This window comes from Streptomyces sp. NPDC001381, from assembly GCF_042895685.1.
Classification (GTDB): domain Bacteria; phylum Actinomycetota; class Actinomycetes; order Streptomycetales; family Streptomycetaceae; genus Streptomyces.
Genome location: NZ_JBIAWO010000009.1, coordinates 56,073 through 169,402 on the forward strand (window position 1 = coordinate 56,073; position 113,330 = coordinate 169,402).

102 protein-coding genes and 7 tRNA genes (2 of these 109 cut by a window edge) are annotated in these 113,330 nt (G+C 71.9%); 86 read left to right on the plus strand and 23 right to left on the minus strand.

Translation table 11 applies throughout. The annotated features are described in order from the left end of the window. Positions 1-932: the 5' portion of a PP2C family protein-serine/threonine phosphatase gene (locus ACFY2L_RS30915; protein WP_390660851.1), read on the minus strand. 304 nt of this gene lie to the left of the window's left edge; 932 of the gene's 1,236 nt are visible here — the first part of the coding sequence; its start codon is at positions 930-932; the stop codon falls past the left edge of the window. Between the two features lie 175 nt (positions 933-1,107). After that, positions 1,108-1,452, minus strand: a complete 345-nt coding sequence (locus ACFY2L_RS30920; RefSeq protein ID WP_390660852.1) for a MerR family transcriptional regulator — start codon at positions 1,450-1,452, stop codon at positions 1,108-1,110. Positions 1,453-2,031: 579 nt separating this feature from the next. On the opposite strand from ACFY2L_RS30920, the gene ACFY2L_RS30925 reads away from it, so the two are divergent. From ACFY2L_RS30925 to ACFY2L_RS30935, 3 genes are all read left to right on the plus strand, one after another. After that, entirely contained in the window at positions 2,032-3,003 is a 972-nt protein-coding gene (locus tag ACFY2L_RS30925; RefSeq protein ID WP_390824029.1) for an aldo/keto reductase, read from the plus strand. A gap of 87 nt (positions 3,004-3,090) precedes the next feature. Continuing rightward, the gene (locus ACFY2L_RS30930; RefSeq protein ID WP_390660854.1) at positions 3,091-3,657 is read left to right on the plus strand and encodes a TetR/AcrR family transcriptional regulator; all 567 of its coding nucleotides are present in this window, start codon (positions 3,091-3,093) and stop codon (positions 3,655-3,657) included. Next, a complete protein-coding gene (locus ACFY2L_RS30935) occupies positions 3,654-5,177 on the plus strand; it encodes an MFS transporter (RefSeq protein WP_390660855.1) in 1,524 nt (507 codons plus the stop codon). Before ACFY2L_RS30930 ends, ACFY2L_RS30935 begins: the two co-directional genes overlap by 4 nt. Before the next feature lie 81 nt (positions 5,178-5,258). Here the strand turns inward: ACFY2L_RS30935 and ACFY2L_RS30940 are convergent, their stop codons facing one another. Further along, positions 5,259-5,930, minus strand: coding sequence for a lysophospholipid acyltransferase family protein (locus ACFY2L_RS30940; RefSeq protein WP_390660942.1), 672 nt, complete (start codon positions 5,928-5,930; stop codon positions 5,259-5,261). Between the two features lie 426 nt (positions 5,931-6,356). On the opposite strand from ACFY2L_RS30940, the gene ACFY2L_RS30945 reads away from it, so the two are divergent. The 3 genes from ACFY2L_RS30945 (at position 6,357) to ACFY2L_RS30955 (ending at position 8,655) form a co-directional block, all read left to right on the plus strand. Further along, the gene (locus ACFY2L_RS30945; protein ID WP_390660856.1) at positions 6,357-7,538 is read left to right on the plus strand and encodes a glycerophosphodiester phosphodiesterase; all 1,182 of its coding nucleotides are present in this window, start codon (positions 6,357-6,359) and stop codon (positions 7,536-7,538) included. A gap of 67 nt (positions 7,539-7,605) precedes the next feature. Next, entirely contained in the window at positions 7,606-8,112 is a 507-nt protein-coding gene (locus ACFY2L_RS30950) for a sigma-70 family RNA polymerase sigma factor (RefSeq protein WP_390660857.1), read from the plus strand. Between the two features lie 45 nt (positions 8,113-8,157). Next, positions 8,158-8,655: a GNAT family N-acetyltransferase gene (locus tag ACFY2L_RS30955; RefSeq protein WP_390660858.1), complete on the plus strand. Its 498-nt coding sequence runs from the start codon at positions 8,158-8,160 to the stop codon at positions 8,653-8,655. On the opposite strand, the gene ACFY2L_RS30960 is transcribed toward ACFY2L_RS30955, so the two are convergent. Continuing rightward, positions 8,645-9,061 carry a hypothetical protein gene (locus ACFY2L_RS30960; RefSeq protein ID WP_390660859.1) on the minus strand — a complete coding sequence of 139 codons (417 nt, stop codon included), beginning with the start codon at positions 9,059-9,061 and terminating at the stop codon, positions 8,645-8,647. The genes ACFY2L_RS30955 and ACFY2L_RS30960 overlap by 11 nt on opposite strands. 1 nt (position 9,062) lies before the next feature. Next, positions 9,063-9,422 (minus strand): hypothetical protein, encoded by a 360-nt coding sequence (locus tag ACFY2L_RS30965; RefSeq protein ID WP_390824030.1) that lies wholly within the window; start codon positions 9,420-9,422, stop codon positions 9,063-9,065. Between the two features lie 422 nt (positions 9,423-9,844). Here ACFY2L_RS30965 and ACFY2L_RS30970 point away from each other — a divergent pair, with 422 nt between their 5' ends. The 8 genes from ACFY2L_RS30970 (at position 9,845) to ACFY2L_RS31005 (ending at position 22,240) form a co-directional block, all read left to right on the plus strand. Continuing rightward, positions 9,845-10,876, plus strand: coding sequence for a methionine ABC transporter ATP-binding protein (locus ACFY2L_RS30970; protein WP_390660861.1), 1,032 nt, complete (start codon positions 9,845-9,847; stop codon positions 10,874-10,876). Then, positions 10,873-11,619: a methionine ABC transporter permease gene (locus tag ACFY2L_RS30975; RefSeq protein WP_390824031.1), complete on the plus strand. Its 747-nt coding sequence runs from the start codon at positions 10,873-10,875 to the stop codon at positions 11,617-11,619. Before ACFY2L_RS30970 ends, ACFY2L_RS30975 begins: the two co-directional genes overlap by 4 nt. A gap of 72 nt (positions 11,620-11,691) precedes the next feature. Further along, a complete protein-coding gene (locus ACFY2L_RS30980) occupies positions 11,692-12,528 on the plus strand; it encodes a MetQ/NlpA family ABC transporter substrate-binding protein (protein ID WP_390660863.1) in 837 nt (278 codons plus the stop codon). A gap of 164 nt (positions 12,529-12,692) precedes the next feature. Beyond that, positions 12,693-13,331, plus strand: a complete 639-nt coding sequence (locus tag ACFY2L_RS30985; RefSeq protein ID WP_390660864.1) for a GNAT family N-acetyltransferase — start codon at positions 12,693-12,695, stop codon at positions 13,329-13,331. A gap of 85 nt (positions 13,332-13,416) precedes the next feature. Next, positions 13,417-14,628 carry a precorrin-6y C5,15-methyltransferase (decarboxylating) subunit CbiE gene (gene cbiE / locus ACFY2L_RS30990; protein WP_390660865.1) on the plus strand — a complete coding sequence of 404 codons (1,212 nt, stop codon included), beginning with the start codon at positions 13,417-13,419 and terminating at the stop codon, positions 14,626-14,628. Between the two features lie 367 nt (positions 14,629-14,995). Continuing rightward, positions 14,996-19,843 (plus strand): nicotinate-nucleotide--dimethylbenzimidazole phosphoribosyltransferase, encoded by a 4,848-nt coding sequence (cobT, locus tag ACFY2L_RS30995; RefSeq protein ID WP_390824032.1) that lies wholly within the window; start codon positions 14,996-14,998, stop codon positions 19,841-19,843. 281 nt (positions 19,844-20,124) lie between these two features. Next, positions 20,125-21,357: a uroporphyrinogen-III C-methyltransferase gene (gene cobA, locus ACFY2L_RS31000; RefSeq protein WP_390660867.1), complete on the plus strand. Its 1,233-nt coding sequence runs from the start codon at positions 20,125-20,127 to the stop codon at positions 21,355-21,357. 64 nt (positions 21,358-21,421) lie between these two features. Further along, the gene (locus tag ACFY2L_RS31005) at positions 21,422-22,240 is read left to right on the plus strand and encodes a TrmH family RNA methyltransferase (RefSeq protein WP_390660868.1); all 819 of its coding nucleotides are present in this window, start codon (positions 21,422-21,424) and stop codon (positions 22,238-22,240) included. A gap of 228 nt (positions 22,241-22,468) precedes the next feature. Here the strand turns inward: ACFY2L_RS31005 and ACFY2L_RS31010 are convergent, their stop codons facing one another. Next, entirely contained in the window at positions 22,469-23,875 is a 1,407-nt protein-coding gene (locus ACFY2L_RS31010; RefSeq protein ID WP_390660943.1) for a serine/threonine-protein kinase, read from the minus strand. Between the two features lie 196 nt (positions 23,876-24,071). Between ACFY2L_RS31010 and ACFY2L_RS31015 the strand changes: the two genes are divergently transcribed. The 4 genes from ACFY2L_RS31015 to ACFY2L_RS31030 all read left to right on the plus strand — a co-directional run bounded on the left by ACFY2L_RS31015 (position 24,072) and on the right by ACFY2L_RS31030 (position 26,567). Continuing rightward, positions 24,072-24,347 carry a hypothetical protein gene (locus ACFY2L_RS31015; RefSeq protein ID WP_390660944.1) on the plus strand — a complete coding sequence of 92 codons (276 nt, stop codon included), beginning with the start codon at positions 24,072-24,074 and terminating at the stop codon, positions 24,345-24,347. A gap of 197 nt (positions 24,348-24,544) precedes the next feature. After that, positions 24,545-24,724 carry a hypothetical protein gene (locus ACFY2L_RS31020; RefSeq protein WP_390660869.1) on the plus strand — a complete coding sequence of 60 codons (180 nt, stop codon included), beginning with the start codon at positions 24,545-24,547 and terminating at the stop codon, positions 24,722-24,724. Positions 24,725-25,124: 400 nt separating this feature from the next. Beyond that, a complete protein-coding gene (locus ACFY2L_RS31025) occupies positions 25,125-26,186 on the plus strand; it encodes a phosphotransferase (RefSeq protein ID WP_390824033.1) in 1,062 nt (353 codons plus the stop codon). An 81-nt stretch (positions 26,187-26,267) separates the two neighbouring features. Further along, the gene (locus tag ACFY2L_RS31030) at positions 26,268-26,567 is read left to right on the plus strand and encodes a zf-TFIIB domain-containing protein (protein WP_390660871.1); all 300 of its coding nucleotides are present in this window, start codon (positions 26,268-26,270) and stop codon (positions 26,565-26,567) included. A 49-nt stretch (positions 26,568-26,616) separates the two neighbouring features. On the opposite strand, the gene ACFY2L_RS31035 is transcribed toward ACFY2L_RS31030, so the two are convergent. The 5 genes from ACFY2L_RS31035 to ACFY2L_RS31055 form a co-directional block, all read right to left on the minus strand. After that, positions 26,617-26,688: transfer RNA gene (locus tag ACFY2L_RS31035), tRNA-Val, on the minus strand. A 34-nt stretch (positions 26,689-26,722) separates the two neighbouring features. Beyond that, a tRNA-Val gene (locus tag ACFY2L_RS31040) sits at positions 26,723-26,794 on the minus strand. 36 nt (positions 26,795-26,830) lie between these two features. Next, positions 26,831-26,902 (minus strand) — tRNA-Val (locus tag ACFY2L_RS31045). A gap of 1 nt (position 26,903) precedes the next feature. After that, positions 26,904-26,977 (minus strand) — tRNA-Cys (locus ACFY2L_RS31050). A 38-nt stretch (positions 26,978-27,015) separates the two neighbouring features. Further along, a tRNA-Gly gene (locus tag ACFY2L_RS31055) sits at positions 27,016-27,088 on the minus strand. Positions 27,089-27,309: 221 nt separating this feature from the next. Here ACFY2L_RS31055 and ACFY2L_RS31060 point away from each other — a divergent pair. The 3 genes from ACFY2L_RS31060 (at position 27,310) to ACFY2L_RS31070 (ending at position 30,338) form a co-directional block, all read left to right on the plus strand. Next, complete coding sequence (locus tag ACFY2L_RS31060; RefSeq protein ID WP_390824034.1) at positions 27,310-28,362, plus strand: chorismate-binding protein; 1,053 nt, start codon at positions 27,310-27,312, stop codon at positions 28,360-28,362. Next, positions 28,359-29,180: an aminotransferase class IV gene (locus ACFY2L_RS31065; protein ID WP_390824035.1), complete on the plus strand. Its 822-nt coding sequence runs from the start codon at positions 28,359-28,361 to the stop codon at positions 29,178-29,180. The genes ACFY2L_RS31060 and ACFY2L_RS31065 overlap by 4 nt, the downstream gene beginning before the upstream one ends. Before the next feature lie 330 nt (positions 29,181-29,510). Beyond that, positions 29,511-30,338: a GNAT family N-acetyltransferase gene (locus ACFY2L_RS31070; protein ID WP_390660945.1), complete on the plus strand. Its 828-nt coding sequence runs from the start codon at positions 29,511-29,513 to the stop codon at positions 30,336-30,338. 10 nt (positions 30,339-30,348) lie between these two features. On the opposite strand, the gene ACFY2L_RS31075 is transcribed toward ACFY2L_RS31070, so the two are convergent. Then, complete coding sequence (locus tag ACFY2L_RS31075) at positions 30,349-30,897, minus strand: DsbA family protein (protein ID WP_390660874.1); 549 nt, start codon at positions 30,895-30,897, stop codon at positions 30,349-30,351. Positions 30,898-31,207: 310 nt separating this feature from the next. On the opposite strand from ACFY2L_RS31075, the gene ACFY2L_RS31080 reads away from it, so the two are divergent. Beyond that, the gene (locus tag ACFY2L_RS31080; protein WP_390660875.1) at positions 31,208-31,666 is read left to right on the plus strand and encodes a hypothetical protein; all 459 of its coding nucleotides are present in this window, start codon (positions 31,208-31,210) and stop codon (positions 31,664-31,666) included. A 232-nt stretch (positions 31,667-31,898) separates the two neighbouring features. Further along, on the plus strand, positions 31,899-32,051 hold the full coding sequence (locus tag ACFY2L_RS31085; protein ID WP_390660876.1) for a hypothetical protein: 153 nt from the start codon (positions 31,899-31,901) through the stop codon (positions 32,049-32,051). Between the two features lie 86 nt (positions 32,052-32,137). On the opposite strand, the gene ACFY2L_RS31090 is transcribed toward ACFY2L_RS31085, so the two are convergent. Next, complete coding sequence (locus tag ACFY2L_RS31090) at positions 32,138-32,698, minus strand: CGNR zinc finger domain-containing protein (protein ID WP_390660877.1); 561 nt, start codon at positions 32,696-32,698, stop codon at positions 32,138-32,140. A gap of 240 nt (positions 32,699-32,938) precedes the next feature. After that, positions 32,939-33,352: an SsgA family sporulation/cell division regulator gene (locus tag ACFY2L_RS31095; protein ID WP_004002642.1), complete on the minus strand. Its 414-nt coding sequence runs from the start codon at positions 33,350-33,352 to the stop codon at positions 32,939-32,941. Positions 33,353-33,543: 191 nt separating this feature from the next. On the opposite strand from ACFY2L_RS31095, the gene ACFY2L_RS31100 reads away from it, so the two are divergent. From ACFY2L_RS31100 to ACFY2L_RS31130, 7 genes are all read left to right on the plus strand, one after another. Next, positions 33,544-34,005: a TIGR02611 family protein gene (locus tag ACFY2L_RS31100; RefSeq protein WP_390660878.1), complete on the plus strand. Its 462-nt coding sequence runs from the start codon at positions 33,544-33,546 to the stop codon at positions 34,003-34,005. Between the two features lie 100 nt (positions 34,006-34,105). Next, a tRNA-Val gene (locus ACFY2L_RS31105) sits at positions 34,106-34,177 on the plus strand. A 540-nt stretch (positions 34,178-34,717) separates the two neighbouring features. After that, positions 34,718-36,004 carry an ABC transporter substrate-binding protein gene (locus ACFY2L_RS31110; RefSeq protein WP_390824036.1) on the plus strand — a complete coding sequence of 429 codons (1,287 nt, stop codon included), beginning with the start codon at positions 34,718-34,720 and terminating at the stop codon, positions 36,002-36,004. A 14-nt stretch (positions 36,005-36,018) separates the two neighbouring features. Then, a complete protein-coding gene (locus ACFY2L_RS31115; protein WP_390660880.1) occupies positions 36,019-36,975 on the plus strand; it encodes a carbohydrate ABC transporter permease in 957 nt (318 codons plus the stop codon). Beyond that, positions 36,972-37,847, plus strand: coding sequence for a carbohydrate ABC transporter permease (locus ACFY2L_RS31120; RefSeq protein WP_390660881.1), 876 nt, complete (start codon positions 36,972-36,974; stop codon positions 37,845-37,847). The genes ACFY2L_RS31115 and ACFY2L_RS31120 overlap by 4 nt, the downstream gene beginning before the upstream one ends. An 11-nt stretch (positions 37,848-37,858) precedes the next feature. Next, positions 37,859-38,458 carry a hypothetical protein gene (locus ACFY2L_RS31125; RefSeq protein WP_390660882.1) on the plus strand — a complete coding sequence of 200 codons (600 nt, stop codon included), beginning with the start codon at positions 37,859-37,861 and terminating at the stop codon, positions 38,456-38,458. A gap of 131 nt (positions 38,459-38,589) precedes the next feature. Then, positions 38,590-41,328 (plus strand): Tat pathway signal sequence domain protein, encoded by a 2,739-nt coding sequence (locus ACFY2L_RS31130; protein WP_390660883.1) that lies wholly within the window; start codon positions 38,590-38,592, stop codon positions 41,326-41,328. A 191-nt stretch (positions 41,329-41,519) separates the two neighbouring features. Here ACFY2L_RS31130 and ACFY2L_RS31135 read toward each other — a convergent pair whose 3' ends face one another. Continuing rightward, complete coding sequence (locus tag ACFY2L_RS31135) at positions 41,520-43,850, minus strand: SCO7613 C-terminal domain-containing membrane protein (RefSeq protein ID WP_390824037.1); 2,331 nt, start codon at positions 43,848-43,850, stop codon at positions 41,520-41,522. Between the two features lie 101 nt (positions 43,851-43,951). On the opposite strand from ACFY2L_RS31135, the gene ACFY2L_RS31140 reads away from it, so the two are divergent. Next, on the plus strand, positions 43,952-44,398 hold the full coding sequence (locus tag ACFY2L_RS31140) for an SRPBCC family protein (protein WP_390824038.1): 447 nt from the start codon (positions 43,952-43,954) through the stop codon (positions 44,396-44,398). A 39-nt stretch (positions 44,399-44,437) separates the two neighbouring features. After that, positions 44,438-44,509: transfer RNA gene (locus ACFY2L_RS31145), tRNA-Val, on the plus strand. Between the two features lie 58 nt (positions 44,510-44,567). On the opposite strand, the gene ACFY2L_RS31150 is transcribed toward ACFY2L_RS31145, so the two are convergent. Next, positions 44,568-45,293 (minus strand): exonuclease domain-containing protein, encoded by a 726-nt coding sequence (locus ACFY2L_RS31150; protein WP_390660886.1) that lies wholly within the window; start codon positions 45,291-45,293, stop codon positions 44,568-44,570. 216 nt (positions 45,294-45,509) lie between these two features. Between ACFY2L_RS31150 and ACFY2L_RS31155 the strand changes: the two genes are divergently transcribed. The 3 genes from ACFY2L_RS31155 (at position 45,510) to thrS (ending at position 49,375) form a co-directional block, all read left to right on the plus strand. Then, on the plus strand, positions 45,510-46,076 hold the full coding sequence (locus tag ACFY2L_RS31155) for a DUF4365 domain-containing protein (protein ID WP_390660887.1): 567 nt from the start codon (positions 45,510-45,512) through the stop codon (positions 46,074-46,076). Then, positions 46,073-47,308, plus strand: coding sequence for a hypothetical protein (locus tag ACFY2L_RS31160; protein ID WP_390824039.1), 1,236 nt, complete (start codon positions 46,073-46,075; stop codon positions 47,306-47,308). The genes ACFY2L_RS31155 and ACFY2L_RS31160 overlap by 4 nt, the downstream gene beginning before the upstream one ends. A gap of 90 nt (positions 47,309-47,398) precedes the next feature. Then, positions 47,399-49,375, plus strand: a complete 1,977-nt coding sequence (gene thrS / locus ACFY2L_RS31165; protein WP_390660889.1) for a threonine--tRNA ligase — start codon at positions 47,399-47,401, stop codon at positions 49,373-49,375. Between the two features lie 29 nt (positions 49,376-49,404). Here the strand turns inward: thrS and ACFY2L_RS31170 are convergent, their stop codons facing one another. After that, entirely contained in the window at positions 49,405-50,070 is a 666-nt protein-coding gene (locus tag ACFY2L_RS31170) for a potassium channel family protein (protein WP_390660890.1), read from the minus strand. Positions 50,071-50,137: 67 nt separating this feature from the next. Here ACFY2L_RS31170 and ACFY2L_RS31175 point away from each other — a divergent pair, with 67 nt between their 5' ends. Then, the gene (locus ACFY2L_RS31175; RefSeq protein ID WP_390660891.1) at positions 50,138-50,698 is read left to right on the plus strand and encodes an HIT family protein; all 561 of its coding nucleotides are present in this window, start codon (positions 50,138-50,140) and stop codon (positions 50,696-50,698) included. Positions 50,699-50,805: 107 nt separating this feature from the next. On the opposite strand, the gene ACFY2L_RS31180 is transcribed toward ACFY2L_RS31175, so the two are convergent. Both ACFY2L_RS31180 and ACFY2L_RS31185 read right to left on the minus strand, forming a co-directional pair. Continuing rightward, positions 50,806-52,470: a hypothetical protein gene (locus ACFY2L_RS31180; protein WP_390824040.1), complete on the minus strand. Its 1,665-nt coding sequence runs from the start codon at positions 52,468-52,470 to the stop codon at positions 50,806-50,808. Between the two features lie 187 nt (positions 52,471-52,657). Then, positions 52,658-54,853, minus strand: coding sequence for an elongation factor G-like protein EF-G2 (locus ACFY2L_RS31185; RefSeq protein WP_390660893.1), 2,196 nt, complete (start codon positions 54,851-54,853; stop codon positions 52,658-52,660). Positions 54,854-55,140: 287 nt separating this feature from the next. On the opposite strand from ACFY2L_RS31185, the gene pgsA reads away from it, so the two are divergent. The 15 genes from pgsA to ACFY2L_RS31260 all read left to right on the plus strand — a co-directional run bounded on the left by pgsA (position 55,141) and on the right by ACFY2L_RS31260 (position 70,509). Next, a complete protein-coding gene (pgsA, locus tag ACFY2L_RS31190) occupies positions 55,141-55,884 on the plus strand; it encodes a phosphatidylinositol phosphate synthase (protein ID WP_390660946.1) in 744 nt (247 codons plus the stop codon). Next, the gene (locus tag ACFY2L_RS31195; RefSeq protein ID WP_390660894.1) at positions 55,881-56,801 is read left to right on the plus strand and encodes a phosphatidylinositol mannoside acyltransferase; all 921 of its coding nucleotides are present in this window, start codon (positions 55,881-55,883) and stop codon (positions 56,799-56,801) included. Before pgsA ends, ACFY2L_RS31195 begins: the two co-directional genes overlap by 4 nt. Next, a complete protein-coding gene (locus ACFY2L_RS31200; protein ID WP_390824041.1) occupies positions 56,798-57,970 on the plus strand; it encodes a glycosyltransferase family 4 protein in 1,173 nt (390 codons plus the stop codon). Before ACFY2L_RS31195 ends, ACFY2L_RS31200 begins: the two co-directional genes overlap by 4 nt. Before the next feature lie 269 nt (positions 57,971-58,239). Further along, the gene (locus tag ACFY2L_RS31205) at positions 58,240-58,782 is read left to right on the plus strand and encodes a hypothetical protein (protein WP_390660896.1); all 543 of its coding nucleotides are present in this window, start codon (positions 58,240-58,242) and stop codon (positions 58,780-58,782) included. Positions 58,783-58,911: 129 nt separating this feature from the next. Continuing rightward, complete coding sequence (pdxS, locus tag ACFY2L_RS31210; protein ID WP_390660897.1) at positions 58,912-59,817, plus strand: pyridoxal 5'-phosphate synthase lyase subunit PdxS; 906 nt, start codon at positions 58,912-58,914, stop codon at positions 59,815-59,817. Between the two features lie 6 nt (positions 59,818-59,823). Then, positions 59,824-60,432, plus strand: coding sequence for a pyridoxal 5'-phosphate synthase glutaminase subunit PdxT (gene pdxT / locus ACFY2L_RS31215; protein WP_390660898.1), 609 nt, complete (start codon positions 59,824-59,826; stop codon positions 60,430-60,432). Between the two features lie 48 nt (positions 60,433-60,480). Further along, positions 60,481-61,233: a YebC/PmpR family DNA-binding transcriptional regulator gene (locus ACFY2L_RS31220; protein WP_361692804.1), complete on the plus strand. Its 753-nt coding sequence runs from the start codon at positions 60,481-60,483 to the stop codon at positions 61,231-61,233. Positions 61,234-61,356: 123 nt separating this feature from the next. Then, on the plus strand, positions 61,357-61,887 hold the full coding sequence (ruvC, locus tag ACFY2L_RS31225) for a crossover junction endodeoxyribonuclease RuvC (protein ID WP_390660899.1): 531 nt from the start codon (positions 61,357-61,359) through the stop codon (positions 61,885-61,887). Next, a complete protein-coding gene (ruvA, locus tag ACFY2L_RS31230) occupies positions 61,884-62,489 on the plus strand; it encodes a Holliday junction branch migration protein RuvA (protein WP_390824042.1) in 606 nt (201 codons plus the stop codon). The genes ruvC and ruvA overlap by 4 nt, the downstream gene beginning before the upstream one ends. A 26-nt stretch (positions 62,490-62,515) precedes the next feature. Then, on the plus strand, positions 62,516-63,589 hold the full coding sequence (gene ruvB / locus ACFY2L_RS31235) for a Holliday junction branch migration DNA helicase RuvB (protein ID WP_390824043.1): 1,074 nt from the start codon (positions 62,516-62,518) through the stop codon (positions 63,587-63,589). Between the two features lie 177 nt (positions 63,590-63,766). Continuing rightward, positions 63,767-64,282 carry a preprotein translocase subunit YajC gene (yajC, locus tag ACFY2L_RS31240; protein WP_390660902.1) on the plus strand — a complete coding sequence of 172 codons (516 nt, stop codon included), beginning with the start codon at positions 63,767-63,769 and terminating at the stop codon, positions 64,280-64,282. Positions 64,283-64,415: 133 nt separating this feature from the next. After that, entirely contained in the window at positions 64,416-66,194 is a 1,779-nt protein-coding gene (gene secD, locus ACFY2L_RS31245; RefSeq protein WP_390824044.1) for a protein translocase subunit SecD, read from the plus strand. 2 nt (positions 66,195-66,196) lie between these two features. Next, entirely contained in the window at positions 66,197-67,297 is a 1,101-nt protein-coding gene (secF, locus tag ACFY2L_RS31250) for a protein translocase subunit SecF (RefSeq protein ID WP_390660947.1), read from the plus strand. Then, a complete protein-coding gene (locus tag ACFY2L_RS31255; protein ID WP_390660904.1) occupies positions 67,294-67,842 on the plus strand; it encodes an adenine phosphoribosyltransferase in 549 nt (182 codons plus the stop codon). The genes secF and ACFY2L_RS31255 overlap by 4 nt, the downstream gene beginning before the upstream one ends. A gap of 171 nt (positions 67,843-68,013) precedes the next feature. Next, entirely contained in the window at positions 68,014-70,509 is a 2,496-nt protein-coding gene (locus ACFY2L_RS31260) for a RelA/SpoT family protein (RefSeq protein ID WP_390824045.1), read from the plus strand. Between the two features lie 66 nt (positions 70,510-70,575). Here ACFY2L_RS31260 and ACFY2L_RS31265 read toward each other — a convergent pair whose 3' ends face one another. After that, positions 70,576-71,805, minus strand: coding sequence for a DUF349 domain-containing protein (locus ACFY2L_RS31265; protein WP_390660906.1), 1,230 nt, complete (start codon positions 71,803-71,805; stop codon positions 70,576-70,578). 166 nt (positions 71,806-71,971) lie between these two features. Then, positions 71,972-72,793: a peptidylprolyl isomerase gene (locus ACFY2L_RS31270; RefSeq protein ID WP_390660907.1), complete on the minus strand. Its 822-nt coding sequence runs from the start codon at positions 72,791-72,793 to the stop codon at positions 71,972-71,974. 200 nt (positions 72,794-72,993) lie between these two features. On the opposite strand from ACFY2L_RS31270, the gene ACFY2L_RS31275 reads away from it, so the two are divergent. From ACFY2L_RS31275 to nusB, 19 genes are all read left to right on the plus strand, one after another. Further along, positions 72,994-73,704: an MBL fold metallo-hydrolase gene (locus tag ACFY2L_RS31275; protein WP_390824047.1), complete on the plus strand. Its 711-nt coding sequence runs from the start codon at positions 72,994-72,996 to the stop codon at positions 73,702-73,704. A 13-nt stretch (positions 73,705-73,717) separates the two neighbouring features. Next, a complete protein-coding gene (hisS, locus tag ACFY2L_RS31280; RefSeq protein WP_390824048.1) occupies positions 73,718-74,980 on the plus strand; it encodes a histidine--tRNA ligase in 1,263 nt (420 codons plus the stop codon). Positions 74,981-75,150: 170 nt separating this feature from the next. Beyond that, complete coding sequence (locus ACFY2L_RS31285) at positions 75,151-75,795, plus strand: hypothetical protein (protein ID WP_390824049.1); 645 nt, start codon at positions 75,151-75,153, stop codon at positions 75,793-75,795. Positions 75,796-76,176: 381 nt separating this feature from the next. After that, a complete protein-coding gene (locus ACFY2L_RS31290; RefSeq protein ID WP_390824050.1) occupies positions 76,177-76,836 on the plus strand; it encodes a vitamin K epoxide reductase family protein in 660 nt (219 codons plus the stop codon). 56 nt (positions 76,837-76,892) lie between these two features. Next, on the plus strand, positions 76,893-78,248 hold the full coding sequence (locus ACFY2L_RS31295) for a replication-associated recombination protein A (protein WP_390660912.1): 1,356 nt from the start codon (positions 76,893-76,895) through the stop codon (positions 78,246-78,248). A gap of 297 nt (positions 78,249-78,545) precedes the next feature. Further along, complete coding sequence (gene rpsD / locus ACFY2L_RS31300) at positions 78,546-79,160, plus strand: 30S ribosomal protein S4 (protein WP_015661793.1); 615 nt, start codon at positions 78,546-78,548, stop codon at positions 79,158-79,160. A 214-nt stretch (positions 79,161-79,374) separates the two neighbouring features. Further along, positions 79,375-79,815 (plus strand): DUF948 domain-containing protein, encoded by a 441-nt coding sequence (locus ACFY2L_RS31305; RefSeq protein ID WP_390660913.1) that lies wholly within the window; start codon positions 79,375-79,377, stop codon positions 79,813-79,815. 9 nt (positions 79,816-79,824) lie between these two features. Further along, positions 79,825-80,169, plus strand: coding sequence for a hypothetical protein (locus ACFY2L_RS31310; RefSeq protein ID WP_390660914.1), 345 nt, complete (start codon positions 79,825-79,827; stop codon positions 80,167-80,169). Next, positions 80,169-82,841 (plus strand): alanine--tRNA ligase, encoded by a 2,673-nt coding sequence (gene alaS / locus ACFY2L_RS31315; protein ID WP_390660915.1) that lies wholly within the window; start codon positions 80,169-80,171, stop codon positions 82,839-82,841. Before ACFY2L_RS31310 ends, alaS begins: the two co-directional genes overlap by 1 nt. An 8-nt stretch (positions 82,842-82,849) precedes the next feature. Next, a complete protein-coding gene (gene ruvX, locus ACFY2L_RS31320; RefSeq protein ID WP_390660916.1) occupies positions 82,850-83,314 on the plus strand; it encodes a Holliday junction resolvase RuvX in 465 nt (154 codons plus the stop codon). A gap of 125 nt (positions 83,315-83,439) precedes the next feature. Then, the gene (gene mltG, locus ACFY2L_RS31325) at positions 83,440-85,161 is read left to right on the plus strand and encodes an endolytic transglycosylase MltG (protein WP_390824051.1); all 1,722 of its coding nucleotides are present in this window, start codon (positions 83,440-83,442) and stop codon (positions 85,159-85,161) included. After that, positions 85,142-86,014, plus strand: a complete 873-nt coding sequence (locus ACFY2L_RS31330; RefSeq protein WP_390824052.1) for a shikimate dehydrogenase — start codon at positions 85,142-85,144, stop codon at positions 86,012-86,014. Before mltG ends, ACFY2L_RS31330 begins: the two co-directional genes overlap by 20 nt. A gap of 160 nt (positions 86,015-86,174) precedes the next feature. Continuing rightward, positions 86,175-87,359 carry a chorismate synthase gene (gene aroC / locus ACFY2L_RS31335; RefSeq protein ID WP_390660919.1) on the plus strand — a complete coding sequence of 395 codons (1,185 nt, stop codon included), beginning with the start codon at positions 86,175-86,177 and terminating at the stop codon, positions 87,357-87,359. Then, positions 87,356-87,871, plus strand: coding sequence for a shikimate kinase (locus tag ACFY2L_RS31340; protein WP_390660920.1), 516 nt, complete (start codon positions 87,356-87,358; stop codon positions 87,869-87,871). Before aroC ends, ACFY2L_RS31340 begins: the two co-directional genes overlap by 4 nt. Next, positions 87,868-88,962, plus strand: coding sequence for a 3-dehydroquinate synthase (gene aroB, locus ACFY2L_RS31345; RefSeq protein WP_390660921.1), 1,095 nt, complete (start codon positions 87,868-87,870; stop codon positions 88,960-88,962). The genes ACFY2L_RS31340 and aroB overlap by 4 nt, the downstream gene beginning before the upstream one ends. Positions 88,963-89,184: 222 nt before the next feature. After that, positions 89,185-90,066, plus strand: coding sequence for a Pro-rich N-terminal domain-containing protein (locus ACFY2L_RS31350; protein ID WP_390660922.1), 882 nt, complete (start codon positions 89,185-89,187; stop codon positions 90,064-90,066). Positions 90,067-90,199: 133 nt separating this feature from the next. After that, positions 90,200-91,306 (plus strand): aminopeptidase P family protein, encoded by a 1,107-nt coding sequence (locus tag ACFY2L_RS31355; protein WP_390660923.1) that lies wholly within the window; start codon positions 90,200-90,202, stop codon positions 91,304-91,306. A 48-nt stretch (positions 91,307-91,354) separates the two neighbouring features. Next, positions 91,355-91,921: an elongation factor P gene (efp, locus tag ACFY2L_RS31360; RefSeq protein WP_390660924.1), complete on the plus strand. Its 567-nt coding sequence runs from the start codon at positions 91,355-91,357 to the stop codon at positions 91,919-91,921. Positions 91,922-91,923: 2 nt separating this feature from the next. Further along, the gene (gene nusB, locus ACFY2L_RS31365; protein ID WP_390660925.1) at positions 91,924-92,352 is read left to right on the plus strand and encodes a transcription antitermination factor NusB; all 429 of its coding nucleotides are present in this window, start codon (positions 91,924-91,926) and stop codon (positions 92,350-92,352) included. 220 nt (positions 92,353-92,572) lie between these two features. Here the strand turns inward: nusB and bldD are convergent, their stop codons facing one another. Then, entirely contained in the window at positions 92,573-93,073 is a 501-nt protein-coding gene (bldD, locus tag ACFY2L_RS31370; RefSeq protein WP_009313753.1) for a transcriptional regulator BldD, read from the minus strand. A 251-nt stretch (positions 93,074-93,324) separates the two neighbouring features. Here bldD and pyrR point away from each other — a divergent pair, with 251 nt between their 5' ends. The 14 genes from pyrR (at position 93,325) to ACFY2L_RS31440 (ending at position 109,926) form a co-directional block, all read left to right on the plus strand. After that, positions 93,325-93,882 carry a bifunctional pyr operon transcriptional regulator/uracil phosphoribosyltransferase PyrR gene (gene pyrR, locus ACFY2L_RS31375; RefSeq protein WP_390662342.1) on the plus strand — a complete coding sequence of 186 codons (558 nt, stop codon included), beginning with the start codon at positions 93,325-93,327 and terminating at the stop codon, positions 93,880-93,882. 86 nt (positions 93,883-93,968) lie between these two features. Continuing rightward, positions 93,969-94,949, plus strand: a complete 981-nt coding sequence (locus ACFY2L_RS31380; protein WP_390662343.1) for an aspartate carbamoyltransferase catalytic subunit — start codon at positions 93,969-93,971, stop codon at positions 94,947-94,949. Between the two features lie 4 nt (positions 94,950-94,953). Then, positions 94,954-96,240: a dihydroorotase gene (locus tag ACFY2L_RS31385; protein WP_390662344.1), complete on the plus strand. Its 1,287-nt coding sequence runs from the start codon at positions 94,954-94,956 to the stop codon at positions 96,238-96,240. Beyond that, positions 96,237-96,806 (plus strand): hypothetical protein, encoded by a 570-nt coding sequence (locus ACFY2L_RS31390; protein WP_390824053.1) that lies wholly within the window; start codon positions 96,237-96,239, stop codon positions 96,804-96,806. The genes ACFY2L_RS31385 and ACFY2L_RS31390 overlap by 4 nt, the downstream gene beginning before the upstream one ends. Next, positions 96,803-97,945, plus strand: coding sequence for a glutamine-hydrolyzing carbamoyl-phosphate synthase small subunit (gene carA, locus ACFY2L_RS31395; RefSeq protein WP_390662346.1), 1,143 nt, complete (start codon positions 96,803-96,805; stop codon positions 97,943-97,945). Before ACFY2L_RS31390 ends, carA begins: the two co-directional genes overlap by 4 nt. Then, positions 97,938-101,246 carry a carbamoyl-phosphate synthase large subunit gene (carB, locus tag ACFY2L_RS31400; protein ID WP_390662347.1) on the plus strand — a complete coding sequence of 1,103 codons (3,309 nt, stop codon included), beginning with the start codon at positions 97,938-97,940 and terminating at the stop codon, positions 101,244-101,246. Before carA ends, carB begins: the two co-directional genes overlap by 8 nt. Before the next feature lie 55 nt (positions 101,247-101,301). Further along, positions 101,302-102,408 carry a quinone-dependent dihydroorotate dehydrogenase gene (locus ACFY2L_RS31405; RefSeq protein ID WP_390662348.1) on the plus strand — a complete coding sequence of 369 codons (1,107 nt, stop codon included), beginning with the start codon at positions 101,302-101,304 and terminating at the stop codon, positions 102,406-102,408. Further along, positions 102,405-103,244, plus strand: a complete 840-nt coding sequence (gene pyrF / locus ACFY2L_RS31410) for an orotidine-5'-phosphate decarboxylase (protein ID WP_390662349.1) — start codon at positions 102,405-102,407, stop codon at positions 103,242-103,244. Before ACFY2L_RS31405 ends, pyrF begins: the two co-directional genes overlap by 4 nt. Before the next feature lie 312 nt (positions 103,245-103,556). Next, complete coding sequence (locus tag ACFY2L_RS31415; RefSeq protein ID WP_003977346.1) at positions 103,557-103,880, plus strand: integration host factor; 324 nt, start codon at positions 103,557-103,559, stop codon at positions 103,878-103,880. A 60-nt stretch (positions 103,881-103,940) separates the two neighbouring features. Next, positions 103,941-104,534 (plus strand): guanylate kinase, encoded by a 594-nt coding sequence (gene gmk / locus ACFY2L_RS31420; RefSeq protein WP_390662350.1) that lies wholly within the window; start codon positions 103,941-103,943, stop codon positions 104,532-104,534. A gap of 67 nt (positions 104,535-104,601) precedes the next feature. Next, on the plus strand, positions 104,602-104,874 hold the full coding sequence (gene rpoZ, locus ACFY2L_RS31425; protein ID WP_003988945.1) for a DNA-directed RNA polymerase subunit omega: 273 nt from the start codon (positions 104,602-104,604) through the stop codon (positions 104,872-104,874). A 122-nt stretch (positions 104,875-104,996) separates the two neighbouring features. Continuing rightward, on the plus strand, positions 104,997-106,199 hold the full coding sequence (coaBC, locus tag ACFY2L_RS31430) for a bifunctional phosphopantothenoylcysteine decarboxylase/phosphopantothenate--cysteine ligase CoaBC (protein WP_390662351.1): 1,203 nt from the start codon (positions 104,997-104,999) through the stop codon (positions 106,197-106,199). Positions 106,200-106,438: 239 nt separating this feature from the next. Continuing rightward, positions 106,439-107,647, plus strand: a complete 1,209-nt coding sequence (gene metK, locus ACFY2L_RS31435) for a methionine adenosyltransferase (protein ID WP_390662352.1) — start codon at positions 106,439-106,441, stop codon at positions 107,645-107,647. A 131-nt stretch (positions 107,648-107,778) separates the two neighbouring features. Beyond that, complete coding sequence (locus ACFY2L_RS31440; protein ID WP_390824054.1) at positions 107,779-109,926, plus strand: primosomal protein N'; 2,148 nt, start codon at positions 107,779-107,781, stop codon at positions 109,924-109,926. A 282-nt stretch (positions 109,927-110,208) separates the two neighbouring features. Here the strand turns inward: ACFY2L_RS31440 and ACFY2L_RS31445 are convergent, their stop codons facing one another. After that, positions 110,209-110,760 (minus strand): hypothetical protein, encoded by a 552-nt coding sequence (locus ACFY2L_RS31445; RefSeq protein WP_390662354.1) that lies wholly within the window; start codon positions 110,758-110,760, stop codon positions 110,209-110,211. 229 nt (positions 110,761-110,989) lie between these two features. Between ACFY2L_RS31445 and fmt the strand changes: the two genes are divergently transcribed. Together fmt and ACFY2L_RS31455 are read left to right on the plus strand one after the other, a co-directional pair. Further along, on the plus strand, positions 110,990-111,922 hold the full coding sequence (gene fmt, locus ACFY2L_RS31450; RefSeq protein ID WP_390662355.1) for a methionyl-tRNA formyltransferase: 933 nt from the start codon (positions 110,990-110,992) through the stop codon (positions 111,920-111,922). A 75-nt stretch (positions 111,923-111,997) separates the two neighbouring features. Then, positions 111,998-113,330, plus strand: partial view of an RsmB/NOP family class I SAM-dependent RNA methyltransferase gene (locus ACFY2L_RS31455; RefSeq protein WP_390824055.1) — the 5' portion only. The gene runs 95 nt beyond the window's last position; 1,333 of the gene's 1,428 nt are visible here — the first part of the coding sequence; the start codon lies at positions 111,998-112,000; the stop codon falls past the right edge of the window.

The following is a 113,330-nucleotide window of genomic DNA, read 5'->3' on the forward strand; positions in this document are numbered from 1 at the left end:
TAGGGCTGGGGCGCGAACTCGGACATGCCGAAGGGATGGTCCACCTCGCAGGTGATCGTCTCCACGTCCCCCTCGCGCATGCGCAGCGGCCAGGGGTGACCGGCGTTGACGAACTGGGCCCGGCCGGTGCGCAGATGGATGCGCAGCAGCTGCCCGGTGGCGTGACCGCGGCCGTGGTCGATCAGTGCCTGGTCGGCCCGGTGCGCCTGCTCGGCCAGTCCGGCTCCCGCGCGGCGGGCGCCGCGCAGGGCGCTGACCAGGAGCGTGGCAGCCAGTGCGGAGTCGATGTCGTGGCCCATGGGGTCGGTCACCGACACATGCAGGGTGTCGCGGTCCAGGGTGTAGTCGAACGTGTCGCCGCTGAGGTCCTCGGAGGGCTCCAGGTTCCCGCTCAGGGTGAACTGCGCGGCCTCGCACGACAGTGACGGGGGCAGCAGCTGGTACTGGATCTCCGCTGCCAGGGTGGGCGGCCGGGAGCGTTTGCCCCAGGTGTAGAGGTCGGTGAAGCGCCCGTTGGCGATCACGATGTAGGCCAGGAGGTGGGCGGCCTCCCCGACCTGGTGGAGCACGTCCTCACCGGGGTCGGTCGGCAGGATCAGTTCCAGCAGCCCGATCGCGTCCCCGCGGTTGGTGACCGGCACGATCACCCGATGTCCTCGGCCGGTCGCCTCCTGGTACAGCCGCTGGGTGCGGATGACCTCCTCGTAGACGCTGCCGAACATCGGGATGCGCTCCGCCTCCCGCCCGTCCTCCGAGGTGGTGCTGGCCAGTCGCGCCACCGACTTCCCCGTCAGGTCCACGATGAGGAAGGAGACCTCCGTCGCCTCGAAACGCCGCCGCAGGTCCTGCGCGACCACGTCGACGGCGTCCACCGGCGCCGCCGTCTCCGCAGCCGTCAGCAGCCCGGGAACCCCACTCTGCCCACCACGCACGACCGCGGTCCCTTCACCAGCCCCACCTCCCAGCTTGGGAACCGCGGCGCCGGGCGTCAACCGGTGAACGGACACGGGAAGCGGAGCGGTCACGCGGTGCGTGCGTGCACAGGGGGGAGAACATGACCCGGACGACGAGACCGGCCGCGTCGGCAGCCCGACCCGGTCCCGGGCGTCAGGCCGAGGTCTTCGGCTGCGACTCGCGGCCCTGGGCGCGCAGTTGCTCGTTGATGCGCCGGGCTTCCTCGAGCTGGTCCTCGAGGATGACGATGCGGCACGCGGCCTCGATGGGGGTGCCCTGGTCGACGAGCTCGCGGGCGCGGGCGGCGATGCGCAGCTGGTATCGGGAGTAGCGGCGGTGGCCGCCTTCGGAGCGCAAGGGGGTGATCAGGCGGTGTTCGCCGAGGGTGCGGAGGAAGGCGGGAGTGGTGCCGAGCATGTCGGCGGCCCGGCCCATCGTGTAGGCGGGGTAGTCGTCGTCGTCGAGATTGTCGGCGGGACGGGGTGTGGCAGCGGGCATAGACCTCTTCTTTCGGGACGCGTCGGGGGGCCCGGGTGCCATACGGCACCCGGGCCCCGAGCTTTCAACACCATCTGCCGGCGAACTGCGCCGGCCTTCTTCGTCCGCAGGTTCCGCCCGGGAGGCGGGACTGCGGGGATCGCGGATGCGTGACCGGGGACCACCTTCCAATCCGGGGCCTGCGGTACCCGGGCGGACTCTTCCTCGCCCGGGCGATCCTGATGGCGTCTGCTCCTTTACCTTCGATTACTCGGTTGTACTGCTGGATACCGCGGGTACTGCTCGCGGCCAGTCCGGCCGCGTCCTGCTGGACCTGCATGCACGGCAGTTCATCTCTGCCGCGCCTCATCGACTTCCTGAGTACGAGAGAAACAGTACCCCCGCGACGACCCCATGTCTACTGTGGCCGTGACAGATTTTCTGCAGAGCCGCTGCCTGGACTTCTGTCACGCACACGCCTGGAAGAGTGATGTCGCGGGCTGTGTCGAGGGCCGCGGGCCCTTCGGGCGCGCGGGGAACCGCACACGTGCCGTTAGGTTGGTCGGGAGCCGTACCGGAGCCGACCGAACGGAGCCCGCGATGCCTTTCGCCCGACTGGCCGCAGCGACCACCCCCACCTGTCACCTCGGACTGGGACTCGCCGCCGTCGGCCGCCCCGGCTACATCAACCTCGGCCGGGACCGGGACCTCGGAGCGGACCGCGGCGTCGAGACGCTGCGCACCCGCACCCGTGAACTCCTCGACGCCGCCTACGCCCAGGGTGTCCGCTACTTCGACGCGGCCCGCTCCTACGGCCGCTCCGAGGAGTTCCTCGCCGACTGGCTCCGGGCGAGGCCCGAGGCCGACGACGTCGTCGTGGGCAGCAAATGGGGCTACACCTACACCGCCGGCTGGACCACCGACGCGGAGGAACACGAGGTCAAGGACCACAGCGTCCAGACGTACGAGCGTCAGCGCGCCGAGACCGCCGAACTGCTCGGCGACCGGCTCGACCTCTACCAGATCCACTCGGTGACCCCGGACAGTCCCGCGCTCACCGACAAGGAACTCCACACCAGGCTCGCGGAAGCCGCCGCGCGGGGCGTCACGGTCGGCTTCTCCACCAGCGGCCCCGCCCAGGCCGACGCCATCCGTGCCGCCCTCGCCGTGACGGTCGACGGCGAACCCCTCTTCCGTACCGTCCAGTCGACGTACAACGTCCTGGAGACCTCGGCGGCCCCCGCCCTCGCCGAGGCCCACGACGCCGGTCTCACGGTGATCGTGAAGGAGGGCATGGCCAACGGCCGGCTCGCCGACCCGTACGCGCCGCAGGCCCTGAAGGACGTGGCCGCGGAGGTCTTCCTGGGCTGCGACGCGGTGGCCCTGGCGTTCGTCCTGCGCCGGCCCTGGGCCGGGGTGGTCCTCTCCGGCGCCGCGACCGCCGCCCAGCTCGCCTCCAATCTGCACGCGGCGGTCGTCGACCTGGACGAGGAGCAGCTGGCCGCACTGGCCGCCCTCGCCGAGGACCCGCGGGAGTACTGGGAGCGGCGCGCCGCCCTGCCCTGGCACTGATCGGACCCGGACCCCGGAAAAGCCCCTCCATGAGGCGCGCATGCCCAGGGTGAGACAAAAATGTCTCACATGGTCTATCGTCGTCTCATGGCCGTCGATCGTGATCACGTACTCCGCAGCGCCGCCGCCCTGCTGACCCGCAAGTCCACCGCGACCATGGACGAGGTCGCCAGGGCCGCCGGGATCAGCCGCGCCACGCTGCACCGGCACTTCGCCGGCCGCGACGCCCTCGTCCGCGCCCTGGAGGCGCTCGGCATCGCGGAGTGCGAGACCGCCCTGGACGCAGCCCGCCTGGACGACGGCCCCGCGAGCGACGCCGTACGGCGTCTGGTGCGGGCCATCGAACCGTCCGCCGGCCTCCTCGCCTTCCTCTACACCGAGAACCAGCTGTTCGAGGGCGAGGGGCAGAACCAGGGCTGGACCCGGATCGACGACCGCATCGCGGCCCTGTTCCGCCGGGGCCAGGCGGGCGGCGAGTTCCGCATCGACCTCACCCCGGCCTGGCTCACCGAGGCGCTCTACGGCCTGCTGGCCTCCGGCGCCTGGGCCGTCTCGGAGGGCAGGGTCGCCCGCAACGACTTCACGCACATGGTCGTCGAGCTTCTGCTCGGCGGCGCGCTCAGACACGACACCGCACGGAGAGAGGAACCATGACCAGCACCCTGCAGCCGGCGACGACGACGGAGGCGGTGAAGCGCCCCGACCGCTGGCTCGCGCTCTCCGTCCTCGTGCTCGCCGTGCTGCTGGTGGCCGTCGACGCGACCGTCCTCGGTCTCGCGACCCCCTTCATCAGCGAGGATCTCAACCCCACCGGCACCCAGCTGCTGTGGATCGGCGACGTCTACTCCTTCGTCATCGCCGGTCTGCTGGTCTCCATGGGCAGCCTCGGCGACCGGATCGGCCGCAAGCGGATCCTGCTCGCCGGTGCCACCGCGTTCGGACTGACCTCCGTCCTCAACGCCTACGCGACGACACCGGAGACGATGATCGCGGCCCGCGCCCTGCTCGGCGTGGCCGGCGCGACCCTCATGCCCGCCACGCTCGCCCTGATCCGCAACCTCTTCCACGACCCGCGCGAACGCAGCCTGGCGGTGGGCATCTGGGGCGCGACGGCCTCGGCGGGCACCGCGGTCGGCCCCATCGCGGGCGGCTTCCTCCTGGAACACTTCTGGTGGGGCTCGGTCTTCCTCATCAACCTGCCCGTGATGGTGGTGCTCGTCCTCGTCGGCGTGAAGACCCTGCCGGAGTCGAAGAACCCCGACCCCGGCCCCTGGGACCTGCCCAGCGTGCTGCTCTCCCTGACCGGGATGATCGCCGTCGTCTACGCGGTGAAGGAGGCCGCCGGCCACGGCCTCACCTGGGAGCCGCTCACCGCCGGTCTGCTGGGCGCGGCCGCGCTCCACGGCTTCGTACGCCGCCAGCTCACGCTCCCCGCCCCGCTGCTGGACATGCGGCTGTTCCGCCGGCGCGGTTTCAGCGGCGCCGTCCTGGCCGATCTCCTGACCGTCCTCGGCATGTCCGGCCTGGTGTTCTTCCTCTCCCAGTACCTGCAGTTGGTGCAGGGCAGGAGCCCGCTGGAGGCGGGCCTGGCCGAACTGCCCGCGGCCGTGGGCGCAGTGGCGGCCGGTCTGGTCGCCGGCCGCGCGGCCCGCCGCTTCTCGGTACGCGCCGTGGTCTCCGGCGGCCTCGCGGCGATCGGCCTGGCACTGGCCGCGCTGACGGCGCTCACCGGGACCACCGGCTACCCGGTCCTGGGAGCCGCCCTGCTGGTGGTGGGCGTGGGCGCCGGCTTCTCCTTCACGGTGACCGCCGACGTCATCCTGTCCAGCGTCCCCAGGGAACGGGCGGGAGCGGCGTCCGCGGTCTCCGAGACGGCGTACGAACTGGGCGCGGCCCTCGGCATCGCCGTACTCGGCTCGATCGTGACCGGTGTCTACCGCGGCTTCCCGTCGCCGACGGGAACTCCCGAAGGGGCGCACGAGTCACTGGGCGGCGCGGTGGAGGCGGCGTCGCACATGCCGGCGTCCACGGCCGCGCCCATGCTGACATCGGCCCGCGAGGCCTTCGTCGACGGTCTGGGCGTGGCGTCCGGGGTGGGCGCGGCGGTCCTGCTGGCGACCGCGGTGGCGGCCTGGTTCCTGCTGCGGGGACAGCGCCTCGACCACGCCGGGTGAGGGGCGCACCTCAGGGGCGCGGGGACCTGCGCGGCCGTCCGCGCACGACCCGCGCCCTTCGGTGAACCCTGACGCGACCCCTTACGCCGCCTTGGCCTTGGTCGCGTACATGTCCACGTACTCCTGCCCCGACAGCCGCATGACCTCGGCCATCACGGAGTCCGTCACGGCCCGCAGCACATAGCGGTCCCGGTCCATCCCCTCGTAGCGGGAGAACTCCATCGCCTCGCCGAACCGGACGGTGACCCGCCCGGGGCGGGGCATCCCCGCACCGCCCGGCTGCAGCTTGTCCGTGCCGATCATCGCGAAGGGGACCACGGGCGCGCCGGTCATCAGGGTGAGCCGTGCGATCCCGGTCCGCCCCCGGTAGAGGCGGCCGTCGGGGGAGCGGGTCCCCTCGGGGTAGATCCCGAAGACCTTCCCCTCCTCCAGGACCCGCCGCCCGGTCATCAGCGCGGCCACGCCCCCGCGTCCGCCGTCCCGGTCCACCGGGATCATGCCGACGCCGGTGAAGAACCAGGCCATCAGCCGGCCCTTGAGGCTCTTGCCGGTGACGTACTCGTCCTTGCCGATGAAGAAGACCTGCCGGTCGCACACGAGCGGCAGGATCATCGAGTCGATGAACGTGAGGTGGTTGCCGGCCAGGATGACGGGACCATCGCCGGGGATGTGCTCCGCGCCCTCGACCCGGGGACGGAACATCAGGCGCATGACCGGTCCGAGCACTGCCTTGATGAGCGCGAAGCGGGACAACGAGCCCTCCGATGCCAAGGGAAAACGGTATGAGTCTGTGCAGGTGAGGACGATACTCGCGGCCCCCCGGGTGACGCACATCGGGTTCACCGAGGCCTTACGCACTGTTGACGTACGTATACCTGGTTGGCCGCACCGTCGCGGGCCCGTCATGCGGACGGAACACGGGCGAGAGATACCGCGGACGGCCCGACACCGGGCGCGTACCCGGCCCCACCCGTTCGAATCTGCGGTGTCCGACGCCCCGTCACATCGCCGTAGGGCGGCCCTACCGCACGCGTACCACCTCGGCGGCGAAGCCCTACGACACTCGTACGGCACACGCCATCCACCGTCACCCGCGTGTTGGGACCACGGTCTCCCGGCGGTCATGTCCACGCCCCTACGATCGGCCCGCACGGACGAGCCGACGGGCAGGAGGGCCTCATGGGATCGCAGGACGCGCGGGAGTCGAACGAGAGGGCGAGCGGGGGCGGTACCGGACGCCGGGCGCTCCTCGGCGCGGCGGTGCTCGGGGCCACCGGAGGTGTCCTCGGCCTGTCGGGGACCGCGAGAGCGGCCGACGCACGGCACGGCGGAGGCGGCCTGAGGAGCCTCCCGGTCCCGACGGTCATCGGTCACCGCGGCGCCAGCGGCTACCGCCCCGAGCACACCTTCGGCTCCTACCAGCTCGCCCTCGACCTGGGCGCCGACATCGTGGAGGCCGGCGACCTCGTCCCCACCAGGGACGGGCACCTCGTCTGCCGCCACGAGCCGGAGATCGGCGGCACGACGGACGTCGCCGACCATCCCGAGTTCGCCGACCGCAGGACCACGAAGGTCCTCGACGGCGTCTCCACCACCGGCTGGTTCACCGAGGACTTCACGCTCGCCGAGCTGAAGACCCTGCGCGCCGTGGAGCGCATCCCGGCCAACCGCCCGCACAACACCCTCTACGACGGCCGCTGGGAGATCCCCACCTTCGAGGAAGTCCTCAGGTGGCAGGACGAGCAGACCCGCAGGCGCGGCAAGCAGGTCTGGATCTACCCGGAGACCAAGCACCCCACCTACTTCCGCAAGCTGGGCCTCGGCCTGGAGGAGCGGGTCGCCAAGCTGCTGCACAAGTACGGCAAGGACAGGAAGAACTCGCCGGTCGTCCTGCAGTCCTTCGAGCCGAGCAGCATCCAGCGCCTGAACAAGCTGGTCGACAACCCCCTCGTGGTGCTGCTCTCCGCCGCGAACACCCGCCCCTGGGACTTCGTCGAGGCGGGCGACCCGCGCACGGTGGCCGACCTCGTCACCCGGGCCGGCCTCCGGGAGATCGCCGGTTACGCCCAGGGCATCGGCCCCACCCTCGACCTGGTCATCCCGAAGGACGCGGACGGCCGCCTCACCACCCCCACCACCCTGGTCCGGGACGCCCACGCGGTCGGCCTGGTCCTGCACCCGTACACCCTGCGCAACGAGAACCCGTTCCTGCCCGCCGACTTCCGCAAGGGCACCGACGCGGACGCGTACGGCGACGTCTTCGGCGCCTACCGCACGTACTTCGCGACCGGCATCGACGGGGTCTTCACCGACAACCCGGACACCGGACTCCTCGCCCGCCAGGACTTCGTCAACGGCTGACTCCCCGTTGGAGTGACATACGGCCGCCCGCGCAACCAGCCGCCCGGGCGGCCGCATCGTGTGCCCCATGACGCACGACCTGCTCACCGATCTGCGCCCGCTCCTCGCCGCCGAGGCCTCGGCCGAGGCACACGCCACCGGCACCGAACCCGGCGACCTGGAACAGGAGGTCTGGCTCCGCCTCCTGGAGCACCTCGCCGCCGGCGGCCCGCCGCGCGACCCCGAGGACTGGCTGCGCCGGGCCGTGCGCGCGGAGGCCCGCCGTGCCCACCGCACGACCCACCTCGAGCGACCGTACGAGACCGAGCCGGCCGACGACCACGACCGCGGCCCCGAGCACCTCGCCCTCGCCGCCGCCCACCGCCGTGTCCTGCGCGAGGCCGTGCGCCGCCTCCCCGGCCGCTGCCCCCGTCTCCTTCAGGCGTTCCTCTCCTCCGAGGACCTCACCTACCGGGAGATCGCGGGGGAGTTGGGTATCTCACAGGGAAGTCTCGGACCGGAACGCTCCAGATGTCTGGGATGTCTGCGTCGTTTGCTCACACCGGAGGTTGCGGCCCGCGAAGTGCGGGGATAGGAGTGAAGGACCACAGGCGATCAGGTGAGCGGGAGGCGTGCGCACATGGGCATGAGCGTGACCATCTCGGTGGCGACCGAGCAGGATGCCGAGCAGATCTTCAGGCTGCAGTACCTGTGTTTCCAGAGCGAAGCCGCGCTGTACGGCAACTACCGCATCGCCCCGCTCGTCCAGAGCCTGGACTCCGTCAAGGAGGAACTCGTCTCCGACTGCGTCATCGTGGCCCGGCTGGGCGACGAGGTGGTCGGCTCGGTCCGCGGCCACATCACCGAGGACGGCGCGGCCTCGATCGGCAAGCTGTGCGTCCACCCGCGCCTCCAGGGCCACGGGATCGGCGCCCGGCTGCTCCGCGCCGCCGAGGCCGCCCTGGCCGAGGAGCGCGGCGCCAAGAAGTTCCGTCTCCACACCGGTCACCGCAGCGAGGGCAACCTCCGCCTGTACCGCCGCGTCGGCTACGAGACGGTGGGCACGTCCCAGGGCACGGACGGCGTACCCATGATCGTCCTGGAGAAGCAGGCGGGGGAGTACGCGGCTACGGCTTAGCCGTACGGGACTTCCGCAGCCAGTACAGGGCCGACAGCGGCAGCAGGACGGGGATGAACACGTACCCCATGCCGTAGTCGGACCAGACCGTCGCGTCCGGGAAGGCCGACGGCTCGATCAGGGTCCACGTACCGACGATCAGCACGCCCGCGAGTTCGGCGGCACAGCACACCTGGGCCGCCCTGCGCGCCGTCTCGCCGCCGCGCACCAGCGAGTACGTGATGAACCCGTACACGAGCCCCGCCACCGCCGACAGCGTGTACGCCAGCGGCGCCCGGTCGAACTCCGTGGCGATCTGGTACGCCGAGCGCGACACGGCCCCGACGACCATCACGCCGTAGAACCACACCAGCACCAGGCCGGGCCCGCCGATCAGCCGGGCCGGCTTGTCCTGAACGGCCGTCATCTCAGCCTCCCCAGATGTCGTAGAGCCGGACCTCGAGGACGGCGAGCACGACCGCGCCGGCGGCGACGGTGACCGAACCCCAGCGCGTCCGCTCGGCCAGGGACATGAACCCCGCCGCCGGGATGCACGCGAACGCGCCCAGCAGATACGCCACGAAGATCGTCGTGCCTTGTTCCGGCTTCTCGCCCCGCGCCAGCTGCACGATCCCGATCACCAACTGGACCAGGGCCAGCACCGAGACCACGGCCATCCCGATGAAGTGCCAGTCCTTCGTCGGCTGGTCGCGGTAGGCCGCCCAGCCGCACCAGGCGGCGAGCGGCAACGCGGCGACGCCGGTCACCAGCGTCAGGGCATCAAGCATGCAGCGACCCTATTACGCCGTAATCGGCCCCCGGCGTCCGCCCCCGCACCCGGGAGGGCTGTCCATGACTGTCCAGTATCCGGACAGCCTGGCTCGGTCAGGACCGTACGTCTGGTTTACTGATGCCCATGACCACGACGAGCAGCCGCACCGCGACCGAGGCGACCATGACGCCCGGTGCTCGTTGTCTGTGTCGAATGTGCGCCTTCTAGAGGGCCCCTGCACCACCCCCGAGCTCGCGCCCCGAAGCGAGACGCCGTGGCATGTCCCCGCGCCGTGCGCCGTGTGACATGGCCGCCCCGCGCACCTGTTCTTCCCCGGATCCCGCCATCACCGTGAGAACCGTGTCGCGTCCCTGACAGCTTGCACCCGTGCGTCCGGGCACACCCCTGCCCGCGCACTCGACAGTGACGGAAATCCCAGTGATCACCACCACGGGCCTTACCAAGGTCTACCGCTCGCGCGGCCGTGAGGTCACCGCCCTCGACGGCGTCGACCTGCACGTCCGCGAAGGCGAGGTGTACGGCGTCATCGGCCAGTCCGGCGCCGGCAAGTCCTCGCTGATCCGCTGCGTCAACCTGCTGGAGCGCCCCACCGCCGGCACGGTCACCGTCGCCGGACAGGACCTCACCGCCCTCGCCGGCCGCGGACCCCGGGCCGGCCGGGAACTGCGGCAGGCGCGCAGCCGTGTCGGCATGGTCTTCCAGCACTTCAACCTGCTGTCCTCGCGCACCGTGCAGGACAACGTCGAACTGCCCCTCGAAATCCTCGGCATCTCCGGGAAGGAACGTTCCCGCAAGGCCCTGGGGCTGCTCGACCTGGTCGGACTCGCCGACAAGGCGCGGTCCTACCCGGCCCAGCTCTCCGGCGGCCAGAAGCAGCGCGTCGGCATCGCCCGCGCCCTCGCCGGCGACCCCAAGGTGCTCCTGTCCGACGAGGCGACCAGCGCCCTCGACCCGGAGACCACCCGCTCCATCCTCCGGCTGCTGCGCGACCTGAACCGGCAGCTGGGCCTGACCGTCCTGCTCATCACCCACGAGATGGACGTGGTCAAGTCCATCTGCGACTCCGCCGCGCTCATGGAGCGGGGCCGGATCGTGGAGTCCGGCACGGTCAGCGAGCTGCTCGCCACCCCCGGCTCCGAACTGGCCGCCGCGCTCTTCCCCGTCGGCGGGGAGGCCACCGGCGAGGACCGCACCGTCGTGGACGTCACCTTCCACGGCGAGGCCGCCACCCAGCCGGTCATCTCCCAGCTGTCGCGCACCTACAACATCGACATCTCCATCCTCGGCGCCGCCATCGACACCGTCGGCGGCCTCCAGGTCGGCCGGATGCGCATCGAACTGCCCGGCCGCTACGACGACAACGTCGTACCGATCGGCTTCCTGCGCGAACAGGGCCTGCAGATCGACGTCGTGGGTGAGCCCCTGCTGGTGAAGGAAGGTGCCAAGTGACCTGGTCCGAGATGCAGCCCCTGCTGGAGCAGGCCTGTGGGGACACCCTCTACATGGTCGGCTGGTCCACGCTCGTCGCGGTCGCGGGCGGCCTCCCGCTCGGCGTCCTGCTGGTCCTCACCGACCGGGGCGGCCTGCTGCAGAACGTCGTCGCCAACAAGGTCATCGGGCAGGCCGTGAACATCGCCCGCTCGATGCCGTTCATCATCCTGATGGTCGCGCTGATGGGCTTCACACGCTCGATCACCGGCACCACCATCGGCCGCGAGGCCGCCATCGTGCCGCTGGCCATCGGCGCCATCCCGTTCTTCGCCCGCCTCGTCGAGACGGCTGTCCGCGAAGTGGACGGCGGACTCGTCGAGGCCGTGCAGGCGATGGGCGGCAACACCTGGACCGTCGTGCGCAAGGTCCTCGTCCCCGAGTCGCTGCCCTCGCTGATCTCCTCCACGACCACCACGATCGTCGCCCTGATCGGCTACTCCGCCATGGCCGGCACGGTCGGCGCCGGCGGCCTCGGCGACATCGCCGTCCGCTACGGCTACCAGCGCTTCGAGACCGACCTGATGTGGATCACCGTCGCCGTCCTCGCCGTCGTGATCGCCCTCATCCAGTTCGCCGGCGACTCGGTGGCCCGCGCCCTGCACCGCCGCGGCGGCCGCTCCGGCCCGGCGCCGGCCCTGCGGCTGCTGAAGGCCAAGGAGCCGGCGGCGGCCGACGCCGCCGACGTCGGCAAGGCCGCCTGAGCCCCCCAGACCCCCCAGATCCCCCCGCCCACCCACCGCGGGGCAGCACCACCCACAGGAAAGGCACTTTTCGTGCGTAACACCGCCAAGATCACCACCGCCGTCCTCGCCGCCGGAGCCCTCACCCTCGGACTCAGCGCCTGCGGCTCGGACAAGGACTCCGCCGGCACCGACGCGAACGCCACGCTGACCGTCGCCGCCACGCCCACCCCGCAGGGCGAGATCCTCACCTACATCAAGGACAACCTCGCGGAGAAGGCCGGCCTGAAGCTGGAGGTCAAGGAGTTCACGGACTACGTGACCCCCAACACCGCCGTCCAGCAGGGCGAGGTCGACGCCAACTACTTCCAGCACCAGCCGTACCTGGACGACTTCAACAAGAAGAACGGCACCGACATCGTCGCCGTGCCGAACGCCACGGTGCACCTGGAGCCGCTCGGCCTCTACTCCCAGGACGTCAAGAAGCTCGACGACCTCAAGAAGGGCGCCACCGTCGCCCTGCCGAACGACACCACCAACGAGGCCCGCGCGCTCAAGCTCCTGGAGGCCAACGGGCTCATCGAGCTGAAGTCCGGCGTCGGCTTCGCGGCGACCCCCAAGGACGTGACGTCCAACCCCAGGAACCTGAAGTTCAAGGAGCTGGAGGCGGCCCAGCTGCCGCGCTCCCTCGCCGACGTCGACGCCGCGGTGATCAACGGCAACTACGCGCTGGAGGCCGACCTCAGCCCCGCCGAGGACGCGCTCGCCGCCGAGTCCGCCCAGGACAACCCGTACGCCAACTTCCTCGCCGTCAAGAAGGGCGACGAGGACGACCCCCGGGTCGAGAAGCTCGCCAAGCTGCTCACCTCGGCCGAGGTGAAGAAGTTCATCGAGGACAAGTACGACGGAGCCGTCGTCGCCGCGTTCTGAACCGGCTCGCGCCGACAGGCGCCGCACACCACGGGGTTCACCCCTCACCGGGGGCGGACCCCGTGGTGCGGTCCAGTGCTTTCATGCTGCATGCTGGGCAGTTCAGCGGGTCCTGACGGTCCGGTAGACAGGGTCCCGAGGTTTCGAAGGTTACGGAGCGGCGCATGACGAGCACCTTCCCCACCATCTCCATCAGCACGGAGCGGTTGGTGCTGCGTCCCCTCGACGAGGACGACGTGCCGGCCCTGGCCGAAATGATGAACGACGAGCAGATCGCGGCGTGGACGGCCGTACCCCAGCCGTTCACCGAGAGCGACGCCCGCACCTGGATCACCGAGTACGCGCCCGCCGAACGCACGGCCGGCCGCGGCCTCGACCTCGCCGTCACCGAGTTCCTCACCCAGCGGCTCGTCGGCGTCATCCAGCTCGGCAAGACCAACTGGCACGTCCGCTCCACCGAACTGTCGTACATCGTCGCCTCCTGGGCCCGCGGCGAGGGCTACGCCTCCGAGGCCGCCCTCGCCACCGCCCAGTGGCTCTTCACCGACCAGAAACTCGAACGCATCGAGCTGCGCACGGCCGCCGACAACACCGCCTCCCAGCAGGTCGCGCAGAAGATCGGCTGCATCAGCGAGGGCGTGCTGCGCAACGCCTGCATAGCCCGGGCCCGCGCCGAGGACGGCACCTGGACCGAGGTGCGCACCGACTTCATCGTGTGGAGCCTGCTGCCCGAGGACCTGGAGGGCGCCGGGGAGCAGCTGGCGGAGAGCGGCGGATTCACGTCGTACACCGACTGGAACTGAACGCGAGCCCCCGTCGTCCGGCCCCGTCGACCAGGTACCCTCACGGAGCCCGCTACCTGCGTAAACCCCGGGGAGACTGACGACGATGGCCGACCGCGTCACGGTGATCGGCTGGGACGGCTCGCCGCTGACCGCCGCGGCCCGCTCGGCGCTGGGTGCCGCCACCCTGGTGGCCGGCGCCGCCCACCATCTGACGCTGCCCGAGATACCGCCCGCCGCCGAACGCATCCGGCTGGGCAGCGTCTCCCTGGCCGCCCGCCGCATCGCCGGCCACCGCGGCACGGCGGTCGTCCTCGCCGACGGCGACCCGGGCTTCTTCGGCGTCGTACGGACCCTGCGCGCACCCGAGTTCGGTCTCGAGGTCGAGGTCGTCCCGGCCGTCTCCTCCGTCGCCACCGCCTTCGCCCGCGCCGGGATGCCCTGGGACGACGCCCAGGTCGTCGTCGCCCACCGGCGCACGCTGCGCCGCGCGGTCAACGTCTGCCGCGCCCACACCAAGGTCGCCGTGCTCACCTCGCCCGGCGCCGGGCCCGCCGAGCTGGGTCTGCTCCTGGAGGGCGTGCACCGCACCTTCGTGGTCTGCGAGGAACTCGGCACCGACCGCGAACGGGTCAGCGTCCTCACCTCCGACAAGGCCGTCGACCACACCTGGCGCGACCCCAACGTCGTGATCGTCATCGGCGGCCCGGTGACCGCCGGGGACGGCGGCGGCTGGATCGCCGGGCGCGACCCGGGCGCCGGCCCGCGCGGCTGGGCCCTGCCCGCCGAGGCGTACGGCGGCGGCCTCGGCGAAGGGGAGACGGACCTGCTGCGCGCGGCCCAACTCGCCCGGCTCGGACCGCGCGTGGGCGACCTCGTCTGGGACATCGGCTGCGGCAGCGGCGCGTTCGCGACCGAGGCCGCGCGGGCCGGCGCGGCCGTCCTCGCCGTCGACCGGGACCTGGACGCCTGCGCCCGCACGGACGCCGCCGCCCGCCGCCACGGCGTCCAGCTCCAGATCGTCCGCGGCACCGCCCCGCACGTCCTGGAGAACCTGCCCGAACCGGACGTCGTCCGGGTCGGCGGCGGGGGAGTGGCGGTGGTCTCCGCCGTCGCCGACCGCCGCCCGCAGCGCATCGTCACCCACGCGGCGACCCGCGACGCCGCCGAACTCGTCGGCCGCGACCTGACCGAGCACGGCTACCTCGTCGAGTGCGCCCTCCTGCAGTCCGTCCAACTCGACACGCGGGTCTGGACGGAGACCGAGCGGAGTGTCGCGTTCCTGCTCAGCGGGGTTCTGCCGGACCGCCGGCCATGACCTCCTCCGCCCTCCCCGTGATCCTGTTGTCGTACCGCTCGCGGTAGGCTGGCCGATCGTCGTACCGCTTCCGTTCACCCGGCGCTTCGTCGGTCAATGTCCGGAAAACACATCCCTTTTGGGGTGGGGCGTGGTACGGCAGAACCGGAGGGCGCGCAACGTGGCGCAGTCCACAGCGGCACGACGGAGATCAACCTGTCGCGACGCGGCCACGGCCGGGACAATGCCACTGAATGGCTTTGTCGCTTTTTCGGGCGGGTCGTTCGTGCCGCTGGGCACGGACGCTCGTTCTTCACTACGGGGCGGTCGGTGCGCCGTTCCGGATGAGCTGGTCGTAGGAGCACTAACCGATGGGCGAGGGGTACGCATGACCGACACCGGCCAGGTCCCGGGCGAGGGGCTGCCGGAGAACGCAGGCATGGTGGAACAGCCGGGCGCCCCCGCGCACGGCGCGTACACCTACCTCTCCGAGACCACCGCCGAGGACGAAGACCTGTTGCTGCTGCCGGGCGCCCAGAGCGCGTGGGGCAACGAAGTGGCTCCGCCCGCGCCCGAGCCGGTCGTCGAGACGGTGCACGAGCCCGGCCCGCACGAGCTCTCCGGCCGCGACAGCGGCTCGGTGGACCTCAGTGCCGTACGCCTGCCGGGCCCGGCCGCGCCGCCGCAGCCGGCCCCGCGCCGCCCTCTCCACCTGGGCCCCCCGATCCCCGACACCTCCTCCAGCCCGGTCCGCTCCCTCGCGGACCGCGGCCCCGCCGGCGCTCCGGTGCGTCAGGCCGGCCCGCCCGTCTCCGGTCCCGAATACCTCGACGTCCCGCCGCTGCGCGACACGCCCCCGCAGGGCGCGGCACCCTGGGGGGCCCAGGCCACCGCTCCCGCCGCCGTTCCGGCTCAGGGGCCGGCCGTGCCCGGGGCGACCCCCGCGGAAACGGCCGTTCCTGTTCCGGCGGCCGGTCCCGTGGCTCCCGAGCCCGGCCAGGTGGGCGCCGCCGAGGCCGTCGTGGCCCGCGTGGCCACCGAGGCGATCGCCGCGACCGCCCAGCAGGAGGCGGAGAGCACCGAGGCGGCGTACGCCGGGAGCGAGAGCGGTCCGGCTACGACGCCGCAGGTTCCCGGCGCCCTCACCGGAGAGCCCGCTCAGGTTCCCGGACCGGCGGCGACGGCCGAGCCCGCGCGGTTCGCCGCCACCGCCACCGGGTTCGTCGATCCCGGTCAGCTGCTCGGAGCGGCTCTGATCGCCGAGGCCGAGCAGGACGTCGCCGGCGAGGTGACGGAGGCGGCGCCGGACGCGGGGGCCGGCGCCTCTTCCGGGGGCGACCAGGCCGACGGGCCCGACGCGTCCGACGAGTCGGAACAGGCCGTCGCTGTGCCGGAGGCGCCCGCGGTCACCGAGGGCGGCCACGGGGAACAGCCCGCGCCCGCCGCGGACGGCGTGCCGGCGGGGGAGCCGACGGCCGCTACCGGGTCCGTGCCCGAGGCCGGGGCCGAGGCCGAGCCCGCCGGGGTTCCCGAGGCGGGCTCCGTCGAGGCCGCCCAGGCCGTGGAGGCGGGCGCCGCCGCGCAGCAGGCACCCGCCGACGCGGCGCAGGCGGCCGAGGCGAGTCCCGCCCAGGCGCATCAGATGGATCAGGTGAGTCCGGCCGAGGTGGCGCAGGAGGCCGCCGAGGGCCCGGTGCCGGTGGCGCAGGCCGCGCCGAGCCCGGCCGAGGAGACGCAGACGTCCGAGGCCGGCGCTGCCGAGACGGCGCAGGTCGCGGAAGGGGCGGCCCAGGCCGTCGAGGCGGCCGGGGCCGACGCGGTCCAGGGTGCCGAGACGTCCACGGGCGACGTGCCGCAGGTTGTCGCGCCCGTTGCCGACGCGGTCCCGGTTCCCGGGGAGAGCGCCGGTGAGACGGTCCAGGGCGCCGAGGCGACCGCGGCCGAAGTGACGCAGGCTGCCGAGGCGCCTGCTGAGGCGGTCCAGGTGCCCGAGACGACCGACGGCGAGGCCGTCCAGGGTGCCGACGTGCCCGCTGCCGAGGTGGCGCAGGTTGCGGAGGCGGCTCCCGCCGAGGCGGCCCAGGCTGCCGAGGTGCCCGCTGCCGAGGCGGTCCCGGGCGCCGAGCCCGGGGGTGCAGCGGCGCCGGTGTCCGAGCCGACCGCCTCTGAGGTCGCCCAGGCGGCCGAGGTGCCCGGCCCCGGGACGGTTCCCGCAGCCGAGGCGCCCGCTCCCGAGGCAGCCCAGGAGGGTGGGCCGAGCACTGTCGAGGCCGCCCAGCTCTCCGAGCCGGTTCAGGCCGCCCCGGCCTCCGAGCCCGCCACCGAGTCCCCGGTCCCGGAGGCCACCCCGGCCCAGGACGCGGCGCAGGTCACCGAGCCCGTGCCCGCACCCGACACCACCGGCCAGGCCCCCGAACCGGAGACGACCGTGACCGCCGAGGCAGCCGGACAGCCCGCGCCGGAGACGGTCGCATCCGTGCAAGAGGTGCCCGCGGCTCCCGTTCCCGTGCAGGAGAACCCTGCCGCCGAGCCTTCCGTACCCGCCGGCGACGCGGCGCAGCTCGCCGAGGGCGCCACCGCTCCCGGTGAACCCGCCGTCGCCGAGGCCCCGCAGCCCGCGGAAGCCACCGTGGCTCCCGAGGCCCCCCAGCCCGCGCAAGCCACCGCGGCTCCCGAGGTCCCGCAGCCCGCCCAGACCTCCGACGTGTCTGCCGAGGCGGCTGCCGCCGTACCCGCCGAGGCCGCAGCAGCCGTCCCGGCCGCGGAGACCGCCACCGTCCAGCCCGTGGCACCGGGCGTCGCGCAGCCGCAGCCCGAGCCGGTCTCCCGGACGCACCCCGCTCCGGAGCAGGCGGCCCGGCCGGCCCAGGCCCCGGCCACCCAGCCGGAGCCGGAGGCGCAGCCCGTGAGCGAGCCCGCCGCCCCCGCCGTCCACCAGGCGGATCCGGCATCCCAGTCCCTGGACGATCCCGCCCCGGCCTCCGCCCCCGCCCCGGTGTCCGCGGCCCCGCAGGCGGAGACGCCGGCCGAGGTCTCCGCCGAGGCTCCCGCCGACATCCCCGCAGCCGTACCGGTCGAGGTGCCCGGCGGGGCGCCTGCCGAGGCCCCGGCCGCGCCCGTCGGCATGACGCTCTCCGCCCCCCACCCGGACCAGCCGATGGGCGCGTTCGTGCCGGTCGAGGGCAGTGTGCCGACCACCCCGCACCTCGCCCCCACCCCGCAGCAGGCCCCGGTGGTTCCGCCGGAGGACCAGCGGCCCGCGGAGACCGCGTCGGCCCAGCCGGGGATCCCGGCACAGGCCCCCGGCGCTCCCGCTCCCACCGTCCCCGCCCCCCGCGCGGCCGACGCCGCTCCCGCCCCGGCGACCCCGGACGCGGAGCCCGCGGCCGACGCCCATGCCGACCCCGACCCCGAGGTCGCCCAGAGCCCGGAGGACCTGGACACCAGGGCCGCCGACCAGGAAGAGAGCACGGCCCCCGTGGAAGAAGTCACAGAGTCCACCGGCCCTGCCGCGCCCGGGTACGACGACGCCGAGCGTGAGGCCGTTCTGAAGGTCATGCGCGAGCGCCGGGACATCCGCAACGGCTTCCGGAGCGACCCGATCCCGCACGAGGTGCTGCTGCGCGTGCTGGAGGCCGCCCACACCGCGCCCTCCGTCGGCCACTCGCAGCCGTGGGACTTCGTCGTCATCCGCTCCGCCGACACCCGGCGCGCCATGCACGAACTGGCGATGCGTCAGCGCGACGCGTACGCCAAGTCCCTGCCCAAGGGCCGGGCGAAGCAGTTCAAGGAACTGAAGATCGAGGCCATCCTCGACACCCCGGTGAACATCGTGGTCACCGCCGACCCGACCCGGGGCGGCCGCCACACCCTGGGCCGCCACACGCAGCCGCAGATGGCGCCGTACTCCTCCGCGCTCGCGGTCGAGAACCTCTGGCTCGCCGCCCGCGCCGAGGGCCTCGGCGTCGGCTGGGTCAGCTTCTTCGACGAGCGCGAGATGGTCCGCGCGCTGGGCCTGCCCGAACACCTCGAAGTGGTCGCCTACCTCTGCGTCGGCTACGTCGACGAGTTCCCGGACGAGCCCGAGCTGATGCAGGCCGGCTGGGCCAAGCGCCGCCCGCTGTCCTGGGTCGTCCACGAGGAGACGTACGGCCGTCGCGCGCTGCCCGGCGAGGACCCGCACGACCTGCTCGCCGAGACGGTCGCGGGGATCCGCCCGCTGGACGCCAAGGCGCTCGGCGAGGCGTGGGAGCGCCAGAAGCGCATGACCAAGCCGGCCGGCGCGCTCGGCATGCTGGAGATCATCTCCGCGCAGCTGTCCGGCCTGTCCCGGCAGTGCCCGCCCCCGATCCCGGAGCCCGCGGCCGTCGCGATCTTCGCCGGCGACCACGGTGTGCACGCCCAGGGGGTCACCCCCTGGCCGCAGGAGGTGACGGCCCAGATGGTCGCCAACTTCCTCGGCGGCGGCGCGGTCTGCAACGCCTTCGCGACCCAGGTGGGCGCGGAGGTGTGCGTGGTGGACGTGGGTGTGGCCGCCGACCTCCCGGCGACCCCCGGCCTCCTGCCCCGCAAGATCCGCGCGGGCACGTCCGACATGACCACCGGCCCCGCGATGACCCGCGAGGAGGCCAAGCAGGCCATCGAGGTCGGCATCGAGACCGCCCGTGACCTGGTGGCGGCCGGCAACAAGGCCCTGCTGACGGGCGAGATGGGCATCGCGAACACGACGGCGTCCGCGGCCCTGATCTCCGTCTTCACCGGCGCGGACCCGGCCGAGGTGACGGGCCGGGGCACCGGTATCAACGACGAGACCCTCGCCCGCAAGACCGAGGTCGTCCGCCGCGCCCTGGAACTGCACCAGCCGGACCCCGCCGACCCCATCGGCGTCCTGGCCGCGATCGGCGGCTTCGAACACGCGGCGATGGTCGGCCTCCTCCTCGGGGGCGCGTCCCTGCGTACGCCGGTGATCCTGGACGGCGTCAGCGCCGGCGCCGCCGCCCTGGTCGCCCGGGCCATCGCCCCGGAGGTCCTCGCGGCCTGCATCGCCGGCCACCGCAGCGCGGAACCCGGCCATGTGGCGGCCCTCAACAAGCTGGGTCTGCGCCCCCTGGTCGACCTCGACCTCCGCCTCGGCGAGGGCACCGGCGCCCTCCTGGCCCTCCCGCTGGTCCAGAGCACGGCCCGGGCGATGCACGAGGTGGCGACCTTCGATTCGGCGGGCGTCACCGAGAAGTAGGACGCGAGAGGCACCCGGGACACCGGTTCCGGGTGCCTTCGCCGGGGTGAGGTGCCCGACGGCCACGGCCTGCAGGCCGCGGTCGTGGCAGGCGCCGGGCGTTCCTCCCCGAGCGCCCCAGGGCCCGGGAGACGTCCCCAGGCCGAAGGGGTTGGGCACCACCGCCCCACCCGCGCACCGGCAACGCTGCCCAGCCATCGGACACCGAACCCGTCCGCCCCGCCCGCGCCGTAAAATCCGCACGTCAGGGCCCCGCACGCCGTAGAGAGGAGCCGCCCCTCATGGCCGAACACCCCGCCTACCCCGTAGGCCTCCGCCTCACCGGCCGCAGGGTCGTCGTCCTCGGTGGCGGCCAGGTCGCCCAGCGCCGCCTCCCCGCGCTGATCGCGGCCGGGGCCGACATACACCTGGTCTCCCCGGACGCGACCCCCTCCGTCGAGGCCATGGCGGACGCGGGCGAACTCACCTGGCACCAGCGCCCGTACGCCGAGGGCGACCTGGCGGACGCCTGGTACGCCCTCATCGCCACGAGCGACGCCGAGGCCAACACCCGGGCCTCCGCCGAGGCGGAGGCGCACCGCGTCTGGTGCGTCCGCTCCGACGACGCCGACCAGGCGACCGCCTGGACCCCGGCCACCGGCACCAGCGAGGGCGTCACGGTCGCCGTCCTCACCACGGAGGCCAAGGGCCGCGACCCCCGCCGCACCGCCGCCATCCGCGACGCGGTGGTCGAGGGCCTCCGCGACGGCACGCTCGTCGCCCCGCACCACCGCACCCGCACCCCCGGCGTCGCCCTCGTCGGCGGCGGGCCCGGCGACCCCGACCTGATCACGGTCCGCGGGCGCCGACTCCTCGCCGAGGCCGACGTGGTCATCGCCGACCGCCTCGGGCCCCGCGACCTCCTCGCCGAACTCCCCCCGCACGTCGAGGTGATCGACGCGGCGAAGATCCCGTACGGCCGTTACATGGCCCAGGAGGCCATCAACAACGCGCTGATCGAGCACGCCAAGCAGGGCAAGTCGGTGGTCCGCCTCAAGGGCGGCGACCCGTACGTGTTCGGCCGCGGCATGGAGGAGCTGCACGCCCTCGCCGAGGCCGGCATCCCCTGCACCGTCGTCCCCGGCATCTCCAGCTCCATCTCGGTCCCGGGCGCGGCCGGCATCCCGGTCACCCATCGGGGCGTCGCCCACGAGTTCACGGTCGTCAGCGGCCATGTGGCCCCCGACGACGAGCGCTCCCTGGTCGACTGGGCGTCCCTCGCCAAGCTCACTGGCACCCTCGTGATCCTCATGGGCGTCGACAAGATCGGAAAGATCGCCGAGACGCTCGTCGCGCACGGCAAACCGGCCGGCACCCCCGTCGCGCTCGTCCAGGAGGGCACGACGGCCGCCCAGCGGCGGGTCGACGCGACGCTGGAGACGGTCGCCGAGACCGTGCGGACGCAGGAGGTCAAACCCCCTGCGGTGATCGTCATCGGCGAGGTCGTCACCGTCGGCCCCCGGACGTCTGCGTAACCCCGGGTAACACAACCCGTTCCCAGCCGTTGGCACCGCACCCTGGACAAGGCAGTATCACCCTGTGGCCGATCTCATCACCGTTGAGGACCCCGACGACCCGCGCCTGCGCGACTACACCGGCCTGACCGACGTCGAGCTGCGCCGCAAGCGCGAGCCCGCCGAGGGCCTGTTCATCGCGGAGGGCGAGAAGGTCATCAGACGGGCCAAGGACGCCGGGTACGAGATGCGCTCGATGCTGCTCTCCGCCAAGTGGGTCGACGTCATGCGCGACGTCATCGACGAGCTCCCGGCCCCGGTCTACGCCGTCAGCCCGGAGCTCGCCGAACGCGTCACCGGCTACCACGTGCACCGGGGCGCCCTCGCCTCCATGCAGCGCAAGCCGCTCCCGACGGCCGCCGAACTCCTGCAGACCGCACGCCGGGTCGTGGTCATGGAATCGGTCAACGACCACACGAACATCGGCGCGATCTTCCGGTCCTCCGCCGCCCTCGGCATGGACGCGGTCCTGCTCTCCCCGGACTGCGCCGACCCCCTCTACCGCCGCAGCGTGAAGGTCTCGATGGGCGCGGTCTTCTCGGTGCCGTACGCCCGGCTGGACACCTGGCCCAAGGGTCTGGACTCGGTCCGCGAGGCCGGCTTCACCCTGCTCGCCCTCACCCCGGACGAGAAGGCCCGCTCCCTCGACGAGGCGGCCCCGCACCGGATGGACCGCGTCGCCCTGATGCTCGGCGCCGAGGGCGACGGACTCTCCACCCAGGCCCTGGTCGCCGCGGACGAATGGGTCCGCATCCCCATGTCCCACGGCGTCGACTCGCTCAACGTCGGCGCGGCCGCGGCGGTCGCCTTCTACGCCGTGGCCACGGGGCGCCCCCGGAGCTAGGGGCCCGGCACGCCCTCCCCCGGAGGGGAGGGGACCCCGGCGGCGTTGTCGTCGGTTGCCGACGCTCCGCGCCGAAGCCCTCCTCCGCCTCGCAGCCGCACGTACCGGGCCCCGCTCGGGTCGGCCGGACGGCACCGTCGCCTTCCTGCGGCCCGATCCGAACGACGGGCCCCTGGGGCTGCCCGCCCCGCCTGCCGTCGGGCGACGACGCCGCTTTCGCGGCAGGTCCTATGCCCGGCCGGGCAGCACCTCCGGCTGCGACTGCTGCTGCCGTACGACGCCGTCCCCGCCGCCGAGGCCACGGTCCGGGCCCTGGCAGCCCTGGACGATGCCGATGCCCAGCGCCACGAGCAGCGTCACGACGACGAAGACGAACAGGCGCTGGCGCAGCAGCCGCGGGTTGGCGGGCCGTCGGCCGGTCCCCGTGTTTCTCGGCCCGGGCCGCCCGGCCCCGCTGCGGGGCGCCGGCCGGCTGCCGCTGCCGCCGGGACGGCTGTTGCGCGAGGCGGGAGCGGGACGGCTCCCGGACCGCGACGACGAGGCACCGCCCCCACGTGAGGCACTGCCTCCCCGCGACGGAACCCCGCCCCGGGAGGGGACCGCCCCCCGGGAGGACGGCACGCCACCCCGGGGCGGGGGAGTACCCGATCCGGAGCCCGAGCGCGAGCCCGAGCCGGAACCCGAGCCCGTGTGCGGCCCGCCCGGCCGGCGCAGCGTGCGCTCCGGGTAACTGGAGCCGGCGAGACGTCCGGTGGGCCGGTCCGCCTCCGCGGCCCGTGGCACGGGCGGCCGGGCATCGCCGGTCCCCTGCGCCTCGCGGGCGGCGATCTCCTTCAGCCGCAGCGAGAGATCGAGCGTGCTGGGCCGTTCGTCGGGGTCCTTCGCCAGACAGGCCCGGATCAGCGGGGCCAGCGCGTCGGGCACGCCGTTCAGATGGGGCTCCTCGTGCACCACGCGGTACAGCATCACCTCGGAACTGCCGTGCCCGAAGGGCGAGTCGGCCGTGGAGGCGTACGCGAGCGTGGCACCGAGCGAGAACACGTCCGTGGCCGGCGTGACCGCGGCGCCCCGCACCTGCTCGGGCGCGAGGAAGCCGGGGGAGCCGACCGCCGTGCCGACGTGCGTGAGCGTCGAGGCTCCGGTCGCCCAGGCGATGCCGAAGTCGATGATCCGCGGGCCCTTCGGCGACAGCAGGATGTTGGACGGCTTCAGGTCCCGGTGGACGACCCCGGCCTCGTGGACGGCGACGAGCCCCTCCGACAGGGCGGCCCCGATCGAGGCGAGCTCGGCCGCGCCGAGCGGGCCCTCGTCGTTGACCTTGTCGTGGAGGGAGGGCCCGGGCACGTACTGCGTGGCGAACCAGGGCCGGTCGGCGTCGAGATCGGCCGCGACCAGCCGCGCCGTGCACCCGCCCCGGATCCGCCGGGCGGCGGACACCTCACGGGCGAACCGCGAACGGAACTCCTGGTCCTCCGCGAGGTCGGGCCGGATCACCTTCAGCGCGACGCGCTGCCCCTTCTTGTCCGAGCCCAGATAGACGACGCCCATTCCGCCCGCGCCGAGCCGTCGGTGAAGCCTGAACGAGCCGACGACGCGCGGGTCCTCGCGCCTCAGGCGCATCATCGCCATGTTCATCCCCGCTGCCCGGTCCGTGTGACGTGCCACAGCTTACGTTTCCACGGCCGTTCGCGCGCAGAGGCCGCGCCCTCTGCTCCCGATCGATTGTCAGTGCCGGGTGGGAGACTTGAAGAGTGGTCAGAGAGCCTGGGAACAGGCGGACCTTGATGAGCTTGTGACCTCAACCACCTCTCGCAGAAGGGGGATTGAATCGGTGAAGGGTGATCGGGTCGAGATAGTCGTGGACGCCGGTGACACGACGCGCACCTATGAGGTGGTCGCCGGCAGAGCGGGCCGCAGGGTGGAGACGGCGGTCCGGCGGGGGGTGGTGGAAGTGAGCGAAGTCACTCGGAACGGTACGGTGGTGCGCACCGCCCGCTTCATGGCGAACAGGGTCCTCGCCCTGGTCGAACAGCCCGTCCCGCGGGAGGACCGGTCGGAAAAAACGACCCGCACCGGACACCCTCTCCGGGAAGACCCTGAGACCTAGGACCCCGTCTCCACCCAGGGGAGTACTCCGCAGGTCATGGCTCATCCTCCGGGAGGCCCGGCAATCGATACGAAGGCATGACGCCCGGCGCCCGCCCCACGCCTAGATTTGAGGTCAAGCGGCGGGTGCAGCACTCGTCCCCCGAGGTCAGGCACCCGCCGCTGCCAACGACAAACGAGACGGTCAGGAGAGGGACCATGGCCCACACGGCACCGCGGACACAGTTCCGCACCCGAAACCGCCGCACGGGCCGCCGCCACCCCCTGGTGGCGACACTCATGGCCCTTCCCCTGGCGGCCCTGCTCCTCCTCGTCTTCGACGGCTGGGAGACAGTGGCCACTCAGGCGTCGTCCGTGGGCGTGATGCTGGGGCGCTGAGCGGCGACCCCAGGCCCGGAAGAGCGGTCCGGGCGGGGACATCCACCCATGAAACCCCGTGGGGACGGGGGTACGGCGGACGGCAAAAATGCCGGCGCAGCTGGGGAGCTGCGCCGGCATTGCCATGTCCCCGGCTCCACCTGACAGGACAGGTCATCTCTTCCAGCCCGTCCGGCGTCCGAGGACGAGGCCCGTCCAGGGCCGAAGCGGGGTCCGGGGTCGAGCCCCGTCGCGGAGCGAGGGCGGAGGGGGGCGGGTGCGGAGCCTCCCGCGGGGCGGGGGCGGAGCCCCGGCCGGGGTCGAAGGGGCGGAGCCCCTGGGGGACGGGAAGGGGAGGGGCGGCGGGGGCGAGACACCTCGTACCCTCACCAGCAGACCCCGCACCGCCCCAGGGAGCCCCGTGACCGCCACCCCCTTGCTCTCCGCCCTCACCGCCCGAGCCAAGGCCAAGGCCCACGCCCACGCGCCCTCCCTCGCCCCCGACACGAACGGCGTCCCCGACACCGACACCGGCGCCGGCGCCGGCGTACGGACTCGTACCCCCACCCCCACCTGCCCCTGCACCACCGGCACCCTCGCCCACCGCCCCGACGCCACCGTCGTACGCCACGCGGACACCGTCGCCAAGGCCCACCCCCCGACCACCACCCCCGCCGACCTCACCCCCCGCCTCGCCGTAGCCACCCGCCACCCGGACGTCCTCCTCCCTCCCCTCACGCCCACCCCCACGGCCCTCCATGGCCGCCTCATCACGTTCTGGCCGTACGGCACCCCCGTGGACCCGGACGACCCGGACGCGGCCCCCTGGGAAGAAGCCGCCACCCTCCTCGCCCACCTCCACCGCATCCCTACCTCCGCCTCCGCCCCCGACCCGACCCGCACCTGCGAGCCGCCCCCCACCCCCGTCCTCCCCCCGATGAGAGGCCCCGCCAAGGCCGCCCAGGCCGTCGCCCGCCTCCAGGCCGCCCGCCCGCACCCCGCCACCGCCCCCCTCCTCCGCGCCTGGACCACCCTCCCCGCCTGGGCCCGCGCCGAAGCCCCCATGCCCGACACCACCACCCTCTGCCACGGCGACCTGCACCTCGGCCAACTCGTCCGCCACCCCGCCCCCGACGGCGCCTGGCGCCTGATCGACGTGGACGATCTCGGCGTCGGCGTCCCCGCCTGGGACCTCGCCCGCCCGGCCGCCTGGTACGCCTGCGGCCTGCTCCCGCCGGACGAGTGGACCCGCTTCCTGACCGCCTACCGCGCCGCCGGCGGCCCGGCCGTCCCCGCGGACGGCGACCCCTGGCCCGCCCTCGACGTCCCGGCCCGCGCCCTCACCGTCCAGACGGCCGCCCGGGCGGTGACCAAGGCGATCGCACAGCACCGCCCGCTCGACGAGGTCGAACAGTTGCTGGTCGACGCCTGCGCCCGGATGAGTTCCGTCCCTCCGCAGTTGGCGTCAAGTTCGGCGAAGTAGGGTGCAACCGACCGCAGCCGGACAGAGTCTGTCCTGGCGGTACGCGAAACAGGACCGACCGGCGAGGAGTTGAGCCGAATCATGCAGTGCCCGAAGTGTCACGGCCAGATGCACACATACAACCGCAATGGTGTCCAGATCGAGCAGTGCAACAACTGCAGGGGGATCTTCCTGGACTACGGCGAGCTGGAGGCGCTGACCCGCCTGGAGTCCCAGTGGTCCCAGCCGGCGCCCCCGCCGCCCGCCCCGCAGGCGTACCCGGCCGCTCCCGCCGCCCCGGCCTGGGGCGCCCCGCACGGTGGCCACGGCAGCCACCAGGGCGGGCACTACGGCGGTCACCACCGCCACAAGAGCTTCGGCCACATGCTGTTCTCCAGCTGACCCGAGCGAAAACCCCCGGCCGTACGAGACGGCCGGGGGTTTCGGTGGGTGGACGATACTGGGATTGAACCAGTGACCTCTTCCGTGTCAGGGAAGCGCTCTCCCGCTGAGCTAATCGTCCTCGGGACCGTGATCCTGAGACCACGAACACTGCGTGCGCGATACTGGGATTGAACCAGTGACCTCTTCCGTGTCAGGGAAGCGCTCTCCCGCTGAGCTAATCGCGCGGGTGCGGATCTTGCCGTACGTGCTGGAAGATCCAGTGGACGATACTGGGATTGAACCAGTGACCTCTTCCGTGTCAGGGAAGCGCTCTCCCGCTGAGCTAATCGTCCTTGGAGGTGGAGACGGGATTTGAACCCGTGTAGACGGCTTTGCAGGCCGTTGCCTCGCCTCTCGGCCACTCCACCAGGAGTGTAGGGGATCGGGACGACCCCTTCTTCCTTCGAGCGGACGACGAGGCTCGAACTCGCGACCTCAACCTTGGCAAGGTTGCGCTCTACCAACTGAGCTACGTCCGCTTGTCGTTTCGGTCGGCTCTCGCGTCCCGGCGACGAGTTGAACTCTAGCGGATTCCTGGGCCAGTACAAAAACGCGTTTGTGCAGCGTGCGCCCCTGCCGCCCCGCCCGGACCTGCGGCGGACCTGCGGCGGTCGGCCCGGCGCCGTGCAGCGGACCTGCTCAGGGCCCCGCCGGGGACGTCCCCGGACCGCCCCCTGACACCCGCCCTAGACTCGACACCGTGCTCGACCTCGCTCCTCTCGCCCGCTTCGGCGGCCGTGTCGCCACCGGTCTCCTCGACGTCACCAGCGACCCCGCCGCCCTCGACTCCGCCGGTTTCTGGGCCGTCTGCGCCGACTTCGAAGGCGGTCTGGTCTGCGCCCGCTTCGCCGACGTACGGGACGAACCGGTGCCCGCGCCCGTGCCGGGGGAGTGGCGGGGACCCGCGGCCGGTGACTGGACGTCCTCGCTCGACCGCGCCGCGTACACCGGCGGCGTGCGCCGGATCCGGGAGCACATCGCGGCCGGCGAGGTCTACCAGGCGAACCTCTGCCGTGTCCTGACCGCGCCGGTCGGGCCCGGCGCCGACGTGGACGCCCTTACCGCCCTGCTGGCCCGCGGCAACCCGGCACCGTATGCAGGAACGATCCGCCTGCCCGCGCACGGCGTCGAGATCGCCACGGCGTCCCCGGAGCTCTTCCTCCGCCGCGACGGACGGATGATCGAGTCCGGCCCGATCAAGGGCACCGGCCGCACCGAGGCGGACCTCCTCGACAAGGACTACGCCGAGAACGTGATGATCGTGGACCTGGTCCGCAACGACATCGGCCGGGTCTGCGCCACCGGCAGCGTGACCGTGCCCGACCTGTGCGCGGTCGAGAAGCACCCGGGGCTGGTCCATCTCGTGTCCACGGTCCGCGGCGAGCTGCGCCAGGACGCCGGCTGGCCCGAACTGTTCGACGCCGCCTTCCCGCCCGGCTCCGTCACCGGCGCCCCCAAGTCCAGCGCCCTGCGCATCATCGACGCGCTGGAGACGGCACCCCGCGGCCCGTACTGCGGAGGCATCGGCTGGGTGGACGCCGACCGGGGCACGGCCGAGCTGGCCGTCGGCATCCGCACCTTCTGGATCGACCGGAGCCCCGACGGCACGGCCGTGCTGTGCTTCGGCACCGGCGCCGGCATCACCTGGGGCTCCGACCCCGAGGCGGAATGGCGGGAGACCGAGCTGAAGGCCGCGCGACTGCTCGCGGTAGCGTCGGGAACGTACGAGGTGAGTGAAGGGACCCTGACGTGAAGATCTGGCTCGACGGCGGGCTTCAGGACATCGATTCCGCCCGTGTCTCCGTCTTCGACCACGGCCTGACCGTGGGCGACGGCATCTTCGAGACGGTGAAGGCGACGGAGGGGAGGACGTTCGCGCTCACCCGTCACCTCGACCGGCTGACCCGTTCCGCGCGCGGCCTCGGCCTGCCGGACCCCGACCACGACGAGGTCCGCCGCGCCTGCGCCGCCGTCCTCGAGGCCAACCCCATGCCGCTCGGCCGGCTGCGCATCACCTACACCGGCGGTCACGGCCCGCTCGGCTCCGACCGCGGCGACCGCGGCCCCACCCTCGTCGTCGCGCTCGGGGAGACCACCCGCCGCCCCGACTCCACCGCCGTGATCACGGTCCCGTGGACCCGCAACGAGCGCGGCGCGCTGACCGGCCTCAAGACGACCTCGTACGCCGAGAACGTCGTCGCGCTGGCCCGCGCCCACGAGCACGGCGCCTCGGAGGCCCTGTTCGCGAACACCGTCGGACAGCTCTGCGAGGGCACCGGGTCGAACGTCTTCGTCGTCCTGGACGGCGAGATCCACACCCCGCCGCTCGCCTCCGGCTGCCTCGCGGGCATCACCCGCCGACTCACCGTCGAGTGGACCGGCGCCAAGGAGACCGACCTCCCGCTCGACGTGCTGGAGCGCGCCGACGAGGTCTTCCTCACCTCCACCCTGCGCGACGTCCAGGCCGTCCACCGCGTCGACACCCGCGAACTGCCCGGAGCGCCGGGCCCGGTGACCGCCAAGGCGATGCGGATCTTCGACGAGCGCGCGGGGGACGACCTCGACCCCTAGGCCGTGTCCGCAAAGTCCCGCCTGCCTCGCGACGCCCGGCACGTGCTCTCGCCGCACCGGGCGAAAGCCCGAGTACACCCAGTACGAGGCCGTCCGCCCGGCACGCCGGGAGCACGCTCCCCCACGCTCGGCTTCGCTCGCGCGGGAGGGGCCCCACGACGCCGCGAGGCCCGCCCTGCGGGCGAACGGCGGGACTTCGCGGACACGACCCAGGGCGTGCCGGCGTCGCGAGGCTGGCGGGACGTCGCGGACACGGCCAGGCCGGAGCGGGGACGCGGAAGCAGCGGAAAAACGAGCTGACTGCGGGGCGTACGACGGGTAGAAACCCCCCTGATGACCACCACACTGCGGCCGACCGAGCCGCTACAGCGCGCCGCCGACGGGTCCCTGTCCCGCCACTACCAGGTGTGCGTGAACAGCCGCCCCGTCGGAGCCGTCAGCCTCTCGACCGATCCGCGCTTCGGGCCCGCCGTCGCCCGGATCGACGACCTGCACATCGAGGAGCCGGACCGGGGCCGGGGCCGCGGCGCCGTGGCCGCGCTCGCCGCCGAGGAGGTGGCGCGCGGCTGGGGCTGCCGGCAGATCGAGATCAGGGTGCCGGGCGACGCCGCGGCCGCGCTGCGCCTCGCCACGGCGCTCGGCTACGTCCACCGCAACCGCGGCATGGAGAAGCAGCTCGGCGCCGCCGCGCCCGCCCTGCCCGAGGGCAGCCGGAGCCGGCCCATGACCGAGGCCGAGTACGGCCCGTGGCACGAGCGCGGCATCGCGGAGTACGCGCAGGACTGGATCGACCGCGACGTGCCCGAGGCCCTCGCGCGGACGAAGGCACTGCAGGACTACGCGCGGTCGCTGCCCCGGGGCCTGGCCTCGGAGAACACACTGATCTGCGTCCTGGAGCACGAGGGCACCCCGGTCGGCGACCTGTGGCTGGCCTTCGCCGACGACAAGGCGTTCGTCTTCAACGTCGAGACCTACGAGGAGCATCGCGGCCGGGGGCACGGCCGCTCCCTGATGCTGCTGGCCGAGGACCGGACGGTGGCCGCCGGCAGGCGGGTGCTCGGCCTCAACGTCTTCGCGGGCAACACACCTGCCGAGCGGCTGTACGCGTCGCTCGGGTACGTGACCGTGGGCTACTCGATGTACAAGAACCTGCTCTGAGGCTCCCGGTTCACCCCGCCCCGGCCAGCAGCCGGTCCGCGATCTCCTCGACGCGCTCGCGCAGGCCCTCCTGGCTCTTGCCGCCGTCGAGGCGCTCGCCGCCGATGACGTACGTCGGGGTGCCGGTGACGCCGATCGCCTTGCCCTCGGCCTGGTCGGCGTCGACGATCAGGATGTGCCGTCCGTCGATCAGCGCGGTGTCGAACTCCTCGGCGTCCAGACCGAGTTCACGGGCGACCTCGACCAGGAAGGACTCTCCCGCACGGTCCAGCTCCTCGACCCGGGCCAGCACGGCCTCGACGTACGGCCAGCCCTTGCCCTGCTCCAGGGCCTCCTCGGCGGCCTGCGCGGCGGCGAAGGCGTGCTTGTGCTTCTCCAGCGGGAAGTGCCGCAGCCGCAGCTCCAGGCGGTCGCCGTAGCGCTCGCGCAGGGCACGCAGGTCGTCGAGGGCGCCGCGGCAGTCGGGGCACTGCAGCTCGCACCAGACGTCCAGGACGACGGCGGGAGGGGCGGATGCCGGGGCGGACGCGGAGGCGGAGGCCGAGGAGGAGTCACTCATGCCACCAGTCTCCCAGCCCGCCCCCACCCACCCCAATCCGGACCACTGTCGTGGCCGGCTCCCGCACCCGTGCCGGCAGCCCCCCTTCCGTGCGGGCTGTCCCTCGCCCGGCCCGCCTGCGCCTCCCGCAGGACGGCGCGGGGGCCCCGACCGGGACCTGCGGAGGAGCCGACCCGGAGATGTCCCTGATGTCCGGTCGGAACATGGCCCGGGAGCGGTCCAAAGGTGCAGGATGGAAGGGACGAAGCGCCCGTCCGTCGAGGCGCCCAGTCGCCGTCCCTGCCCGAGAGCGCCTCGCCTGGAGGACCGCATGATCGCCGAGACCGTCTGTTCCGCCGTCGCCGCGGCCGGCCTGGGCATCGCGGCGGTCACGGCCTACCGCAAGCGCTTCCTGTCCGCCGCCCGCATCGCCGCCTACGCGCTCGTCCCCCTCGGGCTCGTGATGACCGGCGTCGTCGAGTGGCTGGCCGACACCGCCTTCAGTCCCACCGCCTGGGCCGGCTTCGCCGTGCTCGGCGTCGCCTGGGCCCTCTTCGCGACCACCCGCGCCGTGGAGCGCCGCCGGGGCGGCACTCGCGGCACTCGCAAGGAGCGCAGGGCGGCAGCCCGCTCCGCCCGGACGGACGCCGTGACCCCGGCCGCCCCGGCGCCCTCCCTGGGCCCGGCAGCGCCCCGCCCGGCGTCCCGCCCCGCATCCACCCCGCGCGCGAAGGGCGACGCGGACGACTTCAGCGACATCGAGGCGATCCTGAAGAAGCACGGGATATGAAGCCGGGGAACGCCTGAGCCACGCCGCGCCCCTGCCAGGGGCACGGCCCGCGGCTGCCGCGCCCCCGGCACCTCCACGACGGTGGCCCGACGGTTGAAACGACACAGTCGGCCCGTCGGCGCGCGGAAACGATCACGGCTTGAAAGCGACGTTGCGGAATACGGCGAACACCCGCTCATTCCGGGCGCGTTGATCGCGCCGGACGCCTGGCCTGCGTCATCATCGCCCCGAGATGCTGGACATGAAACAAGGCGACACCGCGCCGCCTCAGGAAGAGCCGCGCGGCTGCCTCTTCGCCCTTTCCCAGCCACCGCTGATGATCTTCCTTGCGGTGATCGGGTGTCTGCTGCTCATTGCTTCGCTGCATGATCTGCTGCTGCTCTGAGCCGTACCCGCGGTCCCCGGCGCCACCCGCCGGGGCCGCGTCGGCATCGAGGAACCACCCCTCGGTACGCACCCCGGCCGGGCCCGTCAGCCCGTCGCTTCCTTGCGCCGTGCCCGGTAGGCGGCCACATGGAGACGGTTGCCGCAGGTGCGGCTGTCGCAGTAGCGGCGGGAGCGGTTGCGGGAGAGGTCGACGAAGGCGCGCCGGCAGTCGGGGGCCTCGCAGCGCCGCAGCCGCTCCTGCTCCCCGGCCACCACGAAGAAGGCCAGCGCCATGCCGCAGTCGGCCGCCAGATGGTCCGCGACCGAGGCGCCGGGCGCGAAGTAGTGCACATGCCAGTCGTAACCGTCGTGGTCCGTGAGCCGGGGCGTGGTGCCGGCGGCGGCGACCAGCTCGTTGATCAGACCGGCGGCGGTCCGGGCGTCCCGGGCCGCGAAGATCCCGGCGAACCGCCCGCGGATCTTGCGTACGGCGGAGAGGTCGAACTCGGAGAGCACGCCGACGTCACTCATGTCGTGCCGTCGTACGAACTCCGCGAGAGCGTCGACGTCCGCCAGCGCGTCCGGGGAGGTCTCGTCCTCCGGCGCGGTGTTCACCAGATCCACCACGGCATCGAGCGCACACCGGGTGTCGTGGGTGATCAGCACGTTTCGCTCCCTGGCCTGAGGGTCGGGCGGACGCCCGCCGATGCTGGCCGATGGTAGCCGCCCCACGCGCGGAAGCCACGGGGCTCCCGGCCCCGGCTTCCCGTGACGCGGTCGCGTGCGCGCGCCGACGCCGCACCACGGCAGGCCGTGGTGCGGCGTCGGCGCGTTCCCTCTGCGTTGGTCGTGGCCCGAGCCGTCTCCCCGAGTGGACGGCGCCGGGCGGCTCGGTGTGAGCCTCGCCTAGCTTTCCGCCAGGATGTGCGAGAGCTCTTGGTCGAGGTCGAAGTGGCGGTGTTCCGTGCCGGGAGGCACGGCCGCGTCCGTCCGCTTCAGGAAGGACTCCAGGGCCCGCGCCGGGGCCTCGAGCAGGGCCTCGCCCTCAGGGGAGCTCAGGGCGATGCAGACGACGCCCTGACCGTGGCTGCGCGACGGCCAGACGCGGACGTCGCCGGTTCCCGTGGGTCGGTGCAGGCCTTCGGCGAGGAGGTCGCGGGCGAACACCCACTCGACGGTCTCCTCGGCTCCGGTGTGGAAGGTGGCGTGCACGGCGTAGGGGTCGGCCGTGTCGTACCGCAGGCCTGCGGGGACAGGCAGGGAGGACTCGCTCGACACAACGAGGCGCAGGTGCAGCTCGCAGCTGACCGTGGTGTTCATAAGCGCCAGGGCCTTTCGCTCAGTGTGCGCTCGGGGATTCGCACGTCGGCGAAATCGACATGCCACCTACGGTGCCGTTGTAAACCCCTCTGAGTGTTTTGCGTGCCTTTACGTAACTCTTCCGGCCGAGAGCCCGTTCGCGTAGTACCACCATTCCGGTGACTGGAATCTCTCAGGTAGGGTCTGGGTGTATGAATACGGGGAGTAACGAGCCTGGCGAGGTGGCCATGGCGGCGGACGGGACGAAGGCGGGGGGAGCGGCGGAGGAGCCGCAGGACCAAGGGCTCGGCTCCAGGGCCCCCGAGTTCGTCAAGGCGCGCCGAGCGCTGCACCTGAGCTGGCAGGTCGGCGTCTTCGTCATCGGCCTGGCCGTGGTGGGCGCCGGCATCATCATGCTGCCGCTGCCGGGACCCGGCTGGGTGGTGATCTTCGGCGGCATGGCGATCTGGGCGACCGAGTTCGTCTGGGCCCAGCTGGTGCTGCGCTGGACCAAACGCAAGGTCACCGAGGCCGCCGCGCGCGCCCTCGATCCCAAGGTGCGCCGCCGCAACATCATCCTGACCTCGATCGGCCTGGTGATCATCGGCGTTCTGCTGGGCGTCTACGTGTGGAAGTTCGGCTTCGAGATGCCCTGGAACATCAAGGACCAGTGATCTCCGGTGGATCTCCCGTCGATCTTCGACGGAGGCGCGGGGTCCGGGCGGACCTGGTCACAGGCACCCCCTGACATGGGGTAATGTTCTTCCTGCGCCCGGGCGATTAGCTCAGTGGGAGAGCGCTTCGTTCACACCGAAGAGGTCACTGGTTCGAACCCAGTATCGCCCACCCCGGAACGGTGGCCCGTCCGCGATATCGCGGACGGGCCACCGTCATCTGTGCATGATCACGGCGACCGGCGGCGCCTCCGCCGTGCTCATCCGGCCGTCGACGAAGCGTGACGGTACGCAGTCGCCGTACCGTCGCGTCCCGGCCTCTCACCGCGCGGCTCGGCCACCTCGACCCGCCGCCGGTCCGTCGCCACCCCCGCCGTGCCGGCGGGCCGCATCCCTCCCTCCTCCCTGCCCACATCGGGTCCGTCCGCCCGTCTCCCGTCCCCGCCCCACCGGCGGATTTCCGTCGCTCCGTCCCGCCGTCCCCGCGCCACCCACCGGTTCGACGGGGCGAACGCACGCCTCTCACCTGGGGCTTGGCCGCCCGCGTCACCCCAGGCCGCCGCCGTGTGCTGGCTGCGCCCCCGAGTCGCCGCGCAAGAAATTCCTGTCCGAATCATTGACGCTCCCTCAGCCCCCTCGTACCTTGTGCCAGCAAGCGCTTTCTTGAAACGATTCATGCAAGCGGCAATGACGCTGCGGGGAGGGCCCGACTGTGGGAACCAGCAGGAATGTTGAGAGGCGAACGATCCTGAAGGCGGCCGGAGCGACGGCGGCCACGCTCGGGCTGGCCGCGACCACGGGGTGCGGGGGTGGGAGCGGTTCCGGAGACGGGACGGTGACGCTCCGTTACGCTTGGTGGGGTGGTGAGCCGCGCACCATCGCCATCAAGAAGACGATCGCACTCTTCGAGAAGAAGTACCCGAAGATCAAGATCAAGCCCGAATTCACCGACTACGAGGCGTTCTGGGAGAAGTTCCAGACCCAGGCCTCCGGCGGAAATCCGCCGGACGTTTTCCAGAATGCGGTCGGTTTCCTGCGCAAGTACGACAAGCGCGGTGTTCTGATGGATCTCAAGTCCCAGGCGGACGCGGGGAATCTGAGCCTGGAGAACTTCCGCAACGGCGTTCTGGCGAACGGTCAGGTCGACGGCAAGCAGATCGGCATACCCGTCGGCGCCAACACCATGGCCCTCGTCATCGACCTCAAGGCCTTCGAGAAGGCCGGCGTGGAGGCGAAGTTCGGCTGGACCTGGGACGAGTACTTCGACGCGCTGCAGACGATCCAGGACAAGCTGAAGATCGCCGGTGACACCGGCTACTTCAGCATCATGTACCTCTACGACCTGTATCTGCGGCAGAACGGCAAGGCCTTCTTCACCGACTCCGCTCTCGGCTTCACCGAGGACGATCTGACGCAGTGGTGGGAGGACGGCTACAAGCGCGTGAAGTCCGGGCTCGTCGCCGACCCGAAGAAGATCGAGCAGGTCAAGCCCAAGTCGGGTCTGTCGGCCGGGCTCGCCGCGTCCGAGTTCACCTGGGACAACTTCTCCATCCGCTACGAGGGCGAGGGCGAGTCGGACTACGGGCTCGCGCCGATCCCCACCACGGACGGCAAGGACACCGGCCAGTACCTCGGTTCGCTGATGCTCAGCGCCTTCTCCGGGACCAAGCACCCCAAGGAGGCCGCCCAGTTCATCGACTTCATGGTCCACGACCCCGAGGTCGGCAAGATCATGGGCTACGACCGCGGCCTCCTCGCCACCACCGAGCAGTACGAGGCCTTCACGCCGACCGACCCCAACAACAAGGGCGTCGCCGCCTACGAGGACGAGGTCGCCAAGGCCGGTGTCCTCGGGAAGATCACCCCGCACCCGTCCGGCGCCGACGTCATCGAGGCGGCGTTCCTGCGCATCGGCGGTGAGGTCGCCCAGGGCAAGAGCAAGCCGGCCGACGCCGCCAAGGCGCTGTTCAGCGAGGCCAAGGCCGCGTTCGCGGGCTGAGGGGACGTACCACCATGACGCTCGTCAAGGAAGCGCCCGCGCGCCCGGCCGGGAAGCGGTCCTCCGCTCCCGCCGCCGGGCGGCGCGGGCGGCGCCGCGAGAATCTCGCCGGCTACCTCTTCATGTCGCCGTGGATCGCGGGGTTCCTGCTGCTCACGGCGGGGCCGATGATCGCGTCGCTGTACTACGCGTTCACCAGCTACAACCTGTTCACGCCGCCCCAGTGGGTGGGGCTCGACAACTTCACCACGATGTTCCAGGACCCGCGCTGGCAGAAGTCGGTCGAGGTCACGCTGAAGTACGTCGTCGTGGCCACACCGCTGAAGCTGCTGCTCGCCCTCGGCGTCGCCCTGCTGCTCGCGCAGAAGCGGCGGGGACAGGGTCTGTACCGGGCCGCGTTCTACATGCCCTCGCTCATCGGCGCCAGCGTCTCCGTGGGCTTCGTGTGGCGGGCGCTGTTCTCCGACGACGCCGTCGTGGACCGCACGCAGAAGATCTTCGGCCTCGACGTGGGCGGCTGGATCGGCAACCCGGACTACGTCCTCTACGCCCTGGTGGCGCTGAGCATCTGGCAGTTCGGCGCTCCGATGGTCATCTTCCTGGCCGGCCTCAAGCAGGTTCCGCGGGAGCTGTACGAGGCGGCCGAGGTCGACGGGGCCGGCCCCTTCCGCCGGTTCTGGAACATCACGCTGCCGATGATCTCCCCGGTGCTGTTCTTCAACGTCCTGCTGGAGTCCATCCACGCGTTCCAGGTGTTCGGCTCCGCCTACGTGGTCTCCGACACCCGGTGCGGGCCGGCCGACGCCACGCTCGTCTACACCTGCTACCTGTACCAGAAGGGCTTCAAGGAGGCCCAGATGGGCTTCGCCTCCGCGATGGCCTGGACGCTGGTGGTCGCGGTGGCGCTCGTGACGGCGGTCCTGTTCTGGTCGCAGAAGAAGTGGGTGCACTACGAGGAGGCCGCCAAGTGACCAGTGCCACCACCCCTGTCGTGCGCGCCCCGCACGAGCGGCGGCGCGCCGGATCGATCGCCTGGCACGCGGGCGCCCTCGTCGTCCTCGCGGTCGTGCTGTACCCGGTGATCTGGGTCGTCGGTGCCGCGTTCAAGCCGAGCAAGGACATCATCGCCAGCCTCGACCTGCTGCCCGCCAAGCCGGTCTGGGCGAACTTCTCCGGGCTCGCGGACGGCATCTCCGGCATCTCCATCAGCAGCTTCTTCGTGAACTCGCTGATGTACGCGGTGCTCGCCGTGGCCGGTGTCGTGCTGTCCAGCTCGCTGACCGCGTACGCCTTCGCCAAGATCGGGTTCGCCGGACGGAACCTGCTGTTCACGCTGATGATCGGCACACTGCTGCTGCCGTACCACGTCCTGCTCATCCCGCAGTACGTGATGTTCCGCAAGCTCGAACTCGTCGACACGCTGGTGCCGCTGGTCGCGGGCAAGTTCCTGGCCACGGAGGCGTTCTTCGTCTTCCTGATGGTGCAGTTCATGCGCGGGCTGCCGCGCGAGCTGGACGAGGCCGCGAAGCTCGACGGCTGCGGACACCTGCGGACCTACTGGTCCATCGTGCTGCCGCTGAGCCGTCCCGCCCTGATCACCAGCGCCATCTTCACCTTCATCAACGCGTGGAACGACTTCATGGGGCCGTTGATCTACCTCAACACCCCCGACAAGTACACCGTCTCGCTCGGCCTGATGATGTTCCGCGACCAGGAGGGCATCTCCAACTACGGCAGCATGATCGCGATGTCGCTGGTGGCGCTGGTGCCGGTGATCGCCTTCTTCATGGCCTTCCAGCGCTACCTCATCGACGGTATGGCGACGTCCGGACTGAAGGGCTGAGGCGGTCACCCATGGCGCAGGCACACGGGAAGGCGCGCTCCGCGCGCAAGGAGTCCGTGTTCGGCGAGCGGTTCGCCGTGTTCGCCGAATGTCTCCTCACCGGCGTGTGGATCGCCGTGGCCTGTCTCGGGGTCGTCACCTACCCCGCCGCGTTCGCCGCCGGCGCCCGCCATCTGCGCCGGCGTACGTCCCATGAGAGCGGTGGGTGGCGGGAGTTCGTCGCGGACTTCCGTGCGGCCCTGCGCGGCGGGTGGGCGGTGGGGCTCGCCGGGTGGGCGGCGGCCGGCGCGGTCCGGGTGGACGTGCTGGCCGCGCGGGCCGGGATTCCCGGGGGTCCGTTCGCCGGGGCCGTCGGCCTCTTCGCGCTGATCGGACTCGTCGTGACCCTGCTGCGGGCGGCCGCCGTGTGGACCCCGGGTGACGCCTGGCGGGGGCTGCTGGCGGACTCCGCGCGGCGGACCGTGCGCGATCCCGCCGGGTCCTTCCTGGTCGTCTGCGGGCCGGCGGTCGTGGCCCTGTCCGCCTGGTTCGTCCCGCCGCTGGCGGTCCCCGTGCTGGGGGCCGTCGCGGCGGCGGCGGTGGCCGTCGAGGAGCGGTACCGCAACCGCTGAGCCTGCCCGCCCCGCCCCGCCCCGCCCCGAGGCCGGCGCCACGGGCGCCGCACTCTCTCTGTCATGCCCCTGACCAGTCAGTTGTGTGTACGGAACACGCATCCCGCACGGACAAGGAAAGGCTGCATCTCATGTCTCCCATCCCCCGCAGGTCCCTCCTCAAGGCGGCGGCAGTCGCCGGAGCCGCGGCCCAGTTCTCCTGGGCCCTGGGAGCGCAGGACGCCGGGGCCGCGCCCGCAGCCCAGGCGGCGGACGCGGATCCGGTGACCCTGGACTGGCTGGAGGACGGCGGTCTCGGCGCCGCCCCCGGCTCCACGCTCGGTGTGCCCTGGCCGATGGGCGTCCACCAGGAGGACCAGACCTTCGCGCTGACGGACGCCGACGGCAAGGCCGTGCCCGTGCAGTCCTGGCCGATCGCGTACTGGCCGGACGGATCCCTCAAGTGGACCGCCCACGCGGTCAGTTCGGGCACCGGCAAGCTCACCCTCACGGCCGGCGACCCGGCCGCCCCCGACAAGAAGGTCACCGTCGACAAGAGCGGCGGCACCATCGACGTCTCCACCGGTGTCATCACCGTCAGGATCGGCAAGGACGGCACCACGCTCATCAAGTCCGTCCGGCGCGGCTCCACCGAGATCGCCAGGAACGGCCGCCTCGTCCTGATCCGCCAGCCCGAGATCGAGGACGAGGACCAGGGCACGGTCCGGACCGAGCGCTTCGAGGGCGCGGTCGGCGAGGTCACCGTCGAGCAGGAGGGCCCGGTCCGGGCGGTCGTCCGCGTCGACGGCAAGCACCGCAAGGGCAGTCGCAGCTGGATGCCGTTCTCGATCCGCCTCTACTTCTACGCGGGCGCCGACTCCTTCCGCATGGTCCACACGATCACGTACGACGGGACCCAGGAGCCGGGCAAGGCCAGTGGTGACTTCATCCGCGGCCTCGGCGTGCGCTTCACGGTCCCGATGCGCGACGCGGCGTACGACCGGCACATCCGCATCGGCGGCGAGGGCACCGGTCTGCTGCGCGAGGCCGTCAAGGGCATCACCGGACTGCGCCGGGACCCGGGAGCGGCGGTCCAGGCCGCCCAGTACGCGGGCGAGAGGCTGCCCGACCCGTCCACCTGGGACCAGCGGGTCACCACCCGCCTCCAGTACATCCCCGAATGGGGCGACTACACCCTCTCCCAGCTCTCCGCCGACGGCTTCACGCTCCGCAAGCGCACCAAGAAGGGCTACGGCTGGATCGCCGCCGGCGGCGGCAAGCGGGCCTCGGGTTTCGGCTACGTCGGCGGCGTCAGCGGCGGATTCTCCTTCGGCCTCAGGGACTTCTGGGAGAAGCACCCCGCCCAGCTCGACATCCGCGACGCCCACACCGACGAGGCCGAGGTCACCCTCTGGCTCTGGTCGCCCGAGGCGCAGCCCATGGACCTGCGGTTCTACCACGACGGCATGGGCCAGGACACCTACCCCGAGCAGCTCGAAGGCCTCAACATCACCTACGAGGACCACGAGCCCGGCTTCGGCACCCCCTACGGGATCGCCCGTACCTCCGAACTCCTCTTCTGGGCCAACGAATCGACCCCCGCCCCCGCGAAGCTCGCCGAACAGGTCGAGGCCGTACGGGTGCTGCCCCAGCTCGCCGCCCCGCCCAAGCAGCTCATCAGGGCGAAGGTCTTCGGCCCGGGCCTGTACTCCGAGCCGGACCGCTCCACCCCCGCCAAGGCGAAGATCGAGGACCACCTCGACTTCCTCTTCACCTACTACAAGGACCAGGTGGAGCAGCGCCGCTGGTACGGCTTCTGGGACTACGGCGACATCATGCACACCTACGACACCGTCCGGCACCAGTGGCGGTACGACATCGGCGGCTACGCCTGGGACAACTCCGAGCTGTCGCCGGACCTCTGGCTCTGGTTCGCCTATCTGCGCAGCGGCCGCGCGGACATCTTCCGCTTCGCCGAGGCGATGACCCGGCACACCGGCGAGGTCGACGTCTACCACCTCGGCCAGTGGGCGGGCCTCGGCACCCGGCACGGCGTCCAGCACTACGCCGACAGCGCCAAGCAGCAGCGCATCGCCAACACGACCTACCGCCGCTACTACTACTTCCTCACGGCGGACGAACGCGTCGGCGACCTGATGCACGCCAACGTCGACTCGGACGAGACGTTCCTCGCCCTGGACCCCCTGCGCAAGATCCGCACCGAGCCCTACACGCCCGACCGGCACGCCCTGTCGATCGGCTTCGGCACCGACTGGAGCGGTCTGGTGTCGGCCTGGCTCACCGAGTGGGAGCGCAAGGGCCCCAAGTGGGAGAAGGCCAAGGCGCGGGTCCTGTCGACGATGGAGACCATCGCCGCCCAGCCCAACGGCTTCGTGCAGGGCAGCGGCCTGTACGACCTCGACACCGGCAGGTTCGCCGTCGCCACGACCCCGGTCGTCGGCGTCTCCCACCTGTCGGCCGTCTTCGGCCTCAACGAGCTGTGCGCCGAGCTCATCCACCTCGTCGACATGCCGGCCTTCAACGAGGCGTACTACGACTACTGCCGCTACTTCAACGCCACCAAGGCCGAACAGGCGGCCCGCTACGGCTCCAACTTCGGCACCCTGCTGCTCTTCCAGGGCCACTCCCGCCTCGACGCCTACGCCGCCGTACAGACCGGCGACGCGGCGCTCGCCAAGCGGGCGTGGACGAAGTTCTACAGCTCCGACGGGTACACCGAGTCCTCGCCGTGGAAGACGGAGCCGCTGAGCGGCCCCGCCACCCTCGTCGCGGGCAGCGAGGCCGCCTGGGTGTCCACCAACGACACGGCCCTGTACGGCCTCGCCGCCATCGAGAACCTGGCGCTGCTCGGGGACAAAATGCCGTCGTGACCGAAGGGACCGGGGCCCGTCCGGCGTGATCCGCCGGACGGGCCCCGGGGCCTGTCGTCCGGCCGCGTCGTCGTCGGGTGCCGACACTCCGCGTCGACGCCTCCTCCGCCTTGCAGCCGCACGCACCGGGCCCCGCTCGGGCCGGCCGGACGGCAGGTCGCTCTCCCGCGGCCCGATCCGGACGACGGGCCCTAACCCATCCGCCCCAGGACCTCCCGTACCTTCCGCACGTCCCGCAGCCGCTGCTCGTACGTCGCCCCGAGTGCGAGCAGCAGCAGGCCGGCGAGGGCCGGAGGCAGCCAGCGCGGGAGCACGTCGGCCACCTGGACGAGATACGGGGCGAGTTCGTGCAGCGCGTCCAGGACGAGCACCGAGCCGCCCAGCACCAGGGGCGCCTGCAGACGGTGCCGGGCACCCAGCAGGGTGAGCACCAGGGCGGCCGCGCCCAGCAGCAGGGGACGGGTCCACTCCGGGTCGCCCCAGGCCGCGGCCAGGCTCGGCAGCAGCGTGGCGGCGAGCCCGGGCCCGTACGCCGTCCAGGACGAGGCCCGCGGGTCGCGGCGCCGGCGCAGGACGCCGACGAGCAGCGCGGGGACCGTGACCGGCAGGGTGTACGCCTCCGGGACGGTGACCTCCCAGCCGGCCAGCCGCACCCAGGAGGCCAGGACGAAGAGCGCGGCGGCGGCGTAGCCGACAGGGCGCCGCTCGGGGCGCAGGGCCGTTCCCGCGGCGATCACCCCGCACAGGGACAGCACCAGGGCGAGCAGCGGCAGGTCGAGGACCGCCAGCCCGACGGCGAGGAGACCCGCCGCGGCGCCGGCCGCCTCCACCGCGAGCGTGGTGGCGGGGTCGGTGACGCGGGGTGCGGCCAGGGCGGCGGCGGCCGGGACCACCAGCACCAGAAGCGCGATGTGCTCCGGCCGCCAGCCGGCGGAGGCGCCCACGGCGCACGCCAGGGCCGTGGCGTACCCCACGGAGGCGGCCGCGCACACCGGGGCGGGCCGCCCGCGCCGGGCGGCCACCGCGAACACGGCGGTCAGCGCCGGGAGGACGACGAGGGTGGCCGGCTCGGCGGCCAGGGACAGGAACGCGAGACTGACCGAGGTCGCCAGGGCGAGCGCCGTGGCCGTCCGGGGGAGCGCCGTGGCCGTCCGGGCGGTGAACCCCAGCAGCGCCGGCACCGCGAGTCCGTGCACCAGCAGGCCGGCGGTGTACGGCAGTTCCAGCGCGGCGGGCAGGACGAGCACCGCCGCCCACGCCAGGGGCAGCGCGTGCGGGCGCCACTCGCCGAAGCGGACCGCGAGGACGGCGGCCACCGTGGCCAGGACCAGGGGCGCGGTGACCGCGTGCGGCGGCCAGAACGCGTCGAGCGTCGCCGCCGTACGGGCATCGGCGGGCACCCCCGACCAGGGGCGGCCCGCCCACACGGCCGGCCCCAGCAGCGTGACGCCCACGGCGGGCACCGTCCACAGCACCGCGCCCGCCTGCACCGCGCCCGAGGCCGAGACGAGCCCCCGGCGGACCGGCTCCGGGCCGCGCGCGGCGGCCAGCAGGGCGATCCCGCAGGCCAGAAAGGCCGGGACGGTCCAGTCGGCGGGCAGTGACACCCGCAGCACGCCGCCCGCACCGGCGACCAGGCACAGGCCGCCCGCCACCGCCGTGCCCGTCGCGAGACCGGGCCGCGGAGCGAACCGGGCGGCACCCAGAGCCACGGCCGCCGCGAGGGAGAACAGCGCGGCCGCACGCAGCGCGGCGCCCGGACCCGCCGCGTCCAGGGAGAGCAGGCCGGCCGCCAGGGCGCCCAAGCCACCCGTGGCGAACGCGCAGACCACGGCGACGAGCCGGACGGACCGCACGGACACCCGCAGCGCGGCCACCGTGTCCAGGGCCGCCGTCAGCAGCACGGCGGTCGTGACCGCGTACGGGCCGCCGTCCGCCGCGATCACCCCGAGGGGGAGCGGGAGCTGGGCGGCCAGCAGGGCGGCGGGGCGGGGGAGCCGCAGGGCCGTGAGCGCGGTGCCGTACGCGGCCCAGAGCGCCGCGAGCCCCGTCGACGCCACCGCCGTGTACGTCACGCCGTCCGCCGCCGGGAACGCGGTCTCGTGCAGCGCGTACGCGTCCAGCAGGGTCAGTGCCAGGCCCAGCCCCGCGACCGTCTCCGCGGTCGAGCGCAGTCCGCGCCGCAGCAGCGCCACCGGGGCGCCGAGCACGGCCAGGGTGACCGCGCCCAGCACCAGGGAACGGCCGGTGATACCGAGGTGCCCCCAGCTGACCAGGGTGAACACCATGGCCGCCACGGTCAGCAGGATGCCGCCGAGCAGGAGCAGAACGTTCTGCACGCTCGGGGCGGTGGTCTCCGGCCGGGGCGCCGTGGGCGGGGCCGGGGGCAGGGGGCGCACCGGCTGGAGCGTGCTGACCAGCCAGGCGCGGCGCGCCAGCAACTGGGCCCTGCGGGCGTCCAGTTGGCGCAGCTCGGCGTCGAGGAGCCGCAACTCCTCGGCCGGGGGCGGAAAGTGCGTCATGCCTGGAGTGTGGTCGGCGTCACGCCGGATGCCATGAGTGCGCGTACTCAGTACGTACTCAAATGCCGTTCGCCGGACCCCGGCCCGGGCACACTCTGCCCATGGACTGGACCCACTACCGCTTCCTCAGCCTCTGGGCCCTGCCCGCGCCGCCCGCCGCCGTGTACGCCGTCCTGGAGCGGCCCGAGGACTATCCGCGCTGGTGGCGCGAGGTCCGCGAGGTGACCCGCCGCGACGACACCAGCGGGGTGGTCCGTATCCGCTCGCTCCTGCCGTACGACATGACGTTCTCCGTGCGCGAGGTGCGGCGAGATCGGGCGGCCGGGGTCCTGGAGATCGCGCTGTCCGGTGACATCGAGGGCGGGGCGCGCTGGACGCTCACCGCCGGCGGCCCCGGCACCCTCGCCCGTTACGAGCAGGAGGTCGACGTGAACAAGCTGCTGCTCAGGCGCTTCGCCGTACCCGGGCGCCCGCTGTTCCGCGCCAACCACCGGCTGATGATGCGGTCCGGCCGGCGCGGCCTGGCCGCGTACCTGCAAGCGGTTTGAAGGAAGCGTGCGGGGCCCTGTATTGTTCAGTGCGTTCCCGGGCGATTAGCTCAGTGGGAGAGCGCTTCGTTCACACCGAAGAGGTCACTGGTTCGAACCCAGTATCGCCCACCGGGAAGGAGCCGGTCCGCGTCACGCGGGCCGGCTCTTTTTGCGTGCGGCCGTCTCTCTAGGCCGCCGCCGGCAGCTCCGGGCGCACCGGCCACGACGTGTCCACCGTCTCCGGGGAACCGCTGCGGGCGAACCACGCCTGGAGGCCGCGTGCCTGTGCCGCGTGCCACGCCGTCTGGAGGGCGTGCAGTTCGGCGGGGGTCAGGCGTTCCAGCCGGGCCGCGAAGCGGCGGCCCACCGCGCGGACGACCTCCAGCGCCGCCAGCGCGTCCGCCGCCGCGTCGTGCGCGTCGGACAGCGTCACGCCGTAGTGCGCGCACAGGTCGGTGAGCGTGCGCCGGCCCTTGCGGTAGCGGTCCAGGTGCTTGTCCAGGACCCGGGGGTCCAGCACCCGCAGCGGCGCGGGCTCCAGCCAGTGCCCCAGTGTCGAGGCCCGGTGCCGGCGCAGCTCGCGGTCCAGCAGCGTCAGGTCGAACGGCGCGTTCATCACCACCAACGGCCGCCCGGCCGCGGCCTGTTCGGCCAGCAGCTCGGCTATCTCGAACATCACCGGCGCCGGCCAGCGGCCGTTGCGCTGCAGGTGCTCCTCCGTCAGCCCGTGCACCGCCGTCGCCTCGGCGGGCACCGGCACCCCCGGATTCACCAGCCAGCGGCTCACCCGCGGCCGTGCCCCCGGAGCGTCCTGGACGACGAGGGCGGCCGACACTATCCGGTCGGCCTCCACGTCGACGCCCGTCGTCTCCGTGTCGAAAGCGGCCAGCGGGCCCTCGTACCAGTTGGTCATATCTGCACAACCCCTCGTTCACCCACGGCAGCTGACGCACCGTCTTCTGCCTGTTTGGTGATACCCGGGCTGTTTGCGCCGTACGCCGGAAGGACACAACAGGAGTACGGGTCTTTGCAGTTCAGCGGCCCGAGGCGGGATCTCACCCGGCGTTCCACTCGGTTGTCCACCCGGCCCGGTCTCGGGCATCCCACGCGGCTTGGAAGGCTGTTGGTCATGGCGATAGCGCAGCCCGAGCGGGGCGGGCTGCTGCCCGAACACACGGGCCCCCATCGCGGCACGCTCGCCACCACCGCCTGCATGGAGACCTTGCAGGTGGGCTACCTGCACGCGGTCGCGGCGGCCGCCGGCTGCTCGTTGTCCCAGCCTTTCCCGGACAACGGCATCGACTGGCACGTCAGCCACAGCGCACCCGGGCACACGGTGGACGACGAGGTCACCATCAAGGTGCAGCTCAAGGCGACTTACCAGATCCCGCCCGGCCCACCGGGCCGGTCCTTCTCCTTCACGCTCGACAACGACCATCTGCGCAAGCTCGCCCGCACCCCGGTGTCGGTGCACAAGATCCTGGTCGTGATGATCGTCCCCCGGTCCCAGGACCACTGGCTGCGCGCCGGCCACGACCGCCTCGACCTGCGGCACTGCTGCTACTGGGTCAATCTCGCCGGCCACCCGATCACCGGGCGGACCCGGACCACCGTACGGATACCGACCTCACGCATCTTCGACGACCGGGCGCTGTGCGAGATCATGACGCGGGTCGGGACGGGAGGCAGACCATGACCCACCGCCCCCACGACGAGCCCCTGAGGGCGGTCCGCCCGCACCCCGAGCCCGGCTGGGACCGGGCCCCCGAGCCCGGCGAGGTCGATCCGGCCGTCCTCGCCGCCCTGCTGCGCCGGCACGGCTGGCAGCGGCGCGGCGGCGCCGCCGGACGCTACGGCCGCTGGACCCCGCCCGGGCCCGGAGGCAGCGGCACGAGCCTGCTCGTGCCGGAGAGCCGGGCCTTCCCCGACAGCGACGACCTGCTCGGCGAGGCGCTGCAGGCCCTGACCCGCAGCGGCACGCCCTCCGCGCGCGAGGTGCTGGTCGGGCTCGCCGTGCCGAGCGACGAGATCCGCTGGTGGCGCGACACCCCCGAGGGCGCTGCCGGGCCCGCCGGGGCCACGCCCTGGACGGTCGAGGAACAGCTGCGCGGCGCCGCCCGCCAGATGCTCCTCGCCGGCGCGCTCGCCACCCGCGCGCGTGCGGGCTACTACGGCGCCCGGCACCGCCGTGCCGCCGCCGCGCTCCTCGATCAGGTCCTGGTCGGTTCCGGGGCCGGCGGCCGCCGGCTGACCGCCTTCGTGCCGGCCCGCCCGGCCCGCCCCCTCGCCGTACGCCTCCACCAGGCCCTGTACGCGGTCCGTGAGGCGATCGACTACCAGCGGGCCACCGGCGGCATGGACGCCTTCGACGGTGCCGTGGAGGCCGGTGCCAGCCGGGAACTCACCGACGCCCTGATCGCCCTGGTCCGCGGCACCGAGGGCGCCCGGGTCGCGGTGGAGTGGGCGCCCGCCGCCGGGGTGCCCGAGGGCTGCGCCGCCGGTGCCGAGCCCGTCGAGTTCTCCCCCGGCGACCTGCCCGTGCTGCGCGAGGCCGGCGCCCGCTATCTGCGCGAGGAGCCCGCCGTGGCCGTGCGGATCACCGGGACCGTGGTCCGGCTGCGCCGGTCGGGGCCGCGCGGCGAGGGCAGCGTACGGCTGCGGGTGCTCGCCGGCGCCGAGGTCCCGAACGTCCGGCTCACCCTCGACGAGGAGGACTACCGCATCGCCGGGCAGGCCCACCTGGTCGGGCTGCCGGTGCGAGTGCAGGGGCGGCTGGAGAGCAGGGGCGGCTTCCGCAGGCTCACCGGCGCCTGCGGGGTCGTACCGGTGCAGGTCGACGACGCGGAGCGGGACCGGTTGATGAAGTCGCTGCAGGAACATCTCGACTTCTTCGAGGAGGCCTGCGGAGGGGAGTACGGCGGGGACTGATTTCGCGGTCGGCGGGTCCGGGTCGGTACGATTCCCAATTGCGCGCGCTCCCGGTATGGCGCCGCACCCACCTGCAGTCAGGAGAGACCGGTGTCAGACGTCCGTGTGATCATCCAACGCGATTCCGAGCGGGAAGAGCGCGCGGTGACGACGGGCACCACGGCCGCCGAGCTCTTCGCCGGCGAGCGCTCCGTCATCGCCGCACGCGTGGGCGGCGAGCTCCGGGACCTGTCGTACGTGCTCTCCGACGGCGAGGAGGTCGAGGGCGTCGAGATCTCCTCCGAGGACGGCCTCAACATCCTGCGCCACTCCACCGCGCACGTGATGGCCCAGGCCGTGCAGGAGCTCTTCCCCGAGGCCAAGCTGGGCATCGGCCCGCCGGTCAAGGACGGCTTCTACTACGACTTCGACGTCGAGAAGCCGTTCACGCCCGAGGATCTCAAGGCCATCGAGAAGAAGATGCAGGAGATCCAGAAGCGGGGGCAGAAGTTCGCCCGCCGTGCCGTCACCGACGAGGCCGCCCGCGAGGAGCTCGCGAACGAGCCCTACAAGCTGGAGCTGATCGGCCTCAAGGGCTCCGCGTCCAGCGACGACGGCGCGGACGTCGAGGTCGGCGCCGGCGAGCTGACGATCTACGACAACCTGGACGCCAAGACCGGCGAGCTGTGCTGGAAGGACCTCTGCCGCGGTCCCCACCTGCCCTCCACCCGCCTCATCCCGGCGTTCAAGCTGATGCGCAACGCGGCCGCCTACTGGCGCGGCAGCGAGAAGAACCCCATGCTCCAGCGCATCTACGGCACCGCCTGGCCGTCCAAGGACGAGCTGAAGGCGTACCTCGACTTCCTCGCCGAGGCCGAGAAGCGCGACCACCGCAAGCTGGGCTCCGAGCTCGACCTGTTCTCCATCCCCGAGCAGATCGGCTCCGGCCTCGCCGTCTTCCACCCCAAGGGCGGCGTCGTCCGCCGTGTGATGGAGGACTACTCGCGCCGCCGCCACGAGGAGGAGGGCTACGAGTTCGTCTACACCCCGCACGCGACGAAGGGGAAGCTCTTCGAGACCTCGGGCCACCTGGACTGGTACGCCGACGGCATGTACCCGCCCATGCAGCTCGACGAGGGCGTGGACTACTACCTCAAGCCCATGAACTGCCCGATGCACAACCTGATCTTCGACGCGCGCGGCCGCTCCTACCGCGAACTGCCGCTGCGCCTCTTCGAGTTCGGGACCGTGTACCGGTACGAGAAGTCGGGCGTCGTGCACGGCCTCACCCGTGCCCGCGGCTTCACCCAGGACGACGCGCACATCTACTGCACCCGTGAGCAGATGTCGGACGAGCTCGACAAGACGCTCACCTTCGTCCTCGGCCTGCTGCGCGACTACGGTCTGACCGACTTCTACCTGGAGCTGTCCACCAAGGACCCGGAGAAGTTCGTCGGCTCCGACGAGGTCTGGGAGGAGGCGACCGAGACGCTCCGCCAGGTCGCCGAGAAGCAGGGCCTGCCCCTCGTGCCCGACCCGGGCGGCGCCGCCTTCTACGGGCCGAAGATCTCCGTCCAGACCAAGGACGCCATCGGCCGCACCTGGCAGATGTCGACCATCCAGCTCGACTTCAACCTGCCCGAGCGCTTCGACCTGGAGTACACCGGCCCGGACGGCTCCAAGCAGCGTCCGGTCATGATCCACCGTGCGCTGTTCGGCTCCATCGAGCGGTTCTTCGCGGTGCTCCTGGAGCACTACGCGGGCGCCTTCCCGGCGTGGCTGGCCCCGGTCCAGGCGATCGGCATCCCGATCGGCGACGGGCACGTGGAGTACCTGGAGAAATTCGCCGCGGCCGCCAAGAAGCAGGGGCTGCGCGTCGAGGTCGACTCCTCCTCCGACCGCATGCAGAAGAAGATCCGCAACGCCCAGAAGCAGAAGGTGCCCTTCATGGTCATCGCGGGCGACGAGGACATGTCGAACGGCTCGGTGTCCTTCCGCTACCGCGACGGCTCACAGGAGAACGGCATCCCCTTCGACGAGGCCATCGCGAAGATCGCGAAGGTCGTCGAGGAGCGGACCCAGGTCTGACGCACCCGTGACACCGGCCCCCGGGGAGATCACCTCCCCGGGGGCCATCCCGGGTCCTCCCCGTCCCGCGCGAACCGCTGCATCAGCCACGACGAGAACGATCCCGTCACCGCGCCCAGCAGCGCGAGGCCGCAGCCCATCAGGACCACCGCGATCAGCCGCCCCTGCAGCGTCACCGGGACGACGTCGCCGTAGCCCACGGTCGCCAGCGTGGCGGCCGCCCACCACAGCGCGTCGCCGAAGGTGCGGATCGAGGCGCCCGCGGCTTCGTGCTCGACGTGGTACTCGGACAGGGCCGCGCTGACGCCGAGCAGGCCGGAGGACAGGCCCGCGTACATCATCACCCGCGCCTGGAGCGGCAGCCGCGGCTCGCCCCGGCGGCGCGCGTCCACGCCCTCGTAGATCCGCACGATGCGCACCGGCCGCAGCAGCGGCAGCAGCACCACCAGTGAGTCCAGCCAGTGGCGGTGCACGAAGGCCGGCCCCTCACCGCTGAGCCGCCAGCGCACCGCGTAGTCGACGACGAACAGGGACCAGGACCCGTACGTCACCGCGAGACACAGATCGCGCACGGGCTCGGGCAGTCCCTCTCCCAGGACGCGCACCCCGTACGACACGAGAAACAGGACTGAGGCCACCGCGAGCGGGGGCCCCGCCCGCCGCTCCCAGCGGGCCGTACGGTCTTCGGCGTCCACCGGCCCAGCTTCGCCCGGGAGGCACTTCTCCCAACCCCGGCGACACGCCGCAAACGGGCGACGCCATATGCTGCCTTGCATGACGAGTGAGCCGGAGCAGCAGATCGGAGTGGGGACGCAGGACGCGTTCCAGCGCCTGTGGACGCCCCACCGGATGGCCTACATCCAGGGCGAGAACAAGCCGACCGGCCCGGGTGCCGACGACGGCTGTCCCTTCTGCTCGATTCCGGCGAAGTCCGACGAGGACGGGCTGGTCGTCAAGCGGGGCGAGCACGTGTACGCGGTGCTCAACCTCTACCCGTACAACGGCGGCCATCTGATGACCGTGCCCTACCGGCACGTCGCCGACTACACCGATCTGACCGGGCCCGAGACCGTCGAGCTGGCCGAGCTGACCAAGCAGGCGATGACGGCGTTGCGCACCGCGTCCGGCGCGCACGGCTTCAACATCGGGATGAACCAGGGGACCGTGGCGGGCGCGGGCATCGCCGCCCACCTGCACCAGCACATCGTGCCCCGCTGGGGCGGCGACACCAACTTCATGCCCGTGGTCGGCCACACGCGCGTGCTGCCCCAGCTGCTGGCGGACACGCGGAAGATGCTCGCGGAGGCCTGGCCGCAGGCGTGATCGCCGGCTCGTCCGGCGGGCGAGGACGAGAGTGCGGGCCGATGGGGCCGGGGCAGCCCGCCCCGGCCCCATCGGCCCGTCCGCACGCAGGTCGAGCCGTCACAGGCCTACGCGTCGTAGGTGTCGGCCTTCTTCGGGGAGACCTCCTGGACCGCGCCGCTGAGGGCCGAGGCGCGCGAGCTGAACTTCTCCACGTCCACGTCGTGCTCCCTGAGCACCCGGAGCGCGGCCCTGTGCACCGCCCGCAGCACCGGTGTGGCCGCGCGCAGCGCGTCGTCGGCCATGAAGCGGTGGCTCCAGGGCTGGTCGGCCCAGGCGTGCCGCAGGCCGAAGGGCTCCGGCAGGCCGATGGAGCCGCCGAGCCACTTCAGCAGCGGCGGATACCAGCTGATCGTGGCCCGGGCGGCGACCCGGACCACCTCGTCGGGCGTGACCAGCGGCAGCTTGACGGTCCGGGTCTCCCAGAAGCGGACGGTCTTGGCGACCTCCTTGGTGGGGGCCTCCGGCTTGGTGCTGAACAGGCCGTTGACCGGGCCCAGGGCGTGTCCGGTGACCTCGATGCGCAGGGTCTCCTTGAGCACGGTCACGGTGATCATCATGGTGAGGATCAGATCGCCGTTCCACAGATGGGGCCACTGCACCCCCAGGTAGTGCCGGTCGCCGCTGTCGAACTGATGGTTGTTGCAGATGTCCTCGACGGCCTTCGGCTTGACCTGGTACGCCTCGACGTCGGTCCCCTCGGGCCGGGCCACCGCCTTGGCGCCCGCCCCCACATGCGTGACGATCCAGTGCCGTACCGACGGCTGGGGGAAGCCTCCGGTCTTCAGATGCTGCCGGTGCAGCACGCTCAGCTCGTCGTGGATCGCCCGGACGACCGTCCAGCTGCGGAACTCGTGGACGCCCTTGACCGGGTCGGTCGGCACCAGCTCCTCCGCGAGGTGCCAGGCGCCCCACCGCGTGCCCATGCCGAGTATGCCCTTGGGGCCGGCGTAGAAGACCGAGTTCGACTGCTGCTCGGCGCTGAGCCGGGCCAGGGACTGGCGCAGCTGCTCGGCCGCGGCCTGGTCGGGGCTGGTGGGCACCGCCTCGGGGACCTTCGCGCCGACGCTGCCGCCGGACAGCAGGCTGTCCCAGCGCTCGCGCAGATCGAGCGCCGTGCTCTCGCACACCCGCTTGGCCAGGAACCAGCCGGCCACCGGGGCCACGATGCACCCGCGCGCGTACCACCCCGCGAGGCCGGCGAACGGCATGCGGACCAGGAAGATCACGGCGAGGGCGGCCACGGCGACCAGCAGGCCGGTACCGAGACCGGAGATCCGCTTGTTGTCCGTCCTGCCCATGGTGGCCCGGAGCTGGAAGACGAGCAGCCAGACCAGCAGGCCCGGCAGGAAGAGCACCCCGCACAGCAGCATGATGCCGGTCAGCTTCTGGTCGCGTTCGCGGCGGATGCGGTTGGCCGCGAGGCAGTGCTCGACGACGACCTGCGGTTCGCTGCCGAAGGACTGGATGAGCGGCTTGCGGCCGACGCCCAGCATGCGGTCGATCACCGCCTGGGAGTACGCCTCACCGAAGTTGGGCCGGAAGATCTTGGCCCACCTGCGGCCCTCGTTGACCGTCGACTGGTGCCATTCGTTGTCGGCCTTCTTTATCTCCTCCATGGGGGTGTCCCGGTAGGCCGCCGAGGCAAGGGCGTAGGTCGGGGCCTGCCCCTCGCCGCCCGTCCGCGGCACCTGTGGTCCGAAGATGTCCGCCCAACCGCTGTCAACGGTCATTCCCGCCCCCGATCGCCGCAACTCTCGCTCCTGCGGCCTTCCCGACTTCCGTACTCCGCACACCTGTTGATCAGGTCATCAGCGTATCCCCAGCCACCGGCGTCCGTCGGCGGACGGCCGAAGCCGCCCGCCGAACCGGAGGATCACCTTCCTCACGCGCCACTTGAGTGTGACGTGGCATCAATCCCTAACTGGCCTCCGCCTGTTGGCGCACCCGCTCGGCCACCTGCGCCGGCATCGGCTCGTGCCGGGCGTAGGAGCGGTGGAAGCGGGCCGTGCCGTGCGAGACCGAGCGCAGATCGACCGCGTACCGGCCGATCTCGATCTCGGGCACCTCGGCCCGCACCAAGGTGCGCCCGCCGGCCGTCTGCTCGGTGCCCAGCACCCGGCCGCGCCGCCCCGACAGGTCGCTCATCACGGCGCCCACGTAGTCGTCGCCGACCAGGACGCTCACCTCGGCCACCGGCTCGAGGAGATGGATCTTCGCGTCGGCCGCGGCCTCCCGCAGCGCCAGCGCGCCGGCCGTCTGGAACGCGGCGTCGGAGGAGTCCACCGAGTGCGCCTTGCCGTCGAGCAGGGTGATCCGCACGTCGACCAGCGGATGCCCGCTCGCGACCCCCTTGGCCGCCTGTGCCCGCACGCCCTTCTCGACGGACGGGATGAACTGCCGCGGCACCGCGCCGCCGACGACCTTGTCCACGAACTCGATGCCGGAGCCGCCCGGCAGCGGCTCCACCTCGATCTCGCAGATGGCGTACTGCCCGTGCCCCCCGGACTGCTTGACGTGCCGCCCGCGCCCGGCCGACGGGCCGGCGAACGTCTCCCGCAGGGAGACCTTGTGCGGTACGACGTCGACCTGGACGCCGTAGCGGGAGCGCAGCCGCTCCAGGGCCACGTCCGCGTGCGCCTCGCCCAGGCACCACAGCACGACCTGGTGGGTGTCCTGGTTCTGCTCCAGGCGCATCGTCGGGTCCTCGGCGACCAGCCGGGCCAGGCCCTGCGACAGTTTGTCCTCGTCGGGCTTGCTGTGCGCCTGGATGGCCAGCGGCAGCAGCGGGTCGGGCATCTGCCAGGGCTCCATGAGCAGCGGGTCGTCCTTCGCGGAGAGCGTGTCGCCGGTCTCCGCACGGCTGAGTTTCGCCACGCACGCGAGGTCGCCCGCGATGGCGTGCGTCAGGACCCGCTGCTGTTTGCCGAAGGGAGCCGACAGGGCGCCGACGCGCTCGTCGACGTCGTGGTCCTCGTGGCCCCGGTCGGTCAGCCCGTGTCCGGAGACATGGACGGTCTCGTCGGGGCGCAGGGTGCCGGAGAACACGCGCACCAGCGAGACCCGGCCGACGTAGGGGTCGGACGAGGTCTTCACGACCTCCGCGACCAGCGGCCCGTCCGGGTCGCAGGGTGCCAGCTCGCGCGGCCTCCCGTCGACCGTCGTCACCCGTGGCGCCTCGCGCTCCAGGGGCGTCGGGAAGCCCCTCGTGATCAGCTCCAGCAGTTCGACGGTGCCGATGCCCTGCCGGGCGCCGTCGGCGGCGGGGGCGGCCGCCAGGACGGGGAAGAACGTACCGCGCGCGACGGCCCGCTCCAGGTCCTCGATCAGCGTCTTGACGTCGACCTGCTCACCGCCGAGATAGCGGTCCATCAGGGTCTCGTCCTCGCTCTCGGCGATGATCCCCTCGATCAGCCGGCCGCGGGCCTCCTCCAGGTCCGGCAGCACGTCCTCGCCCGGCTCCAGCTCCTCGCGCTCGCCGGAGGAGTAGTCGAACAGCTTCTGCGAGAGCAGCCCGGTCAGGCCGGTCACGGGCGCGTGCCCGTCCGGCGCCTGCGGGCCGCGCAGCGGCAGGTACAGCGGGAGGACGGCGTCCGGATCGTCGCCGCCGAACGCCTCCGCGCAGATCCGTGTCATCTCCTCGAAGTCCGCGCGGGCGGCCTCCAGGTGCGTGACGACGATCGCGCGCGGCATGCCGACGGCCGCGCACTCCTCCCACACCATGCGGGTCGAGCCGTCCACGCCGTCCGAGGCCGAGACGACGAAGAGGGCCGCGTCCGCGGCGCGCAGACCGGCCCTGAGCTCCCCGACGAAGTCGGCGTATCCGGGGGTGTCGAGGAGGTTGACCTTGATGCCGTCCCATTCGACCGGCACCAGGGACAGCTGTACGGAGCGCTGTTGCCGGTGCTCGATCTCGTCGTAGTCCGAGACGGTGCCGCCGTCCTCCACGCGGCCCGCCCGGTTCACCGCTCCCGCCGTCAGCGCGAGAGCCTCCACCAATGTCGTCTTGCCCGAACCGGAGTGGCCGACCAGCACCACATTCCGTACGGACGCGGGGTGGTCGGCCGCCGTAGCCCTGCCGGCGGCCCCGGGGTGTGTGTTCGCCTTGTCGCCCATCGTCTTGCCTCCCGTGCACGGTGAGGTCACTGGGGGCGCGGGCACGACGGCCCCGCGTGCGATGGCGGCTCCGGCGACGCCCGCGGTCCTTCGAGCTTTCCACTCCCGTCACGGCGCGTCCATACGACGGACGCCCCGGCACCTCCCGGCCGTGCCGGGGGCCGCGTCGGGCGGCGCGTTCCGGCCGTTCCGCGAGCGGGGCGCGACCGGGCCGTGACCGGGATGCCGCGTGGCCGTGACACGGGGGCCGGGTGCCCGCCCGTCGCACACACGCGCGCGTGGCTACGATGGGCCAGCCGGTGGCCAGCAGGGGCCGCGCGGCGACACCGACCCTCGGGAAGGCCATGCTGAACAAGTACGCGCGTGCATTCTTCACGCGTGTCCTCACTCCGTTCGCCGCGTTTCTGATCCGCAGAGGCGTCAGCCCCGACACGGTCACGCTCATCGGCACCGCCGGGGTGGTCGCGGGGGCGCTGGTCTTCTATCCCCGGGGCGAGTTCTTCTGGGGCACGGTCGTGATCACGCTGTTCGTGTTCTCCGACCTCGTCGACGGGAACATGGCCCGCCAGCTCGGCCGCTCCAGCCGCTGGGGCGCCTTCCTGGACTCCACGCTCGACCGGGTCGCCGACGGCGCGATCTTCGGCGGCTTCGCCCTCTGGTACGCGGGGGGCGGCGACGACAACGTGCTGTGCGCCGTCTCGATCTTCTGCCTGGCCAGCGGCCAGGTGGTGTCGTACACCAAGGCGCGGGGCGAGTCGATCGGGCTGCCGGTCGCCGTCAACGGGCTCGTCGAGCGGGCCGAACGCCTGGTGGTCTCCCTGGTCGCGGCCGGACTGGCGGGGCTGCACACGTTCGGCGTGCCGGGCATCCAGTACCTGCTGCCGGTCGCCCTGTGGATCGTCGCCGTGGGCAGCCTGGTCACCCTGATCCAGCGGGTCGTCACCGTCCGGCGGGAGTCGGCCGAGGCGGAGGCCGCCGCGGCCGAGGAGGCCCAGGGACACGAGGCCCAGGGGAGCGAGGCCGCGAAGTGAGCCCCCAGGAGCGCCTGGCCGACGCGCTGTACGGTCTCGGCTGGAGCACCGTCAAGAAGCTCCCCGAGCCGGCCGCCGTGCGTCTGGGCCGGTCCGTCGCCGACCTCGCCTGGAAACGCCGCGGCAAGGGCGTGCGAAGGCTGGAGAGCAACTACGCGCGCGTGGTGCCCGACGCCGGCCCCGAGCGCCTCGCCGAGCTCTCCCGCGCGGGCATGCGGTCCTACCTGCGGTACTGGATGGAGTCCTTCCGGCTGCCCGCGTGGAGCGAGGAGCGGATCAGGACCGGTTTCGAGCCCAAGGACCTGCACCACCTCACCGACGGCCTCGCCGCCGGCCGGGGCGTCGTCCTCGCGCTGCCCCACATGGCCAACTGGGACCTCGCGGGCGCCTGGGTCACCACCCGACTGCGGATCCCGTTCACCACGGTCGCCGAGCGCCTCAGGCCCGAGTCCCTGTACGACCGCTTCGTCGCCTATCGCGAGGGCCTCGGCATGGAGGTCCTGCCGCACAGCGGCGGCGCCGCCTTCGGCACCCTGGCCCGGCGGCTGCGCGACGGCGGCCTGGTCTGCCTGGTCGCCGAGCGCGACCTGTCCGCCTCGGGCGTCGAGGTGACCTTCTTCGGCGACACGGCCACCATGCCCGCGGGGCCGGCCCTGCTCGCCCAGCAGACCGGCGCGCTCCTGCTCCCCGTCACGCTCTGGTACGACGACTCGCCGGTCATGCGGGGCCGCGTCCATCCCCCGGTCGAGGTGCCCGGGACAGGTACGCGGGCCGAGAAGACGTCTGTCATGACACAAGCCCTGGCAGACACCTTCGCCTCGGGCATCGCCGACCACCCGGAGGACTGGCACATGCTGCAGCGGCTGTGGCGCGCGGATCTCGACCCCGCCCGCCCGGGTCCCGGGGGGACCGCGTGAGGATCGGCATCGTCTGCCCGTACTCCTGGGACGTGCCGGGTGGCGTCCAGTTCCACATCCGCGACCTCGCCGAGTACTTCATCCGGCTCGGCCACGAGGTGTCCGTCCTCGCCCCCGCGGACGACGACACCCCGCTGCCGCCGTACGTCGTCTCGGCCGGCCGCGCGGTCCCGGTGCCGTACAACGGCTCGGTGGCCCGGCTGAACTTCGGCTTCCTCAGTGCCGCGCGCGTGCGCCGCTGGCTGCACGACGGCTCCTTCGACGTCATCCACATCCACGAGCCGACGTCCCCCTCGCTGGGCCTGCTGGCGTGCTGGGCCGCGCAGGGACCCATCGTCGCCACCTTCCACACCTCCAACCCCCGCTCGCGCGCGATGATCGCCGCGTACGCGATCCTCCAGGCCGCCCTGGAGAAGATCAGCGCGCGGATCGCGGTCAGCGAGTACGCCCGCCGCACCCTGGTCGAGCACCTCGGCGGGGACGCGGTCGTCATCCCCAACGGCGTCGACGTCGACTTCTTCGCCAAGGCCGAGCCCAGACCGGAGTGGCAGGGCGACACCATCGGCTTCGTCGGCCGCATCGACGAGCCCCGCAAGGGCCTGCCGGTGCTGATGAAGGCGCTGCCGCGGATCCTCGCCGAGCGCCCGAACGCCCGTCTGCTGGTGGCCGGGCGCGGCGACGAGGAGGAGGCGGTGGCGCACCTGCCGAAGGAGCTGCGCGGGCGCGTGGAGTTCCTCGGCATGGTCAGCGACGAGGACAAGGCCCGCTTCCTGCGCAGCGTCGACCTGTACGTCGCCCCCAACACCGGGGGCGAGAGCTTCGGCATCATCCTCGTCGAGGCCATGTCGGCGGGCGCCCCCGTCCTCGCCTCCGACCTCGACGCCTTCGCGCAGGTCCTCGACCAGGGCGCGGCGGGCGAGCTGTTCGCCAACGAGGACGCCGACGCGCTGGCCAAGGCGGCCGTACGGCTCCTGGGCGACCCGGAGCGCAGGGCCGAACTGCGCGAGCGGGGCAGCGCCCACGTCCGGCGCTTCGACTGGTCCACCGTCGGCGCGGACATCCTGTCGGTGTACGAGACGGTCACGGCGGGCGCGGCGGCGGTCGCGGCGGCCGGCGACGACCGGGGGGCGCCGGGGCTCCGGTCCCGGCTGGGACTGGCGCGCGACTGACGGGCGTCGCGGTCCCGGCCGGGGACCGGCGCGGGGCTGACCGGCCTCGGGTACGGCGGGACGCGTCGCCGGCTTCGCTGTCCGTGACCGCACCCTTCGGCTGGTCCAGGGGGGGGCGCGGTCATCCTGTCGGTGTCTGAGGCGGTTCACGGCGGGCGCTGCGGCGCTGGCGGCGGCTGCCGCGGCCGGCGACGACCGGGGGCGCCGGGACCGGGGCGGGGCTGACCGGCCCCCGGTGCAGTGGGAGCGCACCGCTAGCCTTGCTGTCCGTGACCGCAACCCTCATCTGGGCCCTCGTCGTCCTCGTCGTCATCGGCCTGTACCTGAGCTGGACGGCCGGGCGGCTGGACCGCCTGCACGCCCGCATCGACGCCGCCCGCGCCGCGCTGGATGCCCAGCTGCTGCGCCGGGCGTCCGTGGCCCAGGAGCTGGCCACCTCCGGGGTCCTCGACCCGGCCGCCTCGATCGTCCTGTACGAGGCCGCGCACGCCGCCCGGCAGGCCGAGGAGGAACAGCGGGAGGTCGCCGAGAGCGAGCTGAGCCAGGCGCTGCGGGCGGTCTTCGCGGACCCGCAGCAGGTGGAGGTCGTCCGCGAGGCGCCCGGGGGAGAGGCGGCGACCCACGAGCTCACGGAGGCCGTCCGCCGCGTCCCCATGGCCCGGCGCTTCCACAACGACGCCGTGGGCGCGGCCCGCCGCCTGCGCGAGCACCGCAAGGTCCGCTGGTTCCGCCTCGCCGGCCACGCCCCCTTCCCGATGGCCTTCGAGATGGACGACGAGCCGCCGGCCGCCCTCGCCGACCGGGCCGCCTGAGACGGCCCCGGCAGGGCCGCGAGCCGAAAAGGATCCACCGGCTTGCCATTGGCCCTTGCTGTGGACTGGTCCACTCACGTTTCCTCGGTGACTGCACCATCCCCTCTTCCACTCCAGTGAGGTCAACCCGTGTCCATCACCGAGAACCAGGCTCCCGAGACCGGCACCGCGCGCGTGAAGCGCGGGATGGCCGAGCAGCTCAAGGGCGGCGTGATCATGGACGTCGTCACGCCGGAGCAGGCGAAGATCGCCGAGGACGCGGGGGCCGTCGCCGTCATGGCCCTGGAGCGGGTCCCGGCCGACATCCGCAAGGACGGCGGCGTGGCCCGGATGTCCGACCCGGACATGATCGAGGGCATCATCGAGGCCGTCTCCATCCCGGTCATGGCCAAGTCCCGCATCGGCCACTTCGTCGAGGCCCAGGTCCTGCAGTCGCTCGGCGTGGACTACATCGACGAGTCCGAGGTCCTCACCCCGGCCGACGAGGTCAACCACTCCGACAAGTGGGCCTTCACCACCCCCTTCGTCTGCGGCGCCACCAACCTGGGCGAGGCCCTGCGCCGTATCGCCGAGGGCGCCGCGATGATCCGCTCCAAGGGCGAGGCCGGCACCGGCAACGTCGTCGAGGCCGTCCGCCACCTGCGCCAGATCAAGAACGAGATCGCCCGGCTGCGCGGCTACGACAACAACGAGCTGTACGCCGCCGCCAAGGAGCTGCGCGCCCCGTACGAGCTGGTCAAGGAGGTCGCCGAGCTGGGCAAGCTCCCCGTGGTGCTGTTCTCCGCCGGCGGTGTGGCCACCCCGGCCGACGCCGCGCTGATGCGCCAGCTCGGCGCCGAGGGCGTCTTCGTCGGCTCCGGCATCTTCAAGTCCGGCGACCCGGCCAAGCGCGCCGCCGCCATCGTGAAGGCCACCACCTTCTACGACGACCCGAAGATCATCGCGGACGCGTCCCGCAACCTGGGCGAGGCCATGGTCGGCATCAACTGCGACACCCTCCCCGAGGCCGAGCGCTACGCCAACCGCGGCTGGTAAGCACCCATGACCGAAGCCCCTGTCGTAGGCGTCCTGGCCCTCCAGGGCGACGTACGGGAGCACCTCATCGCCCTGGCCGCGGCCGACGCCGTGGCCAGGCCGGTGCGGCGTCCCGAGGAACTCGCCGAGGTGGACGGCCTCGTCATCCCCGGCGGCGAGTCCACCACCATCTCCAAGCTGGCCGTGCTGTTCGGCGTGATGGAGCCCCTCCGCGCGCGCGTGCGCGCCGGCCTGCCCGTCTACGGCACCTGCGCCGGACTGATCATGCTCGCCGACAAGATCCTCGACCCCCGCTCGGGCCAGGAGACCATCGGCGGCATCGACATGATCGTGCGCCGCAACGCCTTCGGACGCCAGAACGAGTCCTTCGAGGCGGCGGTGGACGTCCGCGGCGTCGAGGGCGATCCTGTGGAAGGCGTGTTCATCCGCGCCCCCTGGGTGGAGTCCGTCGGCGCCCAGGCCGAGGTGCTCGCCGAGCACGACGGCCACATCGTCGCGGTCCGTCAGGGCAACGCGCTCGCCACGTCGTTCCACCCGGAACTGACCGGCGACCACCGCGTGCACTGCCTGTTCGTCGACATGGTGCGCGCCAACCGGGCGGCCGAGTCCTTGTAGGATCTCTGGCGTTCGTTATGTGGATGGTTACGCGAAGGAGACAGGCAGATGTCCGGCCACTCTAAATGGGCTACGACGAAGCACAAGAAGGCCGTGATCGACGCCAAGCGCGGCAAGCTCTTCGCGAAGCTGATCAAGAACATCGAGGTCGCCGCGCGGATGGGCGGCGTCGACCTGGACGGCAACCCCACGCTGTACGACGCCGTGCAGAAGGCCAAGAAGCAGTCGGTGCCGAACAAGAACATCGACTCCGCGATCAAGCGCGGCGGCGGTCTCGAGGCCGGCGGTGCCGACTACGAGACGATCATGTACGAGGGTTACGGCCCGAACGGCGTCGCGGTGCTCATCGAGTGCCTCACCGACAACCGCAACCGCGCCGCCTCCGACGTCCGCGTCGCCATGACCCGCAACGGCGGCAACATGGCCGACCCGGGCTCGGTGTCGTACATGTTCAGCCGCAAGGGCGTCGTCATCGTCCCCAAGGGCGAGCTGAGTGAGGACGACGTCCTCGGCGCCGTCCTGGACGCGGGCGCCGAGGAGGTCAACGACCTCGGTGAGACCTTCGAGGTCATCAGCGAGGCCACCGACCTGGTCGCGGTCCGCACCGCCCTCCAGGAGGCCGGGATCGACTACGACTCCGCCGAGTCCAGCTTCGTGCCGTCCGTCCAGGTCGAACTGGACGAGGAGGGCGCCAAGAAGATCTTCAAGCTGATCGACGCGCTCGAGGACAGCGACGACGTGCAGAACGTCTTCGCCAACTTCGACGTCAGCGACGAGATCATGGAGAAGGTCGACGCCTGAGCCGGCGCTCCTGCTCGAACGGGCCGACGGGACACCCCCGTCGGCCCGTCGCGTTGTCAGTGGCACCCGATAGCCTGCACAAACAGGCGATCGACGGCCGAGGCCGAGAGGGAGGGGGCGCGGGTGCGCGTACTCGGGGTGGACCCCGGACTGACGCGGTGCGGTGTCGGCGTCGTCGAGGGAGTCGCGGGCCGGCCGCTCAGCATGCTCGGCGTGGGCGTCGTCCGCACCCCCGCCGACGCCGAGCTGGGGCTGCGCCTCGTCGCCGTCGAGCAGGGCATCGAGCGGTGGCTCGACGAGTACCGGCCCGAATTCGTCGCCGTGGAGCGGGTGTTCAGCCAGCACAACGTCCGGACCGTCATGGGCACCGCCCAGGCCAGCGCCGTCGCCATGCTGTGCGCCGCCCGCCGCGGCATCCCCGTCGCCCTGCACACCCCCAGCGAGGTCAAGGCCGCCGTCACCGGCAGCGGCCGCGCCGACAAGGCCCAGGTCGGCGCCATGGTGACCCGGCTGCTGCGGCTGAGCGCGCCCCCCAGGCCCGCCGACGCCGCCGACGCCCTCGCCCTCGCCATCTGCCACATCTGGCGCGCCCCCGCGCAGAACCGACTCCAGCAGGCCGTCGCCCTGCACACATCGAAAGGCCGTAAGGGATGATCGCCTTCGTCAGCGGACCGGTCGCCGCGCTCGCCCCCGACTCCGCCGTGGTCGAGGTGGGCGGCATCGGCATCGCCGTCCAGTGCACCCCCGACACCCTGTCCGGACTGCGCATGGGGCAGCAGACGAAACTGGCCACCTCCCTCGTCGTCCGCGAGGACTCCCTGACCCTGTACGGCTTCGCCGACGACGACGAGCGCCAGGTCTTCGAGCTGCTCCAGACCGCGAGCGGGGTCGGCCCCCGGCTCGCCCAGGCCATGCTGGCCGTGCACCGGCCCGACGCCCTGCGCCGCGCCGTGTCGACCGGTGACGAGAAAGCGCTGATCGCCGTCCCCGGCATCGGCAGGAAGGGCGCCCAGAAGCTGCTGCTGGAGCTGAAGGACCGGCTCGGCGAGCCCCTCGGCGCCCCCGCCGTCGGCGCCCCGGTCACCCAGGGCTGGCGCGACCAGCTGCACGCCGCCCTGATCGGCCTGGGATACGCGACCCGCGAGGCCGACGAGGCCGTGGCCGCCGTGACACCGCAGGCCGAGGCCGCCGAGGGCACCCCACAGGTGGGCCAGCTGCTCAAGGCCGCCCTGCAGACGCTGAACCGAGCCCGCTGACCCACCACCCCTGAGGCACATCACTTATGAACTGGGACGACACGACCGACAGCGAGGCCGCCGGCGAACGGCTGGTGGGCTCCGTCGCCGACCGCGAGGACCAGGCCGTCGAGGCGGCCCTGCGCCCCAAGGACCTGGGCGAGTTCATCGGCCAGGAGAAGGTCCGCGAACAGCTCGACCTCGTCCTGCGTGCCGCACGCGCCCGTGGGGCGACCGCCGACCACGTGCTGCTCTCCGGCGCCCCCGGCCTCGGCAAGACCACCCTCTCGATGATCATCGCGGCGGAGATGGGCGCCCCCATCCGCATCACCTCCGGCCCCGCCATCCAGCACGCCGGCGACCTCGCCGCGATCCTCTCCTCTCTCCAGGAGGGCGAGGTCCTCTTCCTCGACGAGATCCACCGCATGTCCCGGCCCGCCGAGGAGATGCTGTACATGGCGATGGAGGACTTCCGCGTCGACGTCATCGTCGGCAAGGGCCCCGGCGCCACCGCCATCCCCCTCGAACTGCCCCCCTTCACCCTGGTCGGCGCCACCACGCGCGCGGGCCTGCTGCCGCCCCCGCTGCGCGACCGCTTCGGCTTCACCGCGCACATGGAGTTCTACGAGCCCGCCGAACTGCAGCGCGTGATCCACCGCTCCGCGAACCTCCTCGACGTCGAGATCGACACCGCCGGCGCCGGCGAGATCGCCGGCCGCTCCCGCGGCACCCCCCGCATCGCCAACCGCCTGCTGCGCCGCGTCCGCGACTACGCGCAGGTCAAGGCCGACGGCGTGATCACCCGGGACATCGCCTCGGCGGCCCTCGCCGTCTACGAGGTCGACGGGCGCGGCCTCGACCGCCTCGACCGCGCGGTCCTGGAGGCGCTGCTGAAACTGTTCGGCGGCGGCCCGGTCGGCCTGTCCACGCTCGCCGTCGCCGTGGGGGAGGAGCGCGAGACGGTGGAAGAGGTGGCCGAGCCGTTCCTCGTGCGCGAGGGACTGCTCGCCCGCACCCCGCGCGGACGCGTGGCCACCCCCGCCGCCTGGACGCACCTCGGCCTCACCCCGCCGCGCACCGCCGCGGCGGGAAACGGACAACAGGACCTGTTCGGGACCTGAGCGGTTCATCGGCGGGGGCAATGGCGGGGCCAGGAACCCAGGTGCCATGCTGAGCGTTGTTCCATGTGCGCGGACTCGCTTAGACTCCGCCGATGCCGCCGTTGTCGGCAGCACACAACACACCCCCATCCATCAGGCCGCTCAGCCATCGCGGTCGCTTGAAGGAAGTTCCGACCCGTGAGTCCTTTGACCCTCCTGCCGTTCATCGTGCTCATCGGGGCCATGTTCCTGATGACCCGGTCGGCCAAGAAGAAGCAGCAGCAGGCCGCCGACATGCGGAACCAGATGCAGCCCGGCAGTGGCGTCCGCACCATCGGGGGCATGTACGCGACGGTCAAGGAGGTCAGTGACGACACGGTCCTCCTCGACGCCGGCCCGGGCGTGGAACTGCTCTTCGCGAAGAACGCGATCGGCGCCGTGCTGACGGACGACGAGTACAACCGCATCGTCCACGGCATCGAGCACGACCTGAAGTCCGACTCCGACGTCGTCCCGGACGACGCCTCCTCCCTCACCGAGCCCGCCGACGCCGACGAGTCCGCCGACGAAGCTGCCGCCGCCGCCGACGACACGTCCGTCGACCTCGGCAAGAAGGACGAGGCCGGGACGAAGGCCGCCGGGACCGAGGCCCAGCAGGCCGAGGCCGACGAGGAGCCGAAGAAGTCCGACGGCGACTCCGACGCGAAGAAGTAGTCACGCCCCCGGGGCACACGGGTCACACCCGTGCGCCCCGGGGCGTGCGCATCTCGCAGGGGATCCCGACTACATGTCATGGCCGCCGCCGCGCTGACCCGGCGCGAGGCGGCCCGAGAGGGAGTACAAGAAGGTGGCAGCACCTAAGAAGGGCCGGAACGCGAGCGCCCAGAGCAAGCCGGGGCGCTCGCTGGCCCTGATCCTGATCGCCATCGTGGGGCTCACCGGGGGCATGTTCCTCTCCGGACACACCACTCCGCGTCTCGGCATCGACCTTGCCGGCGGCACCAGCATCACGCTGGAGGCGAAGGCCGACCAAGGGTCCGCGATCAACAAGGCCAACATGGACACCGCGGTCGAGATCATGAACCGCCGTGTCAACGGCCTGGGCGTCTCCGAGGCGGAGGTGCAGACCCAGGGCGAGCGCAACATCATCGTGAACATCCCGAAGGGCACCAACTCCAAGGAAGCCCGGGATCAGGTCGGCACCACCGCCAAGCTGTACTTCCGTCCGGTCCTCGCCCAGGAGGCCACCGGCGCCGCCGCCGCCTCGCCGAGCGCGTCCGCCAGCGGCTCCTCCAGCGCCTCGCCCAGTGCCTCGGCGAGCCCGTCGGCGAGCTCCACCGGGGAGAAGGCGACCTCCTCGACGTCCCCGTCGGCCACCGCCACCTCGCAGGGCCGTGCCGTCACCGACGCGCTGAAGGCCGACTCCACGCCGTCCGCGTCCGCCAGCGGCAGCGCCAAGGCCTCCGCCAGCCCCTCGGCCTCCGCGAGCAGCGGTGCCGACGCCGAGTCCGCCGCGCTCCAGGCCAAGTACGCGGCCCTGGACTGCAGCAAGGAGTCCGTCCGCGCCAAGGCCGCCGAGGGCGTCAAGCCCGGCGACCCGACCGTGGCCTGCGGTGAGATCGACAAGGTCTGGTACAAGTACCTGCTCGGCCCGGCCGCCGTCGACGGCACCGAGGTCGAGAAGGCCCGGGCCGTCTTCGACACGCAGGGTGCCGCCGGCTGGCAGGTCACCATGGACTTCAACTCCAAGGGGACGAAGAAGTTCGCCGACGTCACGACCCAGCTCGCGCAGAACACCCAGCCGCAGAACGAGTTCGCCATCGTCCTCGACGGCGACGTCGTCTCCAGCCCCTTCGTGCAGAACGCGATCACCGGCGGCAACGCCCAGATCTCCGGCAGCTTCACCCAGGACGAGGCCCAGAACCTCGCCAACATGCTGTCGTACGGCGCGCTCCCGCTCTCCTTCAAGGAGCAGAGCGTGACCACCGTGACCGCCGCCCTCGGCGGTGACCAGCTGCACGCCGGTCTGCTCGCCGGCGCCATCGGCCTCGCCCTGGTCGTGATCTACCTGGTGGCCTACTACCGGGGCCTGTCGCTCATCGCGATCGCCTCGCTGCTGGTCTCCGCGGCCCTCACCTACGTGCTCATGGCGTTGCTCGGCCCGGCCATCGGCTTCGCGCTGAACCTGCCCGCCGTCTGTGGCGCCATCGTCGCCATCGGCATCACAGCGGACTCGTTCATCGTGTACTTCGAACGCATCCGGGACGAGATCCGTGAAGGCCGCACCCTGCGCCCCGCCGTCGAGCGGGCCTGGCCGCGTGCCCGGCGCACCATCCTGGTCTCCGACTTCGTGTCGTTCCTCGCCGCCGCCGTGCTGTTCATCGTCACCGTCGGCAAGGTCCAGGGCTTCGCGTTCACGCTGGGTCTGACCACCGTCCTCGACGTCGTCGTGGTCTTCTTCTTCACCAAGCCGCTGATGACGCTGCTGGCCCGCCGGAAGTTCTTCGCCGACGGCCACAAGTGGTCCGGGCTCGACCCGAAGAGCCTGGGTGCCAAGCCCCCGCTGCGCCGCACCCGCCGTCCCGCCGGTCCCGTCGCCGGCCCCGTCGAGACGAAGGAGGCGTGAGCGTGTCGAAACTCGGCAACCTCGGCGCCCGACTGCACCGTGGCGAGGTCAGCTACGACTTCATCGGCCACCGCAAGCTCTGGTACGGCATCTCGGTCCTGATCACCATCACGGCCATCCTGGGCCTGGCGGTGCGCGGCCTGAACATGGGCATCGACTTCCAGGGCGGCGCGGTCTTCACCACCCCGAAGACCAGCGTCTCCGTCTCCCAGGCGGAGACCTACGCGGAAGAGGCCTCCGGCCACCAGGCGGTCGTGCAGAAGCTCGGCAACGACACCCTGCGCATCCAGATCGCCGGCATGGACACCCAGCAGTCCGACGAGATCAAGAACAAGCTCGCCGAGGACTTCAAGGTCGACCCGGAGAAGATCGCCGCCGACCTCGTGGGCCCCAGCTGGGGTGACCAGATCGCCAACAAGGCCTGGCAGGGTCTGGCGATCTTCATGGTCCTCGTCGTGATCTACCTGGCCATCGCCTTCGAGTGGCGCATGGCCATCGCGGCGCTCGTCGCCCTGATCCACGACATCACCATCACCGTCGGCATCTACGCCCTGGTCGGCTTCGAGGTCACGCCCGGTACGGTGATCGGTCTGCTGACCATCCTCGGTTACTCGCTGTACGACACCGTCGTCGTCTTCGACTCCCTCAAGGAACAGACGAAGGACCTCACCAAACAGACCCGCTTCACCTACAGCGAGGTCGCCAACCGCTCGATCAACGGCACCCTGGTCCGCTCCATCAACACCACCGTGGTCGCGCTCCTGCCGGTGGCCGGCCTGCTGTTCATCGGCGGCGGTGTCCTCGGCGCGGGCACGCTCAACGACATCTCGCTGTCGCTGTTCGTCGGCCTCGCGGCCGGTGCGTACTCCTCGATCTTCATCGCCACGCCGCTCGTCGCCGACCTCAAGGAGCGCGAGCCGCAGATGAAGGCCCTCAGGAAGCGTGTCCTGGCCAAGCGCGCCCAGGCGGCAGCGGCCGACGAGCCGGCGGGGGCCCGCGGCCTCGCGGACGACCACGAGGACGCCACTCCGGCCGTCGTCGGACCGCGCGACCAGTCCGCGCCGCGCGGCGGCCGCCGCCGTGCCTCGGGGAAGCGCCGATGACCGAGCTCGCGGACACCACGACCCTGCTGCTCAGCCGCATCCGTGACGTGGCCGACTACCCGGAGCCGGGCGTGATGTTCAAGGACATCACCCCGCTCCTGGCGGACCCGGCGGCGTTCACCGCGCTCACCGACACCTTCGCCGGGATCGCCGAGCGCACCGGCGCCACCAAGGTCGTCGGCCTGGAGGCCCGGGGCTTCATCCTGGGCGCCCCGGTCGCCGTCCGGGCCGGCCTCGGCTTCATCCCCGTCCGCAAGGCGGGCAAGCTCCCCGGAGCCACCCTCAGCCAGGCCTACGACCTGGAGTACGGCTCGGCGGAGATCGAGGTGCACGCCGAGGACCTCACCGCCGAGGACCGGATCCTGATCGTCGACGACGTGCTCGCCACCGGCGGCACCGCCGAGGCCGCGATCCAGCTCATCCACCGCGCCGGCGCCCAGGTCGCGGGCGTCGCCGTCCTGATGGAGCTGAGCTTCCTCGACGGCCGCCCCCGCCTGGAGGCGGCGCTCGGCGAGGCCCCGCTGGAATCACTGCTGACCGTCTGAGAACCGCCGTACGGCAAGGGGGCGGGCCCGGAGGAATCCGGCGCCCGCCCCTTGCGTTTCTCCGGTAGACGGCCCTCACATCGGCCTGAAGGCGATCCTGGAGCTCAGGATCGCTACGATGGGTGCTCCGGAGCCTGACCGGGGGACCCGGATCGCGCACGAGGAGTCCTCTTGCCAGACGAGGCCCAGCACCTGACCGCCGCCAAGCCCGAGACCGCTTCGGCGCCCGCGGCCAAGCCTGCGCAGCACGACGCCCGCGGGCCGGTCGAGCACGACCGTTCCGCGCCCGTCGACAAGCCGGCCGACCAAGCGCGCCCCAAGCCGGCCCCGCCCGAGCGCCCGGCGGCGGCGCAGCCACCGGCCCGTTCCGGCTCCTCCAACCGCGTCCGCGCCCGCCTCGCCCGCCTCGGCGTCCAGCGCGCCAACCCGTACAACCCGGTTCTGGAGCCCCTGCTGCGGATAGTGCGCAGCAACGACCCCAAGATCGAGACGGCCACGCTGCGGCAGATCGAGAAGGCCTACCAGGTCGCCGAGCGCTGGCACCGCGGCCAGAAGCGCAAGAGCGGCGACCCGTACATCACCCACCCCCTCGCGGTGACCACGATCCTCGCCGAGCTGGGCATGGACCCCGCCACCCTCATGGCGGGCCTGCTGCACGACACCGTCGAGGACACCGAGTACGGCCTCGACGACCTGCGCCGCGACTTCGGCGACGTCGTCGCGCTGCTCGTCGACGGCGTCACCAAGCTGGACAAGGTCAAGTTCGGCGAGGCCGCGCAGGCCGAGACCGTGCGCAAGATGGTCGTCGCGATGGCCAAGGACCCGCGCGTCCTGGTCATCAAGCTCGCCGACCGCCTGCACAACATGCGCACCATGCGCTACCTCAAGCGCGAGAAGCAGGAGAAGAAGGCGCGCGAGACCCTGGAGATCTACGCGCCGCTCGCCCACCGCCTGGGCATGAACACCATCAAGTGGGAACTGGAGGACCTCGCCTTCGCGATCCTCTACCCCAAGATGTACGACGAGATCGTAAGGCTGGTGGCCGAAAGGGCACCCAAGCGTGACGAGTACCTGGCCATAGTGACCGACGAGGTCCAGTCCGACCTGCGGGCCGCCCGCATCAAGGCGACCGTCACCGGCCGCCCCAAGCACTACTACAGCGTCTACCAGAAGATGATCGTCCGCGGCCGTGACTTCGCGGAGATCTACGACCTGGTGGGCATCCGCGTCCTCGTCGACACGGTCCGCGACTGCTACGCCGCCCTCGGCACCGTGCACGCGCGATGGAACCCGGTCCCCGGCCGGTTCAAGGACTACATCGCGATGCCCAAGTTCAACATGTACCAGTCGCTGCACACGACGGTCATCGGCCCCAACGGCAAGCCGGTCGAACTCCAGATCCGCACGTTCGACATGCACCGCCGCGCCGAGTACGGCATCGCCGCGCACTGGAAGTACAAGCAGGAGGCCGTCGCGGGCGCCTCCAAGGTGCGTACGGACGCGCCCAAGTCGTCCGGCAAGGACAAGGACGCCATCAACGACATGGCGTGGCTGAGGCAGTTGCTGGACTGGCAGAAGGAGACCGAGGACCCCAGCGAGTTCCTGGAGTCCCTGCGTTTCGACCTGTCCCGCAACGAGGTCTTCGTCTTCACCCCCAAGGGCGATGTCATAGCGCTCCCGGCCGGGGCCACCCCGGTCGACTTCGCCTACGCCGTCCACACCGAGGTCGGCCACCGCACCATAGGAGCGCGGGTCAACGGCCGGCTCGTACCGCTCGAATCGACCCTGGACAACGGCGACTTGGTGGAGGTCTTCACCTCCAAGGCGACCGGCGCCGGCCCCTCCCGCGACTGGCTCGGCTTCGTCAAGTCGCCGCGGGCCCGCAACAAGATCCGGGCGTGGTTCTCCAAGGAGCGCCGCGACGAGGCGATCGAGCACGGCAAGGACGCCATCGCGCGGGCGATGCGCAAGCAGAACCTGCCGATCCAGCGCATCCTCACCGGCGACTCGCTGGTCACCCTGGCGCACGAGATGCGCTACCCGGACATCTCCTCGCTCTACGCGGCGATCGGCGAGGGCCATGTCGCCGCGCAGAACGTCGTGCAGAAGCTGGTGCAGGCGCTCGGCGGCGAGGAGGCGGCCACCGAGGAGATGGACGAGGCGGTCCCGCCGTCGCGCGGCCGGAGCCGCAAGCGGCGCAGCAACCAGGACCCCGGCGTCGTGGTCAAGGGCGTCGACGACGTCTGGGTCAAGCTGGCCCGCTGCTGTACGCCCGTCCCCGGCGACCCGATCATCGGTTTCGTCACGCGCGGTAGTGGCGTATCGGTTCACCGCAGCGACTGCGTCAACGTGGAGTCACTGTCCCGGGAGCCGGAGCGCATCCTCGCGGTCGAGTGGGCGCCCACGCAGTCCTCGGTCTTCCTGGTCGCCATCCAGGTCGAGGCCCTTGACCGGTCCCGGCTGCTGTCGGACGTCACCCGCGTCCTGTCCGACCAGCACGTCAACATCCTGTCCGCGGCCGTCCAGACCTCCCGCGACCGGGTCGCCACCTCCCGCTTCACCTTCGAGATGGGCGACCCCAAGCACCTGGGGCACGTGCTGAAGGCCGTACGGGGCGTGGAGGGCGTGTACGACGTCTACCGCGTGACGTCGGCCCGCCGGCCGTAACCGCCGCCGGACACACGCGAGAGGCCCCCGTACACCACGTACGGGGGCCTCTCGCGCGGGACGGGGTCAGCCGCCGAACTCCTGCAGCCCCTTCAGCGCCTGGTCCAGCAGGGCCTGGCGGCCCTCCAACTCGCGCTCCAGCTTCTCCGCGCGCGCGGAGTTGCCCTGGGCGCGGGCCTGCTCGATCTGCGCCTTCAGCTTGTCCACCGCGGCCTGCAGCTGGCCGGTCAGCCCCTCGGCACGCGCGCGTGCCTCCGGGTTGGTGCGGCGCCACTCGGCCTCCTCGGCCTCCTGGAGCGCCCGCTCCACGGTGTGCATCCGGCCCTCGACCTTCGGCCGGGCGTCCCGCGGCACGTGACCGACGGACTCCCAGCGCTCGTTGATCGAACGGAACGCGGCACGCGCCGCCTTCAGGTCGCCGATCGGCAGGAGCTTCTCGGCCTCCTCGGCCAGCTCCTCCTTGAGCTTCAGGTTCTCGGCCTGCTCCGCGTCCCGCTCGGCGAAGACCGAGCTGCGCGCGGCGAAGAAGACGTCCTGGGCGCCGCGGAAGCGGTTCCACAGGTCGTCCTCGTGCTCGCGCTGGGCGCGCCCGGCGGCCTTCCAGTCGGCCATCAGCTCGCGGTAGCGGGCGGCGGTCGGACCCCAGTCCGTCGAGCCCGACAGCGCCTCGGCCTCGGCGACCAGCCGCTCCTTCGTGCGGCGGGCCTCCTCGCGCTGCGCGTCCAGCTGCGCGAAGTGCGCCTTGCGGCGCTTGGAGAACGCCGAGCGCGCGTGCGAGAACCGGTGCCACAGCTCGTCGTCGGACTTGCGGTCCAGGCGCGGCAGGCCCTTCCAGGTGTCGACCAGGGCCCGCAGCCGCTCACCGGCCGCCCGCCACTGGTCGGACTGTGCCAGCTGCTCCGCCTCGACGACCAGGTCCTCCTTGGCCTTGCGGGCCTCGTCGGACTGCCTGGCCCGCTGCTGCTTGCGCTCCTCGCGGCGCGACTCGACCGTCTGCACCAGCTTGTCCAGCCGGGCCCGCAGCGCGTCCAGGTCGCCGACCGCGTGATGCGCGTCGACCTGCTCGCGGATGTGGTCGATGGCGACCTGCGCGTCCTTGGCCGACAGATCGGTCGTCTGCACTCGCTTCTCGAGGAGGCCGATCTCGACAACCAGGCCCTCGTACTTGCGCTCGAAGTAGGCCAGCGCCTCCTCGGGGGAGCCTGCCTGCCAGGAACCGACGACCTGCTCGCCATCGGCCGTACGCACGTACACGGTCCCCGTCTCGTCGACGCGGCCCCACGGGTCGCTGCTCACAGCGCCTCCTCCACATGATGCCTCCGAGGGGCTTCGGCGCCCCTGGGCATCGTCCACAGTTTCGTCACGGCCAACATAGGCGACCGGCGGGGCGCCTGTCCGCATCCAGCGCGACCGAAATTCCGCTGTTGGCCGCCCGGACCTCGGGACTCGCCGCCCCCGGCCGTCAGGACTTCGTGACCGTCGCCTTGTCGATCACGACCGTCGCGTTCGGGGCGCCGTCACCGGCGCCCGTGTTCTCCCCCGCGGCGGCGATCTTCTGCAGCACCTTCATGCCGGCGGCCGAGACCGTACCGAAGGGGGTGTAGCTCGGCGGGAGCGAACTGTCCTGGTAGACCAGGAAGAACTGGCTGCCGCCGGTGTGCGCCTGCCCCGTGTTGGCCATCGCGACCGTGCCCGCCGGGTACACGTTGTCCTTGAGGCTCTTGTCCTTCAGATTCTCGTCCGGAATGGTGTAGCCGGGACCCCCGCTGCCGCTGCCCGACGGGTCGCCGCACTGCAGCACGTAGATGCCGTTGGTGGTCAGGCGGTGGCACTTCGTGTGGTCGAAGTAGCCCTTTCCGGCAAGGAAGTTGAACGAGTTGACGGTGTGCGGGGCCGCGGCCGTCTTGAGCGCTATGTCGATCTCACCGCAGGTCGTCGCCAGCTTCATGGTGTAGTCCGCCGACTTGTCGACGGTCATGGCCGGCTCCTTCTTCCAGGTCAGCTCCTTGACCTTGCCGGCGGCGGCCTTCTCGCACGGGTCCTTCGCGGCGCTGGGCGAGGCGTTCGGGGACGCCTCCGCGCTGGCGTTCGCCTTGTCGTCCTTGTCGTCCTTGAGGACGCCGGTCGTGTAGAGCGCCAGGCTGCCCACCAGGATCACGCCGAGGACCGACGCGATCACCGAGTTGCGCACGCGCGCCTTGCGCCGCGCGGCCGTGCGGCGCTGCTGCTGCCGCAAGAACTTCTCCCGGGCGAGCTGACGCTTGCGCTGTTCCTGGGTGACCACCGGGTTCTCTCCTCGTGCGTCTCGTGCGTCGACGGGTACGCGTGCGTCTTGTGAGCCGACCGCGTGCGTGTGCCCCGTACCGTATATGGGTTCGCTGAGGAAACGGCAGCGCCGGTAGTCTCTGACCACAGGTGAAGACCGTCGGGGCCCCCGAGAGGGCGTCGACAAGCCCTCCCGTACCGACACAACGAAGGACGATCGTGCTCATTGCCGGGTTCCCCGCCGGGGCCTGGGGGACGAACTGTTATCTCGTCGCCCCCGCCGCCGGTGAGGAGTGCGTGATCATCGACCCGGGCCACCAGGCGGCCCCCGGAGTCGAGGAAGCACTGAAGAAGCATCGGCTCAAGCCCGTCGCCGTCGTCCTCACCCACGGCCACCTCGACCATGTGGCCTCGGTCGTCCCGGTGTGCGGCGCGCACGACGTACCGGCCTGGATCCACCCCGAGGACCGGTACATGATGAGCGACCCCGAGAAGGCGCTCGGCCGGTCCATCGGGATGCCGCTGCTGGGCGAGCTGACCGTGGGGGAGCCGGACGACGTCCGCGAGCTGACCGACGGCGTGCGGCTGGACCTGGCGGGCCTGCAGTTCTCCGTCGCGCACGCGCCCGGCCATACCAAGGGGTCGGTGACCTTCCGGATGCCCGGGACGACCGAGATCCCCTCGGTCTTCTTCTCCGGGGATCTGCTGTTCGCCGGCTCCATCGGACGCACCGACCTGCCCGGCGGTGACATGGCCGAGATGCTCGACTCGCTGGCCCGCGTGTGCCTGCCGCTCGACGACTCGACCGTGGTGCTGTCCGGCCACGGCCCCCAGACGACCATCGGCCAGGAGCGCGCCACCAACCCGTATCTGCGGCAGGTGGCCGCCGGCGGCCAGGGAGCGTCCCAGGCTCCCCGACGAGGAATGTGACGAGAGACCTTCCGTGAGCACCTTCAAGGCCCCCAAGGGCACGTACGACCTGCTGCCGCCCGATTCCGCCAAGTACCTCGCCGTCCGTGAGGCGATCGCCGCGCCGCTGCGCAACTCCGGCTACGGCTACGTCGAGACGCCCGGCTTCGAGAGCGTGGAACTGTTCGCCCGCGGCGTCGGCGAGTCCACCGACATCGTGACCAAGGAGATGTACGCCTTCGAGACCAAGGGCGGCGACAGGCTCGCCCTGCGTCCCGAGGGCACCGCGTCCGTCCTGCGCGCCGCGCTGGAGGCCAATCTGCACAAGGCGGGCAACCTCCCGGTCAAGCTCTGGTACTCCGGCTCCTACTACCGCTACGAGCGCCCCCAGAAGGGCCGTTACCGCCACTTCTCCCAGGTCGGCGCCGAGGCGATCGGCGCGGAGGACCCGGCGCTTGACGCCGAGCTGATCATCCTGGCCGACCAGGCGTACCGCTCGCTGGGTCTGCGCGACTTCCGGATCCTGCTGAACAGCCTGGGCGACAAGGAGTGCCGTCCCGTCTACCGGGCCGCCCTGCAGGACTTCCTGCGCGGCCTGGACCTGGACGAGGACACCCTGCGCCGCGCGGAGATCAACCCGCTGCGGGTCCTGGACGACAAGCGCGAGTCGGTCCAGAAGCAGCTCGGGGACGCGCCGCTGCTGAGGGACTACCTCTGCGACGCCTGCAAGGCGTACCACGAGGAGGTCCGTGAGCTGATCAGGGCGGCGGGCGTGGCCTTCGAGGACGACCCGAAGCTGGTCCGCGGCCTCGACTACTACACCCGCACGACCTTCGAGTTCGTCCACGACGGTCTGGGCTCCCAGTCCGCGGTGGGCGGCGGCGGCCGCTACGACGGTCTGTCGGAGATGATCGGCGGCCCGGCGCTGCCGTCCGTCGGCTGGGCGCTGGGCGTCGACCGCACGGTCCTGGCCCTGGAGGCGGAGGGCGTCGAACTCGACCTGCCGTCCCCGACGTCCGTCTTCGCGGTGCCGCTGAGCGAGGACGCGCGCCGGCTGCTGTTCGCGAAGGTCACCGAGCTGCGCAAGCTCGGTGTCGCGGCCGACTTCTCCTTCGGTGTCAAGGGGCTCAAGGGCGCCATGAAGAACGCCAACCGCAGCGGGGCGCGGTACGCGGTCATCGCGGGTGAGCGCGACCTCGCCGAGGGCGTCGTCCAGCTCAAGGACATGGAGTCCGGCGAGCAGACGGCGATCGGCGTGAACGAGATCGTGGCGGAGCTGGAGGCGCGGCTCGGCTGAGTGCGCGACGAAGGCGCCGGGTCCCAGGGCCCGGCGCCTTCGTCATGCCGCCGGCTCTCCTCCCGGTACCCGGGTACGTGGCGGTTTCCGTGTTTCCACGGAGGCGCCCCGGCCCGCGGCACGCGAGGGTCGTCCCTGTCCGTGGGACGAAGGACGAGGGGGACCGCGCTGTGAAAATCGTGATCGTCGAGCGGTGGAAGGACGCGGTCCGCCCGGGACCGGACACCGGACTCCGCCACATCCTGTGGCCCGCGTCCTTTCCGGGCACCTCCCGGGCCCGGATCCCCGCGCACGCGCTCGCCGGTCTGCTCTTCACCACCGCGATGTGCCAGGCCTTCCTGCTCTTCTACTGGGCCGACAACGCCCAGGTGCGCGGGGAGTACCGCCGCGCCGCCCTGTGGCTGACGTCGGTGATCATGGCCGTGCCGGTCCTGCTGATGCGCGAGGTGCTGAAAGGCGCCCTGCGGGGCTGGAAGGGGGCCTGGTACAAGCTGCTGACCGCCGCTGCCTGGATCCCGTCGGTCCCCGCGCTCTTCCTCGTCCTGCTGCTGGTGACCCAGCAGACCCGCGGCACCTTCTGCACCGGGGGCACCCACCCGCCCGAGCATCCCCTGCCGGAGTACGCGGCCCCCCTCTGCATCGCGCTGTCACTGGCAGCCGGATCATCGGCCGCGTGGCTCGTCTGGGTGGTCTCGCGCCGCCGGGCCCGGTCCGTGCATCTGTACCGGGCGTGGCTCGCCGCGCTCCTCGTCACCCTCGTCGCGGGCCTGGCCCCGTGGCTGGAGTCGGCCCAGACCTGCCGCACCGGAGCCTGACGCCCCCGGCCGCGGCACCACGGTCGAGCAGCCCGAACCGCATCGCGCTCGTCATCCCGAACCGCATCGCGCTCGTCACCGCGGCCGTCCGTCAACCCGGCGGGTGCGGATTCGTCCTGCCAGACGATTCCGAAGCGCGAGCGCCACGCGCACGAGCGCGACGCGCGCGTGTGCCCGTCTCCCGGGCCGGGCCCAGCGTCCTGACCTCGCCCGCGTCCCGGGTCGCGGTGCCGTTGTCCTGCTCCGAGACTCGGCCGGAATCGAACGCCGGGGGACGACCGCGCGTACTTCCTTATGTCCACCGAACGGTGGATACCCGGCCCGGTGCGGCACAATGGCCCCTGCCCGAAGCTGGCCCCTCTCAACGACGGAATCGGCGTGATGAGCAAGACGACAGTCAAAGACGTCTCCACGGAGTCCGAGCCCGAGCGCGACACCGCGTCCGCGACCCGGACGGTGGGCGGCAGCCGCGCGTTCGCGATCCTGCTGATCATCACCGGCGCGGCCGGACTGCTCGCCGCGTGGGTCATCACGATCGACAAGTTCAAGCTGCTCGAGGCCAAGGTCGCCGGCACGACCTTCACGCCCGGCTGCAGCCTGAACCCCGTGGTCTCCTGCGGCAGCGTCATGGAGTCCAAGCAGGCCGCCGCCTTCGGGTTCCCCAACCCGATGCTCGGCCTGGTCTGCTACGGCATCGTCGTCTGCGTCGGCATGAGCCTGCTCGCCCGCGCCCGTTTCCCGCGCTGGTACTGGCTCACCTTCAACTTCGGCACGCTCTTCGGCGTGGCCTTCTGCACCTGGCTGCAGTTCCAGTCGCTGTACCGGATCAACGCCCTGTGCCTGTGGTGCTCGCTGGCCTGGGTCGCCACCATCATCATGTTCTGGTACGTGACCTCCTTCAACGTCCGCAACGACTTCCTGCCGGCCCCGCGCTGGCTGAAGAGCTTCTTCGGCGAGTTCACCTGGGTCGTGCCCGTGCTGCACATCGGGATCATCGGCATGCTGATCCTGACCCGCTGGTGGGAGTTCTGGACCAGCTGACGGCCCCCCTCGCCCGGCCCGGCGGGATTGTCAGCGGTGTGATTTAGGGTTTCAGCGTGGAGCCCGACCTGTTCACCGCCGCAGCAGAAGAACGCCAGGAGAAGGACCCCGCCGGGAGTCCGCTGGCGGTCCGGATGCGCCCGCGCACCCTCGACGAGGTCGTGGGCCAGCAGCACCTGCTGAAGCCGGGCTCCCCCCTGCGCCGCCTGGTCGGCGAGGGCGCCAAGGGCCCGGCCGGGCCCTCCTCGGTGATTCTCTGGGGGCCGCCCGGCACCGGCAAGACGACCCTGGCGTACGTCGTGTCGAAGGCGACGAACAAGCGCTTCGTCGAGCTCTCCGCGATCACCGCCGGCGTCAAGGAGGTCCGCGCGGTCATCGAGGGCGCCCGCCGCGCCACCGGCGGCTACGGCAAGGAGACCGTCCTCTTCCTCGACGAGATCCACCGCTTCAGCAAGGCCCAGCAGGACTCGCTCCTGCCGGCCGTCGAGAACCGCTGGGTGACCCTGATCGCGGCGACGACGGAGAACCCGTACTTCTCGGTGATCTCCCCGCTCCTGTCCCGCTCCCTGCTCCTCACCCTGGAGCCCCTCACCGACGACGACCTGCGCGGGCTCATCCGGCGCGCCCTGGCCGACGAGCGCGGCCTCAAGGGCGCCGTCACCCTCCCCGAGGACACGGAGGCCCACCTCCTGCGCATCGCCGGCGGCGACGCCCGCCGCGCCCTGACCGCCCTGGAGGCCGCCGCCGGGGCCGCCCTCGACCAGGACGAGAGCGAGATCAGCCTCCAGACCCTGGAGCAGACCGTCGACCGGGCGGCGGTGAAGTACGACCGTGACGGCGACCAGCACTACGACGTCGCCAGCGCCCTGATCAAGTCGATCAGGGGCTCCGACGTCGACGCCGCCCTGCACTACCTGGCCCGCATGATCGAGGCCGGCGAGGACCCCCGTTTCATCGCCCGCCGCCTGATGATCTCGGCCAGCGAGGACGTCGGCCTCGCCGACCCGGGCGCCCTGACCATCGCGGTCGCCGCCGCCCAGGCCGTCGCGATGATCGGCTTCCCCGAGGCCGCGCTCACCCTCAGCCACGCCACCATCGCCCTCGCCCTGGCCCCCAAGTCCAACTCCGCGACGACCGCGATCGGCGCCGCCCTGGACGACGTACGCAAGGGCCTGGCCGGACCCGTGCCGCCCCATCTGCGCGACGGGCACTACAAGGGCGCCGCCAAGCTGGGACACGCCCAGGGGTACGTGTACCCGCACGACCTGCCGGAGGGCATCGCCACCCAGCAGTACGCGCCGGACGCGATCAAGGACCGGGAGTACTACACCCCGACGCGGCACGGCGCCGAGGCGCGCTACGCGGACGCCGTGGAGTGGACCAGGAAGCACCTGGGTCGAAAGCGGTCCTGAGCACCCTGTAAACTCGCTCGGAGTGCTGGGTCCCGTGCAGTCAGAACGGGACAGTCAGCCGGAGCGGGTCCCCGGACCGGCTCCAGGAGCGTCGCGCACCGTCGAACGGTGTCGCGGGCAGCCCACCACCACCCGCAGTTCCGGGACGGTCGGTGGGCCACTCGCGTGCTGCACGTATGTGCCCAGACCAGGGGAGCGGCTGCCCGGCAGGTCCCATGAGGACCCGGCGGGTTTCCCCGGCTGCGGATGCGACCTCCCTCAACTCTGACAAGCCGAAAACCAGGAAATGAGAGACAAGTGGCGAACCAGTCCCGCCCCAAGGTCAAGAAGTCGCGTGCCCTCGGCATCGCGCTGACCCCGAAGGCCGTCAAGTACTTCGAGGCCCGCCCCTACCCGCCGGGTGAGCACGGCCGTGGCCGCAAGCAGAACTCGGACTACAAGGTCCGTCTGCTGGAGAAGCAGCGCCTGCGCGCGCAGTACGACGTGTCCGAGCGCCAGCTCGTCCGCGCCTACGAGCGTGCCTCCAAGGTCCAGGGCAAGACCGGTGAGGCCCTGATCATCGAGCTCGAGCGCCGTCTCGACGCGCTGGTCCTGCGTTCGGGCATCGCCCGCACCATCTACCAGGCCCGCCAGATGGTCGTGCACGGCCACATCGAGGTCAACGGCCAGAAGGTCGACAAGCCGTCGTTCCGTGTCCGTCCCGACGACGTCGTGATGGTCCGTGAGCGCAGCCGCGAGAAGACCCTCTTCTCCATCGCCCGTGAGGGCGGCTTCGCCCCCGAGGGTGAGACCCCGCGCTACCTCCAGGTGAACCTCAAGGCCCTGGCGTTCCGCCTGGACCGTGAGCCGAACCGCAAGGAGATCCCGGTGATCTGCGACGAGCAGCTCGTCGTCGAGTACTACGCCCGCTGATCTCCCGGCGGCCGTAGCACTTCCGCGCCCGGGCCCGTCGTCCTCCCGCCCCTCGGGGCGGGCGGGGCGGCGGGCCTTCGCGCACCCCTAATCCGGTACGGACCGGCCGCGTGGGCGCGATAGGCTCGCCTCCAGAGAGAGGCGTTCACAGACAGCGTTCTCAAGACCGCGTCCTGGGGACAGCGGTCCTGAAACAGCAGGGAGCGGGTGCGCAGTGTCCGGTGGTGAGGTGGCCGGGATCCTGGTGGCCGTCTTCTGGGCGATCCTGGTCTCCTTCCTCGCCGTCGCGCTGGCGAGGCTGGCCCAGACGCTCAGGGCGACCACCAAGCTGGTCGCGGACGTGACCGACCAGGCCGTCCCGCTGCTGGCCGACGCCTCCGCCGCGGTGCGCTCGGCGCAGACCCAGATCGACCGGGTCGACGCGATCGCCTCCGACGTCCAGGAGGTCACGTCGAACGCCTCCGCGCTCTCGACGACCGTCGCCTCCACCTTCGGCGGCCCCCTGGTCAAGGTCGCCGCGTTCGGGTACGGCGTACGCCGGGCCCTCGGCGGCCGCAAGGACGACGTACCCGCCAGCAAGCCCCGGCGTACCGTGATCGTGGGCCGTACGGTCTCCCGGCGCGAGAAGCGGAACGCCCGTGGAAAGAGGGACTGAGAGCCAGCCATGTTCCGCCGTACGTTCTGGTTCACCACAGGCGTCGCCGCCGGTGTGTGGGCCACCACCAAGGTCAACCGCAAGCTGAGGCAGCTGACCCCCGAGAGCCTCGCCGCGACCGCGGCCAACAAGGCGCTCGAGACGGGAGCGCGCCTGAAGGACCGCGCGGTGGGCTTCGCGCTCGACGTCCGCGAGAACATGGCCCAGCGGGAGGCCGAGCTGGAGGACGCCCTCGGCATCCACGCAGACCCCGAGCTTCCCGCGCCCCGGCGGTTCGCCGCCCTCGAGAACAGCAGCAACCCGAAGTACATCGAGAACACGACGTACTCGTACAACCGGAATGAGGACCACTGATGGAGTCGGCCGAGATTCGCCGCCGCTGGCTGAGCTTCTTCGAGGAGCGCGGGCACACCGTCGTCCCTTCGGCGTCGCTCATCGCGGACGACCCGACTCTGCTCCTCGTCCCCGCCGGCATGGTGCCCTTCAAGCCCTACTTCCTGGGTGAGGTCAAGCCGCCCTTCCAGCGCGCCACCAGCGTGCAGAAGTGCGTGCGCACGCCCGACATCGAAGAGGTCGGCAAGACCACCCGCCACGGCACGTTCTTCCAGATGTGCGGCAACTTCTCCTTCGGCGACTACTTCAAGGAAGGCGCCATCAAGTACGCCTGGGAGCTGCTCACCACGCCCCAGGACAAGGGGGGTTACGGCCTGGAGCCGGAGCGCCTGTGGATCACCGTCTACAAGGACGACGACGAGGCCGAGCGCATCTGGCACGAGGTCGTCGGTGTGCCGAAGGAGCGCATCCAGCGCCTCGGCATGAAGGACAACTACTGGTCCATGGGCGTCCCCGGCCCCTGCGGCCCCTGCTCCGAGATCAACTACGACCGCGGCCCCGAGTTCGGCGTCGAGGGCGGCCCCGCCGTCAACGACGAGCGGTACGTGGAGATCTGGAACCTCGTCTTCATGCAGTACGAGCGGGGCGAGGGCATCGGCAAGGACAACTTCGAGATCCTCGGCGAGCTCCCGAGCAAGAACATCGACACGGGCCTCGGCCTGGAGCGCCTCGCCATGATTCTGCAGGGCGTGCAGAACATGTACGAGATCGACACCTCGATGGCCGTCATCAAGAAGGCCACCGAACTGACCGGCGTGGCCTACGGCGACGCCCACGACTCGGACGTCTCGCTGCGCGTGGTCACCGACCACATGCGCACCTCCGTGATGCTCATCGGCGACGGCGTGACTCCCGGCAACGAGGGCCGCGGTTACGTGCTGCGCCGCATCATGCGGCGCGCCATCCGCAACATGCGCCTGCTGGGCGCCACCGGCCCGGTCGTCAAGGACCTCATCGACACCGTCATCGGGATGATGGGGCAGCAGTACCCGGAGCTGGTCACCGACCGCGAGCGCATCGAGAACGTCGCCCTCGCCGAGGAGGCCCGCTTCCTCAAGACGCTCAACGCCGGTACGAACGTGCTGGACGGCGCCGTGAGCGAGACCAAGGCCGCCGGCTCCGCCGTCCTGCCCGGCGACAAGGCCTTCCTGCTCCACGACACCTGGGGCTTCCCGATCGACCTCACCCTGGAGATGGCCGCCGAGCAGGGCCTCTCCGTGGACGAGGAGGGCTTCCGCCGCCTGATGAAGGAGCAGCGGGAGCGCGCCAAGGCCGACGCCCAGGCGAAGAAGACCGGTCACGCCGGCGCCGGCGCCTACCGGGAGATCGCCGACAAGGCCGGCGAGACCGAGTTCATCGGCTACTCCGACACCGAGGGCGAGTCCACGGTCGTCGGCATCCTCGTCGACGGCGTCTCCTCCCCGGCCGCCACCGAGGGCGACGAGGTCGAGATCGTGCTCGACCGCACCCCGTTCTACGCCGAGGGCGGCGGCCAGATCGGCGACACCGGCCGGCTCAAGGTGGGCTCCGGCGCCGTCGTCGAGGTCCGCGACACCCAGAAGCCGGTCCCGGGCGTCTACGTCCACAAGGGCGTCGTCCAGGTCGGCGAGGTGACCGTCGGCGACCTCGTCCACGCCACGATCGACTCCCGGCGCCGCAAGGCCATCGCCCGCGCCCACTCGGCCACCCACCTCACCCACCAGGCCCTGCGCGACGCCCTCGGCCCCACGGCCGCCCAGGCCGGTTCGGAGAACCAGCCCGGCCGCTTCCGCTTCGACTTCGGCTCCCCGTCCGCCGTGCCCACGGCCGTCATGACCGACGTCGAGCAGAAGATCAACGAGGTGCTCGCCCGCGACCTCGACGTGCGCGCCGACGTCATGGGCATCGACGAGGCCAAGAAGCAGGGCGCCATCGCCGAGTTCGGCGAGAAGTACGGCGAGCGCGTCCGCGTGGTCACCATCGGCGACTTCTCCAAGGAGCTGTGCGGTGGCACGCACGTGCACAACACCGCCCAGCTGGGGCTGGTGAAGCTGCTCGGCGAGTCGTCGATCGGCTCGGGTGTGCGCCGTATCGAGGCCCTCGTCGGCGTCGACGCCTACCACTTCCTCGCCCGTGAGCACACGGTCGTCGCCCAGCTCCAGGAGCTCATCAAGGGCCGCCCGGAGGAGCTCCCGGAGAAGGTCTCCGCCATGCTCGGCAAGCTGAAGGACGCCGAGAAGGAGATCGAGAAGTTCCGCGCCGAGAAGGTGCTGCAGGCCGCCGCCGGTCTCGCCGAGTCCGCCGGGGACATCCGCGGCATCGCCGTGGTGACGGGGCAGGTTCCGGACGGCACGACCCCCGACGACCTGCGCAAGCTGGTCCTCGACGTGCGCGGCCGCATCCAGGGCGGCCGGGCCGCCGTGGTCGCCCTGTTCACGGTCAACAACGGCAAGCCGCTGACGGTGATCGCCACCAACGAGGCCGCCCGTGAGCGCGGTCTGAAGGCCGGCGACCTGGTGCGCACGGCGGCCAAGACCCTCGGCGGCGGCGGTGGCGGCAAGCCGGACGTCGCCCAGGGCGGTGGCCAGAACCCGGCCGCCGTGGGCGAGGCCGTCCAGGCCGTCGAGCGGCTCGTGGCGGAAACGGCCAAGTGAGTGGGCCGATGAGAAGGGGCCGTCGACTCGCGATCGACGTCGGGGACGCCCGGATCGGGGTCGCCTCGTGCGACCCCGACGGGATCCTCGCCACCCCGGTGGAGACGGTCCCCGGACGCGACCTCCCGGCAGCTCACCGCAGGCTGAAGCAGCTGGTCGAGGAGTACGAGCCGATCGAGGTCGTCGTCGGTCTCCCTCGCTCCCTCAAGGGGGGCGAGGGCCCGGCCGCGGTCAAGGTCCGCGGCTTCGCGCAGGAGCTCGCGAAGAGCATCGCGCCCGTGTCCGTACGCCTCGTGGACGAGCGGATGACGACCGTGACGGCCAGTCAGGGACTGCGTGCCTCGGGCGTGAAGTCCAAGAAGGGCCGGTCGGTGATCGACCAGGCGGCCGCTGTGATCATCCTTCAACAGGCCCTGGAATCCGAACGAGTGTCAGGTAAAGCACCGGGCGAGGGCGTCGAAGTGGTCATCTGATCGCGATACGGTAACGTTCCGCGTCGATGCGGCGGTGTTCGAACAGCCACCGCACAGAGAGAGGCGGAACGGTGACGGGCCCGGCGAAGGCCGCGTGATCGCCGCCTCGCGGCTCTAGGGGATCGATGACTGAGTATGGCCGGGGCCCAGGCTCCGAACCGTGGCATCCGGAGGACCCGTTGTACGGGGACGGCGGATGGGACGGGCAGCAGGCTCACATGGGCCAACAGCCTGCCTACGGCGGCCAGCCGCAGCACCACCACTACCCGCAGCAGCCGCAGCAGCCGGGATACGGCGACTGGGCCGACGGACAGGCGCAGCAGTACGACCAGCAGCAGTACGGTCAGCAGCAGTACCCGCAGCAGCCCTACGACCCCCAGCAGTACCCGCAGCAGTACGTCCCCCAGGGACAGCAGACCTATCACGAGGGGTACCAGGAGGGCGGCTGGGACGGCACCGGCACCCACGCCCACGTTCCGTACGCCGCCGATCCCGGTGATCCGTACGGCCAGCAGGCCGCCGCGTACGGCGCCGAGCAGCCCGACCTGTACGGCACCCCCGACGCGTATCCGCCCCCCGAACCGCCGGCCCGGCGGCGGGCCGAGCCGGAGGCCGAGGAGAAGACCGACTGGGACCCCGGGCCCGACCAGGGCGAGCACGCCTTCTTCGCGGGCGGCGGTGACGACGACGAGGACGACGACGAGCCGGACGGCGCGGGACGGCGGGGCCGCGGCGGCAAGGGCGCCAAGACGGCCAAGGGCAAGAAGAAGAGCCGCAACGGCTGCGCCTGCCTGGTCGTCGTACTGGTGTTCGCCGGCGGTATCGGCGGCGTCGGCTATTTCGGCTACGACTTCTACAAGAATCGTTACGGCGCGGCCCCGGACTACTCGGGCAACGGCACGAGCCAGGCGGTGAGCGTCCAGATTCCCGAGGGCGCGGGCGGTGCGGCCATCGGCCGGCTGCTGAAGGACGCCGGTGTGGTCAAGAGCGTCGACGCCTTCGTCTCCGCGGCCACGAACAACCCCGACGGGGACAAGATCCAGGCCGGCGCGTACATCCTGAAGAAGGAGATGTCCGCGAAAGCCGCCGTGGAGATGATGCTCGACGGGGACAGCCAGGCCAATGTGATGGTCACGCCCGGCCAGCGCAACGTGCGGGTCTACGAGGTCATCGACGAGAAACTCGGCCTTCCCGCCGGGGCCACCAAGAAGGTCGCCGAGAAGGAGTACAAGACCCTCGGACTGCCCAGCTGGGCGAACAACAACAGCGACATCAAGGACCCGCTGGAGGGCTTCCTCTTCCCGGGCACCTACCCCGCGGCCAAGGGAATGAAGCCCGAGTCGGTCCTGAAGGGGATGGTCGCCAAGGCCGCGAAGACCTACGCCTCGTACGACCTGGAGGCCAAGGCCAAGGCGTTCAAGCTGGACGACCCGCTGCAGGTCGTCACCGTGGCGAGCCTCGTCCAGGCCGAGGGCAAGACCGAGGACGACTACCGCAAGATGGCCGAGGTGATCTACAACCGCCTCGACCGCGCGAACCCCGAGACCTACGGATTCCTGCAGTTCGACTCGACCTTCAACTACCTGAGGGGCGAGAGCAAGATCGAGATCAGCGAGTCCGAGATCAACAGCAACAAGGACCCGTACAACACCTACACCAACAAGGGTCTGCCGCCCGGTCCGATCGGGAACCCGGGCGAAGTCGCGCTCAAGGCGACGCTGAACCCGACCGACGACGGCTGGTACTACTTCGTGGCGACCGACGGTGTGAGCAAGACCGAGTTCGCCAAGACGCACGAAGAATTCCAGAGGCTCAAGGACAAGTTCAATGAGAGCACGGGCAACTGACGCCCGCCGGGCCGCCGTGCTCGGCAGCCCCATCGCCCACTCCCTCTCCCCGGTGCTGCACCGCGCCGCGTACGAGGCGCTCGGGCTCGGCGGCTGGACGTACGACCGCTTCGAGGTCGACGAGGAGGCCCTGCCCGGCTTCGTCGAGCAGCTCGGCCCGGAGTGGGCCGGACTGTCGCTGACCATGCCGCTCAAGCGCGCGGTCATCCCGCTGCTCGACGAGATCAGCGAGACGGCGGCCTCCGTGGACGCGGTCAACACGCTGGTGTTCACCGAGGACGGCCGCCGGGTCGGCGACAACACCGACATCCCCGGCATGGTCGCCGCCCTGCGCGAGCACGGCGTCGAACAGGTCGACTCGGCCGCGATCCTCGGCGCCGGCGCCACCGCGTCCTCCGCGCTCGCCGCCCTGAGCAGGGTCTGCACAGGCGAGATCGTGGCCTACGTCCGCAGTGCGGCCCGCGCCGCCGAGATGCGGCAGTGGGGCGAGCGCCTCGACGTCGAGGTCCGGATCGCCGACTGGACCGAGGCGGCCGGCGCCCTGCGCTTCCCGCTGGTCGTCGCGACCACCCCGGCCGGCACGACGGACGCCCTGGCCGCCTCGGTGCCGGAGCGGCCCGCCACCCTCTTCGACGTGCTCTACGAGCCCTGGCCGACCGAGCTGGCCGCCCGCTGGTCCATGTTCGGAGGCGCCGTCGTCAGCGGGCTCGACCTGCTCGTCCACCAGGCCGTCCTGCAGGTGGAGCAGATGACCGGCCTGGCCCCGGCCCCGCTGCAGGCCATGCGCAAGGCGGGCGAACACGCGCTCGCCTCCCGGACGGACCCACGGCACCGGACCGATAACGCGCGGTGAGCCGCCTCCGTTCGTCCGTCTAATGGACCGGACCGCCGATCAGGCCCGCGGACGTGGGAGGATCGAGGTGGCTGGCCGGAGCCGCGCACCCGGTCACGCCGACGACGTACGCGAGGACGCGCGTAGGGCAGTACCAGGGCGCGAGCACTGAGGAGCATCGTTGAGCAGGCTGCGTTGGCTGACCGCTGGGGAGTCCCACGGTCCCGCACTTGTCGCGACGCTGGAGGGCCTTCCCGCCGGCGTGCCGATCACCACCGAGATGGTGGCCGACCATCTCGCGCGGCGGCGGCTCGGCTATGGACGCGGCGCGCGGATGAAGTTCGAGCGCGACGAGGTCACCTTCCTCGGCGGCGTCCGGCACGGACTCACGCTCGGCTCCCCGGTGGCGGTCATGGTGGGCAACACCGAGTGGCCCAAGTGGGAGCAGGTCATGGCGGCCGACCCGGTCGACCCGGAGATCCTCGCCGGCCTCGCCCGCAACGCCCCGCTGACCCGGCCCCGGCCCGGCCACGCCGACCTGGCCGGCATGCAGAAGTACGGCTTCGACGAGGCCCGGCCGATCCTGGAGCGCGCCTCCGCCCGGGAGACCGCCGCCCGCGTCGCCCTCGGCGCGGTCGCCCGGTCGTACCTGAAGGAGACGGCCGGCATCGAGATCGTCTCGCACGTCGTCGAGCTGGCCGCCGCGAAGGCGCCCTACGGCGTCTACCCGACCCCCGCCGACGTCGAGAAGCTGGACTCCGACCCGGTGCGCTGCCTGGACGCGGACGCCTCGAAGGCGATGGTCGCCGAGATCGACCAGGCCCACAAGGACGGCGACACTCTCGGCGGAGTCGTCGAGGTGCTGGCCTACGACGTCCCCGTCGGCCTCGGCTCGCACGTGCACTGGGACCGCCGGCTGGACGCCCGGCTCGCCGCCGCCCTCATGGGCATCCAGGCGATCAAGGGCGTCGAGGTCGGCGACGGCTTCGACCTCGCGCGCGTGCCGGGTTCCAAGGCGCACGACGAGATCGTCACCACGCCCGACGGCATCAGGCGCTCCACCGGCCGTTCCGGCGGCACCGAAGGCGGTCTGACCACCGGTGAACTGCTGCGCGTACGCGCCGCGATGAAGCCGATCGCGACCGTGCCGAGGGCCCTGCAGACCGTGGACGTCACCACGGGCGAGGCCGCCCAGGCGCACCACCAGCGCTCCGACGTGTGCGCGGTGCCGGCGGCCGGCATCGTCGCCGAGGCGATGGTCGCGCTGGTCCTGGCCGACGCGGTCGCCGAGAAGTTCGGCGGCGACAGCGTCACCGAGACCCGCCGCAACGTCCGGTCGTACCTCGACAACCTCCACATCCGATGAGCGGGCCCCTGGTCGTCCTGGTCGGTCCGATGGGCGTCGGCAAGTCCACCGTCGGACAGCTGCTGGCCGGGCGGCTCGGCGTCGGCTACCGGGACACCGACGACGACATCGTCGCCGAGCAGGGCCGCAGCATCGCGGAGATCTTCGTCGACGAGGGCGAGGAGACCTTCCGCGCGATCGAGAAGCGGGCCGTGCGCCGGGCGCTCGCCGAGCACGAGGGCGTCCTGGCACTCGGCGGCGGCTCGATCCTGGACGCGGACAGCCGCGCCCTGCTGGCGGACCAGCGGGTGGTCTACCTGTCGATGGACGTCGACGAGGCCGTCAAGCGCACCGGCCTCAACGCGGCCCGCCCGCTGCTCGCGGTCAACCCGCGCAAGCAGTGGCGCGAGCTGATGGAGGCCCGCCGCAGCCTGTACGAGGCGGTCGCCACCGCCGTGGTGACGACGGACGGCCGCACGCCCGAAGAGGTCACCCAAGCCGCCCTGGACGCCCTGGAGTTGAAGGAAGCATGAGCAGTGAGTCTGTGACCCGGATCCGGGTCGGCGGCAGCGCGGGCTCCGAGCCGTACGAGGTCCTGGTCGGCCGTCAGCTCCTCGGCGAACTCGCCGGGCTGATCGGCACCAGGGCCAAGCGCGTCGCCGTGATCCACCCCGAGGCCCTCGCCGAGACCGGCGACGCCCTCCGCGCCGACCTCGCCGGGCAGGGCTACGACGCCGTCGCCATCCAGGTGCCCAACGCGGAGGAGGCCAAGACCGCCGAGGTCGCCGCGTACTGCTGGAAGGCGCTCGGCCAGTCCGGGTTCACCCGCACCGACGTCGTGGTGGGCGTCGGCGGCGGTGCGACCACCGACCTCGCCGGGTTCGTCGCCGCGACCTGGCTGCGCGGGGTGCGCTGGATCGCCGTACCGACGACCGTGCTCGCCATGGTGGACGCGGCCGTGGGCGGCAAGACCGGCATCAACACCGCCGAGGGCAAGAACCTCGTCGGTGCCTTCCACCCCCCGGCCGGTGTCCTGTGCGACCTGGCCGCGCTGGACTCGCTCCCGGTCAACGACTACGTCTCGGGACTCGCGGAGATCATCAAGGCCGGCTTCATCGCCGACCCGGCGATCCTCGACCTCATCGAGTCCGACCCCGAGGCCGCCCGCACCCCGGCGGGCCCGCACACCGCCGAGCTGATCGAACGCTCCATCAAGGTCAAGGCGGACGTGGTCTCGTCGGACCTGAAGGAGTCGGGGCTGCGGGAGATCCTCAACTACGGCCACACCCTCGCGCACGCCATCGAGAAGAACGAGCGCTACAAGTGGCGGCACGGCGCCGCCGTGTCCGTGGGCATGCACTTCGCCGCCGAACTGGGCCGCCTCGCGGGCCGGTTGGACGACGCGACGGCAGACCGCCACCGCACGGTCCTCGAATCCGTCGGACTGCCGCTGCACTACCGCTACGACCAGTGGCCCAAGCTGCTGGAGACCATGAAGGTCGACAAGAAGTCGCGGGGCGACCTGCTGCGCTTCATCGTCCTGGACGGACTGGCCAAGCCGACCGTCCTGGAGGGTCCCGACCCGGCGGTCCTGCTCGCCGCGTACGGCGAGGTGGGCCAGTAGGACCACGTGAAGGACCGGTAAGTCCACCGGGTTCCCTTCCGCCCGATTCGCTTTCCCCACCGGGCACTTAAGACCGCCCCCGGCCGTTCACCAAAGGACGGCCGGGGGCGGTAGCGTTCCGTCGGGAGCACTTCCCGCGCCCTTTAGGCTGTCGGGAGGAAAGAAGGGGATCACACCCCGACCACCAGCGCCCATGGCCTGTACGAGACGGAGTGGCACCGGATGCAGCACGCAGTGGGTTCTCCGCTGCCGCCGCCCCACCAGCCGGGGCACGGTCCGGCCGCCGGCTGGTCGCCGGCCGCACAACACCCGGCCCCGCACCAGCCGGGCAGCACCCCCCAGCACCCGCCGGGCTATCTCGGCGCCCCCTCCGGGCCGGTCCCCCCCGCGCCGCAGCCCCCCGTCCCACCCGTGCCGCCGCCCCCGGCCCCGCAGCACGTCCCCGCCCCGCCGGGCACCGAGGTCACCGGTCACGTCCCGCTGCCGCCCGGCGGTCCCGTGGCGATGCCCAGCGCCCCGCCGGCCGTGACCGCCCCGGACCTCGCGAGCACCACCGTCGCCGTGCTGCTCATCGGCCCCGCGGGCGCCGGAAAGACCAGCGTCGCCAAGTTCTGGGCCGACCACCGCAGGGTGCCCACCGCCCACGTCAGCCTCGACGACGTGCGCGAATGGGTCCGCTCGGGCTTCGCCGACCCTCAGCGCGGCTGGAACGACCACTCCGAGGCGCAGTACCGCCTGGCCCGCCGCACCTGCGGCTTCGCCGCCCGCAACTTCCTGGCCAACGGCATCTCCTGCATCCTGGACGACGCGATCTTCCCCGACCGCCCGGTCGTCGGCCTCGGCGGCTGGAAACGCCACGTGGGGCCCGGCCTCCTCCCGGTCGTCCTGCTCCCGGGCCTCGAAGTCGTCCTGGAGCGCAACGCGGAACGCTCAGGCAACCGCCGTCTCACCGACGAGGAGGTCGCCCGCATCCACGGCCGCATGGCCGGCTGGTACGGCTCGGGGCTGCCGATCATCGACAACTCCCAGATGGACGTCCCGACGACGGCGAGGGTCCTGGACGACGTCCTGGCGAGGGCGATCGCCAGCCCCCCGAAGTGGTGACCGACGCGACCGCGGGTTCTCAGGGGCGCGGGGAACCGCCCGCGCCCGGCCCGCACCGCCCCGCCCCGGGCGAACCACCCCACTCGGCCCCCCTCGACCGGCACAAACCGGCGCCCGCTCCTACGCTCGACTCATGTCAGAGGTGTACGGGACCCGCCGAGCACGCCTGAGGGACCGCTGTGGCTCCAGCGGCAGCGCGGCGGCGCTGATCTCCCGACCGGCCAACGTGAGGTACCTCGCGGGAGCGGCCCCGCAGGGCGCCGTCCTGCTCCTGGGCAGACACGAGGACCTCCTCGTCTGCGCGGGCCCCGACGACCGCCCCGCCGAGGGAGGCCGGCCGGACGACAATCTCCGGGTGCACACCCTGCCCCATGCCGGGGGCGACCCGGCGGTCGCGGCGGCCGGGCTCCTCGCGGCCCAGGGCGGAGACTCCCTCGCGGTGGAGGAACACCACCTCACGGTGGCCCGCCACCGGGCCCTGCGCTCCGTGGCGCCCCGGCTGCGCCTCACCGACCTCGGCGGTGCGGTGGAACAACTCCGCGTCGTCAAGGACGAGGAGGAGATCTCCTGTCTCCGCGTGGGCGCCGAGATCGCCGACCAGGCCCTGGGAGAGCTGCTGGAGTCCATCCTCGTCGGCCGCACCGAGCGTCACCTCGCCCTCGAACTGGAACGGCGGCTCGTCGACCACGGCGCGGACGGCCCCGCCTTCCCCACCTCCGTCGCCACCGGCCCGAACTCCGGCCGCCGCGGACACCGCCCCACCGACCGGCGGGTCGAGGAGGGCGACTTCCTCTCCGTCTGCCTTGGCGCGACCTACCGCGGCTACCGCTGCGAGATCGGTCGCACCTTCGTCATCGGTACGTCCCCCGCCGACTGGCAGATCGAGCTGTACGACCTCGTGTTCGCAGCCCAGCGAGCCGGGCGCGAGTCGCTGGCACCGGGCGCCGCCTACCGTGACGTGGACCGTGCGGCACGCCAGATCCTGGACTCCGCCGGGTACGCGCAGGGCCTGCCGGCACTGACGGGGCACGGGGTCGGACTGGAAATCGACGAGGACCCGCAGTTGGCTCCCGCGGCCATGGGTAAACTGGACGCTTGCGTGCCGGTCACCGTCGAACCGGGGGTTCACCTCCCGGGCCGGGGCGGTGTCCGGATCGATGACACGCTCGTCGTGCGCCCCGAGGCGGACGGCGGACCCGAGCTACTCACCATCACGACCAAGGAGCTGCTCGCGCTGTAGGCGCTTGCCCCCGGGGTCGTCCACGTCAGTCCAGGAGATTCCGCAACCGTGGCTTCCACGAACGACCTCAAGAACGGCATGGTGCTCAAGCTCGATGGCGGCCAGCTGTGGTCCGTCGTCGAGTTCCAGCACGTCAAGCCCGGCAAGGGCCCGGCCTTCGTGCGCACCAAGCTCAAGAACGTGCTGTCCGGCAAGGTGGTCGACAAGACCTTCAACGCCGGCGTCAAGGTCGAGACGGCCACTGTCGACAAGCGCGACATGCAGTACTCGTACAAGGACGGCGAGTACTTCGTCTTCATGGACATGGAGACGTACGACCAGCTGCACATCGACCCGAAGGCCGTGGGCGACGCCGCGAACTTCCTGATCGAGGGCTTCACGGCCGTCGTCGCGCAGCACGAGGGCGAGGTGCTCTTCGTCGAGCTCCCGGCCGCCGTCGAGCTGACCGTCGCCGAGACCGAGCCCGGCCTGCAGGGCGACCGCTCCACGGGTGGCACCAAGCCCGCCACGCTGGAGACCGGCCACCAGATCCAGGTCCCGCTCTTCATCACCACCGGTGAGAAGATCAAGGTCGACACCCGTACCAGCGACTACCTCGGCCGGGTGAACAGCTAACCGTGGCTGCCCGCAACACGGCCCGCAAGCGTGCCTTCCAGATCCTCTTCGAGGGCGACCAGCGCGGAGCCGACGTCCTGACGGTCCTCGCGGACTGGGTGCGGCTCTCCCGGGCCGACACCCGGCAGCCGCCGGTGAGCGAGTACACGATGCAGCTGGTCGAGGGCTACGCCGGGCACGCGCGGCGCATCGACGAGCTGATCTCCCAGTACTCCGTGGGCTGGACGCTCGACCGGATGCCGGTCGTCGACCGCAACATCCTGCGGCTCGGCGCCTACGAGCTGATCTGGGTCGACGAGACCCCGGACGCCGTCGTCATCGACGAGATGGTGCAGCTGGCGAAGGAGTTCTCCACGGACGACTCCCCGTCGTTCGTCAACGGGCTGCTCGCCCGGCTGAAGGACCTCAAGCCGTCCCTGCGCCGCGACTAGCCGTCGGGAGAGCCGAAGGACCGTGGGCCGTACGTCGCCTGCGGGCCCTCTGTGGCTCGTCGCGCAGTTCCCCGTGCCCCTGAGGGGCGCGGAGCCCGCCGGAGGGCCCACAGCGCACGCTGTGGGCCCTCCGGCGTCGGCGGACAAAAAAGCCGGGGTGGCCGGAACCACATGGTTCCGGCCACCCCGACGGTACGTTTCTGCTGTGCCGCCGAGCGGCTCAGCTCTCCTCGTGGGAGACGGCGCGGCGCGCGTCGGCGTCCAGGACGCCCCAGCTGATCAGCTGCTCGGTGAGGACCGAGGGCGACTGGTCGTAGATGACGGCGAGCGTGCGCAGGTCGTCCTGGCGGATCGAGAGCACCTTGCCGTTGTAGTCGCCGCGCTGGGACTGGATCGTCGCCGCGTAGCGCTGCAGGGGGCCCGCCTTCTCGACCGGCACGTGGGCCAGCCGCTCCAGGTCCAGGACCAGCTTCGGCGGCGGCTCGGCGGCCCCGCCCGGGGTGGTGCCGGGCAGCAGCTCCTGCACGGGTACGCCGTAGAAGTCCGCCAGCTCGGCAAGGCGCTGCACGGTCACGGCGCGATCGCCGCGCTCGTACGAACCGACCACGACCGCCTTCCAGCGTCCCTGGGACTTCTCCTCGACACCGTGGAGGGAAAGGCCCTGCTGGGTGCGGATCGCCCGGAGCTTGGCCCCGAGCTGTTTGGCGTATTCGCTGGACATATAGCTCCCCGGCACTGGGTCGACGCGACTGGCTTTGGTCCAGGCCGCGCGGCTGGTAACTCATTGTGAGGTTACGCAGCGTGATTCTTCTGCGTCAAGCCGAATGGTCCACACCGACTCTTCCGTGCTATCGACGGCCGGCTACGCCAAGGGGGTGATCGGGGCCCTCCCAGGGGCTGCTACGGTGGATGGCGCAAACCCGACGTCCTTTAAGGTCCGTCCCGTGAGGCGGAGAAGGAGGTCCGTTCCGTATGGACACCCAAGCGTCCGATGCGCGGCCCGTTCTCGAAGGCCCCGACATCGCGCGGGTCCTGACCCGCATCGCCCACGAGATCGTCGAGCGCGCCAAGGGCGCCGACGACGTGGTGCTTCTCGGCATTCCGACCCGCGGCGTCTTCCTCGCCCAGCGGCTCGCCGCCAAGCTCGAGCAGATCACCGACCGCAAGATCCCGGTCGGCTCCCTCGACATCACCATGTACCGCGACGACCTGCGCATGCACCCGCCGCGTGCGCTGGCCCGCACCGAGATCCCCGGTGACGGCCTCGACGGCAAGCTCGTCGTCCTCGTCGACGACGTGCTCTTCTCCGGCCGCACCATCCGCGCAGCCCTCGACGCCCTGAACGACATCGGGCGCCCCCGCGCGGTCCAGCTCGCGGTCCTGGTCGACCGCGGCCACCGCGAACTGCCCATCCGCGCCGACTACGTCGGCAAGAACCTCCCCACGTCGCTGCGGGAGACGGTCAAGGTCCAGCTCGCCGAGGAGGACGGTCGCGACACCGTGCTGCTCGGTGTGAAGCAGACCCAGTAGCAAGCGGCAGGCGTACGTCCCAGGCGTACGCACGCTCAGCCTTGCCCGGAATCTCCCGAACTGAACTTCCTTACGGAGCCTGACAGATGCAGCGTCATCTCATCTCGGCCGCCGACCTCACCCGCGACGACGCCGTCCTGATCCTCGACACCGCCGAGGAGATGGCCCGGGTCGCCGACCGGCCCATCAAGAAACTGCCGACCCTGCGCGGCCGCACGATCGTCAACCTCTTCTTCGAGGACTCCACGCGCACGCGTATCTCCTTCGAGGCCGCGGAGAAGCGCCTCTCCGCGGACGTCATCAACTTCTCCGCCAAGGGCTCCAGCGTGTCCAAGGGCGAGTCGCTGAAGGACACCGCCCAGACGCTGGAGGCCATGGGCGTCGACGCCGTGGTCATCCGGCACGGCGCCTCCGGAGCCCCCTACCGCCTCGCCAACTCCGGCTGGATCGACGCGGCCGTGGTCAACGCCGGCGACGGCACCCACCAGCACCCCACCCAGGCGCTGCTCGACGCCTTCACCATGCGCCGCCGCCTGGTCGGCCGGGACGCCGGCATCGGCCAGGACCTCTCCGGCAAGCGCATCACCATCGTCGGCGACGTCCTGCACAGCCGGGTCGCCCGCTCCAACGTCGACCTGCTGCACACCCTCGGCGCCGAGGTCACCCTGGTCGCCCCGCCCACCCTGGTGCCGGTCGGGGTCGGGCACTGGCCCTGCGAGGTGTCGTACGACCTCGACAGCACCCTGCCCAAGTCCGACGCGGTGATGATGCTGCGCGTGCAGCGCGAGCGGATGAACGCCGCGTTCTTCCCGACCGAGCGCGAGTACTCGCGGCGCTACGGACTCGACGGCGACCGCATGGCGAAGATGCCGGAGCACGCCATCGTGATGCACCCCGGCCCGATGGTCCGCGGCATGGAGATCACCGCCGAGGTCGCCGACTCCGACCGCTGCACCGTCGTCGAGCAGGTCGCCAACGGCGTGTCCATCCGGATGGCCGTCCTCTATCTGCTCCTGGGCGGCAACGAACCCGCCGTCAGCCACGCCCGTACCACCGAGGAGAAGTAAGACGATGAGCAAGATCCTGATCCGTGGTGCGAAGGTGCTCGGCGGCGAGCCGCAGGACGTCCTGATCGACGGTGAGGTCGTCACGGCCGTCGGGACCGGGCTGCCGGACGAGGGCGCCGAGGTCGTCGAGGCCGCCGGCAAGGTGCTGCTGCCGGGTCTGGTGGACCTGCACACCCATCTGCGGGAGCCGGGCCGCGAGGACTCCGAGACCGTGCTGACGGGCACGCGTGCGGCGGCCTCCGGCGGCTACACCGCCGTGTTCGCCATGGCCAACACCTTCCCCGTCGCGGACACCGCCGGCGTGGTCGAGCAGGTCTGGCGACTGGGCCGGGAGCACGGCTACTGCGACGTGCAGCCGATCGGCGCCGTCACCGTCGGCCTGGAGGGCAGGAAGCTCGCCGAGCTCGGTGCCATGCACGAGTCGGCGGCCGGCGTCACCGTCTTCTCCGACGACGGCAAGTGCGTCGACGACGCGGTGATCATGCGGCGCGCGCTGGAGTACGTGAAGGCATTCGGCGGGGTCGTCGCCCAGCACGCGCAGGAACCGCGGCTGACCGAGGGCGCCCAGATGAACGAGGGCGTCGTCTCCGCCGAGCTCGGGCTCGGCGGCTGGCCGGCGGTGGCCGAGGAGTCGATCATCGCCCGGGACGTCCTGCTCGCCGAGCACGTCGGCTCCCGCGTCCACATCTGCCATCTGTCCACCGCCGGGTCCGTCGAGATCGTCCGCTGGGCCAAGTCCCGCGGCATCGACGTCACCGCCGAGGTCACCCCGCACCACCTGCTTCTCACCGACGAGCTGGTCCGGACGTACAACCCGGTCTACAAGGTGAACCCGCCGCTGCGCACCGAGCGTGACGTGCTCGCCCTGCGCGAGGCGCTCGCCGACGGCACGATCGACATCGTCGCCACCGACCACGCCCCGCACCCGCACGAGGACAAGGACTGCGAGTGGGCCGCCGCCGCCATGGGCATGGTCGGCCTGGAGACCGCGCTGTCGGTGGTCCAGGAGACGATGGTCGAGACGGGCCTGCTGGACTGGGCCGGGGTCGCCGAGCGCATGTCCTTCAAGCCCGCGCTGATCGGGCGGGCGACCGGGCACGGGCGTCCCGTCTCGGCAGGTGAGCCCGCCAACCTCACGCTCGTCGACACGGCATACCGTGGGTCCGTGGACCCCGCGGGCTTCGCCTCGCGCAGCCGCAACACCCCGTACGAGGGGCGTGAGCTGCCGGGCCGTGTGACGCACACGTGGCTCCGGGGCAAGGCCACGCTCGTCGACGGGAAGCTCACGTGACATCTGCAGCACTACTGCTCGCGGCCGGGAAACAATCGGCCGAAGTGACCGACTGGGCCGCGCGGATCGGCTGGGTGGTCGGCCTCGGACTCTTCGTCGCACTCGTCTACTGGCTGATGCGCGAGGGCTGGAAGTGGCGCGGCACGCTCCAGGGCGACCTCCCCGAGTTGCCCGCCGTGCCGGACGACCCCGGCCCGGCGAGACTGAGCATGAGCGGCCGCTACCACGGCTCCACCACCGCCGGGCAGTGGCTCGACCGCATCGTGGCGCACGGCCTGGGCACCCGCAGCCGGGTCGAGCTCACCCTGACGGACGCGGGACTGGACGTCGTACGCCCCGGCGCGACCGACTTCTTCATCCCGGCCGGCGCCCTGCGTGAGGCCCTGCTCGGCAAGGGCATCGCCGGCAAGGTCCTCACCGAGGGCGGACTGCTCGTGGTGACCTGGGCGCACGGCGACAAGCTGATCGACTCCGGCTTCCGGTCCGACCGGGCGGCCGAGCACACCGAGTGGGTCGACGCCATCAACTCCATGATCAAGAACAACACGACGGAAGGCGCACGATGACGACCTCCACAAGGGGAGCCACCAAGGCTCCCGCCGTACTCGTCCTGGAGGACGGCCGGATCTTCCGCGGCCGTGCCTACGGGGCCGTGGGGGAGACCTTCGGCGAGGCGGTGTTCTCCACCGGCATGACCGGCTACCAGGAGACCCTGACCGACCCGTCGTACGACCGCCAGATCGTCGTCGCCACCGCCCCGCAGATCGGCAACACCGGCTGGAACGACGAGGACGACGAGTCGAGCCGCATCTGGGTCTCCGGCTACGTCGTGCGCGACCCCGCGCGCGTGCCGTCCAACTGGCGCGCCAAGCGTTCCCTGGACGACGAGCTGGTCCGCCAGAACATCGTCGGGATCTCCGGCATCGACACCCGCGCGCTCACCCGCCACCTGCGCGAGGGCGGCTCCATGCGCGCCGGCATCTTCTCCGGCGAGGCCATCGCCCCGGAGCCGGAGCTCCTCGCGCGTGTGCAGGCCCAGCCGCACATGAAGGGCGCGAGCCTCTACGAGGAGGTCGCCACCCAGGAGGCGTACGTCGTCCCCGCGGTCGGTGAGAAGAAGTTCACCGTCGCCGCGATCGACCTCGGCATCAAGGGCATGACCCCGCACCGCATGGCCGAGCGCGGCATCGAGGTGCACGTGCTCCCGGCGACCGCCACCGAAGAGGACGTCTACGCCGTCGAGCCCGACGGGGTCTTCTTCTCCAACGGCCCCGGCGACCCGGCCACCGCCGACGGTCCCGTCGCGCTGATGACCGCCGTCCTGGAGCGCAGGACGCCGCTGTTCGGCATCTGCTTCGGCAACCAGATCCTCGGCCGCGCCCTCGGCTTCGGCACCTACAAGCTGAAGTACGGCCACCGGGGCATCAACCAGCCGGTCCAGGACCGCACGACCGGCAAGGTCGAGGTCACCGCGCACAACCACGGCTTCGCCGTGGACGCGCCGCTCGACAAGGTGAGCGAGACCAAGTTCGGCCGGGCCGAGGTCTCCCACGTCTGCCTGAACGACGACGTCGTGGAGGGGCTGCGGCTGCTCGACCAGCCGGCCTTCTCCGTCCAGTACCACCCCGAAGCGGCAGCCGGCCCGCACGACGCCGCCTACCTGTTCGACCGCTTCGTATCCCTGATGGAGGGCCAGCGTGCCTAAGCGCACCGATATCCAGTCCGTCCTGGTCATCGGCTCCGGCCCGATCGTCATCGGCCAGGCCGCCGAGTTCGACTACTCCGGCACCCAGGCGTGCCGCATCCTGCGCGCCGAGGGCCTCAGGGTCGTCCTGGTGAACTCCAACCCGGCGACGATCATGACCGACCCGGAGATCGCCGACGCCACCTACGTCGAGCCGATCACCCCCGAGTTCGTCGAGAAGATCATCGCCAAGGAGCGGCCGGACGCGCTGCTGCCCACCCTGGGCGGCCAGACCGCCCTCAACACGGCGATCTCGCTGCACGAGAACGGCGTCCTGGAGAAGTACGGCGTCGAGCTGATCGGCGCCAACGTGGAGGCCATCCACAAGGGCGAGGACCGCGACCAGTTCAAGGAGGTCGTGGAGGAGGTCCGCCGCAAGATCGGGCACGGCGAGTCCGCCCGGTCCGTGATCTGCCACACCATGGACGAGGTCCTCGCGGGAGTGGACACGCTCGGCGGCTACCCGGTCGTCGTCCGCCCGTCCTTCACCATGGGCGGCGCCGGCTCCGGCTTCGCCCACGACGAGGAGGAGCTGCGCCGCATCGCGGGCCAGGGCCTCACGCTCTCCCCGACCACCGAGGTGCTCCTGGAGGAGTCCATCCTCGGCTGGAAGGAGTACGAGCTGGAGCTGATGCGCGACAAGCACGACAACGTCGTGGTCGTCTGCTCCATCGAGAACTTCGACCCCATGGGCGTCCACACCGGCGACTCGATCACCGTCGCGCCGGCGATGACCCTGACCGACCGCGAGTACCAGATCCTGCGCGACATCGGCATCGCGGTCATCCGCGAGGTCGGCGTGGACACCGGCGGCTGCAACATCCAGTTCGCCGTGAACCCCGCCGACGGCCGCGTCATCGTCATCGAGATGAACCCCCGTGTGTCGCGGTCCTCGGCCCTCGCCTCGAAGGCGACCGGCTTCCCGATCGCCAAGATCGCGGCCAAGCTCGCCGTCGGCTACACCCTCGACGAGATCCCGAACGACATCACACAGGAGACCCCGGCCTCCTTCGAGCCCACGCTCGACTACGTGGTCGTCAAGGCCCCGCGGTTCGCCTTCGAGAAGTTCCCGAGCGCCGACTCCACCCTCACGACCACCATGAAGTCGGTCGGCGAGGCCATGGCCATCGGCCGCAACTTCACCGAGGCCTTCCAGAAGGCGCTGCGCTCGCTGGAGAAGAAGGGCAGCCAGTTCACCTTCGTCGGCGACCCCGGGGACAAGGACGAGCTGCTGCGCGCGGCCGTGCGGCCCACCGACGGCCGGATCAACACCGTCATGCAGGCCATCCGCGCGGGCGCCACGCCCGAGGAGGTCTTCGAGTTCACGAAGATCGACCCCTGGTTCGTCGACCAGCTCTTCCTCATCAAGGAGATCGCCGACGAGCTGGCCGCCGCCGACCGCCTGGACGCCGACCTGCTCGCCGAGGCCAAGCGGCACGGCTTCTCCGACCAGCAGATCGGTGAGATCCGCGACCTGCGCGAGGACGTCGTGCGCGAGGTCCGGCACGCGCTGGGCGTCCGCCCGGTCTACAAGACGGTCGACACCTGCGCCGCCGAGTTCGCCGCGAAGACGCCGTACTTCTACTCCTCGTACGACGAGGAGAGCGAGGTCGCGCCGCGCGAGAAGCCCGCGGTGATCATCCTCGGCTCCGGTCCCAACCGCATCGGCCAGGGCATCGAGTTCGACTACTCCTGCGTCCACGCCTCCTTCGCGCTGTCCGACGCCGGGTACGAGACCGTGATGGTCAACTGCAACCCGGAGACCGTCTCCACCGACTACGACACCTCCGACCGCCTGTACTTCGAGCCCCTCACGCTCGAGGACGTGCTGGAGATCGTCCACGCGGAGGCGCAGGCCGGCCCGATCGCCGGTGTCGTCGTCCAGCTCGGCGGCCAGACCCCGCTGGGCCTGGCGCAGGCGCTCAAGGACAACGGCGTGCCGATCGTCGGCACCTCCCCCGAGGCCATCCACGCGGCCGAGGACCGGGGCGCCTTCGGGCGCGTGCTCGCCGAGGCGGGTCTGCCGGCCCCGAAGCACGGCACGGCCACCACCTTCGCCGAGGCCAAGGCCATCGCCGACGAGATCGGCTACCCGGTCCTGGTGCGGCCGTCGTACGTCCTCGGCGGCCGCGGCATGGAGATCGTCTACGACGAGACCCGGCTGTCCTCCTACATCGCCGAGTCGACCGAGATCAGCCCCACCCGGCCGGTGCTCGTGGACCGCTTCCTCGACGACGCCATCGAGATCGACGTCGACGCCCTCTACGACGGCACGGAGCTCTACCTCGGCGGCGTCATGGAGCACATCGAGGAGGCCGGCATCCACTCCGGCGACTCGGCGTGCGCCCTGCCCCCGATCACCCTCGGCGGCTTCGACATCAAGCGCCTGCGGGCCTCCACCGAGGCGATCGCCAAGGGCGTCGGGGTGCGCGGACTGATCAACATCCAGTTCGCGATGGCCGGCGACATCCTCTACGTCCTGGAGGCCAACCCGCGCGCGTCCCGCACGGTCCCCTTCACCTCGAAGGCGACCGCGGTGCCGCTGGCGAAGGCCGCCGCCCGGATCTCGCTGGGCGCGACCATCGCCGAGCTGCGGGCCGAGGGGCTGCTCCCGGCCACCGGCGACGGCGGCGAGCTGCCGCTGGACGCGCCGATCTCCGTCAAGGAGGCCGTGATGCCGTGGACCCGCTTCCGCGACACCTCCGGCCGCGGCGTCGACACCGTCCTCGGCCCGGAGATGCGCTCCACGGGCGAGGTCATGGGCATCGACTCCGTCTTCGGCACGGCGTACGCCAAGTCGCAGGCGGGCGCCTACGGCCCGCTGCCCACCAAGGGCCGCGCCTTCATCTCGGTCGCCAACCGCGACAAGCGCTCGATGATCTTCCCGGCCCGCGAGCTGGTCGGCCACGGCTTCGAACTGCTGGCCACCTCCGGCACCGCCGAGGTCCTCAAGCGCAACGGCATCAACGCCACGGTCGTGCGCAAGCAGTCCGAGGGCACCGGCCCGAACGGCGAGAAGACCATCGTCCAGCTCATCCACGACGGCGAGGTCGACCTCATCGTCAACACCCCGTACGGCACCGGCGGCCGCCTCGACGGCTACGAGATCCGTACGGCGGCCGTGGCGCGGTCCGTGCCGTGCCTGACGACGGTCCAGGCGCTCGCCGCGGCCGTCCAGGGCATCGACGCCCTCAACCACGGTGACGTGGGCGTCCGTTCGCTCCAGGAACACGCCGAACACCTGACCGCGGCCCGCGACTAGCAGCCGACGAGGGGGACACCGGAAACGGTGTCCCCCTCTTCATGAGGACACTTCCATGTACAAGCTTTTCTTCCGTCTGGTCTTCCAGCGGATGGACCCCGAGCAGGCGCACCACCTCGCCTTCCGCTGGATCCGCCTCGCCGCCCGCGTGCCCGTGCTGCGCACCTTCGTCGCCGCCGCGCTCGCGCCCCGCCACAAGGAGCTGCGCACCGAGGCCTTCGGGCTGCGCATGCACGGTCCCTTCGGGCTCGCCGCCGGCTTCGACAAGAACGCGATCGCGATCGACGGGATGTCGATGCTGGGCTTCGACCACGTCGAGATCGGCACGGTCACCGGTGAGCCGCAGCCCGGCAACCCCAGGAAGCGGCTGTTCCGGCTCGTGAAGGACCGGGCGCTCATCAACCGCATGGGCTTCAACAACGAGGGCTCGCTGGCCGTCGCCGCCCGCCTGGCCTCCCGTACGCCCGTCTTCAGGACCGTGGTGGGCGTCAACATCGGCAAGACCAAGGTCGTACCGGAGGAGGAGGCGGCCGCGGACTACGTGAAGTCGACCGAGCGGCTCGCGCCGTACGCCGACTACCTGGTCGTGAACGTGTCGTCGCCGAACACCCCGGGGCTGCGCAACCTGCAGGCCACCGAGTCGCTGCGGCCGCTGCTGACCGCCGTGCGCGAGGCCGCGGACCGGACGGTCGCGCACCGCCGTGTCCCGCTGCTGGTGAAGATCGCCCCGGACCTCGCCGACGAGGACGTGGACGCGGTCGCCGACCTCGCCGTGGAGCTCGGCCTGGACGGGATCATCGCCACGAACACCACCATCGCGCGCGAGGGCCTCGGTCTGGCGTCCGATCCCTCGCTGGTGAAGGAGACCGGCGGTCTGTCCGGGGCGCCCCTCAAGGCGCGCTCCCTGGAGGTGCTGCGCCGCCTCTACGCGCGCGTGGGCGACCGGATCACCCTCGTGGGCGTGGGCGGCATCGAGAACGCCGAGGACGCCTGGCAGCGCATCCTGGCCGGTGCCACGCTGGTGCAGGGCTACAGCGCCTTCATCTACGAGGGCCCCTTCTGGGGCCGCGCCATCCACAAGGGGCTCGCCGCCCGGCTGCGCACGAGCCCGTACGCCACCCTCGCCGACGCGGTCGGCGCCGACGTGAGGAAGACGGCATGACCGAGGCCTTCGGCGCCCGACTGCGCCGCGCGATGGACGAGCGAGGCCCCCTGTGCGTCGGCATCGACCCGCACGCCTCCCTGCTCCTGGAGTGGGGTCTGAACGACGACGTGGCGGGCCTGGAGCGGTTCAGCCGCACGGTGGTCGAGGCGGTGGCCGACCGGGTCGCCGTACTGAAGCCGCAGAGCGCGTTCTTCGAGCGGTTCGGCTCGCGCGGGGTCGCCGTCCTGGAGAGGTCGGTCCAGGAGGCGCGGGCCGCGGGCGCCCTGGTGGTGATGGACGCCAAGCGCGGCGACATCGGTTCGACCATGGCCGCGTACGCGGAGTCCTTCCTGCACAAGGACGCGCCGCTGTTCTCGGACGCGCTGACGGTCTCGCCGTACCTCGGTTACGGCTCGCTCAGCCCCGCCGTCGCGCTCGCCCGGGAGAACCGCGCGGGTCTGTTCGTGCTGGCGCTGACCTCCAACCCCGAGGGCGGCGAGGTGCAGCACGCGGTGCGCGCGGACGGCCGTGACGTCGGCGCGACCATGCTGGCCCACCTGGCGCTGGAGAACGCGGGGGAGGAGCCGCTGGGCTCCTTCGGGGCGGTCGTCGGGGCCACGCTCGGTGATCTGTCGTCCTACGACCTCGACATCAACGGCCCGCTCCTCGCCCCCGGCGTCGGCGCCCAGGGCGCGACTCCGGCGGACCTTCCCGGGGTGTTCGGCTCGGCGCTGCGCAACGTCGTGCCGAACGTCAGCCGGGGAGTGTTGCGCCACGGTCCCGGCGTGGTCGCGCTGCGTGACGCCGCGGACCGTTTCGCGGAGGAGATCCGGTCGGCGGTGGGGTCTGCCTGATGGGCGGCCCGGGCACTTTTCAAACCTCCGACGAGTGCCTCCCTGGCGATTTGAGGCTGGATACATCCTCAAATCCGGGGCACTATGTCTGAAATATCCCGTCCTGACGGAGGCTGACCAGGACTTTTCCTCTGTTCTCGCTGACTCAGACGGAGTTGGCCGCTAGTCTCCGAGCAGTGGGGGTACCCCCACACTCTTCAAGCAGTGGGGGAGAAACGGGCAGAGCGTGTTGCTCGTGGCTCCCCAGGTGTGGGGCGACTAGGTTCCTCACCGGTCCGTATCCGACAGTTCGACATCCGAGGTGACGTAGGCGTGGCTCTTCCGCCCCTTACCCCCGAACAGCGCGCAGCCGCGCTCGAAAAGGCCGCCGCGGCTCGCCGGGAGCGGGCCGAGGTCAAGAATCGACTCAAGCACTCCGGCGCCTCCCTGCACGAGGTCATCAAGCAGGGCCAGGAGAACGACGTCATCGGCAAGATGAAGGTCTCCGCCCTGCTCGAGTCCCTTCCGGGCGTGGGCAAGGTCCGCGCCAAGCAGATCATGGAGCGACTCGGCATCTCCGAGAGCCGCCGCGTACGCGGTCTCGGGTCCAACCAGATCGCCTCCCTGGAGCGTGAGTTCGGCAGCACCGGCTCCTGATCCCGGGCACTGCCGGGAAGGGAGTCCCGGGCACTCCGGGATTGCTGGAATAATCGCTGCATGGCTGTAACACTCCGGGGGACGACCCCCGAACCCCCGGACGCACGTCCGCGGCTGACCGTGCTCTCCGGCCCCTCAGGGGTCGGCAAGAGCACGGTCGTCGCCCATATGCGCAAGGAACACCCCGAGGTCTGGCTCTCGGTGTCGGCGACGACCCGCAAGCCCCGCCCCGGCGAGCAGCACGGAGTCCACTACTTCTTCGTCACCGACGACGAGATGGACAAGCTGATCGCCAACGGTGAGCTGCTGGAGTGGGCCGAGTTCGCCGGAAACCGCTACGGCACCCCGCGCGGGGCCGTGATGGAGCGCCTGGAGTCCGGTGAGCCCGTGCTCCTGGAGATCGACCTCCAGGGTGCCCGGCAGGTCCGCGAGTCCATGTCGGACGCCCAGCTGGTGTTCCTGGCTCCCCCCTCCTGGGAGGAGCTGGTGCGCAGACTCACCGGGCGGGGCACCGAGCCGCCCGAGGTCATCGAGCGCCGGCTGGACGCCGCGAAGACCGAACTCGCGGCCGAGCCGGAGTTCGACGTGACCCTGGTCAACACCTCCGTCGAGGATGTGGCGCGTGAGCTGCTAGCCTTGATGGATGTTGTGTGATCGCGGTCCATGTGATCAGAGCCGTGTGATCACGACCATTCTTTTCCCATCCATCGGAAGGTAGAGCGTGTCCTCTTCCATCTCCGCGCCCGAGGGCATCATCAACCCGCCGATCGACGAGCTCCTCGAGGCCACCGACTCGAAGTACAGCCTCGTGATCTACGCGGCCAAGCGGGCCCGCCAGATCAACGCGTACTACTCGCAGCTCGGCGAGGGCCTCCTCGAGTACGTCGGTCCGCTCGTCGACACCCACGTCCACGAGAAGCCGCTCTCGATCGCCCTTCGCGAGATCAACGCGGGTCTGCTGACGTCCGAGGCCGTCGAGGGCCCGGCGCAGTAAGTACTACTTTCAGCTTGCAGCTGACTTTTCCACAGGCCCGGCAGTGCTCCTGCCGGGCCTGTGGTGTGTGATGGAGTCGTGCGCCGGAGCCACGGCGCGCTTCCGAGGTCCGGGGAGAGACGGTGGACAAGCCCAAGGTCGTACTGGGGGTCAGCGGTGGCATCGCCGCCTACAAGGCCTGTGAGCTGCTGAGAAGGCTCACGGAGTCCGGCCATGACGTACGGGTCGTGCCCACCGCCTCCGCGCTGCACTTCGTCGGCGCCGCCACCTGGTCCGCCCTCTCCGGCCACCCCGTCTCCACCGAGGTCTGGGACGACGTCCACGAGGTCCCGCACGTCCGCATCGGCCAGCACGCCGACCTGGTGGTCGTCGCCCCCGCCACCGCCGACATGCTGGCCAAGGCGGCCCACGGCCTCGCCGACGACCTCCTCACCAACACCCTGCTCACGGCCCGCTGCCCGGTCGTCTTCGCCCCCGCGATGCACACCGAGATGTGGGAGCACCCGGCCACCCAGGAGAACGTGGCGACGCTGCGCCGCCGCGGCGCCGTGGTGATCGAGCCGGCCGTCGGCCGCCTCACCGGTGTCGACACCGGCAAGGGACGGCTGCCCGATCCCGCCGAGATCTTCGAGATCTGCCGCCGCGTCCTGGCCAGGGGCGTGCGCGAGCCCGACCTCACCGGCAGGCATGTCGTGGTCAGCGCCGGCGGGACCCGCGAGCCGCTCGACCCGGTCCGCTTCCTCGGCAACCGCTCCTCCGGCAAGCAGGGCTACGCCCTCGCCCGCACCGCCGCCGCCCGGGGCGCCCGCGTCACGCTGATCGCGGCCAACACCGGGCTGCCCGACCCGGCCGGCGTCGACGTCGTACAGGTCGGGACGGCCGTACAGCTGCGCGAGGCCGTGCTGAAGGCGGCGGCCGACGCCGACGCGGTCGTGATGGCGGCCGCCGTGGCCGACTTCCGCCCGGAGACCTACGCCGCCGGGAAGATCAAGAAGAAGGACGGACAGGAACCCGACCCGATCGTCCTCGTACGGAATCCGGACATCCTCGCGGAGATCTCCGCCGACCGCGCCCGCCCCGGGCAGGTGGTCGTCGGCTTCGCCGCCGAGACCGACGACGTCCTCGCCAACGGCCGGACGAAGCTGCGCCGCAAGGGCTGCGACCTGCTGGTGGTGAACGAGGTGGGGGAGCGCAGGACCTTCGGCTCCGAGGAGAACGAGGCGGTCGTCCTGGGCGCCGACGGCAGTGAGACCCCGGTGCCGCACGGACCCAAGGAAGCCCTGGCCGAAACCGTGTGGGACCTGGTGGCGCCGCGCCTGAGCTGACGGTTCGATGCATCCCTCGTTCGCTCGAACGCCGCTCGATTCGGGCGTGGCGACCCTGGCCAAGGGCGCTCGGCATTCGGCAGAATGCCCGTGCCGCAGGTCACAGCGCTCCCGAGAGGCGAGACATGTGGGCCGGTGGCCGGGCTCGACCGATAAACTGTTCCAGGACGACGCCGGGCGCAGCTCCCGTCGCGTCCGCCAATGATCAGCCAGCAGCCGCTGCAACCCCAGGGAGCGTTGTGTCCCGTCGCCTGTTCACTTCGGAGTCCGTGACCGAGGGTCACCCCGACAAGATCGCTGACCAGATCAGCGACACCATCCTCGATGCGCTGCTGCGCGAGGACCCGACGTCCCGCGTCGCCGTCGAGACCCTGATCACGACCGGTCTGGTGCACGTGGCCGGCGAGGTCACCACCAAGGCCTACGCGCCGATTCCCCAGCTCGTGCGGGACAAGATCCTCGAGATCGGCTACGACTCCTCGAAGAAGGGCTTCGACGGCGCCTCCTGCGGTGTCTCGGTGTCCATCGGCGCCCAGTCCCCGGACATCGCGCAGGGCGTCGACACCGCGTACGAGACCCGGGTCGAGGGCGACGAGGACGAGCTGGACCGGCAGGGCGCCGGCGACCAGGGCCTGATGTTCGGCTACGCCTCCGACGAGACGCCGACGCTGATGCCGCTGCCGATCTTCCTGGCGCACCGCCTCTCCAAGCGGCTGTCGGACGTCCGCAAGAACGGGACCATCCCCTACCTGCGCCCCGACGGCAAGACCCAGGTCACCATCGAGTACGACGGCGACAAGGCCGTCCGCCTCGACACGGTCGTCGTCTCCTCGCAGCACGCGTCCGACATCGACCTGGACTCGCTGCTGGCTCCCGACATCCGCGAGTTCGTCGTGGAGCCGGAGCTGAAGGCGCTCCTGGACGACGGCATCAAGCTCGACACCGAGAACTACCGTCTGCTGGTCAACCCGACCGGCCGTTTCGAGATCGGCGGCCCGATGGGCGACGCCGGCCTCACCGGCCGCAAGATCATCATCGACACCTACGGCGGCTTCGCCCGGCACGGCGGCGGCGCCTTCTCCGGCAAGGACCCGTCCAAGGTCGACCGCTCGGCGGCGTACGCGATGCGCTGGGTCGCGAAGAACGTGGTCGCCGCGGGCCTGGCCGCGCGCTGCGAGGTCCAGGTCGCCTACGCCATCGGCAAGGCCGAGCCGGTCGGTCTGTTCGTCGAGACCTTCGGCACCCACAAGGTCGAGCCCGAGAAGATCGAGAAGGCCATCGACGAGGTCTTCGACCTCCGCCCGGCCGCGATCATCCGCGACCTCGACCTGCTGCGTCCGATCTACGCCCAGACCGCCGCGTACGGCCACTTCGGCCGTGAGCTGCCCGACTTCACCTGGGAGAGGACCGACCGGGTGGAGGAGCTGCGCAAGGCCGCCGGCCTGTAGTCCCCGTCCGTCACCCAGGGGCCCGGCTCTCACCCGTGAGAGCCGGGCCCCTGGCGTGTGCGCGGGCCCCGCCCGCCGGACGCTCCACTCCGAGCGGGCTGTTGTCGGTGCCGTCGGGTAAGAATGCAGGGGTGAGCAGCGAGTACGGGCAAGGGGGCGGGACCGGGGAGGGTGCGCCGCCGGAGCAGCTCGCGTTGATCCGGGAGAGCGTGCGCAAGGCCAAGGCGCCCCGGGCCAAGCCGCGGACGTGGCGGGGCGCCGCGCTGGCGGGGGAGCTGCCGGTCGCACGGGTGCTCGTCGACAAGGGCGTGCTGCATCTGGACCGGTACTTCGACTACGCGGTGCCCGCCGAGCTGGACGCCGACGCCCAGCCGGGCGTGCGGGTGCGGGTCCGGTTCGGGGCCGGCCGCGGCCGGGTGCGGGAGGGGCGGCGCGAGGGCGGAGGGCTCATCGACGGGTTCCTCGTCGAGCGGCTCGCCTCGTCCGACTACTCCGGGCCGCTCGCGGCCCTCGCCCAGGTGGTGTCGCCCGAGCCGGTGCTGAGTCCGGAGCTGCTGGCGCTCGCGCGGGCCGTCGCCGACCGGTACGCCGGGAGTCTGGCCGATGTGCTCCAGCTGGCCGTGCCGCCGCGCAGCGCGCGGGCCGAACAGCGGCCCTCACCCCCGCCGATGCCCCCGCCGCCGGCACCGGCGCCCGGGTCCTGGGCGCGGTACGGGCGTGGGGGCGCGTTCCTGGAGTCGCTGGCGTCCGGAGGTGCGCCGCGCGCCGTGTGGAACGCGCTGCCGGGCCCCCTGTGGAGCGAGGAGCTCGCGCGGGCCGTCGCCGCGACGCTCGCCTCGGGACGCGGCGCGCTGGTCGTCGTACCGGACGGACGGGCCGCCGCTCGGGTGGACGCGGCGCTGACGGCTCTGCTGGGTGAGGGGCGGCATGCGCTGCTCACCGCCGACGCCGGGCCCGAGAAGCGGTACCGGGAGTGGCTGGCGGTGCGCCGCGGCTCCGTGCGGGCCGTCGTCGGCACACGGGCCGCGATGTTCGCTCCCGTACGGGATCTGGGGCTGGTCGCCCTCTGGGACGACGGGGACGACAGCCACAGCGAGCTGCACGCGCCGCAGCCCCATGCGCGCGAGGTGCTGCTGCTGCGCGCCGCCCAGGACGGGTGCGGGTTCCTGATGGGGGGCTGGAGCTGCACCGTGGAGGGCGCGCAGCTCGTGGAGAGCGGGTGGGCGCGGCCGCTGATCGCCACGCGCGAGCAGGTGCGGCAGGCCGCGCCGCTGGTGCGGACCGTGGGGGACCAGGACCTGGCACGGGACGAGGCCGCGCGCGCCGCCCGGCTGCCCACCCTCGCCTGGCAGGCCGCCAGGGAGGGGCTGCGGCACGGCCCGGTGCTCGTCCAGGTGCCACGACGGGGTTACGTGCCGCGGATGGCGTGTGCGCAGTGCCGGGCCGCCGCTCGCTGCCGGCACTGCTCCGGGCCGTTGGAGGCGCGGGACGGCGGGGCGCTGTGGTGCGGCTGGTGCGGGCGTGGGGAGAGCGCCTGGCACTGTCCGGAGTGCGGGTCCTTCCGGCTGCGGGCCCAGATCGTGGGCGCGCGGCGGACCGCCGAGGAGCTGGGACGGGCCTTTCCCGCCGTTCCGGTGCGCACGTCCGGGCGTGAGCATGTGCTGGACACGGTGCCCGGGGCGCCGGCGCTGGTCGTCAGCACGCCGGGGGCCGAGCCGGTGGCCGAGGGCGGGTACGCGGCGGCGCTGCTGCTCGACGGCTGGGCCATGCTGGGGCGCCCCGATCTGCGGGCCGGTGAGGACGCGCTGCGCCGCTGGATCGCGGCAGCGGCGCTGGTGCGGCCGCAGGGGGACGGGGGGACCGTGGTCGTCGTCGCCGAGCCGACCTTGCGGCCGGTGCAGGCGCTGGTGCGATGGGACCCCGTGGGGCATGCGCTGCGGGAACTCGCCGAGCGGGCCGAGCTGGGCTTTCCGCCGGTGTCGCGGATGGCGGCGGTGTCGGGGACCGCGGAGGCGGTGGCCGCGTTCCTGGGCGCCGTGGAGCTGCCGGGGGAGGCCGAGGTGCTGGGGCCCGTGCCGCTGCCGGTCGATCCCCCGGGGCGTCCCCGGCGGCCGGGGACGCCGCCGCCCGGGGAGCACTGGGAACGGGCGCTGGTCCGGGTGCCGCCGGGCAGGGGGGCGGCGCTGGCCGCCGCGTTGAAGGCGGCGCAGGCGGCCCGGATGGCCCGAGGCGGGGAAGAGGCCGTGCGGGTGCGGATCGACCCGGCGGACATCGGCTGACGTATGCGGGGTCGGTGGGGTTGGGTGTGCGGCGGGCGGCGTGGGGGCGGATGCCGGCTGGTGTACGCGGGGCCGGTGGGGTTGCGTGGGGCGAGCATCGGCTGATGGACGCGGGGTCGGTGAGGTTGGGTGGGCGGTGGGCGGTGGGCGGCGTGGGCGGCGCGGACGTCGGCTGACGTACGCCGGGCCGGCCCGTGGCGGTCCGCGCGCGGCAGGGGGCGGCACTGGGGCGGACATGCGGACGCCCTCTCGGGAGGGGCCGAGAGGGCAGGAGTGGGGGCGTCAGCCGTTGCGCGGGCCGGGGAAGGCGGTCGGCCTCGCCTCTTCGCGCAGGGCCGGGCTGCCCGCCGTCGGCTGGGTCGGCATGGAGCGGGCCGCGGGGACGGTGGGTACCGCCGGGACCGTCGGGATGCCCGTGTTCACGCCGACCGTGCGGGCGCCGGTCGCCTCCGGGGTCCGTTCCGCCTCCGCGGGCGCCTGGGCGGCGGCACGGCGGGCGCCGTAGCGACGGTGGACCGCCTGCTTGGTGACGCCGAGCGCGGAGCCCACCGCGTCCCACGAGAAGCCGAGCGAACGGTCGAAGTCCACCGCCGCGGTGACCAGGGTCTCGACACTGTCCCGGAGTTCCTGGGCGAGGCGGACCGTCGGGGCGGGGGCGCGTCCGTAGACGACGAAGCCCGTGGAGGGGCCGGAGCGGCGCGGGCGGTAGACGTTGCCCAGCTGGGCGGTGAGGGTGCGCAGCGCGTCCACCTGCCGGCGGACCCGCTCGATGTCCCGCACCAGCAAGTGCAGGCTGGCCCGGGCCTGGGCGTCGTGGGTTGCATGGTCGGCCATGAACAAGCCTCTCGAACCGGCGTGAAGAAAGGGTCAACTTTTTCTTGACCAACGCGGGTTCGCTCCGCTGGTCACGGTGTGGGGGCGTGTGGGCATATGCGGGCGCCCCCCGGTGGGACGTGCGCGGCTCCGTCCTCCGGTGGAGGTCCGTGCCGTCGGCGGCCTCTCATCCGTGGTCATAAACTTGTGCGTTGCCCGTCGTCCGTTCGTCCGAGAGGCCCGTCCCTTCATGAAGCTCGTCTTCGCCGGTACCCCCGAGGTCGCCGTACCCGCTCTGGACGCTCTGATCGCCTCCGGGCGGCATGAGGTGGCCGCCGTGGTGACGCGGCCCGACGCGCCGGCCGGGCGAGGGCGCCGGCTGGTCGCCTCTCCCGTCGCGCAGCGGGCCGAGGAGGCGGGCATCGAGGTGCTGAAGCCCGGACGGCCCCGGGAGCCCGAGTTCCTGGAGCGGCTCAAGGAGATCGCGCCGGACTGCTGCCCCGTCGTCGCCTACGGCGCGCTGCTGCCCAAGGCGGCCCTCGACATTCCCGCCCACGGCTGGGTCAACCTGCACTTCTCGCTGCTGCCCGCGTGGCGCGGCGCCGCGCCCGTCCAGCACGCCCTCATGGCGGGGGACGAGATCACCGGCGCCTCCACGTTCCTGATCGAGGAGGGCCTCGACTCCGGCCCGGTCTACGGCACCGTCACCGAGGAGATCCGTCCCACCGACACCAGCGGCGACCTGCTCACCCGCCTCGCCTTCGCCGGCGCCGGGCTGCTCGCCGCGACCATGGACGGGATCGAGGACGGCACCCTGAAGGCCGTACCGCAGCCCGCCGAGGGCATCACCCTCGCTCCCAAGATCACCGTCGAGGACGCCCTGGTCGACTGGACCGCCCCGGCACTGCGCGTCGACCGTGTCGTGCGCGGCTGCACCCCGGCCCCCGGTGCCTGGACGACCTTCCGGGGCGAGCGGCTCAAGCTCATCCAGGTGCGGCCCGTGCCGGGGCGTGACGACCTCGCGCCGGGCGCGCTGGCCGTGGGCAAGAACAGCGTGCACGCCGGCACCGGGTCGTACGCCGTGGAGCTGCTGTGGGTGCAGGCACAGGGCAAGAAGCCGATGCGGGCCGCCGACTGGGCGCGCGGTGTGCGCATCGGCGACGGTGAGCGGGTCGGGGCGTAACGCTCCTGCACCGGCCCCGCGCCCACGCCGTACGCTGGACGCGTCTTCCCTCCTGCAATCCGGAGCACCTTTTTCGTGAGCGAGCAGTCCCGCCGTCCCCGCAGACCCGCCAAGCCCCACCGCCGGCCCCAGAAGGACCCCGTCCGCATCCTCGCCTACGAGGCGCTGCGCGCCGTGGACGAGCGGGACGCGTACGCCAACCTGGTGCTGCCCCCGCTGCTGCGCAAGGCGCGGGAGAAGGAGGGACCCGACAAGTTCGACGGGCGGGACGCCGCGCTGGCCACCGAGCTGGTGTACGGGACGCTGCGGCGGCAGGGGACGTACGACGCCGTGCTCTCCGCCTGTGTGGACCGCCCGCTCCGGGAAGTCGATCCGCCGGTGCTCGACGTGCTGAGCCTCGGCGTGCACCAGCTGCTCGGGACGCGGATCCCCACCCACGCCGCCGTCTCCGCCTCGGTCGAGCTGGCGCGGGTCGTGCTCGGGGACGGGCGGGCCAAGTTCGTCAACGCCGTGCTGCGGAAGGTCGCCCAGCACGATCTCGACGGCTGGCTGGAGCAGGTCGCGCCGCCGTACGACGACGATCCCGAGGACCACCTCGCCGTGGTGCACTCGCACCCGCGCTGGGTCGTCTCCGCGCTGTGGGACTCGCTCGGCGGCGGGCGCGCCGGTATCGAGGACCTGCTCGAAGCCGACAACGAGCGGCCCGAGGTGACCCTCGTCGCCCGGCCCGGCCGGGCCACCACCGAGGAACTGCTCCGGGAGGAGGCCGCGGTGCCCGGGCGCTGGTCGCCCTACGCCGTGCGGCTCACCGAGGGCGGGGAGCCCGGCGCCGTCGACGCCGTGCGGGAGGGACGGGCCGGGGTGCAGGACGAGGGGAGCCAGCTCGTCGCGCTCGCCCTCGCCGCCGCGCCGCTGGACGGACCGGACGAGAAGTGGCTCGACGGGTGCGCCGGCCCCGGCGGCAAGGCCGCGCTGCTCGCCGCCCTCGCCGCCGAACGCGGGGCCACCCTGCTCGCCTCCGAGAAGCAGCCGCACCGCGCCGGGCTGGTGGCGAAGGCCCTGCACGGCAACCCTGGGCCCTACCAGGTCATCGCCGCCGACGGGACGCGACCGCCGTGGCGGCCCGGCTCCTTCGACCGTGTGCTGATGGACGTGCCCTGCACCGGGCTCGGTGCGCTGCGGCGCCGGCCCGAGGCGCGCTGGCGGCGCCGCCCGGAGGACCTCGACGGGTTCGCGCCCCTGCAGCGCGGGTTGCTGCGCACCGCCCTGGAGTCCGTGCGGGTCGGGGGCGTCGTCGGCTACGCCACCTGCTCACCGCATCTCGCGGAGACCCGGGCGGTCGTAGCCGACGTGCTCAAGCAGTTCCCGCAGGCCGAGCTGTTCGACGCGCGGCCGCTGCTGCCGGGGG

What these genes read in the sequence shown, in the direction of transcription:
- ACFY2L_RS30920 (WP_390660852.1), bottom strand. Translation starts at nt 1,452, where the DNA reads ATGCCCGCTGCCACACCCCGTCCCGCCGACAATCTCGACGACGACGAC.
- ACFY2L_RS30925 (WP_390824029.1), top strand. Translation starts at nt 2,032, where the DNA reads ATGCCTTTCGCCCGACTGGCCGCAGCGACCACCCCCACCTGTCACCTC.
- ACFY2L_RS30930 (WP_390660854.1), top strand. Translation starts at nt 3,091, where the DNA reads ATGGCCGTCGATCGTGATCACGTACTCCGCAGCGCCGCCGCCCTGCTG.
- ACFY2L_RS30935 (WP_390660855.1), top strand. Translation starts at nt 3,654, where the DNA reads ATGACCAGCACCCTGCAGCCGGCGACGACGACGGAGGCGGTGAAGCGC.
- ACFY2L_RS30945 (WP_390660856.1), top strand. Translation starts at nt 6,357, where the DNA reads ATGGGATCGCAGGACGCGCGGGAGTCGAACGAGAGGGCGAGCGGGGGC.
- ACFY2L_RS30950 (WP_390660857.1), top strand. Translation starts at nt 7,606, where the DNA reads ATGACGCACGACCTGCTCACCGATCTGCGCCCGCTCCTCGCCGCCGAG.
- ACFY2L_RS30955 (WP_390660858.1), top strand. Translation starts at nt 8,158, where the DNA reads ATGGGCATGAGCGTGACCATCTCGGTGGCGACCGAGCAGGATGCCGAG.
- ACFY2L_RS30960 (WP_390660859.1), bottom strand. Translation starts at nt 9,061, where the DNA reads ATGACGGCCGTTCAGGACAAGCCGGCCCGGCTGATCGGCGGGCCCGGC.
- ACFY2L_RS30965 (WP_390824030.1), bottom strand. Translation starts at nt 9,422, where the DNA reads ATGCTTGATGCCCTGACGCTGGTGACCGGCGTCGCCGCGTTGCCGCTC.
- ACFY2L_RS30985 (WP_390660864.1), top strand. Translation starts at nt 12,693, where the DNA reads ATGACGAGCACCTTCCCCACCATCTCCATCAGCACGGAGCGGTTGGTG.
- cbiE (WP_390660865.1), top strand. Translation starts at nt 13,417, where the DNA reads ATGGCCGACCGCGTCACGGTGATCGGCTGGGACGGCTCGCCGCTGACC.
- cobT (WP_390824032.1), top strand. Translation starts at nt 14,996, where the DNA reads ATGACCGACACCGGCCAGGTCCCGGGCGAGGGGCTGCCGGAGAACGCA.
- cobA (WP_390660867.1), top strand. Translation starts at nt 20,125, where the DNA reads ATGGCCGAACACCCCGCCTACCCCGTAGGCCTCCGCCTCACCGGCCGC.
- ACFY2L_RS31010 (WP_390660943.1), bottom strand. Translation starts at nt 23,875, where the DNA reads ATGAACATGGCGATGATGCGCCTGAGGCGCGAGGACCCGCGCGTCGTC.
- ACFY2L_RS31020 (WP_390660869.1), top strand. Translation starts at nt 24,545, where the DNA reads ATGGCCCACACGGCACCGCGGACACAGTTCCGCACCCGAAACCGCCGC.
- ACFY2L_RS31030 (WP_390660871.1), top strand. Translation starts at nt 26,268, where the DNA reads ATGCAGTGCCCGAAGTGTCACGGCCAGATGCACACATACAACCGCAAT.
- ACFY2L_RS31075 (WP_390660874.1), bottom strand. Translation starts at nt 30,897, where the DNA reads ATGAGTGACTCCTCCTCGGCCTCCGCCTCCGCGTCCGCCCCGGCATCC.
- ACFY2L_RS31080 (WP_390660875.1), top strand. Translation starts at nt 31,208, where the DNA reads ATGATCGCCGAGACCGTCTGTTCCGCCGTCGCCGCGGCCGGCCTGGGC.
- ACFY2L_RS31085 (WP_390660876.1), top strand. Translation starts at nt 31,899, where the DNA reads ATGCTGGACATGAAACAAGGCGACACCGCGCCGCCTCAGGAAGAGCCG.
- ACFY2L_RS31095 (WP_004002642.1), bottom strand. Translation starts at nt 33,352, where the DNA reads ATGAACACCACGGTCAGCTGCGAGCTGCACCTGCGCCTCGTTGTGTCG.
- ACFY2L_RS31100 (WP_390660878.1), top strand. Translation starts at nt 33,544, where the DNA reads ATGAATACGGGGAGTAACGAGCCTGGCGAGGTGGCCATGGCGGCGGAC.
- ACFY2L_RS31115 (WP_390660880.1), top strand. Translation starts at nt 36,019, where the DNA reads ATGACGCTCGTCAAGGAAGCGCCCGCGCGCCCGGCCGGGAAGCGGTCC.
- ACFY2L_RS31125 (WP_390660882.1), top strand. Translation starts at nt 37,859, where the DNA reads ATGGCGCAGGCACACGGGAAGGCGCGCTCCGCGCGCAAGGAGTCCGTG.
- ACFY2L_RS31130 (WP_390660883.1), top strand. Translation starts at nt 38,590, where the DNA reads ATGTCTCCCATCCCCCGCAGGTCCCTCCTCAAGGCGGCGGCAGTCGCC.
- ACFY2L_RS31135 (WP_390824037.1), bottom strand. Translation starts at nt 43,850, where the DNA reads ATGACGCACTTTCCGCCCCCGGCCGAGGAGTTGCGGCTCCTCGACGCC.
- ACFY2L_RS31140 (WP_390824038.1), top strand. Translation starts at nt 43,952, where the DNA reads ATGGACTGGACCCACTACCGCTTCCTCAGCCTCTGGGCCCTGCCCGCG.
- ACFY2L_RS31150 (WP_390660886.1), bottom strand. Translation starts at nt 45,293, where the DNA reads ATGACCAACTGGTACGAGGGCCCGCTGGCCGCTTTCGACACGGAGACG.
- ACFY2L_RS31155 (WP_390660887.1), top strand. Translation starts at nt 45,510, where the DNA reads ATGGCGATAGCGCAGCCCGAGCGGGGCGGGCTGCTGCCCGAACACACG.
- ACFY2L_RS31160 (WP_390824039.1), top strand. Translation starts at nt 46,073, where the DNA reads ATGACCCACCGCCCCCACGACGAGCCCCTGAGGGCGGTCCGCCCGCAC.
- ACFY2L_RS31175 (WP_390660891.1), top strand. Translation starts at nt 50,138, where the DNA reads ATGCTGCCTTGCATGACGAGTGAGCCGGAGCAGCAGATCGGAGTGGGG.
- ACFY2L_RS31180 (WP_390824040.1), bottom strand. Translation starts at nt 52,470, where the DNA reads ATGACCGTTGACAGCGGTTGGGCGGACATCTTCGGACCACAGGTGCCG.
- ACFY2L_RS31185 (WP_390660893.1), bottom strand. Translation starts at nt 54,853, where the DNA reads ATGGGCGACAAGGCGAACACACACCCCGGGGCCGCCGGCAGGGCTACG.
- pgsA (WP_390660946.1), top strand. Translation starts at nt 55,141, where the DNA reads ATGGGCCAGCCGGTGGCCAGCAGGGGCCGCGCGGCGACACCGACCCTC.
- pdxT (WP_390660898.1), top strand. Translation starts at nt 59,824, where the DNA reads ATGACCGAAGCCCCTGTCGTAGGCGTCCTGGCCCTCCAGGGCGACGTA.
- ACFY2L_RS31220 (WP_361692804.1), top strand. Translation starts at nt 60,481, where the DNA reads ATGTCCGGCCACTCTAAATGGGCTACGACGAAGCACAAGAAGGCCGTG.
- ruvA (WP_390824042.1), top strand. Translation starts at nt 61,884, where the DNA reads ATGATCGCCTTCGTCAGCGGACCGGTCGCCGCGCTCGCCCCCGACTCC.
- ruvB (WP_390824043.1), top strand. Translation starts at nt 62,516, where the DNA reads ATGAACTGGGACGACACGACCGACAGCGAGGCCGCCGGCGAACGGCTG.
- ACFY2L_RS31255 (WP_390660904.1), top strand. Translation starts at nt 67,294, where the DNA reads ATGACCGAGCTCGCGGACACCACGACCCTGCTGCTCAGCCGCATCCGT.
- ACFY2L_RS31290 (WP_390824050.1), top strand. Translation starts at nt 76,177, where the DNA reads ATGAGCAAGACGACAGTCAAAGACGTCTCCACGGAGTCCGAGCCCGAG.
- ACFY2L_RS31310 (WP_390660914.1), top strand. Translation starts at nt 79,825, where the DNA reads ATGTTCCGCCGTACGTTCTGGTTCACCACAGGCGTCGCCGCCGGTGTG.
- alaS (WP_390660915.1), top strand. Translation starts at nt 80,169, where the DNA reads ATGGAGTCGGCCGAGATTCGCCGCCGCTGGCTGAGCTTCTTCGAGGAG.
- ruvX (WP_390660916.1), top strand. Translation starts at nt 82,850, where the DNA reads ATGAGAAGGGGCCGTCGACTCGCGATCGACGTCGGGGACGCCCGGATC.
- mltG (WP_390824051.1), top strand. Translation starts at nt 83,440, where the DNA reads ATGACTGAGTATGGCCGGGGCCCAGGCTCCGAACCGTGGCATCCGGAG.
- ACFY2L_RS31330 (WP_390824052.1), top strand. Translation starts at nt 85,142, where the DNA reads ATGAGAGCACGGGCAACTGACGCCCGCCGGGCCGCCGTGCTCGGCAGC.
- ACFY2L_RS31340 (WP_390660920.1), top strand. Translation starts at nt 87,356, where the DNA reads ATGAGCGGGCCCCTGGTCGTCCTGGTCGGTCCGATGGGCGTCGGCAAG.
- aroB (WP_390660921.1), top strand. Translation starts at nt 87,868, where the DNA reads ATGAGCAGTGAGTCTGTGACCCGGATCCGGGTCGGCGGCAGCGCGGGC.
- ACFY2L_RS31350 (WP_390660922.1), top strand. Translation starts at nt 89,185, where the DNA reads ATGCAGCACGCAGTGGGTTCTCCGCTGCCGCCGCCCCACCAGCCGGGG.
- ACFY2L_RS31355 (WP_390660923.1), top strand. Translation starts at nt 90,200, where the DNA reads ATGTCAGAGGTGTACGGGACCCGCCGAGCACGCCTGAGGGACCGCTGT.
- bldD (WP_009313753.1), bottom strand. Translation starts at nt 93,073, where the DNA reads ATGTCCAGCGAATACGCCAAACAGCTCGGGGCCAAGCTCCGGGCGATC.
- pyrR (WP_390662342.1), top strand. Translation starts at nt 93,325, where the DNA reads ATGGACACCCAAGCGTCCGATGCGCGGCCCGTTCTCGAAGGCCCCGAC.
- ACFY2L_RS31380 (WP_390662343.1), top strand. Translation starts at nt 93,969, where the DNA reads ATGCAGCGTCATCTCATCTCGGCCGCCGACCTCACCCGCGACGACGCC.
- ACFY2L_RS31385 (WP_390662344.1), top strand. Translation starts at nt 94,954, where the DNA reads ATGAGCAAGATCCTGATCCGTGGTGCGAAGGTGCTCGGCGGCGAGCCG.
- carA (WP_390662346.1), top strand. Translation starts at nt 96,803, where the DNA reads ATGACGACCTCCACAAGGGGAGCCACCAAGGCTCCCGCCGTACTCGTC.
- ACFY2L_RS31405 (WP_390662348.1), top strand. Translation starts at nt 101,302, where the DNA reads ATGTACAAGCTTTTCTTCCGTCTGGTCTTCCAGCGGATGGACCCCGAG.
- pyrF (WP_390662349.1), top strand. Translation starts at nt 102,405, where the DNA reads ATGACCGAGGCCTTCGGCGCCCGACTGCGCCGCGCGATGGACGAGCGA.
- gmk (WP_390662350.1), top strand. Translation starts at nt 103,941, where the DNA reads ATGGCTGTAACACTCCGGGGGACGACCCCCGAACCCCCGGACGCACGT.
- ACFY2L_RS31445 (WP_390662354.1), bottom strand. Translation starts at nt 110,760, where the DNA reads ATGGCCGACCATGCAACCCACGACGCCCAGGCCCGGGCCAGCCTGCAC.
- fmt (WP_390662355.1), top strand. Translation starts at nt 110,990, where the DNA reads ATGAAGCTCGTCTTCGCCGGTACCCCCGAGGTCGCCGTACCCGCTCTG.